Origin of the sequence: Heliophilum fasciatum, from assembly GCF_004341395.1 — a bacterium.
Classification (GTDB): Bacteria; Bacillota; Desulfitobacteriia; order Heliobacteriales; family Heliobacteriaceae; genus Heliophilum; species Heliophilum fasciatum.
The window spans coordinates 57,672-173,014 of record NZ_SLXT01000005.1 but is presented as its reverse complement, the minus strand read 5'-3'; the positions used below and the strand labels follow the sequence as shown (position 1 = coordinate 173,014).

The 115,343-nt window shown below is 53.3% G+C and carries 115 protein-coding genes, 5 tRNA genes and 1 other RNA gene (2 of these 121 cut by a window edge); 17 read left to right on the top strand and 104 right to left on the bottom strand.

The window, feature by feature from the left end; all coding sequences use genetic code 11:
* The 18 genes from lon to ymfI all read right to left on the bottom strand — a co-directional run.
* On the bottom strand, window positions 1–539 hold the 5' end (the start) of the coding sequence (lon, locus tag EDD73_RS04275; RefSeq protein WP_131918533.1) for an endopeptidase La. 1,906 nt of this gene lie to the left of the window's left edge; only the first 539 of its 2,445 coding nucleotides appear in the window; the start codon lies at window positions 537–539; its stop codon lies off the left edge, out of view.
* Between the two features lie 121 nt (window positions 540–660).
* Window positions 661–2,373, bottom strand: coding sequence for an ATP-dependent protease LonB (gene lonB, locus EDD73_RS04270; RefSeq protein ID WP_131918532.1), 1,713 nt, complete (start codon window positions 2,371–2,373; stop codon window positions 661–663).
* 182 nt (window positions 2,374–2,555) lie between these two features.
* Window positions 2,556–3,818, bottom strand: a complete 1,263-nt coding sequence (gene clpX, locus EDD73_RS04265; RefSeq protein WP_131918531.1) for an ATP-dependent Clp protease ATP-binding subunit ClpX — start codon at window positions 3,816–3,818, stop codon at window positions 2,556–2,558.
* 19 nt (window positions 3,819–3,837) lie between these two features.
* Entirely contained in the window at window positions 3,838–4,434 is a 597-nt protein-coding gene (gene clpP / locus EDD73_RS04260) for an ATP-dependent Clp endopeptidase proteolytic subunit ClpP (protein WP_131918530.1), read from the bottom strand.
* 74 nt (window positions 4,435–4,508) lie between these two features.
* Window positions 4,509–5,798, bottom strand: a complete 1,290-nt coding sequence (tig, locus tag EDD73_RS04255) for a trigger factor (RefSeq protein ID WP_131918529.1) — start codon at window positions 5,796–5,798, stop codon at window positions 4,509–4,511.
* Between the two features lie 298 nt (window positions 5,799–6,096).
* Window positions 6,097–6,179 (bottom strand) — tRNA-Leu (locus EDD73_RS04250).
* 143 nt (window positions 6,180–6,322) lie between these two features.
* A tRNA-Gln gene (locus EDD73_RS04245) sits at window positions 6,323–6,397 on the bottom strand.
* 27 nt (window positions 6,398–6,424) lie between these two features.
* Window positions 6,425–6,500: transfer RNA gene (locus EDD73_RS04240), tRNA-Arg, on the bottom strand.
* A 117-nt stretch (window positions 6,501–6,617) separates the two neighbouring features.
* On the bottom strand, window positions 6,618–7,232 hold the full coding sequence (locus EDD73_RS04235; RefSeq protein ID WP_320055176.1) for an XTP/dITP diphosphatase: 615 nt from the start codon (window positions 7,230–7,232) through the stop codon (window positions 6,618–6,620).
* A gap of 78 nt (window positions 7,233–7,310) precedes the next feature.
* Window positions 7,311–8,051 (bottom strand): ribonuclease PH, encoded by a 741-nt coding sequence (rph, locus tag EDD73_RS04230; protein WP_131918528.1) that lies wholly within the window; start codon window positions 8,049–8,051, stop codon window positions 7,311–7,313.
* Window positions 8,052–8,089: 38 nt separating this feature from the next.
* On the bottom strand, window positions 8,090–8,647 hold the full coding sequence (locus tag EDD73_RS04225) for a Fe-S-containing hydro-lyase (protein ID WP_131918527.1): 558 nt from the start codon (window positions 8,645–8,647) through the stop codon (window positions 8,090–8,092).
* A 26-nt stretch (window positions 8,648–8,673) separates the two neighbouring features.
* On the bottom strand, window positions 8,674–9,516 hold the full coding sequence (locus EDD73_RS04220) for a fumarate hydratase (protein WP_131918526.1): 843 nt from the start codon (window positions 9,514–9,516) through the stop codon (window positions 8,674–8,676).
* Between the two features lie 107 nt (window positions 9,517–9,623).
* Complete coding sequence (locus EDD73_RS04215; RefSeq protein WP_131918525.1) at window positions 9,624–10,367, bottom strand: acyl-CoA dehydratase activase; 744 nt, start codon at window positions 10,365–10,367, stop codon at window positions 9,624–9,626.
* 5 nt (window positions 10,368–10,372) lie between these two features.
* Window positions 10,373–11,368: a 2-hydroxyacyl-CoA dehydratase family protein gene (locus EDD73_RS04210; protein WP_320055175.1), complete on the bottom strand. Its 996-nt coding sequence runs from the start codon at window positions 11,366–11,368 to the stop codon at window positions 10,373–10,375.
* A 60-nt stretch (window positions 11,369–11,428) separates the two neighbouring features.
* On the bottom strand, window positions 11,429–12,286 hold the full coding sequence (gene murI / locus EDD73_RS04205) for a glutamate racemase (RefSeq protein WP_243116785.1): 858 nt from the start codon (window positions 12,284–12,286) through the stop codon (window positions 11,429–11,431).
* A gap of 131 nt (window positions 12,287–12,417) precedes the next feature.
* Window positions 12,418–13,116: a GerMN domain-containing protein gene (locus tag EDD73_RS04200; RefSeq protein WP_131918523.1), complete on the bottom strand. Its 699-nt coding sequence runs from the start codon at window positions 13,114–13,116 to the stop codon at window positions 12,418–12,420.
* 122 nt (window positions 13,117–13,238) lie between these two features.
* On the bottom strand, window positions 13,239–13,970 hold the full coding sequence (locus tag EDD73_RS04195; RefSeq protein ID WP_131918522.1) for a ZIP family metal transporter: 732 nt from the start codon (window positions 13,968–13,970) through the stop codon (window positions 13,239–13,241).
* Window positions 13,971–14,038: 68 nt separating this feature from the next.
* Window positions 14,039–14,794 (bottom strand): elongation factor P 5-aminopentanone reductase, encoded by a 756-nt coding sequence (gene ymfI, locus EDD73_RS04190; protein ID WP_131918521.1) that lies wholly within the window; start codon window positions 14,792–14,794, stop codon window positions 14,039–14,041.
* A 60-nt stretch (window positions 14,795–14,854) separates the two neighbouring features.
* Here ymfI and EDD73_RS04185 point away from each other — a divergent pair, with 60 nt between their 5' ends.
* Together EDD73_RS04185 and EDD73_RS04180 are read left to right on the top strand one after the other, a co-directional pair.
* Window positions 14,855–15,232 carry a sulfite exporter TauE/SafE family protein gene (locus tag EDD73_RS04185; RefSeq protein WP_131918520.1) on the top strand — a complete coding sequence of 126 codons (378 nt, stop codon included), beginning with the start codon at window positions 14,855–14,857 and terminating at the stop codon, window positions 15,230–15,232.
* Window positions 15,223–15,597: a sulfite exporter TauE/SafE family protein gene (locus EDD73_RS04180; protein WP_131918519.1), complete on the top strand. Its 375-nt coding sequence runs from the start codon at window positions 15,223–15,225 to the stop codon at window positions 15,595–15,597. Before EDD73_RS04185 ends, EDD73_RS04180 begins: the two co-directional genes overlap by 10 nt.
* Here the strand turns inward: EDD73_RS04180 and EDD73_RS04175 are convergent.
* Genes EDD73_RS04175 through EDD73_RS04165 form a run of 3 tightly spaced genes read right to left on the bottom strand, consistent with a single transcriptional unit; the run spans window position 15,558 to window position 18,297 of the window.
* Entirely contained in the window at window positions 15,558–17,240 is a 1,683-nt protein-coding gene (locus EDD73_RS04175) for an ArnT family glycosyltransferase (RefSeq protein ID WP_131918518.1), read from the bottom strand. The genes EDD73_RS04180 and EDD73_RS04175 overlap by 40 nt on opposite strands.
* Entirely contained in the window at window positions 17,177–17,560 is a 384-nt protein-coding gene (locus tag EDD73_RS04170) for an SMR family transporter (protein WP_131918517.1), read from the bottom strand. The genes EDD73_RS04175 and EDD73_RS04170 overlap by 64 nt, the downstream gene beginning before the upstream one ends.
* Window positions 17,557–18,297 carry a glycosyltransferase gene (locus tag EDD73_RS04165; protein ID WP_165876314.1) on the bottom strand — a complete coding sequence of 247 codons (741 nt, stop codon included), beginning with the start codon at window positions 18,295–18,297 and terminating at the stop codon, window positions 17,557–17,559. The genes EDD73_RS04170 and EDD73_RS04165 overlap by 4 nt, the downstream gene beginning before the upstream one ends.
* Before the next feature lie 142 nt (window positions 18,298–18,439).
* On the opposite strand from EDD73_RS04165, the gene EDD73_RS04160 reads away from it, so the two are divergent.
* Window positions 18,440–19,954: a DEAD/DEAH box helicase gene (locus EDD73_RS04160; RefSeq protein WP_131918515.1), complete on the top strand. Its 1,515-nt coding sequence runs from the start codon at window positions 18,440–18,442 to the stop codon at window positions 19,952–19,954.
* Window positions 19,955–19,971: 17 nt separating this feature from the next.
* Here EDD73_RS04160 and EDD73_RS04155 read toward each other — a convergent pair whose 3' ends face one another.
* From EDD73_RS04155 to rd, 11 genes are all read right to left on the bottom strand, one after another.
* A complete protein-coding gene (locus EDD73_RS04155; RefSeq protein ID WP_131918514.1) occupies window positions 19,972–20,838 on the bottom strand; it encodes a YitT family protein in 867 nt (288 codons plus the stop codon).
* Between the two features lie 65 nt (window positions 20,839–20,903).
* Complete coding sequence (locus EDD73_RS04150) at window positions 20,904–21,956, bottom strand: HD-GYP domain-containing protein (RefSeq protein WP_131918513.1); 1,053 nt, start codon at window positions 21,954–21,956, stop codon at window positions 20,904–20,906.
* A 155-nt stretch (window positions 21,957–22,111) separates the two neighbouring features.
* Window positions 22,112–22,315 (bottom strand): DUF1858 domain-containing protein, encoded by a 204-nt coding sequence (locus EDD73_RS04145; RefSeq protein WP_131918512.1) that lies wholly within the window; start codon window positions 22,313–22,315, stop codon window positions 22,112–22,114.
* A 90-nt stretch (window positions 22,316–22,405) separates the two neighbouring features.
* Entirely contained in the window at window positions 22,406–22,837 is a 432-nt protein-coding gene (locus EDD73_RS04140; RefSeq protein ID WP_131918511.1) for an ATP-binding protein, read from the bottom strand.
* A 43-nt stretch (window positions 22,838–22,880) separates the two neighbouring features.
* Window positions 22,881–23,492 carry a chemotaxis protein CheC gene (locus tag EDD73_RS04135; protein WP_131918510.1) on the bottom strand — a complete coding sequence of 204 codons (612 nt, stop codon included), beginning with the start codon at window positions 23,490–23,492 and terminating at the stop codon, window positions 22,881–22,883.
* Window positions 23,493–23,499: 7 nt separating this feature from the next.
* Complete coding sequence (locus EDD73_RS04130; RefSeq protein WP_165876313.1) at window positions 23,500–23,850, bottom strand: STAS domain-containing protein; 351 nt, start codon at window positions 23,848–23,850, stop codon at window positions 23,500–23,502.
* Window positions 23,851–23,899: 49 nt separating this feature from the next.
* The gene (locus EDD73_RS04125) at window positions 23,900–24,661 is read right to left on the bottom strand and encodes a YkgJ family cysteine cluster protein (protein ID WP_131918508.1); all 762 of its coding nucleotides are present in this window, start codon (window positions 24,659–24,661) and stop codon (window positions 23,900–23,902) included.
* Complete coding sequence (locus EDD73_RS04120; RefSeq protein ID WP_131918507.1) at window positions 24,661–25,275, bottom strand: hypothetical protein; 615 nt, start codon at window positions 25,273–25,275, stop codon at window positions 24,661–24,663. Before EDD73_RS04120 ends, EDD73_RS04125 begins: the two co-directional genes overlap by 1 nt.
* Window positions 25,276–25,328: 53 nt before the next feature.
* The gene (gene queD / locus EDD73_RS04115) at window positions 25,329–25,727 is read right to left on the bottom strand and encodes a 6-carboxytetrahydropterin synthase QueD (RefSeq protein ID WP_131918506.1); all 399 of its coding nucleotides are present in this window, start codon (window positions 25,725–25,727) and stop codon (window positions 25,329–25,331) included.
* A gap of 143 nt (window positions 25,728–25,870) precedes the next feature.
* Window positions 25,871–26,290: a ferritin-like domain-containing protein gene (locus EDD73_RS04110; RefSeq protein ID WP_165876312.1), complete on the bottom strand. Its 420-nt coding sequence runs from the start codon at window positions 26,288–26,290 to the stop codon at window positions 25,871–25,873.
* Between the two features lie 132 nt (window positions 26,291–26,422).
* Window positions 26,423–26,581 carry a rubredoxin gene (rd, locus tag EDD73_RS04105; RefSeq protein WP_131918504.1) on the bottom strand — a complete coding sequence of 53 codons (159 nt, stop codon included), beginning with the start codon at window positions 26,579–26,581 and terminating at the stop codon, window positions 26,423–26,425.
* A gap of 151 nt (window positions 26,582–26,732) precedes the next feature.
* On the opposite strand from rd, the gene EDD73_RS04100 reads away from it, so the two are divergent.
* The gene (locus tag EDD73_RS04100) at window positions 26,733–27,908 is read left to right on the top strand and encodes a class I SAM-dependent methyltransferase (RefSeq protein WP_243116789.1); all 1,176 of its coding nucleotides are present in this window, start codon (window positions 26,733–26,735) and stop codon (window positions 27,906–27,908) included.
* A gap of 63 nt (window positions 27,909–27,971) precedes the next feature.
* Here the strand turns inward: EDD73_RS04100 and EDD73_RS04095 are convergent, their stop codons facing one another.
* The 5 genes from EDD73_RS04095 to EDD73_RS04080 all read right to left on the bottom strand — a co-directional run bounded on the left by EDD73_RS04095 (window position 27,972) and on the right by EDD73_RS04080 (window position 32,703).
* The gene (locus EDD73_RS04095; protein WP_131918502.1) at window positions 27,972–28,811 is read right to left on the bottom strand and encodes a hypothetical protein; all 840 of its coding nucleotides are present in this window, start codon (window positions 28,809–28,811) and stop codon (window positions 27,972–27,974) included.
* A gap of 114 nt (window positions 28,812–28,925) precedes the next feature.
* On the bottom strand, window positions 28,926–30,278 hold the full coding sequence (locus tag EDD73_RS04090) for a PhoH family protein (protein ID WP_131918501.1): 1,353 nt from the start codon (window positions 30,276–30,278) through the stop codon (window positions 28,926–28,928).
* Between the two features lie 441 nt (window positions 30,279–30,719).
* Window positions 30,720–31,019, bottom strand: coding sequence for a hypothetical protein (locus EDD73_RS04085; protein ID WP_131918500.1), 300 nt, complete (start codon window positions 31,017–31,019; stop codon window positions 30,720–30,722).
* 88 nt (window positions 31,020–31,107) lie between these two features.
* Window positions 31,108–31,230: a hypothetical protein gene (locus EDD73_RS15425; RefSeq protein ID WP_264672907.1), complete on the bottom strand. Its 123-nt coding sequence runs from the start codon at window positions 31,228–31,230 to the stop codon at window positions 31,108–31,110.
* Window positions 31,231–31,386: 156 nt separating this feature from the next.
* Window positions 31,387–32,703 (bottom strand): globin-coupled sensor protein, encoded by a 1,317-nt coding sequence (locus tag EDD73_RS04080; protein WP_131918499.1) that lies wholly within the window; start codon window positions 32,701–32,703, stop codon window positions 31,387–31,389.
* A 150-nt stretch (window positions 32,704–32,853) separates the two neighbouring features.
* Here EDD73_RS04080 and EDD73_RS14790 point away from each other — a divergent pair, with 150 nt between their 5' ends.
* From EDD73_RS14790 to EDD73_RS04055, 6 genes are all read left to right on the top strand, one after another.
* A complete protein-coding gene (locus EDD73_RS14790) occupies window positions 32,854–33,027 on the top strand; it encodes a hypothetical protein (protein WP_165876311.1) in 174 nt (57 codons plus the stop codon).
* Between the two features lie 125 nt (window positions 33,028–33,152).
* Window positions 33,153–34,403, top strand: coding sequence for a metallophosphoesterase (locus EDD73_RS04075; protein ID WP_131918498.1), 1,251 nt, complete (start codon window positions 33,153–33,155; stop codon window positions 34,401–34,403).
* Window positions 34,404–34,483: 80 nt separating this feature from the next.
* An RNA gene (rnpB, locus tag EDD73_RS04070) (RNase P RNA component class B) lies at window positions 34,484–34,813 on the top strand.
* Between the two features lie 99 nt (window positions 34,814–34,912).
* Window positions 34,913–34,989, top strand: a tRNA-Pro gene (locus tag EDD73_RS04065).
* 3 nt (window positions 34,990–34,992) lie between these two features.
* A tRNA-Tyr gene (locus EDD73_RS04060) sits at window positions 34,993–35,077 on the top strand.
* A gap of 780 nt (window positions 35,078–35,857) precedes the next feature.
* Complete coding sequence (locus EDD73_RS04055; RefSeq protein ID WP_131918497.1) at window positions 35,858–36,679, top strand: Asp23/Gls24 family envelope stress response protein; 822 nt, start codon at window positions 35,858–35,860, stop codon at window positions 36,677–36,679.
* Between the two features lie 70 nt (window positions 36,680–36,749).
* On the opposite strand, the gene EDD73_RS04050 is transcribed toward EDD73_RS04055, so the two are convergent.
* The 11 genes from EDD73_RS04050 to EDD73_RS04000 all read right to left on the bottom strand — a co-directional run bounded on the left by EDD73_RS04050 (window position 36,750) and on the right by EDD73_RS04000 (window position 48,614).
* A complete protein-coding gene (locus EDD73_RS04050; RefSeq protein ID WP_131918496.1) occupies window positions 36,750–38,174 on the bottom strand; it encodes a pyruvate carboxylase subunit B in 1,425 nt (474 codons plus the stop codon).
* Between the two features lie 37 nt (window positions 38,175–38,211).
* Window positions 38,212–38,631 carry a biotin/lipoyl-containing protein gene (locus EDD73_RS15575; RefSeq protein ID WP_131918551.1) on the bottom strand — a complete coding sequence of 140 codons (420 nt, stop codon included), beginning with the start codon at window positions 38,629–38,631 and terminating at the stop codon, window positions 38,212–38,214.
* 328 nt (window positions 38,632–38,959) lie between these two features.
* Entirely contained in the window at window positions 38,960–40,495 is a 1,536-nt protein-coding gene (locus EDD73_RS04040) for an acyl-CoA carboxylase subunit beta (protein ID WP_131918495.1), read from the bottom strand.
* Window positions 40,496–40,565: 70 nt separating this feature from the next.
* Window positions 40,566–40,979 (bottom strand): methylmalonyl-CoA epimerase, encoded by a 414-nt coding sequence (gene mce, locus EDD73_RS04035; protein WP_207668803.1) that lies wholly within the window; start codon window positions 40,977–40,979, stop codon window positions 40,566–40,568.
* The gene (locus tag EDD73_RS04030; RefSeq protein ID WP_131918494.1) at window positions 40,976–41,386 is read right to left on the bottom strand and encodes a cobalamin B12-binding domain-containing protein; all 411 of its coding nucleotides are present in this window, start codon (window positions 41,384–41,386) and stop codon (window positions 40,976–40,978) included. Before EDD73_RS04030 ends, mce begins: the two co-directional genes overlap by 4 nt.
* A 17-nt stretch (window positions 41,387–41,403) precedes the next feature.
* A complete protein-coding gene (locus EDD73_RS04025) occupies window positions 41,404–43,077 on the bottom strand; it encodes an acyl-CoA mutase large subunit family protein (RefSeq protein ID WP_131918493.1) in 1,674 nt (557 codons plus the stop codon).
* A 161-nt stretch (window positions 43,078–43,238) separates the two neighbouring features.
* Window positions 43,239–44,102 (bottom strand): succinate--CoA ligase subunit alpha, encoded by an 864-nt coding sequence (gene sucD / locus EDD73_RS04020; protein ID WP_131918492.1) that lies wholly within the window; start codon window positions 44,100–44,102, stop codon window positions 43,239–43,241.
* A 2-nt stretch (window positions 44,103–44,104) separates the two neighbouring features.
* Complete coding sequence (gene sucC / locus EDD73_RS04015) at window positions 44,105–45,232, bottom strand: ADP-forming succinate--CoA ligase subunit beta (RefSeq protein WP_131918491.1); 1,128 nt, start codon at window positions 45,230–45,232, stop codon at window positions 44,105–44,107.
* 236 nt (window positions 45,233–45,468) lie between these two features.
* Window positions 45,469–46,215 carry a succinate dehydrogenase iron-sulfur subunit gene (gene sdhB, locus EDD73_RS04010; protein WP_131918490.1) on the bottom strand — a complete coding sequence of 249 codons (747 nt, stop codon included), beginning with the start codon at window positions 46,213–46,215 and terminating at the stop codon, window positions 45,469–45,471.
* Window positions 46,216–46,220: 5 nt separating this feature from the next.
* Window positions 46,221–47,975: a succinate dehydrogenase flavoprotein subunit gene (gene sdhA, locus EDD73_RS04005; RefSeq protein ID WP_131918489.1), complete on the bottom strand. Its 1,755-nt coding sequence runs from the start codon at window positions 47,973–47,975 to the stop codon at window positions 46,221–46,223.
* Between the two features lie 21 nt (window positions 47,976–47,996).
* Window positions 47,997–48,614, bottom strand: a complete 618-nt coding sequence (locus tag EDD73_RS04000) for a succinate dehydrogenase/fumarate reductase transmembrane subunit (RefSeq protein ID WP_131918488.1) — start codon at window positions 48,612–48,614, stop codon at window positions 47,997–47,999.
* Window positions 48,615–49,167: 553 nt separating this feature from the next.
* Between EDD73_RS04000 and EDD73_RS03995 the strand changes: the two genes are divergently transcribed.
* The 3 genes from EDD73_RS03995 to EDD73_RS03985 all read left to right on the top strand — a co-directional run bounded on the left by EDD73_RS03995 (window position 49,168) and on the right by EDD73_RS03985 (window position 52,667).
* Window positions 49,168–50,049, top strand: a complete 882-nt coding sequence (locus tag EDD73_RS03995; protein ID WP_131918487.1) for an NAD(P)/FAD-dependent oxidoreductase — start codon at window positions 49,168–49,170, stop codon at window positions 50,047–50,049.
* Window positions 50,050–50,181: 132 nt separating this feature from the next.
* Window positions 50,182–51,951 (top strand): L-lactate permease, encoded by a 1,770-nt coding sequence (locus EDD73_RS03990; protein ID WP_131918486.1) that lies wholly within the window; start codon window positions 50,182–50,184, stop codon window positions 51,949–51,951.
* 278 nt (window positions 51,952–52,229) lie between these two features.
* Window positions 52,230–52,667: a TlpA family protein disulfide reductase gene (locus EDD73_RS03985; RefSeq protein ID WP_165876310.1), complete on the top strand. Its 438-nt coding sequence runs from the start codon at window positions 52,230–52,232 to the stop codon at window positions 52,665–52,667.
* 75 nt (window positions 52,668–52,742) lie between these two features.
* Here the strand turns inward: EDD73_RS03985 and EDD73_RS03980 are convergent, their stop codons facing one another.
* From EDD73_RS03980 to EDD73_RS03965, 4 genes are read right to left on the bottom strand one after another with little or no spacing between them, the layout of a single operon-like run.
* Window positions 52,743–54,068 carry a (Fe-S)-binding protein gene (locus tag EDD73_RS03980; RefSeq protein WP_131918484.1) on the bottom strand — a complete coding sequence of 442 codons (1,326 nt, stop codon included), beginning with the start codon at window positions 54,066–54,068 and terminating at the stop codon, window positions 52,743–52,745.
* 1 nt (window position 54,069) lies between these two features.
* Entirely contained in the window at window positions 54,070–55,458 is a 1,389-nt protein-coding gene (locus tag EDD73_RS03975) for an FAD-binding oxidoreductase (RefSeq protein WP_131918483.1), read from the bottom strand.
* Between the two features lie 25 nt (window positions 55,459–55,483).
* Complete coding sequence (ldhH, locus tag EDD73_RS03970; RefSeq protein WP_131918482.1) at window positions 55,484–57,652, bottom strand: L-lactate dehydrogenase (quinone) large subunit LdhH; 2,169 nt, start codon at window positions 57,650–57,652, stop codon at window positions 55,484–55,486.
* Between the two features lies 1 nt (window position 57,653).
* The gene (locus EDD73_RS03965) at window positions 57,654–58,214 is read right to left on the bottom strand and encodes a LutC/YkgG family protein (protein WP_165876309.1); all 561 of its coding nucleotides are present in this window, start codon (window positions 58,212–58,214) and stop codon (window positions 57,654–57,656) included.
* Between the two features lie 242 nt (window positions 58,215–58,456).
* Between EDD73_RS03965 and EDD73_RS03960 the strand changes: the two genes are divergently transcribed.
* Window positions 58,457–59,695 (top strand): MFS transporter, encoded by a 1,239-nt coding sequence (locus EDD73_RS03960; protein WP_165876308.1) that lies wholly within the window; start codon window positions 58,457–58,459, stop codon window positions 59,693–59,695.
* 36 nt (window positions 59,696–59,731) lie between these two features.
* On the opposite strand, the gene EDD73_RS03955 is transcribed toward EDD73_RS03960, so the two are convergent.
* Together EDD73_RS03955 and EDD73_RS03950 are read right to left on the bottom strand one after the other, a co-directional pair.
* Window positions 59,732–60,634 (bottom strand): hypothetical protein, encoded by a 903-nt coding sequence (locus EDD73_RS03955; RefSeq protein ID WP_131918479.1) that lies wholly within the window; start codon window positions 60,632–60,634, stop codon window positions 59,732–59,734.
* A 91-nt stretch (window positions 60,635–60,725) separates the two neighbouring features.
* The gene (locus tag EDD73_RS03950; protein WP_131918478.1) at window positions 60,726–61,499 is read right to left on the bottom strand and encodes an MBL fold metallo-hydrolase; all 774 of its coding nucleotides are present in this window, start codon (window positions 61,497–61,499) and stop codon (window positions 60,726–60,728) included.
* A gap of 140 nt (window positions 61,500–61,639) precedes the next feature.
* On the opposite strand from EDD73_RS03950, the gene EDD73_RS03945 reads away from it, so the two are divergent.
* Complete coding sequence (locus EDD73_RS03945) at window positions 61,640–62,422, top strand: type III pantothenate kinase (RefSeq protein WP_131918477.1); 783 nt, start codon at window positions 61,640–61,642, stop codon at window positions 62,420–62,422.
* Window positions 62,423–62,480: 58 nt separating this feature from the next.
* Here the strand turns inward: EDD73_RS03945 and EDD73_RS03940 are convergent, their stop codons facing one another.
* From EDD73_RS03940 to EDD73_RS03820, 25 genes are all read right to left on the bottom strand, one after another.
* Window positions 62,481–63,659 carry a hypothetical protein gene (locus EDD73_RS03940; protein ID WP_131918476.1) on the bottom strand — a complete coding sequence of 393 codons (1,179 nt, stop codon included), beginning with the start codon at window positions 63,657–63,659 and terminating at the stop codon, window positions 62,481–62,483.
* 14 nt (window positions 63,660–63,673) lie between these two features.
* The gene (locus tag EDD73_RS03935) at window positions 63,674–64,645 is read right to left on the bottom strand and encodes a phosphodiester glycosidase family protein (RefSeq protein WP_243116784.1); all 972 of its coding nucleotides are present in this window, start codon (window positions 64,643–64,645) and stop codon (window positions 63,674–63,676) included.
* Between the two features lie 108 nt (window positions 64,646–64,753).
* The gene (locus EDD73_RS03930) at window positions 64,754–65,536 is read right to left on the bottom strand and encodes a carbon-nitrogen family hydrolase (RefSeq protein ID WP_207668802.1); all 783 of its coding nucleotides are present in this window, start codon (window positions 65,534–65,536) and stop codon (window positions 64,754–64,756) included.
* A gap of 199 nt (window positions 65,537–65,735) precedes the next feature.
* Complete coding sequence (locus EDD73_RS03925; RefSeq protein ID WP_131918474.1) at window positions 65,736–67,937, bottom strand: LysM peptidoglycan-binding domain-containing protein; 2,202 nt, start codon at window positions 67,935–67,937, stop codon at window positions 65,736–65,738.
* 124 nt (window positions 67,938–68,061) lie between these two features.
* Window positions 68,062–68,967: an ABC transporter substrate-binding protein gene (locus tag EDD73_RS03920; RefSeq protein WP_131918548.1), complete on the bottom strand. Its 906-nt coding sequence runs from the start codon at window positions 68,965–68,967 to the stop codon at window positions 68,062–68,064.
* 78 nt (window positions 68,968–69,045) lie between these two features.
* Window positions 69,046–70,677 (bottom strand): ABC transporter permease, encoded by a 1,632-nt coding sequence (locus EDD73_RS15520; RefSeq protein ID WP_341467343.1) that lies wholly within the window; start codon window positions 70,675–70,677, stop codon window positions 69,046–69,048.
* A 160-nt stretch (window positions 70,678–70,837) separates the two neighbouring features.
* Window positions 70,838–71,557, bottom strand: a complete 720-nt coding sequence (locus tag EDD73_RS03910) for a hypothetical protein (protein ID WP_131918473.1) — start codon at window positions 71,555–71,557, stop codon at window positions 70,838–70,840.
* Complete coding sequence (locus EDD73_RS03905; protein ID WP_131918472.1) at window positions 71,532–72,527, bottom strand: phosphotransferase; 996 nt, start codon at window positions 72,525–72,527, stop codon at window positions 71,532–71,534. Before EDD73_RS03905 ends, EDD73_RS03910 begins: the two co-directional genes overlap by 26 nt.
* Window positions 72,528–72,687: 160 nt before the next feature.
* A complete protein-coding gene (locus EDD73_RS03900) occupies window positions 72,688–73,731 on the bottom strand; it encodes an acyl-CoA dehydratase activase (protein WP_131918471.1) in 1,044 nt (347 codons plus the stop codon).
* A 17-nt stretch (window positions 73,732–73,748) separates the two neighbouring features.
* The gene (locus tag EDD73_RS03895) at window positions 73,749–74,840 is read right to left on the bottom strand and encodes an acyl-CoA dehydratase activase-related protein (RefSeq protein WP_131918470.1); all 1,092 of its coding nucleotides are present in this window, start codon (window positions 74,838–74,840) and stop codon (window positions 73,749–73,751) included.
* A 13-nt stretch (window positions 74,841–74,853) separates the two neighbouring features.
* The gene (locus EDD73_RS03890) at window positions 74,854–75,948 is read right to left on the bottom strand and encodes an acyl-CoA dehydratase activase-related protein (RefSeq protein WP_165876306.1); all 1,095 of its coding nucleotides are present in this window, start codon (window positions 75,946–75,948) and stop codon (window positions 74,854–74,856) included.
* Between the two features lie 2 nt (window positions 75,949–75,950).
* Window positions 75,951–77,684, bottom strand: coding sequence for a spore germination protein (locus EDD73_RS03885; protein ID WP_165876305.1), 1,734 nt, complete (start codon window positions 77,682–77,684; stop codon window positions 75,951–75,953).
* Window positions 77,632–78,261, bottom strand: a complete 630-nt coding sequence (locus EDD73_RS03880) for a stage V sporulation protein AE (protein ID WP_131918467.1) — start codon at window positions 78,259–78,261, stop codon at window positions 77,632–77,634. The genes EDD73_RS03885 and EDD73_RS03880 overlap by 53 nt, the downstream gene beginning before the upstream one ends.
* The gene (locus EDD73_RS03875) at window positions 78,258–78,623 is read right to left on the bottom strand and encodes a SpoVA/SpoVAEb family sporulation membrane protein (protein WP_131918466.1); all 366 of its coding nucleotides are present in this window, start codon (window positions 78,621–78,623) and stop codon (window positions 78,258–78,260) included. The genes EDD73_RS03880 and EDD73_RS03875 overlap by 4 nt, the downstream gene beginning before the upstream one ends.
* Window positions 78,624–78,625: 2 nt before the next feature.
* The gene (gene spoVAD, locus EDD73_RS03870; RefSeq protein WP_131918465.1) at window positions 78,626–79,672 is read right to left on the bottom strand and encodes a stage V sporulation protein AD; all 1,047 of its coding nucleotides are present in this window, start codon (window positions 79,670–79,672) and stop codon (window positions 78,626–78,628) included.
* Window positions 79,673–79,684: 12 nt separating this feature from the next.
* Window positions 79,685–80,140, bottom strand: a complete 456-nt coding sequence (spoVAC, locus tag EDD73_RS03865; protein ID WP_243116782.1) for a stage V sporulation protein AC — start codon at window positions 80,138–80,140, stop codon at window positions 79,685–79,687.
* 120 nt (window positions 80,141–80,260) lie between these two features.
* The gene (sigF, locus tag EDD73_RS03860) at window positions 80,261–81,067 is read right to left on the bottom strand and encodes an RNA polymerase sporulation sigma factor SigF (RefSeq protein ID WP_131918463.1); all 807 of its coding nucleotides are present in this window, start codon (window positions 81,065–81,067) and stop codon (window positions 80,261–80,263) included.
* A 12-nt stretch (window positions 81,068–81,079) separates the two neighbouring features.
* The gene (gene spoIIAB / locus EDD73_RS03855; RefSeq protein ID WP_131918547.1) at window positions 81,080–81,496 is read right to left on the bottom strand and encodes an anti-sigma F factor; all 417 of its coding nucleotides are present in this window, start codon (window positions 81,494–81,496) and stop codon (window positions 81,080–81,082) included.
* A gap of 17 nt (window positions 81,497–81,513) precedes the next feature.
* On the bottom strand, window positions 81,514–81,867 hold the full coding sequence (locus EDD73_RS03850) for an STAS domain-containing protein (protein WP_131918462.1): 354 nt from the start codon (window positions 81,865–81,867) through the stop codon (window positions 81,514–81,516).
* 133 nt (window positions 81,868–82,000) lie between these two features.
* Window positions 82,001–83,086 carry a D-alanyl-D-alanine carboxypeptidase family protein gene (locus tag EDD73_RS03845; RefSeq protein WP_131918546.1) on the bottom strand — a complete coding sequence of 362 codons (1,086 nt, stop codon included), beginning with the start codon at window positions 83,084–83,086 and terminating at the stop codon, window positions 82,001–82,003.
* A 187-nt stretch (window positions 83,087–83,273) separates the two neighbouring features.
* Complete coding sequence (locus EDD73_RS03840; RefSeq protein WP_165876303.1) at window positions 83,274–83,741, bottom strand: pyridoxamine 5'-phosphate oxidase family protein; 468 nt, start codon at window positions 83,739–83,741, stop codon at window positions 83,274–83,276.
* Entirely contained in the window at window positions 83,738–85,063 is a 1,326-nt protein-coding gene (locus tag EDD73_RS03835) for a thymidine phosphorylase (protein WP_131918460.1), read from the bottom strand. Before EDD73_RS03835 ends, EDD73_RS03840 begins: the two co-directional genes overlap by 4 nt.
* Window positions 85,064–85,067: 4 nt before the next feature.
* Entirely contained in the window at window positions 85,068–86,231 is a 1,164-nt protein-coding gene (locus tag EDD73_RS03830) for a phosphopentomutase (RefSeq protein WP_131918459.1), read from the bottom strand.
* 32 nt (window positions 86,232–86,263) lie between these two features.
* A complete protein-coding gene (xerD, locus tag EDD73_RS03825; RefSeq protein ID WP_243116780.1) occupies window positions 86,264–87,187 on the bottom strand; it encodes a site-specific tyrosine recombinase XerD in 924 nt (307 codons plus the stop codon).
* A gap of 25 nt (window positions 87,188–87,212) precedes the next feature.
* On the bottom strand, window positions 87,213–87,398 hold the full coding sequence (locus EDD73_RS03820; protein ID WP_131918457.1) for a hypothetical protein: 186 nt from the start codon (window positions 87,396–87,398) through the stop codon (window positions 87,213–87,215).
* A 148-nt stretch (window positions 87,399–87,546) separates the two neighbouring features.
* Between EDD73_RS03820 and EDD73_RS14780 the strand changes: the two genes are divergently transcribed.
* The gene (locus EDD73_RS14780; RefSeq protein ID WP_165876302.1) at window positions 87,547–87,720 is read left to right on the top strand and encodes a hypothetical protein; all 174 of its coding nucleotides are present in this window, start codon (window positions 87,547–87,549) and stop codon (window positions 87,718–87,720) included.
* 3 nt (window positions 87,721–87,723) lie between these two features.
* Here EDD73_RS14780 and spoIIM read toward each other — a convergent pair whose 3' ends face one another.
* The 14 genes from spoIIM to dxs form a co-directional block, all read right to left on the bottom strand.
* Window positions 87,724–88,365: a stage II sporulation protein M gene (gene spoIIM / locus EDD73_RS03815; protein WP_131918456.1), complete on the bottom strand. Its 642-nt coding sequence runs from the start codon at window positions 88,363–88,365 to the stop codon at window positions 87,724–87,726.
* A 91-nt stretch (window positions 88,366–88,456) separates the two neighbouring features.
* Complete coding sequence (locus tag EDD73_RS03810; RefSeq protein ID WP_131918455.1) at window positions 88,457–89,008, bottom strand: NUDIX domain-containing protein; 552 nt, start codon at window positions 89,006–89,008, stop codon at window positions 88,457–88,459.
* 25 nt (window positions 89,009–89,033) lie between these two features.
* Window positions 89,034–90,152 carry a M20/M25/M40 family metallo-hydrolase gene (locus EDD73_RS03805; protein ID WP_131918454.1) on the bottom strand — a complete coding sequence of 373 codons (1,119 nt, stop codon included), beginning with the start codon at window positions 90,150–90,152 and terminating at the stop codon, window positions 89,034–89,036.
* Window positions 90,145–91,347 (bottom strand): HD-GYP domain-containing protein, encoded by a 1,203-nt coding sequence (locus tag EDD73_RS03800; protein ID WP_131918453.1) that lies wholly within the window; start codon window positions 91,345–91,347, stop codon window positions 90,145–90,147. The genes EDD73_RS03805 and EDD73_RS03800 overlap by 8 nt, the downstream gene beginning before the upstream one ends.
* Window positions 91,348–91,504: 157 nt before the next feature.
* Window positions 91,505–93,190, bottom strand: coding sequence for a methyl-accepting chemotaxis protein (locus EDD73_RS03795; RefSeq protein WP_165876301.1), 1,686 nt, complete (start codon window positions 93,188–93,190; stop codon window positions 91,505–91,507).
* Between the two features lie 170 nt (window positions 93,191–93,360).
* Window positions 93,361–94,143, bottom strand: coding sequence for a sporulation transcription factor Spo0A (gene spo0A / locus EDD73_RS03790; protein ID WP_131918451.1), 783 nt, complete (start codon window positions 94,141–94,143; stop codon window positions 93,361–93,363).
* A gap of 155 nt (window positions 94,144–94,298) precedes the next feature.
* On the bottom strand, window positions 94,299–95,720 hold the full coding sequence (gene spoIVB, locus EDD73_RS03785) for a SpoIVB peptidase (RefSeq protein WP_165876300.1): 1,422 nt from the start codon (window positions 95,718–95,720) through the stop codon (window positions 94,299–94,301).
* 171 nt (window positions 95,721–95,891) lie between these two features.
* Window positions 95,892–97,583, bottom strand: a complete 1,692-nt coding sequence (recN, locus tag EDD73_RS03780; RefSeq protein WP_131918449.1) for a DNA repair protein RecN — start codon at window positions 97,581–97,583, stop codon at window positions 95,892–95,894.
* Between the two features lie 16 nt (window positions 97,584–97,599).
* Window positions 97,600–98,058, bottom strand: a complete 459-nt coding sequence (gene argR / locus EDD73_RS03775) for an arginine repressor (RefSeq protein WP_131918448.1) — start codon at window positions 98,056–98,058, stop codon at window positions 97,600–97,602.
* Window positions 98,055–98,705, bottom strand: a complete 651-nt coding sequence (gene mnmM, locus EDD73_RS03770) for a tRNA 5-(aminomethyl)-2-thiouridylate-methyltransferase MnmM (RefSeq protein ID WP_131918447.1) — start codon at window positions 98,703–98,705, stop codon at window positions 98,055–98,057. The genes argR and mnmM overlap by 4 nt, the downstream gene beginning before the upstream one ends.
* A gap of 2 nt (window positions 98,706–98,707) precedes the next feature.
* Window positions 98,708–99,559, bottom strand: coding sequence for an NAD(+)/NADH kinase (locus EDD73_RS03765; protein ID WP_131918446.1), 852 nt, complete (start codon window positions 99,557–99,559; stop codon window positions 98,708–98,710).
* A 42-nt stretch (window positions 99,560–99,601) separates the two neighbouring features.
* Window positions 99,602–100,051 carry a hypothetical protein gene (locus EDD73_RS03760; RefSeq protein WP_131918445.1) on the bottom strand — a complete coding sequence of 150 codons (450 nt, stop codon included), beginning with the start codon at window positions 100,049–100,051 and terminating at the stop codon, window positions 99,602–99,604.
* A 125-nt stretch (window positions 100,052–100,176) separates the two neighbouring features.
* On the bottom strand, window positions 100,177–100,992 hold the full coding sequence (locus EDD73_RS03755) for a TlyA family RNA methyltransferase (RefSeq protein ID WP_131918444.1): 816 nt from the start codon (window positions 100,990–100,992) through the stop codon (window positions 100,177–100,179).
* On the bottom strand, window positions 100,993–102,966 hold the full coding sequence (dxs, locus tag EDD73_RS03750; RefSeq protein WP_131918442.1) for a 1-deoxy-D-xylulose-5-phosphate synthase: 1,974 nt from the start codon (window positions 102,964–102,966) through the stop codon (window positions 100,993–100,995). It lies immediately after the preceding gene.
* A 220-nt stretch (window positions 102,967–103,186) separates the two neighbouring features.
* Between dxs and EDD73_RS03745 the strand changes: the two genes are divergently transcribed.
* Window positions 103,187–105,283, top strand: coding sequence for a trypsin-like peptidase domain-containing protein (locus EDD73_RS03745; protein ID WP_165876299.1), 2,097 nt, complete (start codon window positions 103,187–103,189; stop codon window positions 105,281–105,283).
* A 68-nt stretch (window positions 105,284–105,351) separates the two neighbouring features.
* Here EDD73_RS03745 and EDD73_RS03740 read toward each other — a convergent pair whose 3' ends face one another.
* The 11 genes from EDD73_RS03740 to accB form a co-directional block, all read right to left on the bottom strand.
* Window positions 105,352–106,254, bottom strand: coding sequence for a polyprenyl synthetase family protein (locus EDD73_RS03740; protein WP_131918438.1), 903 nt, complete (start codon window positions 106,252–106,254; stop codon window positions 105,352–105,354).
* Between the two features lie 28 nt (window positions 106,255–106,282).
* Window positions 106,283–106,585, bottom strand: a complete 303-nt coding sequence (gene xseB, locus EDD73_RS03735) for an exodeoxyribonuclease VII small subunit (protein WP_207668801.1) — start codon at window positions 106,583–106,585, stop codon at window positions 106,283–106,285.
* Between the two features lie 3 nt (window positions 106,586–106,588).
* Window positions 106,589–107,926 (bottom strand): exodeoxyribonuclease VII large subunit, encoded by a 1,338-nt coding sequence (gene xseA / locus EDD73_RS03730; protein ID WP_131918436.1) that lies wholly within the window; start codon window positions 107,924–107,926, stop codon window positions 106,589–106,591.
* A gap of 111 nt (window positions 107,927–108,037) precedes the next feature.
* Window positions 108,038–109,423, bottom strand: coding sequence for an NADPH-dependent glutamate synthase (gltA, locus tag EDD73_RS03725; RefSeq protein WP_131918544.1), 1,386 nt, complete (start codon window positions 109,421–109,423; stop codon window positions 108,038–108,040).
* A 23-nt stretch (window positions 109,424–109,446) separates the two neighbouring features.
* Window positions 109,447–110,295 carry a sulfide/dihydroorotate dehydrogenase-like FAD/NAD-binding protein gene (locus tag EDD73_RS03720; protein WP_131918434.1) on the bottom strand — a complete coding sequence of 283 codons (849 nt, stop codon included), beginning with the start codon at window positions 110,293–110,295 and terminating at the stop codon, window positions 109,447–109,449.
* 147 nt (window positions 110,296–110,442) lie between these two features.
* Complete coding sequence (locus EDD73_RS03715) at window positions 110,443–111,474, bottom strand: Kae1-like domain-containing protein (protein WP_243116779.1); 1,032 nt, start codon at window positions 111,472–111,474, stop codon at window positions 110,443–110,445.
* Entirely contained in the window at window positions 111,467–112,039 is a 573-nt protein-coding gene (gene nusB, locus EDD73_RS03710) for a transcription antitermination factor NusB (RefSeq protein ID WP_131918433.1), read from the bottom strand. The genes EDD73_RS03715 and nusB overlap by 8 nt, the downstream gene beginning before the upstream one ends.
* 42 nt (window positions 112,040–112,081) lie before the next feature.
* A complete protein-coding gene (gene amaP, locus EDD73_RS03705) occupies window positions 112,082–112,612 on the bottom strand; it encodes an alkaline shock response membrane anchor protein AmaP (protein WP_131918432.1) in 531 nt (176 codons plus the stop codon).
* A gap of 126 nt (window positions 112,613–112,738) precedes the next feature.
* On the bottom strand, window positions 112,739–113,125 hold the full coding sequence (locus EDD73_RS03700) for an Asp23/Gls24 family envelope stress response protein (protein ID WP_131918429.1): 387 nt from the start codon (window positions 113,123–113,125) through the stop codon (window positions 112,739–112,741).
* A 28-nt stretch (window positions 113,126–113,153) separates the two neighbouring features.
* Window positions 113,154–114,518, bottom strand: a complete 1,365-nt coding sequence (gene accC / locus EDD73_RS03695) for an acetyl-CoA carboxylase biotin carboxylase subunit (protein ID WP_406567181.1) — start codon at window positions 114,516–114,518, stop codon at window positions 113,154–113,156.
* 4 nt (window positions 114,519–114,522) lie between these two features.
* A protein-coding gene (gene accB, locus EDD73_RS03690) for an acetyl-CoA carboxylase biotin carboxyl carrier protein (RefSeq protein WP_131918426.1) crosses the window boundary here: on the bottom strand, window positions 114,523–115,343 show its end. The gene runs 1,165 nt beyond the window's last position; the window shows 821 of its 1,986 coding nt (coding positions 1,166–1,986); the start codon falls outside the window, past its right edge; its stop codon occupies window positions 114,523–114,525.

Genomic DNA, 115,343 nt, shown 5'->3' with positions numbered 1-115,343 from the left:
GTTTTCAAGGTCAGATGGGAAGCGACGATATCGGCCAAGCGTCCCGGTTCCTCAACGGCCACGACGGTTACGAACGTTTCCGGGGGAATTTTTTTGGACATTTTGACGTATTGTTCAAACTGCGTAAGCAACGCGCGCATTTGGGCCTCAACGGCCGGTGTTTTGATCTCTACATCTTCGTGTTCTTGGGCTCGGACCTGCATAAAGGGCTCTGTTTCCAAGTACTCCAGGATCTCAGCCCGGGCCAAACCTTCCACCAAAACCCGCAATGTTCCGCCCGGTAGCTTCAACAACTGCTTGATTTCGGCAATAGTACCGACGCGATAAATCTCTTCTTGCCGAGGCTGGTCGGTTTGGGCTTCTTTCTGCGTCGCCAAAAAAATCAAGCGATTTTGGAGCATCGCTTGATCGATGGCACTGACCGATCGTTCCCGCCCGACGTCAAGGTGAATAACCATGTATGGAAAGACGAGGATGCCTCGTAACGGTAGCAACGGAAGTTCCTGAACCGAAGGACGCGTTTTTTTCTCTTCTGTCATCCCGCAAACACCTCCTGTTAGCCTGACATTCCTTGATGTACATAGTCATTCTACTATATTCTACGGATAAATCCCAGAGCTACGGGGCTAATTTAGCCTATTCCCAGCATTTTTCGTCTATTTAGTCGCAGCCAAGGGCTCCCAGGGCCGGTGCTGGTAACAATTCTGTCGAATGAGCGGGATGTCGGTCTTCCGTAGTTTTCCCGGAAATCGACATGGCCTCCACCAATACTTGTTCCAACCGGTGCATAGGTAGCACCGTAATATCGTCGTAGCGCTGAAAGACGTCCAGTTGATTGTCTGCCGGTATAAGGACGCGTGTCGCACCGGCTAACCGCGCTGCTTCGACCTTCGCCACAATGCCGCCTACAGGCTTTACGTACCCTCGTACCGATAACTCACCGGTCATCGCTACTTGGTGATCAATCGGTTGGTTTTTAATGGCCGAGTACACGGCCGTGGCGATCGCAATGCCTGCCGACGGGCCGTCAACCGGCGTTCCGCCGGGAAAGTTAATGTGAATGTCCCAATCATCAGGAGCAATGTCCGTCGATTGGCGCATCACCGTAAGCACATTTTCTACGGAACTGCGCACAAGACTCTTGCGCCGTATGGACTTGCCTTGTCCGGAACCGATCTCTTCTTCATCGACAATCCCGGTGACGATGATCTTTCCCTTACCTGGCGATGCCGGCGATACGGTGGCCTCAATTTCCATCAAAACGCCGGCGGAAGGGCCGGCCAGTGCCAAGCCGTTAACTACACCAACCTGCGGTTCCGCAGGGATCTTTTTATCGATACGCAAACTATACTGCCCAGACTGGACGACCCACTCTACGTCTGCAGTCGTGACTTTGGTTTCGCCACGCGTTAAGGCTAATCCCGCCGCAATTTGGACGATGTTTACGGCTTCACGGCCGTTCGTGGCATAATTTTGGACCACTTCAATGGCACTGGCAGGAAGATAGACCTCCATTTTTTCCATAGCACCGCGACAGATTTGCCCGATCTCCCCTCCCGTAAGCGACCGGAAATAGACTTCCAGGCAGCGACTGCGAATCGCCGGGGGAATTTCATGGGGTTGCCGCGTTGTCGCACCGATCAAGCGAAAGTCAGCAGGCAAACCGTTTTGAAAAATGTCATGAATATGGCTCGGCACGTGGGCATCTTCACTGGAGTAGTATGCGCTTTCGAGCATGACTTTACGGTCTTCAAGGACTTTTAATAATTTATTGATCTGGATCGGATGAAGTTCCCCAATTTCGTCGATAAAAAGCATGCCGCCGTGGGCCTTCGTGACGGCACCGGCTTTGGGCTGAGGAATCCCGGCCATGCCTAAGGCGCCGGCACCTTGATAGATGGGATCATGAACGGAACCAATTAAGGGATCGGCGATCCCCCGTTCATCAAAACGTGCGGTGGCCCCATCAAGTTCGACGAACTTCGCATCCGCCCCAAAGGGCGACAGTAGTTGTTTTTTCGCTTCTTCCAGGATGAGACGGGCTGCCGCTGTTTTGCCGACACCCGGTGGCCCGTAAATGATGACGTGCTGCGGGTTGGGGCCGCAAAGGGCGGCGCGCAGCGCCTGAATTCCCTCTTCTTGCCCGACGATGTCCTGTAAACTGGCGGGACGTGTTTTTTCCGCCAGCGGTTCCGTAAGGGCCACGCGGCGCAGTCGCTGCAGCTTCTCCAGTTCCTTACCCGATTCTCGCTCGATGCTTACTTTATTGTTCTGCTGGTTCTTCAGCATGTTCCAGAAATAAATCCCGGTGATGACGACGAATACAATCTGCACGAGACTTAAGATCCCGCTAATTCCCGAACTGATATCCACCTTATCCACTCCCTATTTTATCTCCATCCTCCTTAGTATGTTATCCAATTTGCCAATTTATAAAAAAAACACCACCGAATTATTCATTCGATGGTGTTGATTTTGTTATATCAGGGCTACTTACTGGGACTACCGGTGGCGTCGCCCCGGTTTTGCCGGTTCATTGGGCTTCGAAGGTGTCTCTAGGCCGACTCTTCCTTCTTTTTTTTTCGATCACTTGTAACCAAAACAGGTTCTTTTTCCTTTTGAATGACTTCTTTGGTAATCAAACATTTGGTCACATCGGAACGTGAAGGAATATCAAACATCACATCAAGCATGATATCTTCAATGATTGCCCGCAGGCCACGGGCACCGGTGTTACGCTTAATCGCTTCATGAGCAATCGCTTTCAGTGCATCGGGGTTAAACTCCAACTGCACTTGATCAAGCTCAAAGAATTTTTGGTATTGTTTGATCAGCGCGTTTTTGGGCTCCGTAAGAATCCGCACCAATGCCGTTTCGTCAAGCGCATCGAGGGTGACGATCACTGGCAAGCGGCCCACAAATTCGGGGATCAAGCCGAACTTGAGCAGATCCGATGGCAGGATTTCCCGCAATACTTCGCCGATCTTTTTCTCTTTTTTGCCTTGAATATCGGCACCAAAACCCATGGTCTTTTTGCCAACACGGTTCATGATCATTTTGTCAATGCCGTCAAAAGCACCACCGCAAATAAAGAGAATGTTGGTGGTATCGAGTTGAATGAATTCCTGATGGGGATGCTTACGACCACCTTGCGGCGGTACAGAAGCAACGGTACCCTCCAGGATTTTCAAAAGGGCTTGCTGTACCCCTTCACCGGATACATCGCGGGTGATCGAAGGGTTCTCCGATTTACGGGCAATTTTATCAATTTCATCGATATAGACAATGCCCTTTTCGGCTTTTTCAACATCATAATCGGCAGCCTGGATCAGTTTCAGCAGGATGTTTTCCACATCCTCGCCTACATAACCGGCTTCCGTCAGCGAGGTGGCGTCTGCGATGGCAAAGGGAACGTTCAGTATACGCGCCAGGGTTTGAGCCAGCAAGGTTTTGCCGCTTCCCGTGGGCCCAAGCATTACAATGTTCGATTTTTGCAACTCAATATCATCGATCTTTGAGCCTAAATTGATACGTTTGTAATGATTATAAACGGCAACGGAAAGTGCTTTTTTAGCTTGTTCTTGACCGATGACGTACTGATCGAGTACTTCATGAATCTCCCGAGGCTTGGGGATATCCGTGAGATCCAGGGCCGTCTCATCATGCAGTTCTTCTTCGATGATCTCGTTGCATAATTCGATGCACTCATCACAGATATAGACACCGGGCCCTGCTACTAACTTTTTAACTTGGTCCTGGGTCTTCCCACAGAAGGAACACTTTAACTGCCCCTTGTCGTCGCCGAAACCTTTGTTCATTTCATCACCTCACTGCTAATCACGCCTTGGTTGGTTTGGAGGCCATCACCCCATCGATGATTCCGTACTCTTTGGATTCCTCCGCCGACATAAAATAGTCGCGATCGGTATCACGTTCGATACGTTCCAGGGGCTGACCGGTGCGTTCCGCCAGGATTCGATTGAGACGGTCCCGAGTTTTCAGGATATGGCGCGCATGAATTTCAATCTCGGAAGCCTGACCTTTGACGCCACCAAGAGGCTGATGGATCATGATCTCCGAATTGGGCAAGGCAAACCGTTTGCCCGGCGCTCCTGCCGTGAGCAAGAACGCACCCATCGAAGCGGCCAACCCGACACAGATCGTCGATACGTCGCAACGGATGAGATTCATCGTGTCATAAATGGCCATACCTGCCGTAATGGCACCACCGGGACTGTTGATGTAAAGGTGAATGTCTTTATCGGGGTCTTCCGCTTCCAAAAACAACAACTGGGCAATAATCAAATTGGCCACACCGTCGTCGATCGGGCTCCCCAAGATAATGATGCGGTCCTTTAACAGTCGCGAATAAATGTCATAGGCGCGTTCACCACGATTTGTCTGCTCAACAACCATTGGCACCAGATAACTCATGGGCAGAACCTCCTCAGGTACACACTTCAATCTATGTCACTCGATCCTTGCCAGTTCAACCAAATTTTATTGATTTACTCTGCTGTTTTTCCTGTGATCAGGGCACTTGCTTTTTGCAGCAGGAGGTTTTCCGCCAAGCCTTCAATTTGGCCACGCGATGCCAGCAGCTTGCGCAGTTGTTGTGGTTTTTGGCGATATTGAGCAGCCATCGCTTCGATCTCTTGATCGATTTCTTCTTCGGTAACGGTTAATCCTTCGGCTTTAGCCACAGCAGCCAGGACCAATTCCCGTTTGACCACCTTTTCTGCTTCCGGTGCAAACTGTTCTTTCAGGAACTCTTCGGTTTGGCCGGTCAGTTCCATGAATTTTTCTAAGGTCAACCCTTGATACTCCAAACGGCGACCGTAGTCTTTGAGCATATCTGCGACTTCATTATCGATCATCACTTGCGGAATATCGACCGTTGCGTTGTCAACTACACGGGCGACAATATCGTTGATCCGTTTTTGCTCTTGCGTTTTCTCGGCTTGCTTGAGCAGGTTGGCCCGCACGTCGGCTTTCAGTTCTTCCAGCGTTTCGAATTCGCTGACGTCTTTGGCAAATTCATCGTCGAGAGCTGCCACTTCACGGCGTTTGATCTCTTTGACTTTGACTTTGAAGACGACATCTTTGCCGGCAAGATCGGCGACATGATACTCGGCCGGGAAGGTCAGGTTCAGATCTAACTCTTGACCGGTGACGGCCCCGACGAGACCTTCTTCAAAACCAGCGATGAAGGAACCGCTGCCTAATTCCAGCGAGTAGTCTTCACCTTCGCCGCCTTCAAAGGGAACACCTTCTTTGTAACCGGTGAAGTCAATCACTGCCGTATCACCCAGTTGGGCAGCTTCGCCTTCGCCAAGCGTTTTGATCTGGGCATGGCGCTTTTGCATCGTTTGCAGTTGTTTTTCTACGTCTTCGTCGCTGACTTCGACGGGTTGCATGTCCACTTCAATGCCTTTGTATTCTCCGAGGGTCACTTCCGGTTTGACCGTGACGGTTGCTTTAAAGACCAGCGGTTGACCGGCTTCGATTTTTTCCACTTCGATCTGGGGCTGAGCTACCGGCTCCACTTGCAGTTCCGTGACTGCTTCGGCATAGGCTTCGGGAATCAGGATCTCCAGTGCATCTTCGAAGAGCACTTCTTTACCGTAACGGGCTTCTAAAATCACCCGCGGCACTTTGCCTTTACGGAAACCGGGAACTTGCACTTTTTGCACGACTTTTTTGTAAGCCCGTTGCAGGGCCGCCTCAAATTGTTTGGCATCGGCTTCAATCGTTAGGACGGCTGTGTGTTGGTTGCTTTTTTCAACTGTCGCTTTCATCTATGTACACCTCTCGTTTTTATTGCCTAATCGGCAGGATGTACCCACCGTAGTTTATCCCTGTTGTTGGTTTCCTATTCTATTGTAAGCTTACTATTCTACGAAATTGTTCGGTTTCCTTCCCCATATCCAGGTTTCTCAAATCCATGCTTACATTTACCAGGTACCTTGCTCATTCCTCCCTCATCACCGGTGAAGCACGCTGTTGGGAACAACGGCACAAGCGGTGCCCTGCAACCAATATACAAAAAACCTCGGCGAAGGTTCACCGAGGTTTTTCTATGCCCAAACCAAAAGTTGGTGCGGGAGAAGGGACTCGAACCCCCACGGTTGCCCGCTGGAACCTAAATCCAGTGCGTCTACCAATTCCGCCACTCCCGCGTTAAAAAAGGTTGGTAACCTTTCAGCAAAAACCTGCACCTACAGATTCTATCGAAAGGTTTCATAAATGTCAAGGTGGACTTTTTTGGAAAAACTTGCAAAATAAAAACCCGGTGCTACTGCGCCGAGTTCCGATAAGCAAATGGCTGGGGTGGCTGGATTCGAACCAACGCATGGTGGAGTCAAAGTCCACTGCCTTACCGCTTGGCGACACCCCAATAATTATCAAAGTTAATTCGGAAAAGTGGCGCGCCTGGCAGGGATCGAACCTGCGACTCCCGACTTAGAAGGACGGTGCTCTATCCACTGAGCTACAGGCGCCTGCTAGGTATTCACAACAAGTTGAGGTAACCAATCGCCCTTAGCGACCCTTTACTTCCGCAGCGCCTAGCCGCACAACCTCTCGCAAAACTAACGAAAATAATTATAAAGTTCTCCTTAGCCCTTGTCAACACCTAACAGGGAAGGTAACGCCTTAATTAATGCTTGCATGGCCTGCGCCCGGTGACTGCGGCGATTTTTTTCCGCTCCGTCGATTTCAGCAAAGGTCTGGCCCAAGGCCGGGATCAAAAATACGGGATCATAGCCAAAGCCGCCATCGCCACGCAGGCTCGTGGTGATCTGCCCTTCGCAAGTGCCTTCCACAATGACCTCGCGCCCGTCCGGCAACAGCAGTGCCAGGGCGCAAACAAAACGGGCCGTCCGTGCCTGAGCGGGCACACCTTCCAGCTGCGTCAGCAGCTTGGCGATGTTGCGGCGATCATCTTTGGGCTCACCGGCAAAACGTGCCGAATAAATACCCGGTGCGCCTTGCAGTGCATCGACCACCAGGCCGGAATCATCAGCCAGTGCCGCTACGCCGGTAAGTTCGACCACTTGGGCCGCTTTCATCCGTGCATTGGCCTGAAACGTATCGCCGGTCTCAGCCAGTTCACCGACAGTCGGATAGTCCCGCAGCGAACGCCACTGTATCGGTAAATCTTGATCTTTGGTCAATGCCGCCAGTTCGCGTACTTTGCCTTCATTACGTGTGGCTACGATGATCGGTATCATCGCTTCGCCTCCTTTGGTCGGTTTCATTTCGAAAGAATAGGCAAACCGGATGCAGGAAGCTGCATCCGGCCCTTGCTTTTATTCAGTGATTGGGATGCCCAGCGCCAACAGCGCCGCCTTCTGCTCACGGAGCAACTGTGTAATCCCCTCGGTGGCCAGATCGAGCATCCCGTTCATCTCCGCGCGGGAAAAAGGCACACCTTCGGCGGTTCCTTGCAGTTCCACCAAGTTGCCGCTCGCTGTCATGACGACATTCATGTCCACTTCGGCCTGTGAATCTTCGGAATAGCAAAGATCGAGATAAAGCTCCCCATCCACTTTGCCAACCGAAACGGCGGCCAAGCCTTCCTGCACCGGTTGCCGTTCGACGAGACCGGCTGCCAGCAACTTGGCACAAGCTTGATAAAGGGCCACATAGGCGCCGGTGATCGCCGCCGTCCGTGTGCCGCCGTCCGCTTGAATCACATCACAGTCGATCCAGATGGTTCGTTCCTTAAGCGCCGCAGCGTCGACGACCGAACGTAATGCACGGCCGATCAACCGCTGGATTTCCAGCGTCCGCCCGCCCTGCTTGCCTCTTGCTGCCTCGCGTTGCGTCCGCGAACCGGTCGCCCGGGGGAGCATTCCATACTCGGCTGTCACCCAACCTTTTCCTGAGCCTTTGAGAAAAGGCGGGACTTTCTCTTCCACCGTCGCCGTACAGATCACTTTGGTATGACCCACGGTGATCAATACGGAACCTTCCGGATGCATCAAGTAGTTTCCCTCAATACGTACCGGACGCAACTGAGCAGCACTGCGGCCATCACTGCGAACCATCGGTCGACCTCCTTTGATTGGCTACGGGCCAACAAAAATTAATCTTGGCGATACTGTAGTTTGCCCTGTTCATAGAGATTATTGCCTTCGGCATCAATGCAAACAATGGCCGGAAAATCTTCGACGACCATTTCGCGCACCGCTTCGGTGCCCAGATCGTCATAGGCGATGACCTTAGCTTCTTTGATCGTGCGCGCAATCAGTGCGCCGGCACCACCGATGGCCACCATATAGACCGCTCCATGTTCTTTCATGGCATTGACTACATCGGCATTGCGGAGGCCTTTACCGATCATGCCGGTCAATCCTTTTTCAATCAACCGTGGTGCATAGGAGTCCATCCGGTACGACGTAGTCGGACCGGCGGAACCGATCACTTGGCCCGGTTTGGCCGGACAAGGACCGACATAGTAGATCACTTGATCTTTGACATCAAAGGGCAGTTCTTCACCGCGATCAAGCGCTTCGACCATCCGTTTATGGGCCGCGTCACGGCCGGTATAAACGGTACCGCTGATCAGTACCGAATCGCCTGCTTTTAATTCACGCAACATTTCTTGCGTCAACGGGGTTGTCAAACGAATTGCTCTTTTCATTGTATCGCTCCTTCCTGCGCTACCGGTTAGAGTTCAATTTCGGCGTGGCGCGCCACATGGCAGTTGATATTGACTGCACAAGGCAACCCGGCAATATGCGTTGGGTAGGACTCAATGTTGACCGCCAGTGCCGTTGTGCGTCCGCCCAGTCCCTGCGGCCCGATACCGAGTTGATTGACCTTTTCCAGCAGTTCTTTTTCTAATGCTGCCAGGTGCGGTTTTTCGTTATGATGGCCCAGATGACGCACCACAGCCCGCTTCGCCAGAATCGCTGCTTTTTCCATCGTGCCGCCCAGGCCCACACCGACGATGATCGGCGGGCAAGGGTTGGGGCCGGCATTTTCCACGGTTTGAACGACAAACTTCTTGACCGCTTCCACACCGTCGGCCGGTTTGAACATTTTGAGCGAGCTCATGTTTTCACTGCCAAAACCTTTCGGTGCCACCAAGATGTGCAGCTTGTCCCCCGGAACAATGTCGTAATGAATCACGGCGGGCGTATTGTCGCCGGTGTTTACCCGTTCCAGCGGATCTTTGACGATGGACTTACGCAGGTAGCCTTTTTCATAGCCGCGGCGCACCCCTTCATGAATCGCTTCACCTAAGGCACCACCCTCAATGTATACTTCTTGTCCAATCGTGACAAAGACAACCGCCATCCCTGTATCTTGACATACCGGTACCGCTTCAGTAGCGGCAATGGCATCATTCTCCAAAATGTGACCGAGGATGGTCTGGCCGATGGGCGACTCCTCCGTATCGCGGGCTTTTTGCAATGCCTTCAATACATCGTCACCAATAATCGTATTCGCTTGAATACACAATCCTTCTACAGCCGAAACGATTTGTTCAAATTGAATCGTACGCAAACTCCATGTCCTCCTTTTTTACTTATACTGATCAGGGAAAACACTAATATTCAACCGCTGCCCGGCAACCCCGGGAGAAAGAAGCAGCGATGAATCACGTTAAAAAGTTAAACGGCACAACCAATCGCGCCGTTCAGCTGCGGATATTCCGGCACGATCACTTCCACGCCGAGCATGGTGGCCAGCATGTGGCGCACCGCTTGGTTATAGGCAACGCCGCCGGTAAAGACCAGCGCCGGGCTAAGCATCTCCCGTAAAAGCGGTTCCACCCGTTTGACAATCGTATAATTCACACCGGCCGCTAAGCGCTCCAGTTCGTGGCCCTCCACAATGCGGCCAATTAACTCGGATTCGCCGAAAACCGCACAGGTCGAAGAAAGTTCCACCGGATCTTCCCAATGCTGACCCAGCCAGGTTACATCCACACCTAAGACAGTGGCCATATTCTCCAGGTAGCGCCCGGAAGAAGCAGCACACTTATCATTGGTGCGAAAATCGACCATCCGCCCCCCAGCAACTTGAATGACTTTGCTGTCTTGTCCACCCAGATCCAGCAAGGTAAAATCTCGTAGCCCCGTCTGCGCTAAGGCCCCTTGCACATGGGCACGCAGTTCGGGAATCGTTCGCCCGCCGGCTACCCGCAGCAAATTGCGTCCATAGCCGGTGGCCACGATTTCCTGGTAAGCCGGCCAAGCCAAGGCAGCCTGATCAATCACCAGTTCATCATGGACTTTACGTCCAAATTGCCGATAGAACGTCAACGTGTCATAAAGGCGATGCTCCTGCATCTGGCCGGCTTCCATAAACACCGCTTTGACATAGCGACTGCCCAGGTCCAATCCGATTTTCACCGCGTTCACCTTCCCATCGTTTCCCGCTTCCGTTGCCCGACCATATCGATAAACGCCTCCATACGCATACACGTCCGTGCATCGACGGGACCGGGCCGATCCCCTTCAATCGTCAAGACCGGCACTTGGATCTGGCGGCGCAAAATCATGTCTTCAATCTGGCGAAAACAAAAGCTCTGGGTATAATGAATAATCCCATCAATGCGGCGCGCCGCTATCTGCTGCTGCATATCTTCCAAGCGAAAAAACACCGAGTAGGGATAGGTATAGGCACGATATTGTTCGACCAGATCGGTACCGAGCACCGGCATGGCAAATTGCCGCTGCACCTCATTGTAGACGATCCGGCCGTTCCACTCTTCGATCAAAGCATAAAAATCGCTTTGAATCGGCGGTACCCCCACATAGCCAATACGTACCCGTCCGTCATCGACGATATGATTCTCCCACCCCGGCGGAGCTACCGCCAGCGCCTTCTCGACTTGCTGTTGCAACCGCGCCTCATACGCCTCGGGATCACCGTCAAAATCAGAACAGCCGATCAAGGCCAAATGATTTTGTTCTCCCGTCACGGCTGTTGTGCGCCAGGTCAGTTCGTCCAACTGATGGGCGTAGGAACGCACTTGATCCAAGCGTTTTTTCCAAAAAATCACATCATCCCACGATGCCCCCAGCGCCTGGGCCAACTTTTCCATCTGCAAGCGCAACATATCAGCATCGCGATCATAGGGAAAAGCAAAAGGGATGACTTCAATGCCGGCCACTTGCCACGTCTCCATCAAGGCATGGGTATTGGAACAATCACCTTGCGTAACAGCAATCACATGGCGAATGTCGGCACCCTCCAACAAAGTGGAATACAACCCTTTGATCCAGCCGCAAACATTCCGGGGGAATCCGGCTTGTTCCGCCTTTTCCACGGCTTCCCCCGGCTTCATCGCACCAATAAACCGATTGTTAATATCCACCGGTACCCAACCGGCAGCATACACAATTTCCACGGGAATCGTTGTTGTTAAACCGATTTGCCTACTCAGAACCGTACTCCCCCATTCGGCTTACTACGCCGAAGCCGATTCGGCTTCTTTTTCCTGCCATTGATCGAGCACGACCGGCCGAACATCTTCTAAGAGATCCGGGTCCAGCAGGGCACGACCGGACGCATAGAAATCATCGCGATCACCACTGACATAAAAACGATGATGCAATGCTTTGCCATAGGGATCACGACAAGTAAGGCGTAACTTTTGTAAAATCGCCTGCCCACGGGCCACAGTCTGACAAGCCGGATCAACCAAGGTGATCTGATCACCGGTGATCGAACGAATGACCGGCTCCAGAAAAGGATAATGGGTACAACCAAAGATGATCGTATCAACACCGGCATCGATCAAGGGGGTTACATACTCCTTGGCGGCCGCATAGGCCTCCGGTCCGGCAAAACACCCCGATTCCACCAGCGGTACAAACCGCGGGCACGCTTGGCCAAAAACCTCAATCTCATTGGATAGCTCCCGGATCTTGGCAGCATGGGCCCCTTTACGAATCGTCGCTTCCGTCGCCAGTACACCGACACGGCCATTGCGCGTCTGTCGCACTGCTTCTTCCGCACCTGGTTGCACCACGCCCACGATAGGCACGGGAAACCGCTCCTGTAACACATCCAGCGCCAGCGAAGAACTTGTATTACAGGCCACTAAGATCATTTTTGCCCCTTGCGCAACTAAAAACCCAGTAATATCTATGGCAAAGCGAATCAATTCATCTGCTGGCCGAGGTCCGTACGGTACATGGGCCGTGTCAGCAAAATATAGAATTTCCTCTCCCGGCATTTGGCGGCAGATCTCCCGCACCACCGTAAAGCCCCCGACACCTGAATCAAAAACCCCGATCGGACGACAGCGCACCAAAACGCTCACTCCTAGCCTCTTCCCATGATGATCCTTAACCTTATAAAACATATCATAGAATATGAGCGCTGAAAAGGAAAGTTACAAGTCAAAAAAAGAGCCGTTGCCTCCGGAAGGAAAGCAACGGCGAACCAACTTATCTATCGCAATTTTTGCTCAGACGTACCTGTCATCGAGCGCCGAGCCATCGCTTGGGATACATCCATATGGCCGGCCAAGCTTTCGACTTTCTTGCCTTCGACGAGCAACTGCACTTTGGTAATCGTCGGGAACTGCGTCAGCGTATTGACAATCGAGTAGACCGTCAAGGATTCGTTGGTGGATCCGCCTTGATGATTTTTCTGGACTTCTCCACTTAAGTTAACGGTGCAAAGTCCATCTTTCACGCCAATATCGAGCAAGCGTGTTCCCGTGGGAATCGTTGGCAACTTTTGCGTTCCGGCGCTTGGTCCTTTGATTAATTCCTGCATCGCCATCCGAGCCGGGCTTTCACTTTTGGCGACCGTTCGTTTTTCCTGGACCAAATTCTGTCCTTTGGGATCAGCAAAGTACAGCGTCAGCGTCACTTCTTGGGCCGGTTGTGCCGTTACCCCTCGATCCTGGGTACCCGTCGGCTCTGCCGCACTTGGTGCCGTTGCTTCGCCTGCCCCGGCTTGTCCCGTTCCTTCGCCCGACGTGGTCAGCGCCGGCACTTTGATCATGCTGGTTTCCTTGGCCTTAAAATCCTCCTTCATGGCCACAAAACGATCAATCGCTTGACAGCCGCCCAAGCCAAAAGCGATGACCAAGGCCGTCACCAGCAAAATGATGCCGGCTGACCAACTGCGCTCTCTGTCCATCCTACTCGTCCTCCCCTTTGTCCCATTGCTTCCGGTTCTGGTTCATAAATATGGACAGGTCATCGCTTCTATTCCCACTTTTTTACCAATTTTAGTTGGCCGGCACGTTGTTGGCCCGTACGTTAATGCATCATCGTCGCCAGGACCATCCCCACGCACCCCATGGCTCCACCAGCCAGCGCCCATCGTCGGTGCTCCCGCCGTGCCTGCGGCCACAACTCACCGACAACCAGGTAGGCCATGGCGCCACCGGCCAGCGCCAGGAGCAAGGCAATCCCATCCGGTCGGATCTTCAGCATCCCATAACCGAGCAATGTACCCAGCGGCGTAAAGCAGGCCATCACCGTCGTTAACCCTAAAATCTGCCGCCGCGGCATCAAGCTCATCCGCAGCGGCAAGGCCGTCGCAATGCCTTCAGGGATATTATGTAGTCCAATCGCCAGCGCCACCAGCCACCCCAAATGAGCTTCTGCCGCCGCTCCCGCAGCAATCGCCATGCCTTCCGGAAAATCGTGCAGTGAAATCCCGACAGCAATCAAGATCCCCATGCGGCGCAAGTCTTGCCCGGTACTGCTCTCCCCCCCCGACCGGTAGCTCAATCCCCAATCAGCCACCATCAGGAGCAACACACCGGCCACGGCCCCCCAAAAGCAAACCATCGCTCCGCCCCAGCGCCATGCTGTGGGCCAGAGATCAAAAGCGACAACGGCAACCATCACACCAGATGCAAACCCAAGCAAGGCGCTTAAGCTGCGTCGGCCCAAATGACCCCACAGCAAGACCGCCAAGGCACCTGCCGTCGTTGCCAAACCGGCCATACCGCTAACCAGCAATAACGAGCCTAAGGTGGACACGTCATCCGCTCCTTTCCATCCCTTGAGACTATCTTAGCCCCAGCCTGTCAGGAAAAGAACGGTCCACCTTAGATCACCAAGCCACCATTGGGACTGAGCACCTGTCCTGTCATAAAATCGCCGTCTTTTGACGCTAAAAACGCTACCGCTGCGGCTACATCTTCCGTCTGACCAAGACGCATTAAGGGCGTTTGTTCACAAAGTGCCGCCCGGTCTTCATCGGTATATTCAGCCAGCATATCCGTTAAAATCACACCCGGTGCTACACAATTGACCTGAATGTTTGACGGTCCCAATTCTTTGGCCAGCGCTTTGGTCATACCGATCAAGCCAGCTTTCGCTACCGAATAATGGACTTCACAAGCGGCGCCCACAAGTCCCCAAATCGATGCAATGTTAATGATTTTCCCAGCTTGACGAGCGATCATCGCCGGAAGCACCAACTGGCTACAGTAAAAGGCTCCCTTGAGATGAACCGCCATCATCTGCTCCCAATCATCGTCGCACAACTCGGTGAACAGTTTGGATTGGGCAATTCCGGCATTATTGACGAGCAGATCAACATCGCCCCACTGTTCCCGCACCTGTTCGATTAATGCCGTCATCGCTGCCCGGCTGGTCACATCAGCTTTCAGCGCCATCACTTGACATCCCTCCGCGAGCAGTGATGCTGCCAGCGCCTTTGCCTGCACGTGCGAGTGATGATAATGCACTACGGTGGCCCACCCGGCTCGTGCCAGGCGCTGTACACAAGCCGCCCCGATGCCTTTTGCGCCCCCGGTGACCAATGCTACTTTGGTCCCCACTACTTTGGTCTTCTCCATCTTTATCTCCTCTTAAGTAAAAAATCATCAACCCGGGCACACTTGCCCTAGGTGATAACGATGAAACTGCCCTTAAAGACCCATCCATCAACAGTGCTGCTTTTGGTGATCGGCTTGATCATCGGCCTCGTCAACGGCCTCATCGGTATGGGCGGTGGCACCATCGCCATTCCCGCGATGGTTTTTCTCTTGGGCATCCCGGACTACACCGCCCATGGGACTTCGCTCGCCGTGATCTTGCCGACTTCCTTGATCAGCGGCTACATCTATTGGCAGCAAGGCTATCTTCCCTGGAAACTCACCGCTACCGTCGCCGCCACGGGCATGTTCGGTGCTTACATCGGCGCCCGGCTGATGACTCGCCTTTCTCCACGGCACTTACGCATTTTCTTTGGCAGCTTTATGATCGTTGCCGGACTGCGCATGCTATGGCGATAGTCATCATCGGCATCCTCAGCGGGATCCTGGCCGGGATGGCCGTGGGCGGCGGCACCTTGCTCATTCCTGCACTGGATTTGCTTTATGACCTGGAACAACAGCAAGCGCAAGCGATCACCCTCGTCGCCTTTTTGCCCATCGCCATCGTGGCCATCGCCACCCATGTCCGGCACGGGCATGTGCAACCGCGTCTAGCCTTCCAACTCAGTCTGGGCGGCGTCGTCGGTGCAATTGCCGGTTCCTTGCTCGCCGCACAGTTGCCCAGTGCCACCTTACGCATGGTCTTTGCTGTTTTCCTGATTCTCATGGGTATTTATGAAATTGTTCAAAAACCTGCCGATACTCCGTCCGACCGTGCCAATTGAATCAACCAAAAGCCTTCATCCATCCAGCGCGCCGCCTCTCCCCCGGGAGGCGGCCCTTCTATATTCCAGATTAAAAAAGCGGCGCCTTCCCCGATCACCTGCTGAAGATATTCGGGCGTACAATCTTGCGGCTCAACAAACCAGCCAAAACGGCGCCCGTAGAAAAGCGTGCGCGGCGATTCCTCGACTGCCATCACGACCAAGGCATCAACCGGCACCGTTCTATCGACCGCTTGCCCAATTTGCACCGGACGCTCTTCCCAATGATACCAGAGATCATAGCGCCAGGGTTCGCCTTCGCGCCACTTCGCCGGCAACCATGTCTCCAACTGCCACCAACTCACCACTGTCAGCCCCAGCAACAGCACTGCCAATAAACGGCGGTCCTTTGCTTGTGCCTGTTGCCGCCAGCGGCGCTTCTTGACCGGCACAGTTGCCAGCCAGCGCCGTTCCGCTACGGTAAGTCCAACTTCATCTTCTTCGCCAAGATCATCCGACATTTGCCAGTCCGCCTCTGCCGTAGCCCTTTGTTCATCCGTATCATCTTCCAGAGGTACCGTTTTCAGGACCAGCGGATCAAGCGCTGCCGCTACCGCCAGGGCCACCAAGGGAATGGCCGGCAAATAATAGTACTGCAAGTTATACAGTACCGCCTCCCCGACAAGCAGAAAAAAACTGAGCAACGCCACGATCCACAGGCCCATCGCCAACGCCCAGGGCCCCGCCAGTAAACGCCCCAAGCCGACCAGCGCCGGCCAGAGAAAAAAAGGAGTCAAGACGAAAAAAAATCCGCCACGCAGGCACTCCCGCCACCAGGACGCCAAAATCCCCTCTTGCAGCAACCGAGTCAACGCGCCCTGGGCCAAACCGGATACAAAGGGATGCTCCGCCACGGCATGGACTGCTCCAAGATAGGCCGCCACCGCTGCGGCAGGCACCAAGATCAGCCCGGCGGCCACCCACTTTTTTACCCAACGTGCCTGCCACCAAACAACCGCCATGGGAACGGCAAACAACAACGCTGGCGGTTTCACCAACACCGCCAGCGTAAACAGAACGATCGCCCAACCGGCAGTTGCCTTGCGACCCGTCTCTGCCCATGATAACAAGGCAGCCCAGGCAGACAAGGCCAGTGCAATCATCGGCACATCGGGCTGAAAGGACCGTGAAAAATACACATAGACCGGATGCAGCGCTAGGGTTCCTGCCGCCAGCAGACCGGCCCGGTCACCGGCCATGGCCCGGCCAATGCGAAACATCGCCACCAGCGAAACCAGCGAAAAACCGATCACCACCGACCGGGCCACCCAGACTTGCTCTCCGACCAACCGGTAGCCCCAGGCGGCCAGCATCGGTGCCAGCCCCAATTCCAACTCGGCATAGTTCGGCGGCGCTCCGGCATAGGGCAGTTGGGGGCGTACAATATTCATTTCCCGCTCATAAAAAAACCGGGCTACCGCTGCCGTATCGCACTGCCGCCAGCCATGAAAATCCGTCAAGGGTTGATCGATCCCAGGCAAGCGCACGATCAACCCCGCAAGCATCACTAGCGTCATGAGCAGCCATGTTGACGGCCAACCTAACTGCGGGCGACTAAAACGACCCCGGCTATGATCACTGCTACCCCAACGACTCGTACCCATGAAACTGCCTCCCCTAAAAATAGCCAAGACACCAACAGCACGATCCCATAACCCAAACTGACCATGGGATAGGCCACGCTCAATTCCACTTGCGAAACGCCAAGAATCCACAAAAAAGAACTGATCACAAAAAGCAACATCCCTGTGATAATCGGCGGGTTTTGCAGCATCTGTCCCGCTGCCTCCGGAAGCAGGCGCACCCACCCTGCAGGTGACGGCAAGACCAAACGGCTGGCGCCTACCTTCAGGAGTACCTGCCCCAACGAACCGAGAGCAATCGAAAGGAGGATCAATCCACCACTGGCACCCAGTACCTTCATGAGCGCTCGTCCATCCGCGTGACCCGACGCGCCATGACAAAATACTGCAGGACCGTCTCTACAAGCGGCATCTTGCTGCGACCGGCTTTGCGATCATAGCGCAACACCATCGGTACTTCGCCAAAACGCAAGTTCATCGAACGCAATTTCAAGAGCAGTTCCGCCATACAATCAAAACCACGGGTTTCAATTAAACGATCACCGAAATGCGCAAAAGCCCCTTGAATCACCGATGCTCGGTACGCGCGAAATCCTGACGAGTAGTCCCGTACCCCGTCAATCCCGAAAACGCGCCCCAGCAGCCATGATGCCCCCCACGACAACACCCGGCGCAACAGCGACAGGCCGACCTGTTCACCGCCTCGCTGATACCGCGAAGCGATAACCACATCGTATCCCTGTCCCAACTTATGCACCATTACCCGCGCCAACGCCGGATCATGGGTATCGTCGGCATCCATCGTCACGATCACATCATCAGCTGCGGACCGCTCCGCAATCCAGCGCAAGCCCGTCATCATCGCCCGGCCCAACCCGCGATTGACCGGGTGGTGCAGCACTTCCAGCGGTAAGCGTCCACGAAACCCTTCCGCCACAGCCAGTGTTGCATCTTGGGAACCATCATCAACAACGACGACCTGCATAGCCGGTACACACTCGGTCAACCGGACAAGCTTACGCAATAAACTGGGGAGACTTCCCGCCTCATTATAGGCCGGCAAAAGAAAATAGATCACCGTCGCCACCTCAACCCCTGATTTGCTCTCAGATAACCAACGGTGTTAGTATGCTCAAGCTAAGCAGAAAAAATCTCCATACATAACAAAACTAGTATCCCCCAGAATAAGACCAATACAGAAGCTACAGGAGTGACCGCTCGTGGCACCACTGCAATGCCTCAACCAATTGAATTTTCAACCCCTTCCCCACCAGATTGTGGCCGCTCAGAAAGCACTTGATCAGATGGGTGGCCGAGCCCTGCTCGCCGACGAAGTAGGCCTCGGCAAGACCATCGAAGCGGGCTTAGTGATCAAAGAACTGTCTTTACGCAAAAATCCGCTCAAAGTTCTGATCCTCACGCCGGCCAATCTAACAGGCCAGTGGGCCAGCGAGATGCGCAACCGCTTCGATATGGGCTGTTGGGTCAACAAGCGGGAGTACGGCTGGCAGTGGCATCCTTTCGTCGTCGCCTCACTCGATTTGGCCAAACGGGATCCCCATGCCAGCATCATCAGCACCATTGCCTATGACATCATTGTGATCGACGAAGCCCATCGCCTCAAAAATCCTCAGTCGACCAATTATCGCTTTGTGCAGGGGCTGAACACCCAAAACCTGCTTCTTTTGACGGCCACACCGCTGCAAAATAAAATGCAAGAACTGTATCACTTGATTGAACTGCTGCGGCCCGGCTACTTTGGCCCTTATGCCCAGTTTCAGGCTGCGTTCATGCGCAATCCCCGGGAACCGCAGCAACCGGCGGAACTCCAACAAGTCCTGTCCGGCATCATGATCCGGCATCACCGCAATGAATGCCAGATCCAACTACCGCCGCGCCACGTTCATCTTTTGCCCCTCCAACTTACCGAACCGGAACGACAACTCTACAATCAAGTCGTCAATTACCTGCACAACGAATACCAAGAACGACAAAAAGCCCACAAAAGCGTCCTGGGGCTCCTCACGTTGCTGCGCGAAGTTTGTTCCTCCTCTTTCGCCGCCCTCGGCACCATCGAGTCGATGGAACTGCATGAACTGATCCCGCTGGCCCGGAGCATCCGTCAAAATGCCAAAGCACTGGTCGTAACCGAATTTCTTCGTCAAAACCAGGAAAAAGTGATTATCTTTACCGAGTACGCCCAGACCATGGACTACCTGGCCATGCACCTGCAAGCTCAAGGCATCCCCGTCCTCGTCTACCACGGCGGCATGGGCCGCTGGACCCGCGCCATGACGCAGCACCAGTTTGCCCAACCGGGCTATCCCGTCTTGATCGCCACCGAATCGGGCGGCGAAGGCATTAACCTGCAGTTTTGCAATCAAGTGATCAACTACGATTTGCCCTGGAACCCCATGCGTCTGGAACAACGCATTGGCCGGATTCATCGCTTGGGCCAGACTCGTGACGTCCATGTCTATAACCTGAGTACATGCGGTACCATTGAAGCCCACATGCTCGATTTACTCGCCGAGAAAATTCAAATGTTCACCCAAACGATCGGTTCGATTGAACGTCTCCTCTACAGCCAGAAAACCGATCAAGTGCTGACGAAACATGCCCTGGCCTACTTGCTCCAACAAGCAAAAAAACAGGTCACCGAGAGTTCACTCCCAGCACCTGCTTTTCAACCACCCATAGCGGCTCCGCCGCCGTTACCGCTCTATTTGTACTAAAAGACCCGTCGGTGGCCTTACCGGCGCCAATCCCGAAACCCCTCCCCGAGCACCTCATAGGCTTCCTGAACGATCATAAAGGCCCGGGGGTCAACGCCATAGACCAGCGACTTAAGCCGTACCAGTTCGGCGCGACTGATTACACAATACAACACTTGCCGTTCCAGCTTGGTATAGGCTCCGCGGGCACCGAACAACGTGGCGCCACGCTCCAACTTCTCCACGACCTCACGGGCAATCTCCTCCGAACAATCAGAGATGATCATCACGGCTTTGGCCCGGTAGGCACCTTCCTGGACAAAATCAATCACACGGCTGGCCACAAAAACAGCCACCAGCGTGTACATGGCAATCGCCTGCCCGAAAATGAGGCCGACCAGCGCGATCACCACTACATCGATCATCAATAACACGCGGCCGATCGGCCAACCCCAGCGCCGATTGACTACGCGGGCCACAATATCAGCACCGGCCGATGACCCTCCGGCTAAAAAGATCAACCCTAAGCCCAACCCCATGGCCACCCCGCCATAAAGGGCTGCCAAAAGGAGATCGTCCGGCATAGGGTGTTGCCAATGGCCCGTTATATCGACGGCGAAGGAAACCATCATCGTTCCCGCCAACGTCTTCCAAGCAAATTCCGAACCAAGCAAACGCCAGCCAAAGAAAAAAAGCGGGATATTCATTACCATGTACGTAATCCCTACAGGCCAGCCCAGGAGGTAATGCACGATCAGCGCAATGCCGGTTAAGCCGCCTTCAGCCAGGCGATTGGCGATAATAAAATAATTTAACCCCAGCGCAAAGCACCCACTGCCCAGAGTGATAATGAGCAGATCTTTCACCCAGTACCGCACGTTGGCCTGCCAATCCTGTTTATCCATCGACAACCGTCCCTCTCCCTTTGACCCCGACCGTTCCCTTCACCATTAGCTTACCCTAATGGTGCTTATTGCAACACCTCCGTAATAAACAATGTCATATCCTTCATCAGATTATACTCCTTCGGATCAATAACGCGGCGTCGCTCTTCCAAGACACGCACGATGGGGCGCATCGGCAAGGAAGCATTTTGTCCGACAACCACGCCGATTTCTCCTGTCGATAACCGTACCGAAATTCCCGTCGGATAGGTCGCTACGGACTTTAAAAACATAGTGACCAGTTCCTGATCCAAATAGCGTCCCGTTAAGCCCATCAAGATTTCACAAGCTTCATGGGGGAGCACGCGCTTGCGACCTTTGTTGACCAATCGATCATACACATCGGCTACGGCTACGATCCGGCCATAAAGGTGAATCTCATGCCCCTTAAGCCCTCGCGGATAACCGGAACCGTCCACATTCTCATGATGCTGGTAGGCGACATGAGCACTCATTAACGGTACTTCCAACTGCCGGCGCAATAAATTAAACCCTTCCGGTACATGCTCACGATACTTGGTCACCTCAGCGGCATCGTATAACGCTTCATCCTTCGCTAGCAACCCTGCCGGTAAGGCTGTCACACCCACATCATGGAGCATGGCCCCCATAGCTAACTCAACTAACCGTTTTTGCTCGAGCCCACAATTCATCCCTAACACTGTCGCTAGGACGGAAACCGACAACGAGTGTGACATAAGCCAGTTTTCTTTAGAGCGAATATCGATCAAATTAATTAGAACCTCACGACTGCTCGCCACTTCTTCCACCACGGACGATACGGACTTTTTCATGCGCATGCCGTCGAACTGCCTGCCGTTTTTAATCATGTCGGTGGTCATTTTCAGCGCCTGCATCGCTTCCCGGCGCGTGCGTTCGGAGATCAAGTCGACCACCCGGATATCGGCCAAGCGTTCGTCTTGGATATAGATCGCCGTAATCCCCAAATCACGCAAGCGTGTAATAAAACCAGCGGACAACACCACTCCATGGCCAAGCAGTACTTTGCCGTCCGATGAAAAGATGGTACGCGCCAATACATCACCGATCGTTACGTAGTCAATTCCTACCTGGCGCATATATATCCCCCTCGATTGCTCTTGCCGATCGCTTAACAACCCTATGATAAATTTACATTTTCGTCCTCGATTAACAACAATCCTTTCAAAATTAAATTAAATAAAATAAAAAGCAACCCTTACACCGAAGAGTTGCTTTTTGACCAACAATAAACCTATTCTGCGTTAAAGCCGGCTGCTTTGTTTAACTCGACCATCAATTTCTCGATATCGATCCCGTGAGCACCGGCGCCTTGGGCGATATTTTCAAAACGAGCAGCTGAACAACCAAGGCATCCCATACCAAAGCTCATAAAGACCGGCACCGTTTGTGGGTACTTGCCCACTACTTCACTGATCGTCATTTCCTTTACCAACATGTCCTGTTCCTCCTATAACTCCGGTTTCTTACCATCCGACACATGCCATTATACAGGAGCCATCTACGCTACGCAAATATTTCCCCGGTCTTAGGCACAGCCGCTGGATTTATTGGTATTGTTGAACTTTTTCCACATGCGCAGTTCATTCCAATCACCGATGCGCTCTGAACGAGCCCCATCCATTAAGCTGAAAATCAAAAAGATCCCTCGACCGCCTACGCTCCAAGGGTCGACCAGATGGACGGTCTGCTCCTGTAGGCAAAAAGGACACCCTTGATCACGAATGCAAATCTCGATACCATCTGCTTGGGCTTCAAAAACAACTTCAATCGGCGCATCGCATTCCCCATGGTAACCATGGCGCACGACATTGCTGAAAGCCTCCGATGTTGCCAATTTAAGACCAAAAACCTGTTCAGCTGACCAGCCCATTTTCGTACCAACGGCCTGCAATTGCTCGTGCAGTCGGTCAACTAACGCTAAACAGCTTGTTAATTCCATGGCAACCGTATGCTTCATGGCCGCAACGCTCCCTTTCCCTGCTCGCCTATTCCTACGCACCTTAGGCCAAGCCCAAGGAAGCCAAAATCTTTTCCAACGTTCCTTCTTGGGGAATTAAAAAAAGCGATCCTTTGATGTTTTGCGCAGCCCCTTTAAATTCCGTCTCCAAGAGCAAGGCATGATCACCAACATCGGCCACCATCGCCAAGACAACACTATTGATCGCTTCCGCCATATCAATTGCCAGTGCCGGCACCGACTGTTCAAAAGTGATCTGGGTAAACATCGACAGCGCTCGGAGATAGGTGCCGGTCAGAATATTACCGATCTCTTTTAACGCTGATTCCTCCATCTCGCCGATGGTCACCGTCGTCCCGATGGGGCGTCCCATCAACATATCAACAAGCCCGCACGCCGAATCAAGCGGAAGCACAAAAAGCATACTGGCCGGTGCTTCCCCAGTCACGCAAATATAAACACCGGCGACCAGTGTTTCTGCGCCTCCCATATGCTCAGAGACCTCACAAAAAGGTACAATCCCCAGCGCGGGCACATTCATATCGATGGCCCGACCCACCATTTCCGAAAGTGCTGTTGCCGCATTGCCCGCCCCAACATTACCGACTTCACGCAATGCATCCATTTGCATCGGCGTCAGGCTGAGAAAGTTCATGGATGCGTCACTCCTTTACGGCTTGAACCAGCCTGCAGGCTTCCTCTTCCGACCCTGCCAACGTAATCACTTTATTCAGACGTACAATCTCAAAAACCTGTTGAATTACATCGCGCAAACCATAAACAGCCAGTTGTCGATCTTTGGCCCGCAAGCGCTTATAGAAAGCAACTAATGCACCCAACCCGGAACTGCTGATGAAGACGACCTCCGTAAAGTTCAAGATCACTGCCCCGTCGCCTGCTTCTTCAGCTTTCAGCAATCCTTCCTTAAACTCCTCTAAGCCAATCCCGTCGATCTCTCCACTGACATCCAACACATCGCAGGTTCCTTGTTTTCTCGATTGAACCTCCAGCACAAGCGGCAACCCCTTTTTATTATGGTTATTTAATTTATTTATCGACAGATCATTCACTACTTTTTTTTAGAATACCATCATCAGTTAACGATGACAAGCCTAGGTTACGCAGTCCGAGATGTTGAGAAAAGGAACGCAACGGAATCAAGTTTGTCCATGCCAACGGCAAGTCAAGTCGATTCACCTCGCCTACACTCCAGGCCGTTTCTTGATAGTCTTCCCGCTGTACACCATGCTTATCGCACCAAGCATGATCCAGACAAAGTTGCCGTACCAGTTCATCTTCACCGGCATTCACGATGCGTTGGCGAAGCCGATCGGCACGATGGGAAGAAACCGTACAAAAGAACGTGCGGCAAACCAAGGGACGCCATGGGTGCTCACGGCAACGCCCTGCGGCGCCATCAAAGAACAAGCACCAACCTTGCTCATCACGGCGGAGCCGGATATCGACAGCGCCGTCGATGACTTCCACCTCGGCCCACTGCCCTAACGCCTCTAGCACCGCCGTCCAAGCGACAGGTTCCGACGATTGCCCCCGCTGCTTTTGCCAAGCTCGTGCCAAGTTGATCGCATCAGCAATCGTCAGCGGAATCCGTTCCCGGCAACAGCCCGAACACCCTTCACAGTCCGCCCATCCGGCGCAAAGACGTCCCGGCTCCTTGCCGCGCAGCCGCGTCCAGGCGACATCAGCACAAAAAGCTTCCACAGCCCTTACATAATCGGCTACCGTGGCGTCATTCGATGCCGCCGGCACATCATATCCCTGGCCCTGCGGGAACAGACGGGCCGCCAATTCCACCGTACCCATCAGTAGGACTCCTTAAAATACTCAGAATGAGCTAACGCTTGAAGCACCCGGGCGATTTCTCGGCATAAGCCCATGGTGTCCAAGTGATCTTTGTTCAGGTGCAATCGCCAACGATAAAAGGCATAAGCGCGATGAATCGTTACTTGCTGGTCCGTAGCCACCGAGATCTCAAAATTCACTTCCGGAAAATTGTGATGATCGATAATCCCCATGATGATGCCTTGTACCGCCCGCGTCACGAATCCCGCTGACTGGAAGTCTTTGGTGGGGAAATAGTACTTGATTTCCAATTCCAACATACTGGGCGGCAATTCATCACGGTCACCGGCGATGGCACTGCCCATGACCGTCGGAAAAACACCACGGGACACACCGGTAGTCTCCGTTGGGGTCGGTAACCCATAAAGCGAATGGGCCGTCATCAGTGCATCCCAGACAAAGGCCACTTCCGCGCGGATTTCCGGACCATTCACTGCTCCCGGCCATTGCACCGTGCAGCGAAATTCGCGCAAACAACTGGCTGTTTCCACAAAATGTTGAAATTCAAGTACATCGAGTTTTTCAGTTTCCAGCGCATCCAACAGATCCGCCCACACATCTTCATAGGTTAACATCATGTTCTCCTCGGTGATCTCTGCTTTTTCGGGTCGCTCCGCAAGAAAAATGGCTAAGGAATCAATCCTTCCGCTCCTTCCGGTATGTAACGAACCGATGCTTTCGGCGACTCCCATACCCGTACATACCGAACCACATTCCCGGGGTACGCGGTTTTCAGCCATGCCGTTAAAGACTCATAGAAATAGCGTGATAAATTTTCCGCCGTAGGATTTTGCGTTAAAAAAGGCTCCTGCTCATTGATCATACGGTGGTCCAGGCTGTCACAGACCTTATTCAACTGGGTTTTCAACTGATAAAAGTCGACCAAGATGCCCAGTGAATCCAATTGGGTTCCACCGACAGCCAGTTCTACTTGCCAGGTATGGCCATGCACATTCGCACATTTGCCAGGATAGTCACGCAAAAAATGAGCTGCATCAAAGTGACTTTGAACGATAAGCTCATACATTGTCAATTCGCTCCTTCTTGTTGGAATCATCTCACTTTATTCTACACTAGGCGCGCACCGGATGCCAACTTTTCAAGGGTTCGCTTCTATAAATAAAAAAACAGAGCCCCAACGGACTCTGTTGCCACGAATCAATATAAGGTTTACTTGAAGTAACGATCAAGTAATCCTTTAAGCATCTGAGCATGACGGGCTTCATCTTTGGAAGATTCATCAAAGAAATCATGGGCCGCGTCAATATCGGCCTTCTTCGCTTCTGTAGCCGCTGCTTTTTTGCCTTTGTTGGCACCGATCTCACCGGCCAGCATCTTTTCAATGTTCACTTTGGTCGACTCGTCAATCATACCGTTTAATTCAGCGAAATGAGCCGCATGCTCGGCTTCTTCGATGGCAATGCGTTTCAGGACTTCGGCCACCTCCGGTAATCCTTCCCGTTGCGCTTGGCGCGCCATGGCCAAGTAAAGACCGACTTCCATCGTTTCACCATTGAAATTTGCTTTGACCATATCTTCCACGACCGTGCCTTTGGTAACACCTAGGGTAACGACATTGATCAAATCCATGATTGCCCTCCTGTGTTGTTGATAAAATTAGCATTGGTTTCGAGCAGCATGATCGGGGAAATCGCTGTCATGAACCCGGAAGGCACCGGAGCAAAAGATCGGCGTGATCAGGCACTTTTTTAGGTGTAGACCTTAGACAAGCTCAAATTCTTCTTTACCGACGCCGCAGAGCGGGCAAACCCAATCTTCAGGAACATCTTCCCAAGCTGTACCTGCGTCGACGCCATTTTCCGGATCACCCTTTGCCGGATCATATAAGTACCCACAAACTAAACAACCATACTTTTTCACTGAAAAAACCACCTTTCAACCACAAATATTCGTGCCATGCTCCTATTCGCCGATCATTGAAAAACTCCTGCCAACCTGCGCAAAACTTGGCGCCTTCTTCACTCCCATGGTATGATACTGCCATCACTACAGGGAGGAAGAAGAATACGTGATGGATCAATCTCCACTCACCGCCATCGTCGCCGCTCAAATCCGCGAGAACGGCGCGCTCCCCTTTCATGACTTTATGGAACAAGCCCTCTACCATCCTCAATATGGGTACTACACAACCAGCACCAACCCCATTGGCTTGCAAGGCGATTTCTTCACATCACCGGAAGTCGGTCCCGTCTTTGGCGAATTACTTGCCCGCCAGATTCATGACTTTTGGCAGCAAGCGGGTCAACCTCCGGTGTTTCATGTGATCGAATGCGGTCCCGGACGGGGCAGTTTGGCAGCATCCCTGTTGATGGGCATTGATGCGTTTCCGCAGTTGGCGCAAGCGGTGATCTACCACTTAATCGAAATCAGCCCACGCCTCAGGCAAGTCCAGCAATCCACATTAGCCAGTGTATCCAATTTTCGTGCCTATGAATCAGCGCAAACGGCCATCGGCGGCACTTATGGATGGTCCACCCTGGAAGAACTGCCGGGTCGCTTGACCGGTTGTGTGCTAACGAACGAGTTTTTCGATGCCTTGCCTTGTCACCGCTTGATCCTGCATGAGGGGCAACTGGCCGAGCTCTATGTAACCGATCAAGAAAGCCCCCCCGGCTTTGCCTGGCAACGGGGCCCCCTATCACGACCGGACCTGGCTGACTGGTATCAAAAACATTTGGTTGCCCAGCATGTCCAACTGGAAGAAGGACAAATCGCCGAGATCCACCCCGCCATGGAAGATTATCTTCATGCCTTTGATCGCATCTTGGCCCAAGGCTTTATCTTGACCATCGACTATGGCCATCCAGCGACCTTGCTCTACGGAGCTTCCCATTATCAAGGCACGCTGATGTGTTACCATCGCCATCGTGCCGACAGTGATCCTTTGACTTCCCTTGGACAAAAGGATATCACTGCGCATATCGACTTTACAGCACTGCAAACCCTTGGCCATGCGTTGGGATGGCAAAACCTTGGTTTAACTAATCAGATGTGGCTTTTGATCAACTTGCTTGAACCGGCCGACATGGCGGTCAAGCCGGACATGAATCTCGATGATTTTAACCGTCATCAGACACTGAAAAAAATCATCGCTCCCGGCGGTATGGGCGAAACATTCCGGGTACTCATCCAATCGAAAGGCCTCGCTCCCGCGCAGCTCAAAGGGTTAACGATCATGCCCCGATAATGGTCTACACATAAATACCAGGCGATCGGCCAAAGGATCGTCTGGTATTTTTAGGTTTAAAAATTATTTCTTTTTTAAGAACGATCCGATAGCCGATATCAACATGCTCTGTACGCCCGGCGTCTTGAGCAGTTCCCCCATTAACCCCGGCGTGATGAAAGAAGTGATTCCCGGTTTTTTCTTGCTGGCTTTCGGTGCTGCTTCATCGTCGTCACCGGCATCACCGCTTCCGCCCATCAGCAAGCTCGCCATATCGAGGATGCTGGAAAGATCAAACGATGACGAACTGTCACCGGTGGCTTCGGCGGCTTCATTGATATGCACGTTTTCTTCGGTGATTTGTGCTTCCTGTTCAATGACTTCCTGTTCAATCACTTCCTGCCGCGCTTCATGGCGAGGCCAAGAGCGCACCACCGGCACACGGCGATAGCGATTATAGGCCCAGGTGCCCTCTTTCGGCTTGATTCCCAGGTAACTTGCAGCACCGACCAAGGAATTCATCGCTTGATCGGCTTCCCGCAGCAAAACCTCAACTTTCTCTGCGTTCGTCTTTAAGCGATTGACTTCCGTCAACACTTGATCCAAATTCATGTTCTGCAGATTGCGATAGAGCATCTTGCCCAGTTCGGCCATCTTACCGCTTTTTTCGGGTTCCTCGTCTTCACGGAACAACAAGGAAGGTTCAAATTCTACGGCAGCTGCATCTGTTCCGGCTCCGACGAACCAATCCTGCTGTTGCGTTTCCCTATGTTGATCACTGGCCCGCTCTACGGATTTTTTCTTTTTTTTGGGGTGCGCTGGTTTAGCCTTGGTCAAAACAGCACTGCGCTTTTTGGTGCCGCCTGTTCCTGACTTCCCTTGAGCGCGCCGTTTCGATGACGATGACCATGCGGCCGTGCGCATACCTCTACACCTCCGGTCCCTCCGTCAAGATGATGACGGAACTGCTTTAGTGTATGCGCATCGCCCGGCTTCCGTTCCTCCTGAGCAATGAGAGCACCGTTGTTACGGCGCAACCTACAGGAGATCAGCCGCCAACTGGGCCAGCGGGGAACGCTCGCTTTTGGTCAATGTAACATGGCCGGCAATCCCTTGGGACTTAAACTTTTCGACCACATAGACTAACCCGTTATTCGTTTCATCCAAGTAGGGAGCATCAATTTGTTGGGGATCGCCCATCAACACAATCTTACTTCCTTCACCAACGCGGGAAACGATCGTTTTAATCTCGTGCTTCGATAAATTTTGGGCTTCATCGACAATAATAAATTGATGGGGGATGCTTCGCCCGCGAATGTAGCTTAAGGCTTCGACCTGCAATAATCCTCGCTCGCCCATCAAATCCCGTGCCAGATTGCGTTTGTTACCCATCAGGAATTCCAGATTGTCATAAACCGGCTGCATCCAAGGTCGTAGTTTGTCATCGAGCTCACCCGGTAAGGCACCGAGATCTTTGCCGATCGCTACGGTCGGTTTCGAAACCAAGATCTTGTGATACTGCTGCTGATCGCCGGCTTTATGCAACGCTACCGCCAGTGCCAAAAGCGTCTTGCCCGTACCGGCCTTGCCGCAAAGGGTCACCAAAGGAATCTGATCATCCATCAGCAATTGTAAGGCTAGTTTTTGTTGCAGATTGCGCGGCACAATTCCCCAAACCGGCGCCATCTCTTTCGGTAACAAACCGATCGCATCGACGGTCTGGTTAACCTGTACAATTGCCGAATGCGCCGTCCCGACTTTGCTTTTGAGCACTAAAAACTCATGGGGATACCATTCGGCATCGGCTAATTCGGTACCGTCGATGGCCAGTTCCCGTTCCCGGTACACCCCGTCAATCAGTGCCGGATGAACTTCAATCTGGCGATGGCCCATATACAAATGATCATAACCGATGACCTTATCCCGTTTGTAGCTTTGGGCGGCGATGCCCATCACATCAGCTTTGATCCGTACGATGGTATCGTTGGACACAATGATGACGGGATGATTACGCGGATTTTTGGCATCCCGTTCCGCTTGCAAGTTAAAAGCAACGGCAAGAATCCGATTATCATTCGTCGGTGTACGAAAAGCAACTGGAAAAGCCTCACCGGCCTCGCGATGGTTAAGCTCCACCCGCAGCACGCCACCTTGCGGTAACCCGACACCGGTATGCAGATGACCTTGTTCACGCAGGGAGTCCAACAGCCGGGTAGCCCCCCGGGCATTACGGCCAATTTCGTCTTGAAGATGCTTTTTACTGTCCAGTTCTTCAATCACAGCGGCAGGTATGACCACTTCATTTTCCTGAAAAGCAAAAATCGCTTGGGGGTCTTGTAAGAGGATATTCGTATCCAGAATATAAGTCTTTACTTTCGCTTGGTTACGCAATAGCAAATGCCTCCTCTTTTTTCCCAACGTTCTATGTATGGTGCATGACCAAGTTTATCGCTCCCCCTAGATCCCATCATGAAAATTGTTCGATTTTTTCGTTAATTTTTTGAACGGGCAAGAAAGGTCCCTTGCCCACCGCAAAGGACCTTTCTCAGCCAATGCAGGGTTCTACTCGTTGCAGACCCCATGATGCTGACGGCCACAGAAACTGGTACCCAAAATCGCAATGATAATGATCAAAATGGCCAATGCCACAATATCGTTACTAAAAAATTGATGACTCATTGTCGTTTCCTCCTTCCGAATTCCCTAACAGCAGCGATCTTCGAAAATCCCGGGGAAAAATGCAGCGATAACGATTAACGTGAGAATCAAGCCTACCACTTGTTGACGATTCGAAAAAACACCACAGTAGCCCATGCTGTGTCCCTCCCTAGCCTAGAGCATCTTTTTGATCTGTTCCAAGGCTTTTTGATCTTTTTCTGAGACTTTGTTCTTGCTCATAAGCTGGTCGATGAGCCCCCGCAACTGCTTGGCTTGTTGGGGAGAGACGTGCTTCGAAAACTGGCTGACCAAGTCAACAGCATTGCTTCGGTCATCATCGGTCAAACTTTCTTTTTGACGAAGTTTTTCAGTTATGCGACGAACTTGTTTTTCTTGTTCCGGATCGACCGAGATCGTCCCTTTTTTCTGATTCAGCAGTTGTTGGATGGCATCCTTGACGTTCTTTGCATCCATCGATCAAAGCCTCCTCTTATGAAATCGCCTTGCCTGACACATCTTATTAGCCAAGGGGCTAAGTGGTTACTCTCATCTTTAGTTTCTTTTACGAACCGGTCGGCCAATAGCGGTGGCCCAGATAAAAAATCATGATGAGAAAAAAGATATGGGAAATCCACCATCCTACTCGCAAAAACTCAAACAACGTTCCGTCGAGTCCGTTCCCCATCTTCCCTACCTCCCTGGGATCTGGCAACGCTGCCGGGATCATTCGGCCGAAGTTGCCTAGCGCCAACGTTAGCGCGGTCTTACCGTAAGCCTATGCAATCGAGAAAAGAAAAAGCCCCTTGTCAATCAAGACAAGAGGCTTGGTAGCTATGTTAAATTAATGATTGATCGACATCACTGAAAGTGCTTCGGCAGCGCGGGCCACTTCATCGGAAGCTTCTTCGATCTGCCGCGATGTGGTCGTCAAACTTTCAATTTCGGTGGCGATCAGTTTCACTTTTTCCTGATTGTTATCAGTCGACTTAATGATCTCACCGAAGTTGCGAACAACTTCTTGCGCTTCATCGGACGCCGATTGCATGGCCCGGCTGGTCTGGATCATCGCCTGGGAGACTTCCATGGTATGTTGCCGCGATACCCGAATCATCTCGGCAATTTCCTGAACCGACTGCTCCGAGAATCCGGCCAGTTTTTTGACTTCGTTAGCTACCACCGTAAATCCGCGGCCCGACTCGCCGGCCCGGGCAGCTTCGATGGCCGCATTCAGCGACAGGAGGTTCGTCTGGGTGGCAATTCCTTGAATCACACTGGCAATAGACTCAATTTTTTCGGAGCTGGCATCAAGGGCCTTGATCTTTTCTTGCATGCCTTGAATCAGTGTACTCAGGTTATTGATGGCATGGGCCGTTTGCTCAATGCGCTGTTCCCCTTGACCGGCCAGTTTATTGACTTCGACGGCAAAATGAGTGGCCTGCACTGCATTTTGGGCGATACGTTGCGCCGCCGAGGCCATTTCCGCCGCCGATGCCGCCGTTTCTTCAGCGGTGGCTGCCAGCGTCTGACTGGAATCATTGACGCGATCCTGCAGATTTTGCAACTCATTCATCGCCGATTCCACATTGGCTTTTTGATCCAATTCTTCTGAATACTCTTTGATATAGGATGCCAATGCTGCCTGTTGATCTAAATTGGTAATCCGGCGCAGTGCTGCGTTGATCTGCATGACTTTTGCTCGATCACGAATAGTGTCAAGAATTGGTAAAATCGCATTGAATAACGCCTGGTACGCAGCGATAAACCAATAAGGGGGCAATTTGATGCGGTTGTGGGCATGACCGATGCGCTCCCGCGACTGCATGTACGAATCATCTACATGCGTTACAAACAAGCTTCGCATATAACCGATAAACATTTTCCGTAACCGATCGACCGACGAATTCTCATCAATAAATCGTTTCATTTCCGGAATCGCTAACAGATTCTTATAGAAGTTATCGGCAACTTCCTCTAACCGCGGTTCGATGATCGGGCGCAATTCCATCAACAAAGCCAAATCTGCCGTTGTCAGGTTCAATAATTTTTGGGCGATCTGAGCTTCCCTGCTATGGAATTCGATCTTGTAGTTCCCCATTGAAGCAGGCTGCATTGCAGGCTTAGTGTCTTTGTTGCTGCTACCAAGTAAACCAAAGAACAAATTCCTTCCCTCCTTGCTTATCCCATTCTCTATTTATTATTATATCGAATATTGACGAACGAAGGAAGTCTATCCTTGCTTTTTCAGTAACTTGCATGAACCCTTTCCGGGAAGGAAAAAATAATCCCGCATGAAGGAGGCAATGAACAGATGGAATCTTCCAAAGGCTTAGTTACGTACCAACTCGATCGGGAAGCATTAGAGAAAATTCATCAGAAATACGGGCAACCCGGGGAAATCGCGCCCGGTGTCAAAGCACCGCGCAAGCGCACAACCAATCCAACCCAAGCTCCCGGAGCTCTGCCGATTTTAGAAAACGATTAATTCCTCCTGCCCTACCAATGATTTGGTAGGGTTCCCTTCTCTGTAGGGGAGGATTCTGTCACCATAAGGTCGAATACTTGGACCACCGTGCCTTACTTCAGAAACCTTGATAAGGAGGTTTTTTGTTGAACCAATCCCCTTTTTATTCAGTCGTTCGTTTATTTCCGCTGTTTTTCTTCTTAGCGGTCAACTATGCAACTTATTTGGCGATGTGTCGCTGGATCCCTTCATTTCGAGGAAAAAATCGCACTTTTTATTGGTTCCTGGCCGTCCTCGCTTGGGCACCTTTCCTGTATAGCTTAGCTTCCGGATTTCAGCGTACCGAACCTTGGTTACGCTGGCTCTATTATCCGGCTTTGGTTTGGAATCTTGGCCAGCTGATTTTTTTGCTTTTGATTCCTTTCGTTTTCTTGCTGATTCGTTGGCAGCAACCTTCCCAGCAAAAAGTGACCGAACCGCTTACGGCCCCTACGGCCCTGCCGGCATCGCTCCATCCGGAGCCCTTGCCCAACGATCATGTTCACAAGCCCGGTCATGTTACCCGTCGTGAATGGTTGCAACATACGATTAAAGCGGTACCGCTCGCTTCGCTGGCCCTGGCTACGGAGGGCGTCATCGGCGGCGATACACGTATTCGCACACCGGAATACACCTTGGCCTTGCCCGCTCTGCCGCGCGAACTCGATGGGCTCCGTATCGTTCACATTTCCGATCTGCATATTGGCACCTTTTTTCCACTTCATCGTTTGGATTTTGCCTTTGATCTCATCGCAGATCGCCAGCCCGATCTTCTGGCAATCACTGGTGATTTAATCGATGATCTAACTCTTTTACCGGAAACGGTCCGTCGTTTCGAGCAATTCACTCTACCGTTAGGCATTCATTACTGCTTAGGTAATCACGAACACTTTCGCAATCCCACGCTGGTTCGTGAATCCATTCGTCCCAGTCGCATCAACCTTCTTGATAATTCCTGTTCTTCCATTGCGAATGGGGCTCTGGAGATTGTCGGCGTTGACTATCCAATGCGCACCAATGGCGACTCGTCGGCAGAAGTGCGCAAGCGGTACTTGCAACAAGCGCTGGAAGGTGCCTCTCCCGATACCTTCAAGCTCCTTTTGACTCATCACCCTAATGGATTCATGGAAGCTCAACAATCGGGCATCCCATTGACCCTGGCCGGTCATACCCATGGTGGGCAAGCCGGCGTCGGTGACCGTTCGCTCTTTGCTTTTGCTTATCCCTATATGCGCGGTTGGTACGAAGAAAAAGGGCATCATCTCTTTGTGCACAGCGGATTGGGGCACTGGTTTCCTTTTCGCCTGGGCTGTGCTGCAGAAATCGTTACGATTGTCTTGCGCTCTGCCAAAGCCTAATCCTGTTCTTATATTCAGGCAACCATTTTATTCCTCTTGTCTTTCGTCACAAGCCCGTTTATAATGTAATTCCGCAAGAGTATGGCGGATAGTCGCAGTTGTGTTAACAGTTGAGGAAATTCGAGACACGCCCGTCGCGTAAGTGACGGAGTATGGTGCCTGGTGCAAGCCAGGGCAGGGTAACCTGACGACGGCCAACGTCTCTGTTCGCAGAGGCCAGTAGCCATAAAGTGCCACAGAAACGATGTCTTCCGGTGACGGAAGAGTGCAAGGGTAAACTCCACTAGCGTGCAACCCAAATAGGCGGCTTTGCCGCGGGTAGGGGCACCTGTGTAAGCAGGAAGGAATTATCATTCCTTAGACAAATGACTATCGCCCGGTTTGCCGGGAACAGAATCTCGATTACAGCCACACTCTTGCTCAAAAATAACCGAAGGCAATTCCTTCGGTTATTTTTATCGATACTCTTGACGAAAGGCCTATATTTCGTATAATATATTAAATGTCTTCGGGGCGTAGCTCAGCTTGGTAGAGCGCTACCTTGGGGTGGTAGAGGCCGCACGTTCAAGTCGTGTCGCTCCGACCATATGGAGGGGTTCCCGAGTGGCTAAAGGGAGCAGACTGTAAATCTGCCGGCTCTGCCTTCGTTGGTTCGAATCCGACCCCCTCCACCATCTTTTAACTGATAAACCCGCACCACCCTGTGGTGTGGGTTTTCTGCTTATTCCCAACCTTCTACTTCTCCAACCAAAAAGTAAAGACCGGAGCATGCAGTGCCTCCGGTCCTAACCCTCTCTCTATTCTCCATCTCTCTAATTATTCTCACGCTGACTTTTGTCGCGTGGATTCAGTTGTCACTGGGAGCATCCCTTACCCGTGGCAGTCGTCCTTCCCCCTTGGGATGTTCGCCGACACATCGGCATTTGTACGTGGCTGCCATCACGGTATTTATGGTCTGCAGTTCACCTCTTAATGGGATTTCCTCCTCTCCCTTACCGCTCCGCTCATTTTTGCTTATTTTTTTTCATCGTATCCGGCTATCCCTCTCCTGCTTTGGCAGGGTTCCGCTCGGGACAGGCAGACCGTTTTCGTTTGATGTTGATTCGTCCCCCTAGTTGCGAACGCTCTTGCATCTTCCGTCCTCTTTTCTGTCGAAAAGAACCATCCATCGCCTTCGCTGCTCGCCAACAATGGTTGTCTTTATGCCTTCCTCAGTTGCAACCGGTTGACGCTCTTCCGCAGTCAGGCAGCGGCCAACTGCCAGGCGATGCTCAGAATATACAAAAGCATTTCCGCTCATCGAGGGCAAGTCAACACCGCTTTACGACCCCCAATGGCACCGCCTCCTTCACTCACAATCTTATAACATATATTCTCTATCGTGGGCTTTTTTCCTTCTTTTGGCATTTATTAATTTGGGGTTTTTATCCTGATTCAAGCAGGGAGGTATCATCATGCATGTCTATGCCTTAGTCGGTAGCAGCGGTACCGGCAAAAGTCATCGCGCCGTTCGCCTCGCTTATGAACTCCATTGCAGCATCATCATCGATGACGGCCTGATCATCGAAGAAAATCGGATTCTCACAGGTACTTCGGCCAAAAAAGCACCTTCTCGTCTTGGCGCCATTCGTACCGCTTTATTTCAAGATGATCTGCATCAGCAGCAATGCCAAGAAGCGATCCGCCAAGCCAATCCCTCGGGGATTCTGATTCTGGGCACATCGGACGGCATGGTTAACCGCATTGCTGAACGCTTAGGACTGCCAGCGCCAGAGAAAATCATTCAAATTGAAGACATCGCCTCCGATGCTGAGATTCGCAAGGCCCGTTACAATCGTTCTCAGCGCGGTCGCCATGTAGTTCCGGCTCCGGCCCTGGAAGTGAAAAAAACCTGGCGCGGTGCTTTGATCGATCCGATTCGCATTCTCTTCCGTAAAAAGGGCCATGAGCGTAAAACCTGGACCGAGCAATCGGTTGTCCGCCCTACCTTTACTTCCTTAGGCAATCTCTCCATCTCTACACCAGCGATTATCGCGGCCGTTACCCATCAGTTGCAAGGTATGGCCGGTGTTCACGGGATTGATGACGTCGAAGTGGATCATCTCGATGAAGGCATGTCTCTCGATGTAAAAATTCATGCAGAATATGGCATCGCTTTGCATCATTTGGGCCATTCCATTCAGCAAGCGTTGCGTCAAGTCTTTGATGAATCGATTGGCGTACCCGTTGCTGCTGTTAATGTCACATTCACTAAACTTCATCTAAGTGATCGCTAACGTTTATGCACCACAAAAAAGCCTGCTCGCACAATGCGAGCAGGCTTTTTACCTATTGTCTATGGTTTACTTATGCCGGATAGGTCACACACTTGCCGTTTTCCGTACCTTCTTTAGCCAAGGTAAAGTCCACTTGGGTTTTTTTCGCCAAACGTTCTTCCAGGAAGCCCAAGGCAATGTTGGGGAAAATGGCGTAGGTTACGACGTCTTCTTCCTTTTGCATCACTGCAGCTACGGCGTTACGGGCTTCTTGCATGGCAGGTTCGATCACATCGGCTGGCCGGCAGGTGATCACTTCATCGTCACCGATGATCTTTTTACGGATCTCTTCATTAACAAAGCCGGGCGGCTTGCCATAGAAGCCCCGCATGTATTGCTTCACTTCGTTGGTGGCGATCTTATAGCGCTCACCGACCAGCACGTTGAGTGCCGCTTGGGCGCCGACGATTTGGCTGGAAGGCGTAACGAGCGGCGGATAGCCAAAGTCTTCACGGACACGAGGCACCTCAGCCAGCACTTCCGGCAGCTTATCAAGGGCGTTTTGCTGCGCCAACTGCGAGAGGAAGTTGGAGATCATGCCGCCGGGCACTTGATAGACAAGGACGTTCGTGTCCGGTGTGCCGGAGGTTAAATCGAACTGGGCATATTCTTTACGCACATCGGCATAGTAGTCGGCGATCTCTTTCAGTTTCACCTGACTGAGACCGGTTTCATAGTAGCGGCCTTGCGGATCTGTTAACCCTTCCAGGGCAGCCACCATCGTCTCTACGGCCGGTTGCGAGGTCGACATGGAAAGGCTGGAGATGGCAGTATCAACGACATCGGCACCGGCTTCAATCGCTTTTAAGTACATCATGGCCCCCATACCGGATGTATAGTGGGTATGAACTTGGATCATGATGTCCATCTCATTTTTAATGCCACGAATAACTTCAGCCACATCAGCAGGTTTGGCGATACCGGCCATATCTTTGATACAGATCGAGTCGGCACCGCGCTTTTGCACTTCTTTGGCCATATCAACGAAGTACTTGACGTTGTGTACGGGGCTGGTCGTGAAGCAAAGAACAGCTTGGTTATGGCCGCCGTACTTTTTCACGTACTCAAAGGATTTTTCCATGTTGCGGATATCATTCAGTGCATCGAAAACACGGAAGATATTCATACCGCCTTGGCAAGCATACTTGATAAAGGCTTCCAGGACGTCATCAGGGTAGTGCTTATAACCAACACAGTTCTGTCCACGGAGTAACATCTGCAACGGTGTTTTGCAGTGTTTTTTGATCTCCCAGAGGCGTTCCCATGGATCTTCACCCAAGAAGCGCATGGTTGTATCAAAAGTAGCCCCGCCCCAGACTTCCAGCGAATGATAGCCAATGGCATCGATCTTTTCAATGATCGGCAAGATATGCTCGATCTTCATCCGCGTGGCTAACAGCGACTGGTGTGCGTCCCGGCACGTTGTATCGGTAAACTTGATGACTCTTTTCTCCATGGTCGACCCCTTTCTGCTCTTGGGTTGCGTTGCCTTTTTAGCCAATGACAATCAAAACCTCTCCGGCATTGACGGTTTGACCCTTTTTGACACGAACTTCTTTGACAGTGCCGCTCTTATCGGCTTTCAGTTCGTTTTCCATTTTCATCGCTTCCAAGATCACCACATTGTCTCCGGCGTTGACCGATTGACCTACCTCAACTTTGACATCGAGGATCGTTCCGGGCATGGGCGCCGTAATACCGGCGCCACCGGCTGCCGGGGCGGCCGCTCTCGGTGCAGCAGCAGGAGCTACTGCCTTCGTCGGTTTCGCTACAGGCGCGGATTTGGGTGTCGGGCGGGATGCAACGATCGGCGCTGCAACGATCGGTGCTGCAACGGTTTCGCCTTCACCTGGAATTTCTTCTACTTCTACATAGAACATTTGATTATCAACACGGACCTTAAACCGTTTCATGAAGATTTCCCCCTCGTTCGCCGGCTTCTTGGCTTCAATCTGCCGGGCAATATCCTCAACCGGATCTTCCGGGGTTGATTGCCCCAGAAGTTCAGCTCGTCCATAGGATTTCCAACTGCTACGGCCCGACCACGACAAGCGTCGTGTGCTTGGACCGATCACACTTCCCGCCGCCAGTCGACCCGAGCGACGCTCGAACATCTGCACCAGTTGATAACCATGGGCACAAATGATGGCGGCGACTACGGCTTGTTGCCGGCGTTTTTGATAATTGATCACCATGTTCCTTTGGCAACCCCTTTCCAGCGCAGGTCCATCCTGCAGGAGCTTAGACCGGAATGTTTCCGTTTTTCTTGCGGGGACGGCTTTCCCGTTTGTTCGCCAGCGCATCTAAGGTGGCGATCAAGCGTGCACGGGTTTCCCGCGGATCGAGGATATCTTCGACGTAGCCACGGGCACAAGCGATAAAAGGATTGGAAACTTCGGTCCGGTAGCGTTCTACCATTTCCTTACGCTTTTCAATTGGGTTTTCGGCTGTTTCGATCTCTTTGCGATAGATGATGTTGGCTGCACCATCGGGACCCATAACGGCGATTTCCGCGGTCGGCCAGGCAAAAGCAGCGTCACATCCCAGGGGCTTACCGCACATGGCCAGATAAGCGCCACCGTAGGCCTTGCGCAGGATGATCGTGATCTTCGGTACCGTTGCTTCCGAATAAGCAAAGAGCATTTTCGCGCCATGGCGAATGATGCCGCCGTACTCTTGATTGGTGCCTGGGAGGAAGCCCGGTACATCTTCAAAGGTAAGTAAGGGGATATTGAAAGCATTGCAGAAGCGTACAAAGCGCGCCATTTTATCGGAAACATCGATATCCAAGCAACCGGCCAAGACTTTGGGTTGGTTGGCCAGGATACCGACGGTTTTACCATTGAGGCGGGCCAGTGCCGTAATGCCGTTTTGTGCCCAAAGGGGTTGGATCTCGAAGAACGAACCGCCGTCAACGATGCGTTCGATCACGTCGCGCACATCATAGCCTTGGTTAGCATTATCAGGAATGATGCTCATCAATTCTTCCGGATCATAAGCAGGATCAGCGGGAGCAACAACGGGCGGATCTTCCATGTTGTTGGAAGGCAGGTAAGACACCAGTTGACGGATCTGGGCAAAGCAATCCAATTCGCTGTCGGCCATAAAGTGAGCTACACCGGATTTGGAGTTGTGCGTCATAGCACCGCCCAGTTCTTCTGGTGATACTTCTTCGCCGGTAACTGCTTTGATGACTTGGGGACCGGTGATAAACATGCGCGATACGCCGTTGACCATGAAGATAAAGTCGGTCAGCGCAGGAGAATAAACAGCACCGCCGGCACAAGGTCCGAGAATCGCCGAAATCTGCGGAATGACACCGGAAGAGAGCGTATTGCGATAGAAAATGTTACCGTAGCCTTCCAGTGCATCGACACCTTGTTGGATCCGTGCTCCGCCGGAATCGTTGAGACCGATAACCGGCGCACCGTTTTTCAGTCCCAGATCCATGACTTTGCAGATCTTATCGGCATGGGCTTTGGAAAGAGAACCACCGGAAACGGTGAAATCTTGTGCGTATATATATACTAAACGGCCGTCGATCATCCCTTGACCAACGACGACACCTTCGCCGGGATTTTCAAGGTTTTCTAAGTTGGATTCACCGGTAAATACTTGCATTTCGATGAATGAACCGGGATCGACGAGCGCTTCGATCCGTTCACGGGCCGTCATTTTGCCGGACTCATGTTGTTTGGCAATCCGTTTGTCGCCGCCACCATTGAGGATTTTTGCGCGGTACTTTTCTAACTGAGCTAAGCGTTCTTCCATGCTCAAGGGAAGATCCCCCCCTATCTTGTTGACCGGGGCGCTTACGTAGCGCCCCGATATGCGTTATGCTGAAATTTTACTCCGAATCACGTTGGCAAAGTTCAAGCAGGACACCATGGGTCCCCTTGGGATGAAGGAAAGCGATATCGGCACCGCCGGCGCCACGACGTGGTTTTTTATCGATCAGGCGAACGCCGGCTGCTTCCAACTCGGCTAATTTGCCCGGCAGGTCTTCCACACGAAATGCGATGTGCTGCACACCTTCGCCGTTTTTCTCGATAAACTTCGCTACCGGGCCTTCCGGATCGGTCGATTCCAAGAGTTCGATCTCCGAATCACCACAGGGCAAAAAAGCGACTTTCACTTTTTGATCAGGCACTTCTTCAATCGAAGTACATTTGATGCCGATCACTTTTTCGTAAAACTCGATGACCGTAGCCAGATCCTTGACAGCGATGCCGATGTGATCAACGCGTTTGGTCGGAATCATCGTTCTTGACCCCCATAAATGCGATCTTCGATGTACTTGATGACATCTTTCGTCGATGTACCGGGCGTGAAGACTTCGGCAATTCCTGCTTCTTTCAACGGAGTGATATCGTCGTCAGGAATGACACCGCCACCGATCAGCAACACATCGTCCAGGCCTGCCGCTTTCAGCGCTTGCGCGGTGGAAGGGAACAGGTGGGAGTGAGCCCCCGACAATGAGCTTAAACAAACAACTTGCGCGTCTTCTTGCAAGGCCACTTCAGCGATTTGTTCCGGCGTTTGGCGTAAGCCGGTATAAATAACTTCCATCCCTGCATCGCGCAATGCCTGAGCAATGACCTTGGCACCACGGTCATGACCGTCCAGACCGGGCTTCGCAACGACTACACGAATCGGTTTCTTTTCCATGGGCTCCCCTCCTCCTCTTAGAATACGATATTTTGTTTATATTCACCGAATTCTTCGCGCAGGACACCGCAGATCTCACCGAGCGAAGCATAGAGGCGAACTGCATCGATAATGGCGGGCATGAGGTTTTCGTCGGTGCGGGCAACTTGGCGGATATGCTCTAACGCAGCTTGAACGGCAGCGTTGTCGCGGCCTTCTTTGACCTTTTTCAGTTTTTCGCATTGCGCAATGCCCAGCGCCGGATCGACTTTCAGCAAGCCTTTTGGTGGCTCTTCCTGAATCTTGAACTTGTTGACGCCGATAACCACATTGTCGCCCGATTCAACACCTTGCTGATATTGATAGGCGCTCGTTTGAATTTCCCGTTGCATAAATTCAATCGCTTTTAATGCGCCACCAAGAGCATCGATTTTATCGAGATATTCTTGCGCTTTCGCTTCCAATTGATCGGTCAGCGACTCCACATAGTAGGAACCGCCGAGGGGATCAACCACATCGGCTGCACCGATCTCATGAGCGATGACTTGCTGCGTACGCAGCGCGATCAAGACGGAGTGCTCGTTGGGCAAGGCCAGCGCTTCGTCACGGGAGTTGGTGTGCAGCGATTGGGTACCGCCAAGAGCGGCCATCAACGCCTGATAAGCAACACGAACGATGTTGACATCGGGTTGTTGCGCCGTTAAGGTACAACCGGCTGTTTGCGTATGGAAGCGCAACATCATCGATTTTTCCTTTTTCGCGCCAAAGCGTTCCTTCATGATCTTCGCCCAGAGGCGACGGGCCGCACGGAACTTGGCAATTTCTTCGAAGAAGTTCAAGTGCGCGTTAAAGAAGAAGGAAAGCCGTGAGGCAAAGACATCGACATCTAAGCCGGCATCGATGGCTGCCTGCACATAGGCAATACCGTCAGCCAAGGTAAAGGCGATTTCTTGGGCTGCCGTGGAGCCTGCTTCACGGATGTGATACCCCGAAATGGAGATTGTGTTCCACTTCGGTACATGCTGCGAGCAATACTCAAAGATGTTCGTGATCAAGCGCATCGACGGTTCGGGCGGATAGATATAAGTTCCCCGCGCAATGTATTCTTTGAGAATATCATTTTGAATCGTCCCTGCGATTTGATCGACCGGAACACCTTGTTTTTCTGCTACGACTATGTACATAGCCAGCAGAACCGCCGCAGGTGCGTTGATGGTCATTGAGGTGGAGACTTTACCGAGGGGAATTTGATCGAAGAGCACTTCCATATCGGCCAGTGTATCGATGGCGACACCGACTTTACCGACTTCGCCTTGAGACAGCGGATGATCGGAGTCATAACCGATCTGGGTGGGTAAGTCGAATGCACAAGAAAGGCCGGTTTGCCCTTGTTGCATCAGGTAACGAAAACGCTCGTTCGTTTGTTCAGCCGTACCAAAACCGGCATACATCCGCATGGTCCAAAAACGACCGCGGTACATATTGGGTTGAGGTCCCCGCGTATACGGATACTGTCCGGGAAGACCCAGTTTTTCTTCGTAATTAAATTCGCCCAGATTATCAGGCGTATATACGGTTTCCAGCTCAATGCCCGAATCCGTAGCGAAATGAGCTTTGCGCTCAGGCGCTTTGGCCAGAACTTTGCCCAGTGTGCCTGCTTTCCATTGCTCTTTGGCCTCGGTGACTTTTTTTACTTTTTCGGAATCAAACACGGAAGTTAATGCCTCCCTTCAAGGTTAAGAGACTGGGTGGTGCGATGGCGCCACCTGCCGGTGCCCTGGCCAACATTGCCTGAGAGTTACCGGCCTGTCCGTTGCATGGTCTTTACCTTCATCGGAACAGGATCATGCTTGCTTGGCAGTAAACCTTCGCCTTACGCAAGCAGTTCTTGGATAATTTGTGCGACTTCGTAGGGGAAGATGGCGATCCGTGCACCGGCTGCTTCCAAAGCTTGGATCTTGCCTTCGTAAGTACCTTTACCGCGTTCAATGATGGCGCCGGCGTGGCCCATACGTTTTCCAGGAGGTGCGCTTTTACCGGCGAGGTAAGCCACGACAGGCTTCGACATGGTTTTGATGTATTCGGCAGCTTCTTCTTCAGCATTGCCGCCGATTTCACCGACGAGGACAACCGCTTTGGTTTCGGGATCAGCTTCAAACAGTTTCAGCATATCGACAAAAGTCGATCCGGGAACGCGGTCGCCACCGAGACCAACGACACTCGTTTGGCCAATGCCGACATTCGTCAAGGAACCGACGATTTCGTAGGTCAAGGTGCCAGAGCGGGCAACGATACCGACAGGTCCTGGCGAAAAGGCGACATTCGGCAGGATCCCCAGTTTACACTTCCAGGAAGCCATCCCAAAGGTGTTGGGACCGATGATGGTCGCCCCTTTCAGCTTAGCCCGATTGACAATGATCAATTCATCGACAACGGGAATGTGTTCCGTGATGATCACAATTACTTTGATGCCGGCTTCAATCGCTTCCAGCGCGGCGTCTTTGCAGAATGCTGCAGGAATGAACAGTACGGAAGCGTCAATTTGATGATTTTCACAAGCTTCAAAAACGGACTCATAGAGGGGCACGCCTTCATGGACGCCGCCGCCTTTTCCAGGTGCCACACCGGCTACAACTTGGGTGCCAAAGGCTTGCATTTGCTTCAAGTGAAAAGTACCTTGTTTACCGGTGATCCCTTGGATCAGGACTTTCGATTCGCTGTTAACAAGAATGGCCATGGTTATGCTACCCCCCCGACTTTGGAAAGCTCAACTGCTTTTTGTGCAGCCTCTTTCATCTCCCGATAGGCATCGATGCCAACTTCACGCAGAATTTGAACGCCCGCTTCTTCGTTGGTGCCGACCATGCGGACAACGACGGGAACGGGAATGCCGATATTCTTTTTCACATAGGCCAGTGCGTTGGCCACATCATCGCAGCGGGTAATGCCGCCAAAGATGTTGATGAAGATCACTTTCGGCTTTTGCTCGAGCAAAATACCGATGGCTTTCGCCGTACCTTCCACGCCGGTACCGCCGCCGGCATCCATGAAGTTCGCCGGCGAGCCGCCAAACAATTGGATCATGTCGAGGGTGCCCATGGTGATACCGGCACCGTTGGCCATGATGGCAATATCGCCGCCCAGCTCAACGAAAGAACCAACGCCGGCCGCTTGGGCCAATTTTTCGATTTCTGTTTTGTCTTCGTCAACGATGGTCAATTCTTTGTGACGGAACAGCGCGCTGTCGTCAATCGTCACTTTGGCATCAGCAGCGATCACTTGATCACCGGAGAGTACCAGGGGGTTGATTTCAACGAGTTCAGCATCCCGTTCGATCATGATCTTGTACATTTTTTGTACGATGTCGGCGTATGCTTTAGCTTGCGCACCTTTTAAGCCAATGCGGCGAGCCAGGTCTTTGGCCAGGTACGGCTGAAGACCGAGGAACACATCGAGGTGAACCTTGACGATATCTTCTTCGGCTTGTTCTTCGATGTCCATGCCACCTTTGGCCGACGTGATCAACACGGGCGCTTTGGCTGCGCCGTCGATGGTGATCGCTACATACAATTCATGCTCGATGCGCAGTTTTTCTTCCACGAGCAAGCATTTGACTTGATGGCCTTGGACGGTCATGGCCAGGATTTCTTCCGCTGCCGTACGGGCACCTGCCGGTGTATCACTGAATTTGATGCCGCCGCCTTTGCCGCGTTTGCCGGAAAGAACTTGCGACTTGATGACGACGGATTTGCCGATTTCAGCTGCAACTTGCTCAGCAGCTTCCGGTGTGGTGACCATACGGCCTTGGGGAACGGGAATCCCATAGTCGGCAAAGATCTCTTTTCCCATATACTCGAAGCACTTCACGTTATAGATCTGCCCCTCTCTTAATATGATCTGTGGATTTATGTTATCCCATCTCAGGTGCTCGTCATTCATTTGGATATGGTGATATAACAGCAACGCTCTTACATTCGCTGCTGTTATTGTTCCTGAGCGGCAACATACATGATGTATTATGTATTATTCCAGACAAGCATGTTGACCTAGTTGGGCAGAAGGCCCAACTAGGTCATTTTTTTCCTCGGCAGTAGCCCAGGGGGTTACGCCCGTAATGCTCGGTTGATCCAGCGCTTTACCGTCTGCCGACCCATATCAGCGATAGAAGTCGTCAGCGGAATTTCTTTCGGACATACTCGAACACAGTTTTGCGCATTGCCGCAATCTGTGATTCCACCGTCGCCCATTACCGCATCTAAGCGGTCTTCTTTTTGCATCTCACCGGTCGGGTGAGCGTTAAAAAGGCGGACTTGGGAAATCGCTGCCGGTCCGATAAAGGGTGCTTTTTCATTGTAATTCGGACAAGCTTCAGCGCAGCAACCGCAAGTCATGCAACGCGAAAGCGGGTAGGCCCATTCTTGGTCACGGGCTGCCATGCGCGGGCCAGGGCCCAGGTCATAGGTCCCGTCAATGTTGACCCAAGCCTTCACTTTTTTTAAGCTCTCAAACATGCGGTTGCGGTTGACCTGCAAGTCGCGAATCAACGTGAATTTCGATAAGGGCTCCAAGGTGATCGGTTTGGCCAGTTGGTCAACCAGCGCCGAACAAGCTTGGCGCGGCGTTCCGTTGATTACCATCGTACAAGCACCGCAAACTTCTTCCAGGCAGTTGCATTCAAAAACAACTGGTGTTGTTTTTTGACCGCTGGCGGTAACGGGATTCTTTTGAATATCCATCAAAATCGCCGTTACGTTTAAGTTTTTGCGGTAGTTAATATCGAATTCTTCCCAACGGGCCGCCCCTTGCGGTCCGTCTTGACGTTTAATGCGTACACGAATTTTTTCCGCCATGATTATCAGCTCGCCCCCTTGTCCACATCATAACGGCGAGGACGCGGTTTAATCAAGGATACGTCCACGTCTTCATATTCGAAGCTCGGGCCTTCCGTAGTCCATTTCGCTTTGGTCGTCTTCAAGAATTTTTCATCATTCCGTTCAGGGAACTCCGGTTTGTAGTGGGCACCACGGCTTTCATCACGCTTCAATGCACCGATGGTGATCACCCGGGCCAGTTCCAGCATGTTCCACAGATGACGGGTAAAGATGGCCGACTGGTTGGCTGTACGTCCCGTATCGGGCAAGCCGATATTTTTGTAACGAGCCATCAGCTCTTGGATCTTTTCATCGGTTTCTTTGAGGTTCTTGTTGATCCGGATGATCGTCACATGCTGCAACATCATGTCGCCCAGCTCTTTATGCAGCGCATAGGGGTTTTCTGTACCTTTGGTGAGCCCATAGATGTCTTCCATCTTCTGCTGTTGTACTTTCAGTTCCCGGTCAAAGACCGACTGGGCTACATCCATCGAAGATTTCTTCTGATTCTTGGCATACTTCATCACCGCAGGGCCAGAAACCATACCGCCATAGATGGCCGAGAGCAAGGAGTTCGCACCAAGACGGTTGGCACCGTGGTACTGATACTCAGCTTCCCCGGAAGCAAACAAGCCTGGGATATTGGTCATGCCGCTGTAATCCGTCCAAAGGCCACCCATCGTGTAGTGCATGGCCGGGAAAATACGCATGGGCACTTTGCGCGGATCTTCGCCGACAAATTTTTCGTAAATCTCAATGATACCGCCGAGCTTACGATTCAATGTTTTGGCGTCAATGTGCGAAAGGTCCAGATAAACGACCGGTTGGCCGTCAACGCCGAGTTTCATATCATAACAAACTTTGTAGATCGCCCGGGTCGCTACGTCACGGGGCACCAAGTTGCCATAGGCCGGATACCATTCTTCCAGGAAGTACCAAGGCTTGCCATCCTTATACGTCCAAACCCGTCCACCTTCACCGCGAGCCGATTCCGACATCAAACGGAGTTTGTCTTCACCGGGAATCGCTGTGGGGTGTACTTGGATCATTTCGCCATTGGCATAGTAAACACCTTGTTGATAAACGGCGCTATGCGAAGTTCCTGTGTTAATTGTTGAGTTCGTAGAGCGGCCAAAGATCATACCGATACCGCCGGTAGCCAAAATCACTGCTTCACCACGGAACGCTTTGATCTCCATGGTGGCCATGTTTTGGGCCGTAATCCCGCGGCAGATGCCTTCGTTGTCTAACACAGCCGAAAGGAAGTCCCAGTTTTCATACTTGGTCACTTGGCCCAGTGCTTCATAACGACGAACTTGTTCGTCCAGCGCATAGAGCAGCTGTTGCCCCGTCGTCGCACCGGCAAAGGCCGTACGGGAATGCTTGGTACCGCCAAAACGACGGAAATCCAACAGGCCTTCCGGTGTCCGGTTAAACATAACACCCATCCGGTCCATCATATAGATGATGCCCGGTGCAGCATCACACATTTGTTTAACGAGCGGTTGGTTCGCCAGGAAGTCACCGCCGTAAATCGTGTCATCAAAGTGAATATCGGGCGAATCGCCTTCCCCTTTGGTGTTAACTGCACCGTTGATCCCGCCTTGCGCGCAAACCGAGTGCGAACGCTTTACCGACACAAGGGAAAAAAGGTCGACTTTACCGCCGGCTTCACAGATTTTAATGGTCGCCATCAGGCCTGCTAAGCCACCGCCAACCACTATGATACGTGTTTCCATGTCATCCCACCTCATGTGTCATTACTGCATCAACGCGAAAAGTGCTCCGATTCCTCCTACGGAGAACAGGGCCAGAAGGGCCATACATACGGTGAAAGCAGCTTGTTGTGCTTTGGGTCCAATCGTGATTCCCCAAGCGATGAGGAAGCTCCAGATACCGTTACAAAAGTGAAAAGCCGCAGCCAAGAAACCGATCACATACGCCACCAACGCCACCGGGTTCGCTGCCAGGTAATCGCCTAACTGCGTGAAATAGCTTCCACCAGTCCCCCAGAAATTCATGGCTTTCAGCGAACCTACGTGCCAAACTACGAAAATCACTGTTAGAATAGCCGTTATGCGCTGTAAATAGAACATCCAGTTGCGAAAATAGGTGTACCGCAGGGCATTATTTTTCGCAACATAAACAATCCAAAGACCATAGATCGCATGGAAAGCGATGGGGATGAATATCAACGCCATCTCCAGGAAAGTCTTAAAGGGTAGATGATGAAGAAAACTTGTCCAGGCTGACCAGATGTTCTGGCTGACCATAGCCATGGAGTTCATCAACGTATGCTCCGCAAAAAACAAACCGATTGGGATGATCCCCAGCAAAGAATGCAGTTTGCGGATCAGAAAATGATTTTTGTCCGACATTCCGTTGCTCCTTTCCGCTTCCAATAATTTAGTAGTACCCTATTATGCTCATTCACAGAACCAAATATAGTAACCAGATAAACCTACCCTTGCTAGGTGCACGAGTGTTCATAAGGTCTCCCGTAGCATCGGCAACAGCCCCTGCGCATGTAATTACTATCTCAAACCCCCTTTCAGCATAGACTTCTCATCCGCCCAATCACTTGCTTTCGGATTGTGCGCACAATGTACAAGCATCTTCGAGACGTAGTGTAGCACGCATTCTGAAAACGAGTCAACCAGCCAAATTCGGCGTCCAGACCATTTTAACCGTATGAATAGTAAATTAGAAAGCGGGATCTCCCTGATTGGCATCTATGCGATAGTGATTAAAGTAACAACATGAGACGAGTTACCAAAGAGTCGACACTGTCCTTATTCTCGCGTAAACACCTAGAAAAAAACAAAGGGCATTAAACATTATAAAGATGGTCTCCGCATCAGTCAACCTTTCCGCCTATTGTTTCAATTATAGTTCTGGTAACTACAATCTTTTACTAAAGCGAGGTATGAAATGGCTACATCGATCGCCTGTGCCGTAATCGGTTGCGGCCCTGCCGGTGCCTCGGCAGCCCTTAATCTTAAGATCCGCAACATCCCTTTTGTTCTTTTTGATCCAGGACAATCCTATCGCTGGCGCACGGCTGAACGAATTGACAATTATCTCGGGTTGCCTGCTTGTTCCGGTGAAGATTTCCTCCGGGCGATCAAAGCTCACCTCGATCAGATGTCGATTGCCATCATGCCTTCCCGGATCTCGGCAATTCAGTACGATGATGATCATTTTTTTCAAGTTATTGCCGGTCAAGAGACATGGCAATGTAAAAGTATGATTCTGGCCACAGGCGTGACGATGGCCAAAGAACTGCCCGGGGAAAGCGACTTGCTTGGTCGCGGTGTTTCGTACTGTGCCACTTGTGACGGGCCGCTGTATCGCCATAAGGTGGTTGCTGTCATCGATACAACCGGTGGTGACGGTATGGAGGAAGTGTATTATTTATCCGGCATTGCACAAACTGTCTATTACCTGCCGGTCAAATCAATACCATCGCCAGCTACGCTCACCGCGCTCACCGCCCGCGCAGCCAACATCAAGGTCTTGCAGGGTGTGCCCAAAGCAATTCACGGTGACGAAGTCGTGCGTTCTCTGGAATTGGACAACACCACACAAGCCCTGGACGGTGTTTTTATTTTGCGTCCTACTCAACGGGCCGAACAACTCTTACCAGGACTCGCTACAACCGAAGGTGCGATCACCGTTGATGCATTGATGCGTACCAACTTGCCCGGTGTCTTTGCTGCCGGCGACTGCACCGGCAAGCCTTACCAATTTGCCCGCGCCGTCGGTCAAGGAGCCATCGCCGGTTTATCCGTGGCCAGTTACTTGTCGAACTAAGTCAACGTACGTCCGATACACGTAGCGAGATAATATTTGGCAAGGGAGTGATGCAATCGTTATAAGGAAGGTTTCAGGGGAAAAGGCATCGTTCCCGGGCATGTTTTCTAATTAGGCGAGGAGGAATGCTCTATGTGGACACAAAACTACGATCCCATGGGTAATATCTTGTTGTCTGCTGTCATTGCCGCCGCTCCCGTGTTGTACTTGTTTTGGGCTCTGGCAATCCAGAAAATGAAAGGGTACATTGCCGGACTCACCACGACGGTGTTAGCCATTGTTGTCGCCATTTTTGCTTACGGTATGCCTGCCAACCTGGCCATCTCCTCTACGCTCCAAGGTGCTCTCTATGGTCTCTTTCCAATCTGCTGGATCGTCATCACTGCCGTTTTTCTTTACAATGTCACTGTCAAAACAGGTCAATTCGAGGTCATTAAAGACTCCATTGCTTCGATTACCGATGACCGCCGTTTACAAGCATTACTGATCGGCTTTTCCTTCGGTGCCTTTCTCGAAGGCGCCGCCGGATTTGGTACGCCCGTGGCCATCACGGCGGGGATGCTGGTGGGTCTCGGCTTTAATCCCCTCTATGCTGCCGGTATTTGCTTAATCGCCAACACCGCCCCCGTTGCCTTCGGCGGTATCGGCATTCCGATCATCGTTGCCGGTCAGGTGTCGGGCATCGACGATTTCACGATTTCGCAGATGGTCGGTCGCCAGTTACCCTTCCTCTCGGTATTTGTTCCCTTCTGGCTGGTGGCGATCATGTCCGGCTGGAAAGGTGTGCTCGAAGTTTGGCCGGCAGCTCTTGTTTCCGGCGCCACCTTTGCCATCACCCAGTGGTGGTCATCGAACTACCTCGGCCCGATGCTGCCTGACATTATTTCCTCCCTTGTTTCGATCATTTTCTTGGTATTCTTCTTAAAAGTTTGGAAGCCGAAGAATATCTTTCGCTTTGCCGACGAGCCACCGGCAACCTTTAAAACCAGCGGCAAACTGACTTTCAAAAAAGTGCTGAAGGCCTGGAGCCCCTTTATCATCTTGACCTTACTTGTCGGTGACTGGGGTATGAAAGCCGTCAAAACGGTATTGGATACGGTGAGTTTGAAATTCGCCTTTCCCGTGATCCACAATGGCGTCCTTAACCCGGCTACAGGGCAACCGATTGCGGCTGTCTATACCTTTAATTGGCTTTCCGCTGCCGGCACGGCGATTTTGCTGGCTGCGTTGATCACTATTTTCATCACCCGCATGAAAGTGGGCGACGCTGTCTCGCTCTTTGGACGGACTTTATCGACATTGATCTTTCCGATCATTACCATCGCTTCTGTGCTTGGCTATGCTTATATCGGCAATGCCTCAGGCATGACCCAAACGATGGGCTTGGCACTGGCGCAAAGCGGCGCTCTCTTCCCGCTGTTCTCACCGATTCTTGGTTGGCTTGGTGTCTTTATTACCGGCTCTGACACATCAGCCAACGCCGTCTTTGGTAAGCTTCAATCCGTATCAGCCGACAGCATCGGTGTAAACCCGGTACTTACCGTCGCCGCCAACTCGTCCGGTGGTGTAACCGGTAAAATGATCTCGCCGCAATCAATTGCCGTTGCTTGTGCATCAACGGGATTGGTTGGGAAGGAATCGGATATGTTTCGCTTCACCATCGGTCACTCGCTTTTCTTCCTGGTCTTGATCTGTATCATCACCTATCTGCAAGCGACCGTTTTTGCTTGGATGATTCCGCCGCTTACCCGAGCCGCCACAGCTACTACTGCCGATATCGCTCAACTGATGAATTCCGGTTGGACCATTCTCGGTATCACTTTGGCCCTCGTTTTGGTGTTGGCGATTGCCGTCAGCGGCAAGGTAGAGACAGAAGAAGGCACTGCCCCCTCCTCTCGTTAACCGCTAAGCCTTATAAAGTACGGGGTGCCCCCTTGCTTGAACGGAAAAGCAAGGGGGTTTTTACTTGATCAACGGCGCTGAATCCGGTAGTATGAACATAGAAATACCCATCCCAGGTATCAAATCATCGATTGTAAGGAGGCTCAATATTGATGTCCCGCTTTCCCGCTTTCCCATCGCATCGTTGGATGCTTGCCCTGTTACTCTGTCTTTCCCTTTTACTGACTGCTTGCTCTTCCCCTGAAAAGGCTCCCTCATCCTCATCGGGCGCCACTACAGTGGTCTCTTTGATCGGCCGGACCGCACCTTCCTTTACCCTGCCCGATAACGACGGCAAAATCGTTACCTTGGACCAACTCAAGGGCAAACCGGTCGTGCTGAACTTCTGGGCCAGTTGGTGCCCGCCGTGCCGAATGGAAATGCCTGACCTCAATCAATTTTCACAGGATTACCAAGCGCAAGTGCATGTGCTGGGCATCAATGCTACCTTTAATGATGACAAAGACAAGGCCAAAAAATATATCGCTTCAGAAGGCCTTTTATTCCCCATCGTTTTTGATGAAAGCACCATCAGCCCTGCGGCCAAGGCCTATGGCGTGACGGCCTTCCCGACGACTGTTTTTATCGATGCCAATGGCGTTGTTCGCGACGTTCTCGTCGGCGCTGCCGGTAGCCAAGATGATTTTATCCAACGGGTACAACCTTTGCTCAAATAAAGCCTATGCCACGGATATAAAAAAAGCACCCAATGCTTCCATTAATAATGGATGCATTCGGGTGCTTTTTGCTTGCTACGACTTTTTTAATATTCCTGCTTTTTGATAGGACTCTTGGAGTAAGGCGAGCGGATGGACTGTGTCCTGCCGCAATCCGGCTTGGGCCAACCCATCTTCAATCGTCATACGGCAACCGGGACAACCGGTGGTCACCGTCTCTGCACCGGTAGCGGCAATATTTTCCGCTTTTTTGGACGTAATCTGCTGGGACAAAGGGTAATGGGTCAAGGAAAAAGAGCCGGCTCCGCCACAGCAGCGAGCAGCATCTTTCATTTCGATCAACTCCACGCCCGGAATGCTCCGTAGGATCTGTCGCGGTGGTTCCGTCACATGGACGCTGCGCGCCAAGTGACAGGAGTCATGGTAGGTAACTTTGCGCGGAATAGGGGCCAGCTTTTTCGCTAATCCGCCGATGGTGACGACCAGTGCATTGGCGTCGATCGATTTGGCCGCCAGCGTTTCCGCTTTGGCCCGGTACGGGGGATCGTCGCTGAGCAATTCTTTGTAACTTTCCGCAAAGGAAGTCACACAAGTACCACAAGCAAAGACAATGTGATCAAGATGATACTTTTGATCCATCGCGGTAAACACATCGAGATTGTGCCGCGCCATGTCACGGCCGATAGCACGCTCGCCGCCGATAAAAACGGGAGCACCGCAGCAGTGTTGCTCTTTCGGCATGATCACATCACAATCATTGGCGCGAAGCACTTCGATAATCGCCCGACCTGTATCGGTGTAGATCAAGTTCATCACGCATCCCGTAAAAAAGCCAACGCGCCGCTTGGCCTTACCGCCGTAGGCAGGGATAAATTCGTCATATAAATCACGCAGCGGTGTTGTAGCCAGTTCCGGAATCACTCGGCGCATATCGATCCCGGCAAGCGGGAGGCGCAGCGAACGAAACTTGCCTTGATTCCCCAGATCGACGCGCTTCATGGCTAAGCCCTGCAGTTGGGCACCGACTTTGAGGCCAAAATTGAACATGCGCCGCAGCTTCAACCCACGATAGATGCTTCGTTTGATCAGCGGCAGTCCAACCTTTTCCGTCAAGGCTGCCCGAGCTGCCAAAATGATATCCACACAGCGAACATCACAGGGGCAATTGGCTTCGCAGGCTTTACAGGTTAAACACAAGGCAAATTTATCGAGCAGTTCATGAGAAGGCGCTAATTTACCTTCCAGAACGTCGACGGCTAAGCGGATCTTGCCCCGCGCTACGGCACCTTCGTGCATGGTTTCGGCATAAAGGGGACAAACGGCTTGACAATTGCCGCACTTCATACATTGCATCATTTGCTCTTGGGCAGCTTCGAGCGCAATTAATCCCTGGGTAGCCATCTCAATTCCCCCTCGGCACAATTTTGCCTGGGTTCAGGATATAGTCCGGATCGAGCGCTTCTTTGATCCGGCGCAGGACATCAATGCCGGTAGCCCCCAATTCCCACTCCAGGTATTTCATTTTGGCTGAACCGATGCCATGTTCTCCTGATAAGGTTCCGCCAAGGGAGATGGCTACACGGAAAATTTCATCGACCGCTTGGTGTACGCGCTCCATCTCTTCGGCATTGCGTTCGTCACAGAGGATTGTCGGATGCAAGTTGCCGTCACCGGCATGGCCAAAGGTACCGATCAACACGTTGTATTTTTGGCTGATCTCTTGAATCGCTGCCAACATGGCCGGGATCTGGGAACGAGGCACGGTCGCATCTTCCAGCACGGTCGTTGGCGATTTCCGTGCTAACGCAGGCAGTGCTGCCCGCCGGGCCGCCCAGAGCTTATCGCGCTCGGCATCGGTCTTGGCTACTTGGACTTTGCCGTTAAATTGCTTGCAGACTTTTTCGACAGACGCTGCTTCTTTGGCCACCGATATGGGATTGCCGTCCACTTCGATCAAAAGGACCGCTGCTGCATCGGTGGGCAAGCCGATTTTGGCGTAGGCTTCTACTGTTTCAATCGTCGTACGATCCATGATCTCCATCGTCGCCGGAATCACCTGGGCAGCAATGATTCCGGCAATCGTTTTTCCGGCATCATCGATGCGGTCAAACAAAGCCAGCATCGATTTGCGCGTTTCCGGCGCCGGGATCAGCTTCACCGTCAATTCCGTGATGATGCCCAATGTGCCTTCCGAGCCGGTAAACAGCTTGACCAAGTCATAGGCAGTGACATTTTTAACGGTCTTGCCGCCACAGCGAAATTTTTCACCGTTAGCGAGAACCACTTCCAAGCCCATGATGTAGTGCTTGGTCACGCCGTATTTTAACCCCCGTAAGCCGCCGGAACACTCGGCCGTAGAGCCACCCATGGTGGCTGTGGTGACCGTACCGGGATCAGGCGGATAGATCAAGCCATGGGGTGCTACGGCATTGTTCAAACTTTGAATGATCACACCTGGTTCCACCGTCGCTGTTAAATTTTCCGCGTCCACTTCGATGATTTTGTTCATTCGTTGCATCGTCATCACGATCCCGCCGTGCAGCGGCACGGTGCCACCGGAAAGATTCGTGCCGGAACCGCGCACGTTCAGCGGAATTTTATACTTCCCGCAGATACGCACGACCGCTTGGACTTCTTCGGTATTCACAGGAATTACAACGGCATCGGGACGTTGTGCGGCCATATCGGCCGTAGCATCAAAAGAATAACAGGCGAGATCTTCAACGCTGGTCAATACCCGCTCCCGATCGCAACATTGAATCAGTTCTTGAATGGCTTGTTGCCTGGACATTGCCTTCCCCCCTTGTTCCCTTTTCTTACTTCTTGCGCAGCGCCTCCGCTAAGACTTCAGCGGTATGCTTGATCTCAATCTTGCTTTGATGGCTGTCCAGACCACCGCCGATTTGCATGATGCAACCCGGGCAGTCCACACAAATCATGTCGGCTTTGGTGGCTTGAATATTATTGATCTTTTTCTCCAAAATCGGCGCTGAGATTTCGGGGAATTTCACCATATACGAACCGGCCATACCGCAGCATTCATCACTGTCTTTCATTTCCACCAATTGCATGCCGGGAACTTGCGTCAGCAATTCCCGTGGTACCTCGGAGAGATGAAGGTGACGCTTATAGTGGCAGGAATCATGGTAAGTGAAGGTTTTATCGCCATTATTCTTGGCCTTGGATACATCGACACCGAGACTGTGGGCCAGATCGGAGAAGTCACGCACTTTCGCCGCTAACGCCTTCGCCCGGTCGGCCCAGGCGGGATCATCTTTCAAAACATCAACAAAATCATCGCGCAGGGCCAAAGTGCAGGTAGGACAAGCGGAAACAATATAGTCCGGATTGCCTTCTTCCAGAGCTTCGATATTTTGCTTGGCCAAGCGAATCATGGTGTCGGCATCACCAAGATACTTGGCCGGTGCGCCGCAACAAGCTTGTTCCCAGGGGAAATAAATTTCACAGCCCACGCTTTCCAGCACGTCATAGACGGCTTTACCAATCCGTGGGTAGGTAAAGTCAATCAAGCAACCGCCGTAAAAGTTCACCCGTTTTTTACCGCGACCGCTGTTGCTTTTTTCATGTTCTTTGGCCCAATCGCGGAAAGGTTGCTCGGCGATGGTCGGCAGGGAACGGCCTTCGGTCAATTCGGAGAAGAAAAAGGGTAAATGCCGGATAAAGGGTTGTCCACCGCTGACGACAAATTGCGTCTTGGATGCGATGCGTAGTAGCGAATGCATCAATTTGCGGTTAGCCACTACACGGTGCAGGATCGTCTTCGGGATCGTTCCCAGCCCTTTTTCTTCAGCCAAACGGCGGCGAATACGCAAAATTAGATCGGGAATGGGGATCTTGCCGGGACAGACTTCCACACATTTGCCGCAACCGAGGCACAAGTTCTGCGGCTTCGCCGCATCATCATGGTCGTTAAAGAAATAGGTTAAAATCGTGCCAATCCCGCCGGCATAGATATGACCGTAGACGTGACCGCCGACCAGTTGGTACGATGGGCAAACATTGAGGCACGAAGCACAACGAATACACTGCCATGCCTCTTTAAACTCCGGATCATCCAGCATCTGCCGGCGTCCGTTATCCATCAGCACGATGTGCAGTTCTTTGGGACGTTCTTGATTGTCCACTTCCGTCGGCGTCACACCGGTTACGAAGGTCACATAGGACGTGATGATCTGCCCGGTAGCACTTTTGGGCAGCGCTTTAATGATGTTGGCCGCTTCACCGAGATCGGCGATGAGCTTTTCTAAACCTACAAGCGCGACGTGGATCGGCGGCAGGGTCGTCGTCAACCGGGCATTGCCTTCGTTCGTGACCAGGCCGATGGATCCCGTCTGAGCCACGGCCATGTTGGCTCCGGTGATCCCCATATCGGCTTGTAAAAACTTATCGCGCAATTCCTTACGGGCCGTATCGACCATAAAGGGGATATCGGGCGGAATGTCTCGCGACAAGGTGTTGCTGAAGTAGGTGGCCACTTGTTCTTTGGAAAGATGAATCGCCGGCATGACCATGTGACTGGGCCGCTGCCCGGCGATCTGCAAGATCCATTCCCCCAGATCGGTTTCGTAGGCTTTGATCCCTGCCGCTTCCAGATGTTTGTTCAAGTGGATTTCCTCAGACGCCATCGATTTGGATTTAACAACCGACTTGACACCGCGCTTCTTCGCCAGATCAACAATGTACCGGTTGGCATCGTCACCGGTCTTGGCATAATAAACAACGGCGCCACGCTTGGTCGCTTCCTGCGTAAATTGCTTGATCAGTTCGTCCAAATTCTCACCATCACGAGCTTTGGCGCAAGCAATCTCGGTGCGCAGTTGTTCAATGTCCACACCGGTGTATGCCGCTTTGCGCGAAATGGGGTAGGCTTCAGCAAAACGTCCCAAAGCGGAACGCATGACCTGATCCTTGAGCGCTTTTTGAATGGAATTTTTGAATTCTTCATTGCTTTGTTGATGAGACATCTTACTTCACCTCCGCTTCATCAACACAGATAACGAGCAAACGACTGGGTCCGTGAACACCGATCGTTAAGACCCGTTCAATATCGGCAGTTCGGCTGGGGCCGGAAATAAAAGAAATATAGCCGGGAAGCGAATCTTCCGCAGTGTACAGAGCCTGCAACGCGTCACCGACCGTCGGTAAAATGCCTGCTGCCGGAACGACGGCAATATGCGTCGGCGGCAGCATGGAAACTGCCCGCGCTAAGGGGCTTTCTGTCGCTGATAAGACGGAACCGGTTTCGGCGACAGCATAAGAAAGAAAAGAAAGGCCAATATCGGCTTGCGCCAGTTCTTGTCGATTCAATTCTGTGGACAAGTGAACGCCTTTTGGCGATAAGCGCTCTCGCCATTGCATTTTTTCTAATTCTTCATGGGGCGCTATATGGACTCGCTTGGCGCCCGTTTCTTGCACATAGGTTGCAACTACATCCATCGCCGCCGCATAGGTGGCCACACGAAAAACATTGGCCCCAACGGCTTCTGCACGTTTTTTAAATTCATCATACAGACGATCTGCTGACAACAAGCTCATCTCCTTTACAATCACGGTAGGACTCCATTAGTGATTCCTGAGAGCCCGTCCTGACTCATTCCTTACGCCTAGTCTGGACAGGCTAAGCACTAGGCGAGAAAAAACACGCGAAAACACCTTTGGCCATCAAAGCGGGCCAGGCTTGTTCCTTGTTATTATTTTAACATAGTTACATTTGTTATACTGCAGGGAAAAGTACCCGTCTTGCCTTTGCACAAAAAGGAGGTCTTTTCTTGGCACCGCGCTTCAGTAATGCTGTCACCCTCCCTGCCTATGGTGCTTTTTACTTTTCAGCACTGGCTTTTTTCGATAGTACGATTCTTGTACCCCTTTACCTGCACCAGACTACCGATTCCCCGTTGCTGATCGCAATAGCTTCCGCCGTGCGCCCGCTGGGCTTTGCTTTGCCGCAACTTTTTATGGCCGGCTATGTGGCGCGTCACCCTGATCTGCCGCGCTTAATCTTTCGCATCTTGATCATTACCCGTGGTTGTATGATCTTGACGGCGGCCAGTATCCTATTGGCCCTGCCTTACCGGACCGCAGGCATCATTTTTTTAGTTTGCTTTACCATATTCTCCTTCGGCGAAGGCCTGGTTCAAGTCCCCTGGATGGTGCTTTTTGGACGAACGATCGATAAAGAAAAACGCGGTCATGTGCTGGGAACGATGCAGTCCTTCGGCGGGATCGGCGGGTTTCTCGGCAGCATCACCGTTCGACTGATCTTACTTTCTCCGCTTTGGCCTTTTCCCTGGAATTACGCCTTGTTGTTTACTTTAGGTACAGCACTGCTGCTCTTATCGGCTGGCGCAGTCCGCTTTGCTCACGATCGCCCCCATAGCCCCCAGGAACCGCAAGCGGTCAGCTCATTATTGCGTCAACTGCCGGAAGACTTGCGTACTCATCGGCCCTTTGCCCGTCTTTTACCGATCCAGATCTTGATGAGCAGCAATGTCTTGGGCTTTCCTTTTTATATCCTCTATATAAAGTCGCTCGGCTTTCTGCCGCCCGATGCGGTGGGCTTGTTGATCGTCATGCAAGTGATCGGCCAGATCGCAGGTGGTCAACTGCTGGGGTATTGCAGCGACCATTGGAGCAACCGGCGGACCATCCAAGTTACCTTGACCACGAATCTGCTGATTCCTCTGGTTTTCTTGTATCTTGTCCATGCGCCGGACAGTTGGCAATATCCCTTAACTTGTCTGGTCTTTGTTGCCCTGGGCAGTGTCCTTGGTGGTTGGCTCGGTTTTGTCAACTACTTGATGGATACGACACCGGCGGACAAACGAGCCTTTTTTATCAGCATTTCCAATCTTTTTTCGGCACCGATGGCGCTGTTACCGATTCTTTTCGGTACATCGTCACCACACTTGGCTTTTGGGGTCGTTGCGTCGCTGGAAGGTCTGGCACTTCTTTTGACACAGTTTTTGCCTACCGCACAGGAAATCGCCAACGCAAAAAAGCTGCCTTGACCTACGAGGTCATGCAGCTTTGCATCATCGATACTTCTAGATGCGATTGCTTGTCAAGCGTTCCATAATCTTATAACTTCCATAGCGATCACGGCGTAATTCGTAAATCACCGTTTGCATGACCCGCACATCGCCATTCGTGGCTGGGATTTGGGCTTGGATCCGTAGGTGATCACCTTCTCGTTCCAGCACCCTCCAGCTTTCCGCTTGGGTAGGATCGAGGAATCCTTCCTCATTGAACCCCCATTGTCCGTCAATCGTTTTGCCCATCTGACCCTGTTCCCAAAGGGATTGGAGCGCTTCATCAGACCAATAGCTGCCGAGAAAAAGCGTAAGATCTTGCAGTGATTGAATGGGCGGCGCTGCTTCTAACCCGCGTTGGCGTAGCACTTCTTGGTTTTTCATAAATAAGACGCGCATCCACTGCAACTCGCCCCAGCGCACAAAAGCAATGTAATCATGATCTTGCCAAGGTTGTCCCCCACGCATCCAGGCCACTGCGGCTTTGCCGTCCCACTCCCAACTATCGGCTAAGTTACGGGCGAGCCAGCGCACCGGTACCATCAGTTGCTGTTCATCGACAACGCCGGTGATGCTGGTGCTACGGTCCGCATATTTTTTGACCGTCTTTGTACCCGGTCGTGGTATTTTTACTTCAAACAGTTGGCGGTCTCGCCGGATCAGCGCCCGTCGTTCTTTGCTCATCATTTGAACTTCTGCGCCTAATGCTTCCGCCACCGGATAGAGGGGAGCATAGAGTTGTCCATTGATCAATTTCACAGTCTTGTCCAATTCCAGCGGTAATCCGTTGAGCACGAGTCTGGGGGTTTTGGTTAATGCATTGACCCGCAATCGTGCTTCTCCGGTCGGCATCGCCGTACTACCTAAAATAATACAAAGGATGATGCCGACGATCATTGTTTTTTGCAAACTTCCCACCCCCTATCTCCTCATAAACTATATGATCCTAATGTAAATATATTCCATATGATCAGTAAAAAAAACTGGCTTTGCGCCAGTTTCATCAATATTACTCGATCATTAATGTCATACTGTCGCTGGCGACGATGACTTGCGGTACACCAAGGCTGTGCTCATGAAGAACTCTTTGATAGTCTTCGCCTTCTGTCAGATGGACAAGTACAACTTGCTGCGGCGCAGCCTTTTTCATTAGATCAAGCACATCCAGCAAGGATGAATGCTTACCTTGTGCCTTTTGCGCTGCATTGCATTCATGAATCAAGCACCGTGCATGCTTGGCCAAGACCTCCAGTTCGGGATTGTACTCGCTGTCGGCCGAATAGACGATCCGCTTGGCCACACCGGATCGCTGAGCTTCACAGACAAAGCCCATCGTTGGCACACCATGGCGGGCGGCAAACGTTTGCATCGTGATGCCGTCACGGGTAAACAGCGGCGTTACCCCATGTAACGGCTGTTCCTGAATCTCGATCGCAAAAATACCCGGTTTGTGACGGAGGCCAAAGAGATCAAGCAGCCCGGTTACCGTTGCCCCGGCGCCCTGCGGGCAGTACACCGGTAACGGCGTCTGACGCCCGGCCAACCAAAGGCTTTGGATTAACGCCGGCAGTCCATAAATATGATCGGGATGAGCATGGGTAAGGAGAAGCGCTGTCAATTGATCCGCTTTGACACCAACTCGGGCCAATTGGGACCAAGGCGCACCGCCCACATCGACCAGTATCGTGGTGTTCGTCCTCTCGTGCTGTACTAGAAAAAAAGTGCTTTCCCGTTGCGCATCGCCCATCCCGTTACCGGTTCCAAAAAAAGTGATTCGAAACACAAAATAACCTCCTTTAGCCTTTCACCCTTATTTTGCACGACCTTGCCTGCTTTCAAGCAAAAACCCGATGTGCTATCTTGCCCCTCAGGCCAATCCTCGGTAAACTAAGCAAGATAATGGTATGATCGAGGAGGACAACCATGCTCTTAGCATTAGATATTGGTAACACGAATATTGTAGCAGCAATTTACCACGGTGATCATTTAGTAACACAGTGGCGTATGGCTACGGATCGGCGTAAAACCAAAGATGAATACCGCATTCTCGTCATTCAGGCCCTGGAGAACAGTGGTTTAAAAAAAGATGCCATCGAACATGTGGCCATCTCATCGGTTGTTCCGCCGCTTAACCCCATGTTACTTTCGATGTTCCAGGAGTATTGGGGCATTCGCCCGCTGATTGTCCGGCCGGGAACGAAAACGGGGTTGAACATCAAGCTGGACGATTCCCGCAGTGTTGGCCCTGACCGCATCGTCAATGCCGTCGCTGCCTATCATCACTATGGCGGTCCGGTCATCATTGTTGACTTAGGAACGGCCACGACTTTTTGTGCCGTCAATCGCCACGGTGACTATCTTGGCGGTGTGATCTGTCCCGGACTCGGCATCTCTACAGAAGCGCTGGTTGCCCAAACTGCGAAACTGCCGCGCATCGAGATCTGCCAGCCCCAAAGGGCGCTTGGCCAGACCACAGAAGAAAGCATGCAGTCCGGTGTGTACTTTGGTTATGTAGGCATGGTGGACGGTCTCATCAGCCGCTTTAAAGGCGAATTAGGTGAAGAGGGTCAGCAAGCTCAAGTGGTGATTACCGGCGGCTTTGGCGAACTGATCGGCAAAGGGTGCCGGCAAGTCGATCATATTCATCCCAGTCTCACCCTCGATGGTTTGCGCTTATTATATGAACGTAATCGCGGCGAACGCTAAGTCAGCTTCGATAAACAGCAAGGAGGAATCATCTTGTCGAGATGATTCCTCCTTTTGCTTAGAACGACAGCATCCATAACTGCGCTTTTTGATCACCTGGTTTCAGCAAACCGACAAAACGCGACTCTGTCTTGATCGGACGTGCACCGGCTTCAAATTTGAATGTCGACGGTGCATCGACACCACGGGTATAGATTTTTAACGATGACTCCGGTTCGTCAATAATCGCAATCTGTCCGTTAGGACCGATCATGATATGATCGCGGTTAACCGTCGACGGCAATGTACGTTCTTTTTGCATCTGCTTGCCATCCCATGTATAGACCGATTGGATCTGCCGCCCTTGCCCCTGGCCGAGGTATAAGGTATTTTTTCGGTCAAGGCCAAGCAGCAACGAATTCAGCGGTTTTGTTGAGATAGGTACAGTTTGCATTCCCTTGATTTGATAGATCGACGGTGTGGCCGATGTTTCTAAATCCCAGAATTCGCCATACACACTACCTTGCATGGAACCGACTTTCAATTGCTCTGCCCGGGCTGCCCGCATAGGCACCCGATGGGCGTCATGTTGAATATCCACACGATAAAGTGTGTTCGCAAAACGAGCATCACCTAAGGTGAGATAAAGCAAGTTCGCCTGCGGTGAGATGATCGCTTCTTTGACTTCGTCACTGCTCTGTAACGAACGAATCCGCGTAGACAGGATCCGCTGGCTGCCATCAGCATTCATAAAGGAGATTTCCATCTGCTTTGTCGATGTAGACGGCGGTAAGGAACGCAGATCCGGTTTATTGTTCATGACTTGCAGCATGACTTGTATGGCTGATCGCGATGCATCCTGCGGCTTGGCACCTGGAGGCAAGTTCACCGGCGCTGTTGACTGCTCAGTAATCAGAATCAACCGGTTGCGATCGGCTAACCATTGAATCAACGCTACTTTATGTCCGGGAATCAAGTTTTCATGATAAAGCTGCCGCCCTTGCTGGATGTCCCAAACGGTATAACCGTCGCCTTCATTCCAGGCCATGTACTGTCCGTCATAGGAAATACCGATTTGGCGAGCATTTTTCAACGGAGCTTCAATGGTATGTTCGTGCCAGCGGCCTTGCGCAACCGAACCGCTAGGTCCTTTGACCACCAATGCCTGGGCAACCCAGCGCTCCATCCCGTAGAGGATACCACCCTGCATGAGCAGCGATATCAACAGCATAATACCGATTGTTTTTACGGATTTCATGGCCATCCTCCCTGTTATATCCGTTTGCTCGGCATAACAACAAAACTCGTAGGTACATAGCGAATGCCGAACACGCTGGAAGGCTGATTGACCACTTTGCCTTGATAAACCATCGTTGTCGATGCACCACCGTCAAGGTTCCCGGCTGTTACGGCGCCATACTGTAGCAGCAGATCTTGGAGTTCACGCAGGGTAGCACCAATGGATCCAACTTGCCGCCCATCGATGGTAACCATGATCAGTGCCCCGTCTTCACGTTGTCCGATAGCTGCCCGGGGAGCCACACCCCAGCCGCCATCGCCTTGAGTAATCGTACCTCGCCCGTTAACCACCAAGGGCGGACCAAAAGTAACCACATCAGCCATGTCCATCTGGCGCAAATCCCGCGCTGAATAGCGGCCGACAATAAGCATCCCCTTTTTAGTCAGGCCGATGATATCTTCCTTTTGATCCTCCTTGAGTACGGAAATGAATTCACCGTTGCTGATCGTCACTCCGTCCGGAAAGGCGCCGTTACCTTGGCCGTTGGGATCAATAAAGCCGCCGGCATTGATGGCAGCCACAGCACCGACCCGGCGCGCCATCTCCAGAACCGTTTCTCCGGACTCACCCAGTTGCGAAGTTACAGCCACTTTAACGCGGGTAGGTTCATGAACGATTAACACTTTACCGGTAAAACGCTTACCATGAATATCTTCGATCTCAATGCGATCAGAGCCCCGTTGTAATGACAGACTGACTTGCTGCCCGTTACTTAAGGCCGTTTGGACACTGCTGTCATCAGGTTGTCCCAGGATGGCTTGAATTTGCTCCGGTGAAAGAAAAAACTCGGCCACTTGAGGATGGCGCGAAGTAGCGATGGAGCCAACAACCATCTGACGCAATGCCGGCACGGGCCCGTAAAACACAACCAATGGCACCAGGATCGTCCCGATCAATCCATTGATAAGCAAGAACAAGGCTATCTTTTTGATCAACGACTTCAAGAATATCGGTCCTCCCGCAACCCCTTTTCGTTGTATTACGAAAGTCCGCAATACTACACACTAAATTATACGAGGAGTCGCTTGCCAGGGCAATGGGGTAATGTCCGGTTAGGAGTAGAGTTCGGTCCGTCGATCACGAAAAACCGGGATGGTACGGCGTACTTGCTCTACCTGCTCCAGATCAATTTCTGCCCACAGCCATCCGGGTTGTTCATCCGCTTCAGCCACGATACGTCCCCAAGGATCAATGACCATCGAATGACCGGGAAAATGGGTCCCCCGCCCATCATCACCAGTACGATTGCACGCGACCACAAAACACTGGTTTTCAATGGCTCGCGCTTGTATCAACAGTCGCCAGTGATCGAGGCGTGCCGTGGGCCATTGGGCTGCCACAAATAGGACGGCACATCCACCGATAACGGTTTTACGAATCCATTCGGGAAAGCGCAGATCATAACAGATCACTGCGCCACAAGGGACGGTGCCAATGGAAAAATTCCCCGTTTGATTACCAGCGATGAGATAGCGATCTTCCTCCATCAAAGAAAAAAGGTGAACTTTGTCATAACTTAACTTCTGTTGACCATCAGGGCCAAAGGCTAACATGCGATTCACAAAGCCATCACCTTGGCGTACCGGTATGGAACCGCCGACGATCGTTGCGCCGGTTTGTCGTGCCCAAGCACGCAGCGTTGTTCCCGTTGGCTCGTTATCTTGATCGGCTAATTGATCTAACGATTTCAGGGCGTAACCGCTCGTCCACATTTCCGGCAATAATATCACATCAATTGCCTGATCCTGTATCTCTGTGAGATATTTCGCCACCGTAGCTCTATTGCTTGCCGGCAGTCCGTACGCAACGTTGAACTGCAATAATCCAATCTTCATCTTTATTCTCCTTGTTTATCCACATTATCCACAGAGTTATCAACAATTTCTGGTATTATAACTTTTTATTTACTCTATAGTGCGCTCGATTCCACTTCCATTGACAGGATGCATTTCTATTTTACCTTGTCTTACGGCAATCGGGTAGTTGTACCAGCGTCGCCGAAGCCAAAACACCGGTACAACTACCTGAAGGTCACTATCGACGGGGAACCATCAATGAACGACCGGCTTCAATTCGATCGGTTTCACTGAGGCGATTCCAGCGACGAAACTGTTCTTCGGAAACGCCATGGCGACGGGCTAACATGCCTACAGTTTCCCCAGGAGCTACTTTGATCATTTTCCAACTGCTTGATGTACTTGGTTGACTGACTGAACTGACGCGATGTACGGCAGTATCGCTGAGATTATTGGTCCCGCCAACGGTCGGTTGAGCTAATCGACGGGGCCGGGGAACCCCTTCCCGTTGTCCCATTGATGGGGGGGTACTTTTTTCAAGATTTTTTTCTCCCACTTTCGGTGCCACCGGTGGCGGTGGAGCTTCACTGCGCGCCAATGCCCGCCCTGCCCGTCGTTCCGGTATGTTACGCTCTGCCACTTCGCGACGCTCGTTTTTGGTCGGAATACGGATCCTCGGTGAAAATTCGCCGGCACTGGGGATTATGTTTTCCTGAATTTCTTCTTTATTATCCGCCGGGATAACAGTCTCCGTTAATTCGACAATTTCCACTTCTTTGATTGCTTCAACGGCTTCAACGGCTTCAACTACCTCGGCTGATTCGGTTGATTCGGCTACCTCAGCTACCACGGGTGCTTCGGCTACCACGGGTGCTTCGGCTACTTCGGTTACCACGGGTGCTTCGGCTACTTCGGCTACCACGGGTGCTTCGGCTACTTCAGCTACCACGGGTGCTTCGGCTACTTCAGCTACCACGGGTGCTTCGGCTACTTCAGCTACCACGGGTGCTTCGGCTACTTCGGCTACCACAGGTACTTCAGCTATGGGTGCTTCCGTCACGGCCGCTTCCGTCACGGCTGTTTCAGTCACCACGGCTGCTTCGGCTACCTCGACTGCTTTCGTTTCCTCATTTCCCTCAGCTAACCGCTGGGCTTCCTTATCCTTAGGTAACTCAGCCGCTACAAACATTTCTGCTTCAATAGCTGTATCCACATTTGCTACTTCGGGTTCTTCAGCTACTTCGGCGACTTCCGGCGCCTCCACTGTGTCGTTAAAATCCACAGCAGTTTCCGTAACTTGAACCTCCTCAACGACCGCCTCTTTTTTGCTCGATTCTTCAATCAACTCCGTAAGTTTAACTGCTTCGGCAACCGTTGTTTCTATCTCTGTGGACTTAGTGACTTCATCCACCTCGATTGCTTCAGTTACCTCACTTACCTCAGTTGTCTTAGTTGCCTCAGTCACCTCAGTCACCTCAGTTGCCTCAGTTGCCTCAGTTGCCTCAGTTACCTCAGTTACCTCAGTTACCTCAATTGTCCCAGTTGCCCTAGTTGTCTCAGTTGCCTCAATTGTCTCAATCGCATCAATTGCCTCAACGGGATCATGTATCGCTGGTGCAGCAACGGCTGGCGCGGCAACGGCCTCTGCTACATCGACCACTTCAGCGACCGGCCAGGGCATTTCCTCCGTTTCTTCGGCCGTACCCATGACCTTTTCTTCCATCGCCACACGCCCCCATCCCGTCAGGGACCATCCCGTTTCCAAGCGATGTACTTGCGGAACACCTAAGTTTGCCCCTCCCCAGTCAGCCTCTACCTCCGATACCTCCTGGGCCATGATCAGCGGCAACTCCTCACCGAGTGACCAGATTAACTGCCCACACAATTTACCCTGACTATTTTCCATTCGTTCAAAACGCCAAGCACATAAAGCCGGTCTTTCCTGCGGAAAAGCGCCTTCCAACTCCATCCGCACCAAAGTCTCACGCCATTCCGACGTTTCCTGAACCGCCATTGGCGTTGGTGCCAGCGCCAGCACTACATCGATCCGCACCTCACCGTCATGCCAATAGGGATGCGTCAGGACATTCTGAACCTGAGGAACAAGGCCCTTCGCTTCCGCTAAGGAGGAGCGATGAATCAACAAAGACACCGTTTGTTCCCGTTCGATCACCTTGGGCCCTGATGGCACTCCTTCCAAAAAGCTACCCCAGCCATCGCCCTCCGACTTTTCACGGTTAACATCTTCATGCTCACGCCCAATAAGCGCCCGTAACCAGATCAACACCGTCATGTCATAAAGCTCACCGGCTTCCACGACATCCTGGATAAAAACTTCCGTTTCTAATGAATGAACCGTTTCCAGTCCCCGCTCATAAGGTCCTGCCTGAAAGGTAACTACCTGCAGTCGCGTATTCGGCAGGCAACGAAAACCATCCACCATAACTCCTCCTTCATCGTCCATAACCAAGATTTTCTGCTCCTTAATCAAGCTACGCGCCGACCGCTCCTGCTATGAACAAAAAAAGCAGGTAGCTTACGCCCCTGCTTTGATTGCCTACCGATTATTTTTGTTGATTGGCCGACTCTGGCTGTGCCGGCCCCTTCAGCAATTCTGTTTCTTGTTTACTTACGTCCACAAAAAACAAAGGTTCACCAAACTTATCGATGCCATAGCTCCGGATTAGCTCCTGCCCCCGTTCCGAAACCAAAAAATCAGCAAATGCTTTGCCGCCCGCGCTATTGACCTTCGGGAATTTTTCGCCATTTACTTCCATCACATGATAAATGTTCAGCAGCGCCGGATCCTTCTCCAAGAGCACGATCAGACCCAAGTTCTTTTTCTGCGCCAAGTAGGTTGCCCGGTCGGTTAACGTATACCCGAGCTTTTCATTGGCCACATTTAACGTCTGCCCCATGCCGGCACCGGTTTCCTGATAGGCGGCACCGGCCGGTTTTACGGCTGCCTTTTTCCACAATGCTAATTCCATCTTGTGCGTACCGGAATCATCACCGCGGGAAACAAACAACTGACCGGAAGCGGCCAGCTTCTTCAGCCCGGCCACCGCATCGGTCATCCCGCGCAGCCCGGCCGGGTCCGCAGGAGGACCGACGATAATAAAATCATTGTGCATCAGCAATTGCCGGCGAATGGCCGTACCGTTTTCGATCAGCTTTTTCTCCGCTTCCGGCGCATGGACCAGTAACACATCGGCTTCGCCTTTTTCTCCAAGCGCCAATGCTTGTCCTGTACCGGCAGCGATCGGCTTGACCTGATACCCGGTCGCTTGCTCAAAAACCGGAATCAGCACATCAAGCAAGCCACTGTCCATGGTACTCGTCGTTGTCGCCAAAATTACCGTTGAATTGGCTAAAGGTGCAGCTTTTCCAAACTCACCGGCTTTTCCAAGCTCACCGGCTCCCGATTTCCCCGGCATTGCAGAATTACATGCTGTTAATACCAGCAACATGCCCAACAGGACCACTAATCCAGGCAAAACCCTGCCCCATCTTTGGCAATTCAATCCGCTCTCCCCTTCATCTTCGGTTCACTCATTTCCATAACCAGGCCGCCCTACGGTTCCTTCACGCAAGCACAACAGCACCGCACCGTCACCGTTGAAAGCCAGCGGTAAGACCAACTGCCCCGTTGGCGTCAACACGGTCATTGTTTGCTCCGTGCGCGCAACGATCGTACCGGCGATCAGCGGTCGTTTACCTAGAAAATCAGCCACGGTTCCATCAACCGGTGATTGCAGCAGTTCCTCCGGCGTCCCTTGCTGGCGAATCGACCCCTGGTCTAAAAAAACCACCTGATCAGCCAGCAAAAACATTTCCTCCAGCGCATGCGTCACAATCACTGCGGTAATCCCTTCTTCAGCCAACACTTCTCGCAAATCCCGGTAAAGTTCCTCCCGTGTGGGCGGATCGAGCGAGGCAAAGGGCTCGTCCATCAAAAACAATGCCGGTCGGTACGCCAGGGCACGGGCCAAGGACAAACGCTGCGCCTCACCACCGGAAAGTTCCTGGGCCGATCGGCCTAACAAGTGCGCGATACCCAAGCGTTCCGCCCAGTAGCCTACCGCTTCATCGACTTGCGCTTCCGGCAGCGCCCGCAGCCGTAAACCTTCGGCAATATTATCATAAACCGAAAGCTGATAAAGGCACGGTGTCTGAAAAACCATCGCCATCTGCCGCCGCAGTTCCAGCGCCTGCTGGCCATAGACCGGTTGTCCTTGAAATAACACCTGGCCTTGCGACATCCGCTCCAACCCGTGTAGCAAGCGCAGAAAGGTACTTTTACCGGCGCCATTGGGCCCGATAACCGCGGTAATTGAGCCGGACCGCAAGGTCCACTGATCGATCTGCAGGACGATCCGCTGGCCTTTGGTCACTTGTACATCCTGCAGAGTCATCGCTGCACCAGAAGGCTCCCCTGGTTTTCTTGTCAAGCTTCGCCGCTGCTGCGGGCGACTTGCAGGTACGTTGCGACTTTTCCGCCACCCTCGCTGCATCAACGTTAACAACATGGTCACCCCATAAGTGAGCAAGAGCAAGACCAGGCTCAAGGCAATGGCTACATCAAAATTCCCCTTGGAAACCTCCATGACGGTGGCTGTCGTCAACACCCGCGTCGAATCTTTCACGTTGCCACCGACCATCATCGACGCGCCCACCTCGGAGACAACACTGCCAAAGCCGGCAATCACCGCGCCCATGATCGCCAAACGGGCCTCTAAAACCAACCGGCGCAACAACTGCCAGCGCGTCGCCCCAAGCGAAAGGATCTGCAACGACAAATTCGGCTCTAAACTGCTGATCGCCGCGAAGGTTAACCCCGTGATCACCGGCCAAGCAATCACACTTTGCGCCAACACCATGGCCGCCGGCGTATACAGTAGCCCCAACGTTCCCAAAGGACCGCTTCGCCAGAGCAATATAGAAACAAATAAACCGACAACAACCGGCGGCAACCCCATTCCCGTATTGACCAGTGAAACCAAAAGCCCCTTGCCGGGAAACCGTGCTAGCGCCAACACCACTCCGGCGGGGATCCCCAATAACAGACTAAGCACCGTTGCCGTTGCCGATACCTCGATCGTCAAAAGCACCACTGCCCAGACTGCATCGTCACCGTACCACAACAATTGCAGTCCTTGCCACAATCCCTCCAAGATCATCGCCACCGGCAGCACCTCGTCATTTTTGTGGGATTCCGAGCCGATCGGCCCATCGATTCATATTTTCGCGATTACCCATTTTTTCGCCATTACCACGATGATTCCTGCAAAAAAAATAAGCCTCGCTTTCCTTAGGGAAAACAGGCTCAAGTTATCCTTCTCATCCACTGGCCAAGGTCGAATCGTCCCGATCATCCCGGACTGCCCAAAGCGAGTAAACATAATCACCAAGGGGAATGACTTTTTCCCCATACTTGGACACCAAGAGTTGTACATGTTGCGACCCATCCTTTCGGGTCATTCCTTCTTCCCCACCTTCCAGAAGCAACGCCACTTGCCGCTGCGCTTGCGCCATTGCCTCCTCACCGCAAGCACGCTTGAGCAGCAAGGTTCCCCGCTCCGTCTCCACCAGCCAATCGGGCGCTTGCTCCACAATCGCGCCGGCCGTCAGATCATGCTCAGCCAGCACCTGGTCCAGATCATCTGGATTGAGCGGTTCGGTCACCGAAGCCACAAACAGATCGTCTAACCGTAAGGCCTGCACGATCTGATCCCAATCGGGTGGCTGCGCTGAAAAAGCATCTTCCGGAGCCAGCGGGATCACGACAGGCAGTTCCCAAGAAGGCATGGTATCCACAGCGTCATGTTCTTTTTTTACCGCCAGCGGCGCCTTTTTGCTGTTGCCGGTCCGTTCTTTGACAGCCTTGCGCTTACCGCCGGTTCCCGTTCGTTCACCGCTGTTGCGCTCCCGGTTATTCCCGGAATGTTCCCCGGCGGCGTTGGACCGCTGCGCCCGCTTCGGCTGTTTTGCCTGCTTGGGATAACGAAACCGGGGATCGGCGCCGATATAGCAGCTATAATGCAACACCATACCTCCCATCTCCCCCCTCCTCAATCTGCAAATACTCAGCGAGCGCTTTGCGATACAATGATCGCTCCGCCTCTTGGGCAACGGCCTGCTTGAGTGCCGCGATCATCGCCATTTTTTCATAGCCATAGCGGTAATAGCCGGCTACGGTCGACCAAAATTCCACTGGTAACCGCAGCAACGCAATCAATAACCGCTTTTCCTCCAGTGCCAGCACTCGCCGTTCCTGATAAGCAGCCAACGCCGCCTGCGCCGCATCAGCAGACCATCCACCGGTCCGCATCGCCAGATATCGCAAAAACTCAGCCAGTTCCACGCTGGGTAACAGCCAGCCGCATTTTTTCCAACCGATGATCGCCAAGCGGCCTCGTTCATCAATCAACAGGTGTTCTTCGCGCCAATCACCATGGCCCACTTGACCGCTGCTTCTGGCCGCCGCAACCAACTGAGTTACTTCCTGCTCATCAAAGCAGGCCAAGCCATAGCGCATCTTTTGCTCAAACTCGGTAGCATAGGCTAAAAAAAAGCGGCCAAAATCACCTTGCGCTGCCGCAGCAGTTGGCGCCAATGCAAGTGAACGGTAAAGCGTGAAACTGCGGCCCAGTCCATGCTCGTCAATCCCTGCCAACCAAAAATCACAATCCCGTGCCGGCCTGCCGATCCCACCGGTAGCACCAATGCGGTGAACATCGCCCAGCGCACCGGCTACCAGTTGCAGTTCATCACGATTGGTCAAATCGGCTGGCCGCCCCGGTAACCAATCAACTAAGCCATAACCATCAAGGCCGTCCGTAACCAAAGGGGCGCCATGGCGCGTGTGAATCAGCCGGTTCGTGCGGCGCAAACCACCCTCGGCCATCTGCTCCAACACCGCATGCATCACCGTCAGCCGTTCGCGGCCCTGGGGCAAGCGATATAACACCTTGACCCCACGATCCGTCTCAATCTGCCACATCGCTTGCCCACCGGTGACGGCTTGCACCGTATAGGCATATTCCTGAAGAACCAGCAGGAGATCCTCCGAAGCAACCAGCTTCGTTCACCCCTTTCTTCCGTTCACCACCGCTACCGGTGGCCTGGTTCAGAGACGTAGCCAGTATATGCACCATACCTATCATTATGACACCCATCGGCACCTCAGACTAACCTACAAAGCTGCCGGCAGCGGTAGTTCTTTCGGCATCACCGGCCGCCAAGTCGCCCCAAGCCACATCCTGCTCATCGCGAGTCATACGAGCGGCCCACTTGCCACAGCGATCACCCCAGCGAGCTACCGGCGAACCAGCTGTGATCACCTCAATCACTTCGCAGCCATTGGCACAGTCACTGCATTCCCACGATCCGGCTTGCACCACTGCGTCGGCAACGGCCATTCCTTTAAAACGTGTGGCTACGCCATGACTTTCCACCCATTCTTTGGCCAACAAGGCCGCACCGATCGCCCCCATCACCCCATGCTGGGGCGGCACGATCACCGGCGCACCCAGCGCTTCTTCAAAAGCTTGTTTCATCCCCACATTGGCCGCTACGCCTCCTTGAAAAACAAAAGGGGCTTCCAAGCGCTTACCCTTGGCCAAGTTACTGAGGAAATTGCGCACCAGCGCTGCACAAAGGCCGGCTACAATCTCCGGCAACCCATGGCCTGTCTGCTGTTTGTGAATCATATCGGACTCGGCAAAGACAGCACAACGGCCGGCAATCCGCACGGCATGCTTAGCTTCCAGCGCCATCGCGCCTAGCTTTTCGATCGGCATTTGCATACGCGCCGCCTGTTGATCCAAAAAGGATCCCGTGCCGGCTGCACAAACGGTATTCATGGCGAAATCGGTGACCACCCCGTCACGGCAAAGAATCAACTTGGAATCTTGACCGCCGATCTCTAAAATCGTTCGGACAGCCGGTACCAGATGCGTCGCCGCTGCCGCATGGGTCGTAATCTCATTTTTTACTACATCGGCCCCGACAAGGACATCAGCCAGCATCCGCCCGGAACCGGTCGTTCCCACAGCCGCAATCATCGCATCATCATAATCCTTGGCTAGCTGCCGCAACCCTGCTTGAATCGATACTAAGGGCTTACCTTGCGTGCGCAAGTAAAGCGTTTCCCGTACATCGCCCTGGCCATCGATCATCACCAAATTCGTCGAAACCGATCCCACATCGATACCTAAAAAAAATCGCTGCATCTCGCTTGCTCCTCTGTTCATCTATTCAAACCGGCTTGCTGGATCCTATTCCGCCGTTCCAGCATATCCACAAAGGCTTCCAACCTTGTTTCCATACCGCCTTCACCAGTCTGTTCATCAACGAACAACGTCAATACGGGCAGATCTCGATCGTGACTTACTTGGGCCATGACCGACTGCGCCACAATCTCCGGCATACAGGTGAGTGGACCCACCTGCACTACGCCCATACAGCCTTGCTCGGCTAAGGCAATGGCCGAGCCGACCGTTTCCTGACCATGACCGCCGATCTCACAGCCGATATAGGGCGCCGCCAAGGCTTGAATGGACCGCCGTTCCGTTCGCGTCTTAAACAAATGCTCCTGAATCCAGCGGCTTAAGTAAAGCTGGCGACGCACTTCCACGCCTAACCGGCCGAGTTTTTTCGCCAGATCGCCGCTCCCATTGGGCTCCAACAACGCATAAATCTCACCGACCATACCGACGACAATCGGCCGCTTTTGCCAATCCAAAGGTAATGCATGCATGGCCTGCAAGCCTTCAGCGAGCACGCGACGGACATCGGCAATATTTTTGGCTTGATCGATCAGGTCACAGTAACGCCCATAAACCCGATCGACATCACCGATCCGCCGTTCCCGGCAGCGTAAGCGCAACAGTTCTTGCTCTAGTCGATCTAGAGCCACCGACTTTTCATAGGCCAACCGTACGGCTTTTACAATCCGCCACCACGACGCCTGCCCCGTCAGTACTTTGATGCGCTGTAACAGTTCCCCCATGTGCTTCTCCGGCGGTTCCAAGACGATCATCTGCACCGCGTGGGCCGTGTCGCGCAAGATTTCCTGCTGCACCTGATGATAATAACCAAACCGGCAGGGGCCCACACCGCCGACCATGACGACCGTATCGGCACCTTGCTCCACAGCTTGCCAGAAGTTGCCTAAGTTAATCTTGAGGGGCAAACAAGCGCCTTCCGGCGCCAACGCCACACCCAGTGACAAAGTATGGCGACTGATCGGCGGTGGTACAACCACTTCTACCCCTAATTCAGCAAACAACGCTTTTACGACAATATCCATTCGTCCCATATGGGGAAAGGTCACCTTCATCGTACGCCCTCCGTCACACCGGCACCGTCGCCGATCGCACTTGCCGCTTTTGCTCAATCACATCCAAAAACGCATCCAAGCGCGTCTCCATCCCGGCATCGCCGCCATGTTCGTCAACAGTCAATAATAAAAACGGGAGATTACCCTCCCGCCGCGCAAACCGTTCCACCAGATCGCCAATCAAGCTATCGGGTCCGCAGCCAAAAGGTGCCACAAAAATCATGCCCTCCAGTGGTTTCCCCATCCAGTGCAACGCACCGCCAAGCAATTGTTGACCGAAGGACCAGAAAAGTCGTTTGGGCAGATGTTCGGTGGCACGACCAGCTTCCTCCCCATCAACGGTCATCACCGTGCGCACCGCTACGGCTCGTTTGCGCAGCTTGGTAATTAACCCCATGCTGATCAAGGGATCAAACAGCACATAGGGATGGCCGACGACGACCACCGTCGGCCCTTCCTCACCGGGCAGGTTGATAGGCTGGTTTTTCCGTACCGGCTTGCCTGGCACCGGCGGCCCTTGTAGCAGCAGCGTGCCTGCCTTCTCCCACGGTGCCAGCGCCTCAGGCAAAAGCATGCCGCTTTGAATCTGACTCTCATATTTTGCTTGCATCGCCAAGGCAGTCTGCAACGCATAGCGCACCCGTGATGCAGCCACACCCAACTGCTTACCTACCGTACGCAACGCATCGGACCAACCGCCGCCGGCTTGGCGACAATTCACATCGACCGTCAACAGCGGTAATTGCTCATCACCTAAAGCAGCCACCGATCGCAACATATCAGGCAAGCCCAAAAACTTAGGACAAAGATAAGTTCCCTCTTGCACACTGATCAAGCGCGGCACAAAAATATGATCCACTTTGCCCTGCAACGAGTAGACATGACCAAAAAAGATCTTCACCGGCGAACAGGCTTCATCAACCACCCGCAACTTGCCCTGCGCTAACACCGCCGGATTGGATACCGGTGAAAGCAGCACCTGGCAACCCATCGCTTCAAAAAAAGCACGCCAAAGCGGCAAATATTCATAGTATGCCAGCCCCCGCGGAATACCGATCACCGTCGGACGCGGCCGTGATTGTGCTAAACCAAGCCAATTGATTTTCAACGTTACTGCCTCCCCCAACGTGAGCGAACCCATTCCCATAAAGAGCGTCGGCTATGGCGCCAGCGAACCGTGCTCTCCGGCAGTTCATCCATTTGCTCCCGCCGCCGCCCTCGACGCTGGCGGCCTTTCTCTACCGCTGCCGTCGGTTTTTCCGCCGTTGTCTGGGAAACGCCGGCACCGGCCGGCCTGGCAGACCCACCGGAAGTACCGGCAAATTCCTCCGGCAGCCGATCGGGATCAATGGGCTTCAAGAAACTGGGGCGCATCCGTTTTGCCGGCACCGGTCCCCGCCAAAGAGCGCCGCCAAGCATGGACCACGAAAAGGGCACAACCGGCCAGAAATAGGAATAGCCAAAGGATTTGGTGCTGACGATTAACGTCCCGACCATCACCAAGCCCACCAAGAAACCGGGCCAGCTAAAGGCGGCGACCATAGTCAATAAAAACAAGCGGATCAAGCGGTTCGCCTGTCCCAATTCATAGGACGGCGTCGCAAAAGTCCCAACAGCGGCAACAGCGATATAAAGCACAATTTCCGGATGAAACAACCCAACTTTGATCGCCACTTCACCGATCATGAAGGCGGCAATCAAACCCAGGGCCGTAGCCAGCGGCGACGGCGTATGGATGGCCGCCATCCGGATCATATCTAAGCCAAACTCAGCGACCAGCACTTGGAGAAAGAGCGGCACCGAACCGGCTTCTTTGGGACCGATAAAAGCCAAGGATGCCGGCAATAATTCTGGCCGCATGGAGACCATCAACCAAAGGGGCAACACAAAGATCGATGCTAACACCGCCAAATAGCGCACCAGCCGGAGATAGATCCCTACCGGTGCATTTTGCCGGTACTCTTCCGCATGCTGCAAATGATGAAAATAGGTGACCGGTGTGATCATCACCGAAGGCGATGTATCGACAAGCACCAGCACATGGCCTTCCAACAAATGCATGGCCGATACATCAGGACGCTCCGTATAGCGCACACGCGGCAAGGGATTCCAGTCGCCGGCCGTAAGGAACTCTTCCAAGCTTTTTTCGGCCATGGGCAGCCCATCGACGTCAACTTCCTGAATCCGCTTGAGCATGTCCTCGACCAGATAGGGCTGGGCAATATCTTCGATATAGGCGACGGCCACATCCGTTTGCGATCGGCGTCCGACCTTAACCAGCTTAAAGCGCAACCGCGGATCACGAATGCGCCGCCGGATCATGGCCGTATTCGTCACCAAGGCCTCGGTAAAACCGTCGCGACTGCCCCGGACCACCCGCTCAATATCAGGTTCCTCCGGCGTTCTGCCGGGAAACTGGCGCGCTTCAATTAAGACAGCTTCATCTTCACCGTCGAACAACAGAGCAATCCGGCCCGAGAGAATATGGTAGTAAATCTTGCGGATTTCCTTTTCCCGCGAGACCTGCAAGTAATAAAGATGCTCATTAACTAGGCGCTCCAGATCAAAACCTGGCTTTTTGGCATCTGCTTCCACATACTCATTGAGACTTTTCATCACCTGGAGCATATCGAGATCTTTGGTAAAGCCATTGATGTAGTACATGGCCACCGAACGCCCGGCCAATTCCATCGAACGGCGTCCCACATCAAAGCCTACGTTGATGCCAAGCTCGGAGTCAAACTGTAAGATCGTCGCTTGCAGATCCGGTGACAAGGCACGCTTGCTTAAATTAGGATTGTCGTTTTGCTTGGGTGCCGCTGTTCGCCGCCCTCGTCCCTGCATGTTGTTCGCCTCCTCCATTTCTTTGCTCTGCCGCCTGCAAGATCACCTGCAAAGCTGCCGTCGTCACCGCCGCTCCCGCTTCCACACGATCAGCGCCGTTCATCTTACCGGGATCGCCCATGCCTACGACCAGCGGTACCGGCAGTTCCTCCAGCACGCTGATCGTATCGCCAATGAGCCGGCCCTCCGTCCGGTAACCGAATTTATCGACGGCGCCTTCCGTCCATCGGCCTGTCCGATCGATCGAGCCATCGACATGGGCACTTTCCCCACCGCCACTGCGGGACGCCGCCACCGCGATCACTCCCAGCAGCTCGATCCGCTCATCCTGCGCCAAGACGGCAAGCACCGCTTCCCCGGCACCTCGGCCCTGCTGGCCCCGATCATCGACCATCACCACGACCGGTTCACCGGGTTCTTCCATGATTAAGGCGATCAACGTCTCACCGGACAATGGTGTCGGGTTGCCGGCCGAAGCGAGCAAACACCGGGCGCCTACCTGCGCTGCAGCGAGTTGCACCGCCTGTTGTGCTTCGTCATCGCCATCAGTGACTACAATCACTTGCCGCCGGTTCATCGCTTGGGCTTGGGATCGAACAACACCGCCATCGTGTACCCAAAGATCACCGCCGTGGCCACACCAACGGCCGTCGCCTCAATACCGCCGCTCAATGCGCCTAGTAAGCCGCGTTCGTCGACCGAACGCATCGCTCCCTGGGCCAGCGCATGACCGAACCCGGAGAGCGGTACCGTTGCTCCGGCACCAGCCAGTTGCACCAGTGGCTCATACCAGCCCAAGGCACTGAGCACGGCACCGCCCGTCACTAATCCCACCATGACATGGCCCGCCGTGAGCGTCACCGGCGTCAAATCGATCACTAACTGCACCGCTAAGCAGATCAAACCGCCGATCAAAAAAGCCATTCCGATCTGTTCCATCGCTATTCCCCCCTCTCCAAAACCACAGCATGGCCGATCGCCGGAATCGATTCCCCCTGTTGCGAAGACATGGGACTGAAAAGCGCCCCCGTTCCCACAAAAAGCAACCGCCGGTAGCACCGGTCACGGAGCCGCCTCAGCAACTCCGATAAGATCACCACGGCCGAGCAACCACAGCCGCTGCCGCCAGCGTGGGTGTCTTGCCGGGACGCATCAAAAATCATTACTCCACAATCGAGCAACCGCTCACCGGGCACAACCCCTTCCGCCGCCATCAGCGCCCGGCACGCCGCATGACCGACATGGCCCAAATCACCGGTGACAATGGCGTCATAATCACCTACGGTCCGCTCTGTGTCGTGCAAATGCGTCAAAATCGTATGAGCCGCTGCCGGTGCCATCGCTGACCCCATATCACCGGCATCCTTCACACCCAGATCGACGACCTTACCGACCGTCACATGCGTTACCGTAACGGCACTGCGTCCTGCCAGCGACGCCGGATGGTGATACACCGCCGGCGAAGCCAGCGCTGCCGCCCCGGCGCCTGTCACCGTCCATTGCGCCTCCGGCGGCCGTTGCACGCCCAACTCATTGGGAGAACGAAATTGCCGCTCTGCCGTTTCATGATGACTTGATGCCGTAGCGACCAGACGGTCCACATAACCGCCATCGATCAACATGGCCCCTAAACCCAGTCCTTCTGCCATGGTGCTGCAAGCCCCGAAAATACCGAAAAAGGGGATCCCCAAGGCACGAGCGCTGAAGTTGGCGCTGATCGTTTGATTGAGCAGATCTCCCGCTAAGAGCAGTTCCGCATCACCTTCGGTCCAATCAGCCCTTTGACAAGCACCCCGAACAGCCGTAGTCATCAGCTTCGATTCCGTTTTCTCCCATGTTGTTTCTCCCCAGAGTGCGTCCGGAATCAACTGATCAAAGCATTCCCCTAACGGTCCTTCTCCTTCTTTGGTCCCGGCGATTGTATAAGCTCCCGCCAGATAGGGCGGTGCCGCTAAGGCAAAGGTCTGCTTGCCGCGCTTTTTCCCCATCACCGCCACCTCTCAGTGCATCCGCAAAAAATAAATCAAGCCAATCACTACTGACGATAGACAACCGTAGACGATCACCGGCCCGGCAATCGTGAACATTTTCGCACCTACGCCAAAAACATAGCCTTCCCGTTTAAACTCCATGGCTGAGGCAACAACGGCATTGGCAAATCCCGTGATCGGTACCAGCGACCCCGCTCCGGCATGTTTGCCTAACTGGTCATAAACGCCAATACCCGTCAAAAAAGCACCGATAAACACTAAGATCGCCGCTGTGGCCGCCGCCCCGTCAAAGGCATTAAGTCCCTGCCAGCGCCAAAAATTATGGATGCCCTGTCCCAGTGCGCAAAACAAACCACCGACGAAAAAAGCCCAAAGAGCATTCTTCGCAATCGTTCGTTTTGGTTTCATCGACTGAAGGAACCGGCGATATACCTTCGGTGTCCATTGCTCAAAAGAAAAGGCCATATCCATGCACCTCCCCGCTCTAGTATGCAATCAATCGCTGTTTTTTTATGCAAGACAACGGATCATCCGGCACTTACTGGCAATAAAAAAAGCAGCCCTGCGGCTGCCCCCTTGACTCTATCATTCTTCTTCCGCCGATTCCTTTTTGCTTCCTTCGTCCTGATACAGCATGCCCCGGATCTTTCGCAGCGCCGCCCGCTCAATCCGCGAGATCTGCACCTGCGAAAGCCCGATCTGTTCGGCTACTTCCATCTGTGTCTTGTCCTGAAAAAAGCGTAAATTTAAAATCTCCCGCTCCCGCGGCGCTACCCGTGACAACACATCCTTGAGGGCCAACTGCTCAAACCACACATGTTCCTCGCTGCCGGTTGAACGCAGTTGATCCAGGAGAAAAATCGGATCACCCTCATCTTGATAAAGGGTCTCATGAATCGATGTGGGCGCCTGCACCGCTTCCAAGGCTTCCACCACGTTCTCCACCGGCAACACCAGATGTTCGGCGATCTCCGTCACCGACGGATCACGCCCCAGCGTACCGGCCAGTTCCTGCTGGGCTCGGTAAATGCGCTGGGCCAGTTCTTTATAAGAGCGACTGACCTTCACCGGACTGTCATCGCGCAAAAAGCGCCGGATCTCGCCGATGATCATCGGTACAGCATAGGTACTGAAGCGGACTTGAAAGGTTGGATCAAATTTATCGATCGCTTTGATCAAACCGATCACGCCGATCTGAAACAAATCCTCCAACTCATAGCCACGATGCTGAAAGCGCTGCACCAGCGTAAAGACCAGCCGCAGGTTGCACTGAATCAATCGTTCCCGCGCTTGCTCATCCCCTTCACGCGCCTGCATGAGCAGCTGCGTCATCTCCGCTTCACCTAAAAGCGGAAAGCGGGGCAAATTCATCTCCGTCAGCCGTTGCGTCATTACGCCCCCACCTTACTGCACCGCACGCGCCAGGGCAGGTGCCATCTTAAACAACGTCACCCGCGTGCCGCGGCCCACTTGCGAATCCACTTCCAGCCGATCCATCAGCGATTGCATAAAAGCAAAACCCAATCCCATCCGCTCGGGAAGCGTCGAAAATGATGGCGTCATCGCCTGGGCCACATCGGCGATCCCGCGGCCATAATCCTCAACGACAATTTCCAAACCATTCTCATCGACAGCCACCATCAGATAAACCCGGCCGTGGGGACGGTTTTGATAACCATGCAAAATGGCATTGGATACAGCTTCCGAGACAGCTACCTTGACATCATCCAGATCGCTCAGCGTACAATCCATCCCGGCCAACATCGTCGCCACGACGACGCGGGCCAATGCTACATTTTCCGGCAAACTCATAAACTCCATTTTGACCACATTCCGGCTCACGCACCAAAACCTCCTTTCAGCATGCGAATCGCTTCACCTTCACCGGCAAAGCCAGGCATTACCTTGTACATCCCCGACAGTTCCAAGATACGATGAACGGCCGGTCGCGCGCCGACAAGCGCCATTTTTCCCCCCTGCGCGATCACCCGCTTGTAGCGGCCCAATAACAATCCGATCCCGGAACTGTCAATAAAGTCCACTTCCTGCAGTCCTAATACCAAATAACGCAACCGTTGCCGCTCCCATTCGCGATCGATCGAACGACGCAGTCCCTCACTGACGCCCATATCGATCTCACCGTACAGACGCACAACCAAAGCATCATCAAAACGCTGAATCTGTAATTCCACCGCCGCCACCATCCTTTTTTATCCATATCTCGTCCCCTTTTACTTCGATAACCGCAAGGAAAATCCTTCCTTATCGCGCTAATTCTTGTTTTTAAAAAATAATCAACCTGCCTGAATCCAGGCAGGTTGACACCTACTGCACCGCATACATGCGCTGCCAGATCTTCTCCATTTGACCGCCTAAGGTATCCTTGCGCACCGCTTCCTGGGCTACCAGATCAACCCGGCGCATTTCCTGCCCTTGCTGCACGACGACCAGTTCACCGAGCTTTTGTCCGGCCTCGACCGGTGCGTTGACACTGTCGACGACTTCCGTATAAGCTTCAATATTTTTGTCCTTGCCCCGTTCCACCATCACACCCGGTGTTCCCAGCGGCACGACGGCTACCGTATCCTTTTCACCTTTGGCTACTTTCACCTGCGCCAGCGGATGCTGTTTTTCCGCTACCGGGAAAAAGCGATACTTGCTAAAGCCATAATTGAACAGCTTCATGGACTCCTTAAAGTGACCGCGCATCTCCGGCACACCAAAAACCGTCGCCACCAAACGCAAGCGATCACGCTCGACTGTGGAAGCCAAACAAAAATTCGCTTCTGACGTCCAGCCGGTCTTGAAGCCGTCCGTACCGGCATACCACCAGAGCAACTTATTGTGGTTATCCAACAGCATGGGCTTGGCCGAATCGCCACGGATCTTATAGTGACGCGTCGCAGCCATCTCCCGCAGTTTCGGATACTTGAGCGCTTCCTTGGCGATGATCGCCATGTCATAGGCAGACGTATAGTGATCCTCCGCCGGCAAACCATGAGGGTTGACAAAATGGGTGTTTTTCAAGCCCAGGGAAGCGGCTTTTTTGTTCATCTCATCGACAAATCCCTCATAGGAACCGCTGACATGCTCCGCCACGGCCACACAAGCATCGTTGGCTGACTGTACTGCAATCGACATCAACAGATCTTGCATACCCATCTCTTCACCGGGCTCCAGGTAGATTTGCGATCCGCCCATCTCAAAGGCCCGTTGACTGGTAACCACCTTGTCCTGCAAGCCCACTTTGCCCTGATCAATCGCATCAAAAGCGACGAGCAAGGTCATCAGTTTGGTTACACTGGCCGGTGCCACATGGGCATGGGCATTTTTTTCGAACAGAATCTTGCCGGACTCCGGCTCCAGTAGCACCGCTGATTTCGCTGACGTTTCCAGGTTAACTTCCGCCATGGCACCGGAAGGCACGGCACCAATACACAGGGAACCGAGCACCAACAGCACACCGGCACGACGCCACCAGCGGCATCCTCCTGATTCCTTCCCTGACCGCTTCACCTTAATGCATTCCCCCTTTGCAACTGTTTCCTACAGCTGTTCAGGTTCATTATTCCCCAGGTAAGCAAGGGTCATGCGGAAATCAAAACAGGCCGGTTCGCTCACCAAAAGCGCGCTCATTATCGACCCAGCAGCAACTTTCGGCGGTGAAGCGGTAAAGCGCCGTTTTACTAAGCGTCAGCGCCAAGGCCGGCTCCGTGAGAAAGCGTTGAAAAAAATCAAAGCGTCGGCCAAAGAGGACGAACCGCGCTGCCCGCTCCGGCAGACCTTCCACCAGGCTAAGCGTACCGGCCATCTGCAAACCGGCAATCTGCCGGTAATCGGCCGGCGCCCGGGCGATGGTAACGGCGGCAGGCTTGACCTCACCCGGCGCCAGTGCCGCCACATGACGAGCCCGCGGTGACGATAAAAAGAAAAACTGCCGACCTTCCCAGATATAGTACACCGGCGCCGCCCAAGGCCCCTTTTCATCGGCGATGGCGACGGTCATGGCGCGCTGCTCCTCCAGTAAGGCCAGCACCGGTGCCGGCCAGCATGTTTCGTCGGTCATCGGATCTCGCCCAAAATCAAGGGCGGTTTCGCCACCGGGCCCGTTGCCCATTGATAGGCCCCTTTGACCAGCGCTTGCGCCTCGGTAACACCACGGCCGTTGTGCCAAAGCTCCACTACACATTCACCGGCCCCTACGGGATCACCGATCCGCTTATGGAGCACAATGCCCACAGCGCTGTCCACGGGATCGCCTTTTTTCACCCGTCCGGCACCTAAGCTAGCGGCAGCGCGGCCGATGGCCAGCCCGTCGATGGCGCCAATCCACCCATCGACAGGTGCGCCGATCCGGCAATTCTCCTGCGCTTGCGGTAACGACTCGGCCAGCCGCTCACCGCCCAGCCAGGTGCCGCCTTGCGACTCGACCAAAGCAGCCCATTTCGCTAAAGCCGCCCCCGAGCGTAGTGCCTCTTCCGCCATCATTCGGCCTTGTGCTACCGTTTCGGCCTTGCCGGCCAGCCAAGCCATGCGCGCGGCCAAAGCTAAGCTGACTTCCCGCAGATCCGGCGATACTCGGCCGCGCCCATAGAGAGTGCGATTTTCCAGAATCGCTACGGCTTCTTCCACTTCCAGTGCATTGCCGACAGCATTACCCAGCGGCTGATCCATCTTGGTCAACAGCGCCATGGTCCGGCGGCCCAGTTTTTCGCCGATGGCCACCATGGCCCGTGCCAGTTCCTCCGCTTCGGCCTGTGATTTCATAAAAGCGCCGTGACCGACTTTGACATCGAGCATGATGGCTTGACAGCCGGCAGCCAATTTTTTGCTCATGATGCTCGCCGCAATCAGCGGCACCGACTCGACAGTAGCCGTCACATCACGGAGCGCATACAGCAGCCGGTCCGCAGGCACCAGTTGAGCGGTCTGACCGGCCACAGCCAAGCCGATCGCTTGCACTTGCGCCACAAACCGCGCCTGGTCCATCTGGACGTCGAAGCCGGCGATACTCTCCAGCTTATCCAGTGTTCCCCCCGTATGGCCAAGACCGCGTCCCGAGAGCTTCGCCACCGGAATGCCCATGGCCGCAACGAGTGGTGCCACGATCAGCGTCGTTGTATCACCAACACCGCCGGTGCTGTGCTTGTCCACCGTCGTTCCGGCAATCCCCTGCAGATCGAGCGTCTCACCGGAAGCGACCATCGCCTCCGTCAACGCTGCCGTTTCCCCTGCCGTCATTCCCCGGCAAAAAACGGCCATGCACCAAGCGGCTGCTTGATAATCGGCCACGGTGCCCTTCACATAGCCGTCGATAAAAAAACGAATCTCCGCCGGTGTCAATTCCCCGCCGTCACGTTTTTTAGCAATGATCTCATAGATCGTCATCACCTTACCTCCAAACGCGCATCACCGCACCGGTACCGAGCGGCTTGAGACCCAGCCACGCTAATATGGTCTCGCCCACATCGGCAAAGGTGGTCCGTGTGCCCACATCGACCGGTTGAACGGCCGAGCCGGCTAAGAACACCGGCACATACTCCCGGGAATGATCGGTTGATGCTGTTGTCGGATCACAACCGTGATCGGCCGTGATCACCAGCAGATCGTCCGGCCGTAGCGCCGCCAGAATCGCCGGCAGCCGCCGGTCAAAATCCTCCAACGCCCGGCCATAGCCCACCGGATCGTTGCGATGGCCAAATAACATATCAAAATCAACGAGGTTCGTCAGGATGAGCCCGCTTTCCACTTCTCCCATTAACGCCAGCGTCTGATCGATGCCCTCCCTATTCGATCGGCTGGCTCGACGCTCGGTGATGCCCCGTCCGGCATAAATATCGGCCATTTTACCGACAGCCGCCACGGTCATGCCCGCCTCCTGTACCCGTTCCAGCATAAGCGGTCCCGGCGGCTGCAGCGAGTAATCATGACGATTGGCCGTGCGCACATAGGCGCCGGCTTTCCCGGTAAAGGGACGGGCAATCACCCGCCCGACGGCATGGGCGCCTGTTAACAGTTGCCGGGCTGTTTCACAGTACCGATACAGATCTTCCAGCGGGATGACCTCTTCATGGGCAGCAATCTGAAACACCGAATCAGCCGACGTATACACGATCGGATAGCCTGTCCGCTCATGGTCAGCCCCTAAACGCTGGATAATCTCCGTCCCGGAAGCTGCCACATTCCCCAGTGTCTTGCGCCCGATGGCCTGCTCAAAAGCGTCGATGATCGCCGCCGGAAATCCCTGGGGATAGACAGGAAAGGCCTGTTCCAGAATCAATCCGGCCAGTTCCCAATGACCGGTAGTTGTATCTTTACCGGGCGAACGTTCCGCCATTTTGCCATAAGCCGCCTGGGGCTGCGCCACAGCAGGAACACCGGCAATCGCTGCAATCCGTCCCAGCCCCAACGAAGCCAACACCGGCAAAGCCAAGCCGCCCAATGCTTCCGCCGTGTGCCCCAAGGTATGGCTTCCCTGATCACCGTATTGGTCCGCATCAGGCAGTTCCCCGATCCCTACGCTGTCCATCACTAAAAAAATCGCCCGTTTTCCCATCGCCAACACCTCATTTACTGTTATTTGCACCATCAATCAGGCTGCGTCTTGGTGGAGCGTTTCACCACCCGTAAGCGCGCCCGGGGATGACTGGCATCATAGACCGTACGCAATCGCTTCACCGTCACATGCGTATAGATCTGCGTCGTGCCAATATCGGCATGGCCGAGCATCTCTTGAATCGCCCGCAAATCAGCTCCGTTTTCCAGCAAATGCGTCGCAAAAGAGTGACGCAGTGTATGGGGCGTCAGTTCCTTTTGGATCCCGGCCGCTTTGGCATAGGCCTTCAGCAATTTCCAGAAACCTTGCCGCGTCATCGGCCCACCGCGCCGCGTTAAAAACAACGCCTTTTCTCCAGGTCGCCGGATCCATTCCCCGCGAACCCGCCGTAAGTAGGCTTCAATGGCCGCCACAGCCATGCGCCCCAGCGGCACCACCCGTTCCTTGTTCCCCTTGCCGATCACCTGCACAAAACCAACGTCCAAGCTCACTTGATCGGTGCGCAGCGACACCAGTTCACTGACACGTAACCCTGTGGCATAGAGTGTTTCCATCATCGCCCGATCACGAATTCCCCGCAGCGTCATCGGCGGACTTTCCAGCAGCGTTTTGATCTCCGCTGCATTTAATACCTGCGGCAAGTGGCGCGGTAGTTTCGGCCCGGCCAGCAGCACCGTCGGATCGGCCTCGATCGTACCTTCATCCAGCAAAAATCGATAAAAACCTTTTAATGCCGCCAACCGCCGCGCCCGCGTTGTGGACTGCAAACCCCGACGATGCAAATCGTAGAGATAGGCTTGTACATGGGAACGCTCCACTTCCACCACGCTTTCCCCACCGCGGGCGATCAAAAAAGCAGCCCAATCGCGCAAATCGCGGCGATAGGCTGCAATGGTATGGGCGGCCAAACCCCGCTCTACGGCCAAATAGGTTAAATACGTTTCCTGATGGGGCAATTCCCATTTCCCCCTTTGCCCTAACTCAATCCCGCCAATCGCGCCATAATTCAGCAAGTGAACGATCAACCCGCATTGGTTGACCGGAAGGCCGCTCCTCTTTCGGCACTTCCACAGCCACACGCCATCCTAAGGACCACGATCCCCATAAAAAACCAGTCAGCAACAACAGCAACAAAGCATAGAGCCCGTACCGCCGCCATCCCTTCATTGCGACCACCTCTTCGCCACAGTGTGCTACGAATGTATGCACCGTGGCTCGCAAAGAGACGGACCTTCATTTACCACCCTTGCCACTGCGTAACCGCTCCATACAACGGTTACACTAGCATCAAAAATCTACAATTGGAGGGATAATCATGAATCGCCGGCGCAACAGCCTTTCCATCAGCCGGAGCCTGACCATGGATAAAACGCTACCGAGCAATCCACCGCGCCAAGGGCCCGCCGCTGCACCATCGAATCCTTCGCCACCGTCAAGTTTGTCAAGCGGCAGCATTCGACCCGCTTGGGAACTTTATCCCGGCGAATAACCGTCAATTCACCGCCGGTACAACAGGTGTAAAAAATCGCCCCAACAAGACCGGCGTAACATAGGCATCACAGAACCCGGCAAAAGCCGCCACCGTCAACAAGATACAAGCAATGCCCAGATAAAGCCCTAAGGCTTTGAGCAAAGAAATCGTTGTCTCTTGTCCCTGCCGTCCTCGAATCCACCAGAGCGAAAAGATCAATGCTGCCACAGCCGTCACCGTTAATGCCGGTAAAAATAATAACAACGACGGCAACAGCGCCACCAAAGCCATCCATAACCCATCCGTTGGCCGCGACATCAAAAGGATACCGACGGAAAAACCAAGGACAGCTCCGCGAAAAAGCAAAAACAGCAACACCGCCGGAACACCGATCACGGTAAGACCGAGAAACAAAACCAATCCTACCGACAATAGATTTTGTCCGACGGCTTGCCAGACCAACCGGGGCTCATCCAGTTCCGCCAAACCGGCCAAGGCCGTTCCCAGTTGCATCCGCAATTCTTCCGCTTGCTCTGCCGGCAGCAAGGTCACGCCGATCGAGCCAACAGCAATGCCTGCCGCAATCACCAACAAAGTGATCAAATAAAATCCCCAATGACTGCGCAGGTGATAGCGCATCACTGACGCAACTCGTTCTCCCATGCATCCCGCCCCTTGTCTACTTCTGGTTCAGGCTGGTGGACAGCCTTACCATACAGTATGACAAGAAGGGTCGCTACAGACCGGTTACATCCTAGCGCTCCTTATCCGCTTGAAACATCCGTGCCGCATGATAAAGGCCGATAATCGATTTGGCATCGACAATCTCGCCGGTAGCGATCATCTCCAGCGCCGCCGCCAGCGGCACCACCAGCGGTTCCACAAACTCATCATCATCAGGCCGCGCGTTGGAAACCTTTAAATCCTGCGCCAGATACACATGTAACTCCTCATCGGAAAAACCGGGACTTGTATAAAAACTGAGCATATGTTGCCAACGGCGCGCCGCAAACCCCGTTTCCTCTTCCAGTTCCCGCTTGGCACACTCCAGTGGATCTTCATCAAGATCTAACTTACCGGCAGGGATCTCAATGGCGACCTGGCCAATGGGATAACGCCATTGCCGGACGAGAATCACCTCGCCCTGCGCCGTCAATGGCACAATCGCCGCGGCCCCCGGATGCTCCACAAACTCCCGCGTTCGCACAGCTCCGTCCGGTAAGGTCACCCGGTCATAGCGAATGGTCAGTATATTTCCTTCAAAAACGATCCCCTTTTCCAGCATTTTCTCTTTTAAGTGTTCCATGCTCTCAGCCTTTCTCCCCTGATCATCATTTTCGTCCCGCCAAGCGAATGATCGCTAACAAATAGCGGGCATTGATAATCAAATCATCAATACGAATAAATTCCTCCGGTGTGTGTACCTTTTGCATGCCAATCCCCAGCGTCGCCGTCGGTAAGCCACCTTCATTGAAAATATTCGCATCAGAGCCACCACCAAGCGCCGCCAATGTCGGCGATACCCCTAACTCTTCAGCCGCTTTCATGGCCAGCGCGACCACCGGATCTTGAGCAGTCAATTCAAAACCGGCATAAACTTTGGTCGTTTGCACGTCCGCTTTTGCTCCCCGTAGCGCTGCTGCCTGCTGAAAACAATCGATCATGTGCGCCGTCTGAATGTCCAGCCGAGGCTGTTGCCGACTGCGCGCTTCCCCATGAATCAGCACCCGTTCCGGCACAATGTTAGTCGCAGTACCACCCTGAATTTTGCCGAGGTTGGCCGTCGTCCACTCATCAATACGGCCCAGCTTCATCATCTGTACGGCCTGCGCCGCCACTTCAATGGCGCTGATGCCTTCCTCCGGCGCAATCCCGGCATGGGCCGCCCGGCCTTGAATCGTAGCCGTGATATTATTCTGTGACGGTGCGCTGACAATAATCGTTCCTGCCGGACCTGACGCATCCAGGACATAGCCCATCTTGGCTTGGAGCCGTTCTAATTGAAACGCTTTCGCCCCTTTTAAACCGCCTTCCTCCTGTACGGTAAACAGCAGTTCCAGCGGCGGATGGGGTTCGCCCGTTGCTTGCAATACTCGTACCGCTTCCAGGATCGCCACGATCCCGGCCTTGTCATCAGCCCCCAAAATCGTCGTGCCATCGGATCGAATGTATTCGTTTTCTACCACCGGTACTACCGGCCCGGTCACCGCTACCGTATCCATATGGGCGCTCAATAGCAGAGTCGGTCCCGGTCCGCTTCCGGGAATACGCACCAAAAGATTCCCGCAGTCACCGGGAATCTTGGCACCGGCATCATCTTCTTCGACCGACAGTCCCAGCGCCGTGATCATCGCCGTTAACACATCGGCCACTTGTCGTTCCCGCCCGCCCGGCGAAGGAATCGCACATAGTTGAACAAAATCACGAATCATCCGTTCCCGATTAATCAACGGCCGCTACACTTCCTTCCATTTGTTCTTCTTCCTCATCATTCATCGTCACTTCATCGAGCTTCCCTTTGGCTTCCAAGGCCAGAAAAGCATCGACCACCACAGGGTCAAACTGGGTGCCGCGGCCCCGGGCCAGTTCAGCTAACGCGTGAGCACGCGGCAACGCTTTGCGGTAGACCCGGTTGGCCGTCATCGCTTCGAAGGTGTCAACCACCGAAATAATCCGCGCACCCAAAGCAATCTCTTCACCTTTTAATCCTTCTGGGTAACCCTTACCGTTATACCACTCATGATGCCCCGCAATCATCGGCGTTAAATGACGTAACGAGGGGACTTTCGAAATAATCTGCTCACCAATCGTTACATGCATCTTGATCTCGGCATATTCAGCATTGGTTAACTTACCGGGTTTACGTAAGATCGATTGGCTGATACAAATCTTACCGATATCATGCAAAATCGCCGCTAAGGCCACCTGCTCTTGCTCCACCGGCGAAAGGTTCATCTCTTTCGCCAGTAACTGGACATAGCGCCGTACATATTCCGAATGACCGCGCGTATCGGAATCCTTCGCATCCATCGTCGCTGTAAACACTTGCACCATGGACCAGTACAGATCCTTCTTCGAAGCCGCCAAACACAACCGGTTAATCTTATCTGTATTTCTGCGTGACTCTCCCTCATTCCAAAAACTAAAGCGCTCATGGCCTGTACAAAACCGCTCGGCAAAAACTTGCCCCATGTATACGCTAAGGATAAAGATCAATCCCCGCCAGAGGAGAATTTGCCAGTTTTCGGTTCCATAGGCAACGCCACTAAGGGAGAGACATAACAAAAAGGACGTACCGACGAGGATCGTCGCTGACCACCGTGAAAAATAGATGGCCGTGCCAAAACAAAGCAGCGGATAGGCAAGGAAAAAATCACTTTGCCAGTGACCGGTCTGGGCAATCCACCAGGGTAACCACAGTACATCCAAGATCCATAAAGCCAGAACAATTTTACGGTGAACCACAATCCGCCAGTGCCACAGTACTCCTGCCAGCAATGAGTAGGCGAAAAAAATCAACGCCCATATCATAGCATGGTTTCCTACCGGTTGAAGGGGCTGCAAAAGTGCATAAAACAAAACTAATCCAACAACCATCAGCCGAAGCAAAAGCAACGACCGATTTAATGGCAAAAAGCGTTCCATTCGCTCAAGCCACCTCTCCCCGTATGTAGTGCCTTCGTGCTCATGGTACCGTTCACGCTCATCACTACCTTAAATTCGTCATTCCTTTTGGCTTTCTCGGTTACGCGACTAAAGGCGTCAGTCATGACAAGGTCATGACCGACGCCGGAAATCGTTTTTACAGATCCACCTTAAACTTTTCCACCGCATGGCGCATTTGCTCGGATAACTCTCTCGACTCTTTCGCACTGGCGACAATCGTGTCAATGGAAGCTGCCGTCTCTTCCGTTGAAGCGGCAACTTCTTCCGCATTGGCTGCTGTGTTTTCCATAATGACCGCAATCGAACGCATCAACTGCACAAAGCGATCCAGCGATTCCATCTCTTGATCCGCTTTATGAACAATCTGCTCCATTGCCCCGGCCAGCGTATCAACGGCATCGGTTACGCGATCAAATACTTGGCCGGCTCGCAACACCACTTCTTGCCCTTGCTCCACTTCGACCCGGCTTTGTTGCGTCGCCGCAACGGCTGCGTCCGTACTTTGGGCAATCTTTTCCACGAGAGCGGCAACCTCTTCCGCCTCACGGTTCGATTGTTCCGCCAGATTGCGTACTTCATTGGCCACTACGGCAAATCCTCGTCCGGCTTCACCGGCGCGAGCCGCTTCGATGGCCGCATTAAGCGCCAGGAGATCGGTTTGCGCGGCCAGCCCGGTAATCGTATCGGTGATCGAACCGATTTGCGCCGAATACTCATTAAGCGTGCTGATCAATTCTTCCGTTTCTCTGGTTCTTGCTTTGATCCGGTTCATCCGTTCTACCGTCTCGCTGACCGTCGCTTTGCCTTCACGGGCGACGAGCAAGGTTCGTTGCGATTCATCCGCCGAGGCACCGGCTTGACGCTGCGTGGCCCGCATCAATTCGGTCAATTGATCCAACAACGCCGTGGCATCATTGAGCGACATATTGCCCGTACCGGCATCCTCAGCAACCGATTGAATATTTAACGCCACCTCATTGGCTACATAGGCTACTTGATTGCTCGAATCCTCCATCTGCTGGGCTGATTCGGCCACGGCCAACGATGCCTTGCGGACCGTACTGACAATATCGGCCTGTGCCTGCACCATATTATTAAACAGCGTCGTTAAGACACCGATTTCATCGTTATGATGCACTTGCGCCCTGGCCCGCAAATCACCGTCAGCCATTGCGTTCACCACATGAGTAATGTCATCGATCGGCTTTACCACATATTTGCGGAAAAACAGATAGACAACCACAACGACCAAAATAGTCACTACGGTAGCCACCAACAAGGTGATCAGCAACTGTTGGTTACGCGAAAGTCCTTCCAGATTCGCTTTGACGCTGATGGCACCGCGAAAATCACCGGCTTTATAGCCTTCTTTCATATGTCCAAGTGGATCCGGTGTCCCGGCCGGCTCACCGTGACAAGGTAAGCAGTTAGCATCAATATATAGGGGCTTGACAAAGCGCATCACCCGTAGGCCTCGCTCTTCCACTACTTCTTCCCATTCTTGCAGCGCCGGATTGCTTTGTAATTTTTGTAATACTACCTTTTCCCAATCATCAGGAGCATCTTTGGCGTTCCGAAATTTTTCACTGGTATATTTGATCGTGAAGGTCGGGTCATCAGGTCGGCTACCGGTTACGTGATTGCTGATAAACGTTCCGATATCAGCCTGCTGGGCCGTCAACTCTTTCGATTTAGCGATGAGATTGCGTTCGGCAATACTGATAAACATTTCGGGTAACAAAACAGTGCCGACGACCATGAGAAGCAACAACGGAATCATCGCTAACATAAACCGGGATGCTAACTTCATGTTCTGCAACATTCTTAATTTCCCCCTAAACTCCCTGCACGTACACTCCCTAGCTGAATATGCAAGATTTCGCCAACGAAAGAGTAAACTCCTGCTCTTGGTCCGAACCATAACGAATAATTAGAGAAAAGGGCTAAAGAATAAAAAAAAGCCCGTTCCAACGAACGAGCTACCATCATCTTTTATCCTACTTTTTGCTCCAGCCGTAGCTTGTCGGCGACCATGGCGATAAATTCGCTGTTCGTCGGCTTGCCCCGCTCAATATCGATCGTGTAGCCAAAAAACTTCGACATCATCTCCACATTGCCCCGATCCCAGGCCAGTTCAATCGCATGACGGATTGCCCGCTCCACCCGCGAAGGGGTCGTCATGTATTTTTGCGCGATCATGGGGTAAAGTTCCTTGGTAATCGCCCCGAGCAGCGTTACTTGATCAACCACCATGATGATCGCATCGCGCAAATACTGATAGCCTTTGATGTGAGCTGGCACACCCATCTGATGAATGATGTTGGTAACCTCCACATCCATGTTACGGGTGCGCGTAACCGGCATGTAGGTGGGTGCAGAAACAAACACAGGGGTAAAACCACTAACTAACTGGCGAATGCGGTTACCGAGGATGGTCAGATCAAAGGGTTTTAAGATGAAATAGTCTGCGCCCAATTGCACGGCCCGGTGGGTAAGGGACTCCTGACCAAAAGCCGTCAGAATAATCGTCCGCGGCCGTTGGCTTAAGTTCATGGTACCCATGCGCTCCAGTACACCGATTCCATCTAAATGGGGCATAATAATGTCTAAAATAATCACATCAACGGTATGTTGCTGAATCAACTGTACCGCTTCTTGACCATGGCTGGCAACTGCCACCAGATCCATATCCTCCTGCGTACTGACATACTCGCGCAGTATATCACAAAATTCCTTGTTATCATCAGCGAGTAGGATCCGAATTCGATTTGCCATTATTGTAACCGCCTCCCAGAATTTTCACTGCACTAGTTTTTCGACACCACCAAGGGATATCCTTCCGAGGGATCGGAAAAACCGTTCCCAAAAAAGCCCAATATTTTTACATTTAATGCCAGCAACTTTGCTTTCTCCCGCGCATTTTTCTGCCTTTATGTATGTTTATAAAGCATAAACGGCTTTTCTGCCATAAAATTTTTTTGTCGCTTCCAGGGAAACCTAAAAAAAAAGTTTTGCCTCAACGGCAAAACCCCCACTTGTCGCTCTCCCGACTGCCATAAGCCTGATTCTTCTACCATTTTTTCGATCAGTGATCCATAACCCGTCGTCGGCGAATTGACAAACACGTGACTGACCGCGCCGACCAGTCGTCCGTCCTGAATGATCGGGCTGCCGCTCATGCCTTGAATGATGCCGCCTGTTGTCTGCAACAAGCGCTGATCGGTCACACGAATTACCAATCCCTTGCCGTCGCTGCGATTCAACAATACCCGTTCAATCTCAATGGTAAAGCGTTCAATCTGCTCACCGTCAACGACCGTCAAAATCTCTGCGGGCCCCTCACGCACTTGTGATGCCAGCGCAATCGGCAACGGCTCCTGGTACAGCGTATTGGTCACCTTGCCGCTCATGCGCCCGAAAATACCGACGGACGTATTTCGCAGGATCGTGCCGTTAAATCGTGCCGACTCTTCTTCCTGAAAGATACCGATCTTTTCGCCCGGCATTCCTTGTCTTCCCGGTTGGATCCCCTTGATCCATGCTGGGATCACGCGGCCCTCCGCCACATCGATCCGCTGATTCGTATCAGCGTCATTGATCACGTGGCCAAGCGCACCGTAGAGACCGGAAGCAGGATCGTAAAAGGTCAGCGTCCCCACACCGGCGGCGCGGTCACGGACAAACAACCCCACGCGAAAGCGTTTGGTTTCACCACAGCGCACCGGCGTCACTTGTCCGCGCAAGGTTTCACCGTGGCGGACATATTCGATATCGACAAGACCGCCCTTTTTACCGGCCTCATCAATGACCCGAGCCAGTTCGGCATCGGAATGAACCCACTGGCCGCCGACTTTTTGAATCACATCGCCAACAGCTAACCCGCTTGCTTTGGCCGGATACTGCTTTTGCCCTTGCTCATCGATGATCGGCGCTTGACCGACCACGATCACACCTTGCGCGTGGAGCATCACACCGATCGACTGGCCGCCCGGCAGCAAGCGAACCGGCGGCACCACATCAACAGTCATTTGTTTGACCGGCAAAAAGCCCAGCCAGCGCAGCGTGACTTGATAGCGTCCCGTTTGTTCCATCGTCGAGGCTGCAATCCCGTCACTTGCATCACCATTCGTGACCGGTGATGTTCCACCGGGATGAACCCGGTGCATTTCCATGGTTACATGACGTAATAATCGCTCAGGAAACTTTCGCTGCCATTGTTCGCTAGCATCTACCGTCGTACGAAATTGCGACGGCGTTGTCCATAAACTTAGCGCTTCCTCCGATAAGCTCAAGCCAATCACAGAGAGCACCACGATCCAGGCGATCACATGACGCAGTCGAATTTTCCCCATGCCCACCTCCATCAGACTTTGATCGCAACACCGTTACTTTTTCCGTGATCCCCCGATGGATATCCCGAGAACCCGTGGAACTTCCCCCAAGACCTTTTTCGCCGGCAAGCACAAGTCCATAAAAAAAAGGACCTTCCCCCAACGGGAATGGTCCCTTCTCCAAAGATTTCGTTATGCCCAGGCGCCGATCATCACCCGCGCCCGCCGGTACATCTCATCGGCGTGACGGTACGTCAGATCCGTGACGAGATCACCGCCGAGCATGCGCGCCAATTCTTTGATCCGCTCCGACTCCGGCAACGGCTCGATCTGCGTGCGTGTGCGCTCACCCTGGACAAGCTTATAAATCTTAAAATGAAGATCGCCATAGGCAGCGATCTGCGGTGAGTGGGTCACACAAAGCACCTGCACATTGCGGCTGACCTCACCCATCTTTTGGGCCACTGCTTGCAGTGCTTGGCCGCCCACACCGGTGTCGATCTCGTCAAAAACCAACGAAGGAATGCCTTCGACCTGCGCCAGCAATACTTTAAATGCCAGCAACACCCGGGCCAGTTCACCGCCGGAGGCGATTTTCGCCAGCGGTTTCGGCGGTTCACCCAGGTTGGGCGAAAACAAAAACTCAACTTCTTCCGCGCCGTGCAGTGCTGGTTCGCTCCGCTTGGTCAGTTGCACATGTAACCGCGCGTGCTTCATGCCCAAAAAGGCCAATTCGGCCCCAATGCCAGAGGCCAACTTTTCCGCTACGGCCTGGCGCAAGAGCGACAGCTTGTCCGCCGCCTGATCGTAAAGAGCACGGTACTTTTCCAACTCGGCGAGCAGCGCAGTGCAGCGCTCTTCGCTGCTGGACAGCGTCTCCAGTTCCATCGCCGCTTGCCGGCGATAGAGCAGCAACTCATCGACGGACGCACCGTATTTGCGTTTGAGACGGCGCAACAAATCAAGGCGCTCTTCCACTTCATCCAAGCGCCCCGACGAACCGTCCCATTCCTCCCGGTAATCACGTACCCGTTCCGTTACGTCTTCCACCTGGTAATAAGCAGCCTCCAGATTCGTGGCCACCGGCGCCAGCGCCTCATCATAAGAGGCCGCCTCTACAAGCGCCGTTCGTGCCCGTCCCAAGGCCGCCAGGACGCCACCGCCCATGTCGCCCGATAACAGCGCATAGGCTTCTTCGGTCTGGCGCAACAACTTTTCCATATTCTGCAATCGCTTGCGTTCTGCCAAGAGTTCCTCTTCTTCGCCCGGAACAAGCGCTGCCTCATCGATCTCTTTGATCTGGTACATCAGCAGATCTTGGCGCTGTATACGCTCCCGTTCATCGCCTTGCAGGCGACCTAATTCAGCCTCCACCTGCGATAGCGTCCGGTACGCTTCGGCCACCGTCGCCAGCGCCGCTTCTCCGTCACTTCCGGCCAAGCGATCCAGCAGCAGGCGATGTTTACGACTGTTCATCAGCGATTGCTGCTCATGCTGGCCCTGTAAGTCGATCAAGCGGCTGCCCACATCACGAAAAAAGCCACCGGGCACAGTGCGCCCATTGATCCGACAAGCACTTTTACCGCCGGCCGCCACTTCCCGCGTCAACAGCAGTTCTCCCTCATCGATCTCCAAACCCAGTTCAGTTAATTCCTGGATTAACGACGGCAGAGAAATGCGAAAAAAACCTTCTACCCGTGCTTTTGCCGCCCCGCTGCGCACCACATCCGGTGTTGCACGGCCACCGATCAACAGACCGACGGCATCGATCAACAGCGATTTTCCTGCTCCTGTTTCACCGGTGATCAAGTTCAACCCATCGGTCAGTTCCAGTTCTGCCTCTTCGATCAAAGCAAAATTCTCTACACGCAGCCTCGCGAGCACTGCTGTCCCTCCTTACCTAGCTCTCATCATGAAGCCATCCATTGATCTTGGCTACCAGCCCTTCCACCGCTTCCAAGGGCTTGACAACTAACAAAATCGTGTCATCACCGGCCACCGTACCGATAACTTCTTCCCAATGACTGCTGTCAAAAGCAGCCGCCACCGCATGGGCATGTCCCGGCAAGGTATGCACAACGACCAAGTTCACGCTGTAGTCAACCTGCGTCACCGTATCACGGAGCAGACCCCGCAAGCGCTCGGAGACGCGAGGCGCCGGATCGGCCGGCAAAGCATAGCGTGATTCATCTTTGGAGATCGGGACTTTACATAAACCAAGTTCCTTAATATCCCGGGACACTGTTGCTTGGGCGGCTTCTAACCCGCGCTCACGCAGGCGTAGGGCTAACTCTTCCTGCGTACCGATTATTTCCGTTTGGATCAATTCCACAATCATGCGCTGGCGTTTGCCCTTCATCGCGCCTCACCGCCTTCCCGTTTTTTCTCGGCTGCCAGTACATAAGGCGGTTCGCCGCGACGATTGGGAAAGGTGAGCCGTGCCGTATCCCAGGCCTTGGCCGGCCGCTCTGACCACCACCGTTCGACGGCCTGCGCCTCGTCCTGACCGCCGGGATGACCCACATAAACGACTACAACCAAGCGCCCGCCGATCTGCAGGTCCGCCGCCAGTTCCTCCAAAAAAGCGATCGTCGATGCCGCCTGCGTCACCACGGCATGATCGCCGCCCGGCAAATAGCCAAGATTCATGACCGCTGCCTGTAAGCGTGGCCGCAACCCCGCTGTTGCCTGTAGGCAGCGACCGACCGCGCCATGATCGCCTTCGAGTAACTGGATCCCCGGCAACACCAATTCCGCAGCCGGCACCTGCTCCAGCGATGCCACCCGTGGCAGCAGACCGTCGGCAGCTAAGCGGCTTGCCGTCGATGCAATCGCCTGGGCCTGCACATCCACCGCCCAGATCAGCCCTCCGGGCAGCACCTGATGGGCCAGAAACTCCGTATCATAGCCGTTGCCGGCCGTTCCGTCAATGACAAAATCACCAGGCCCCACCCGCTCAGCCAGCAACTGCTGCGCCCAGGCCACCGCAGAACTAAGCTTCGTCATCGCTATCTTCCTTGCTGCATTTTATTCCGCAAAATTTGAAAAAAACTGCGGCCGGCTGTTTTGATCAGCTTACAGGTAAAGGGCGCTTTTTTCACGATCACTTCATCGCCGCTGACCAGCGGAATCCCCGGTTGTCCGTCAAAAAACACCATGCCCTGCATATGCGGCGTCAGTACGGCAACTTGCACCGTTTGATCTTCGGCTACCACCAGCGGCCGGGCATCCATAACGTGAGGACAAAGATAGGTCAGCAGTAGCGCGTGCACATCGGGGGAAAGAATCGGCCCGCCTGCCGAAAGTGAATAGGCCGTCGACCCCGTCGGTGAAGAAATCAGCAAGCCATCGGACGAATAGGTCGACACCACATCGTTACCGATTGACGTTTCCAGCCGGATCATCCGCGGATGAGAACCTTTCGTTATCGCTACGTCATTGAGCGCATAAAAAACCGGACCCAGTTCCCCTTCATGGCGAATCTGCGCTTGCAGCATCATGCGTTCTTCAATTTGATAGTCCCCTTGTAACATGCGCTCCAGCGTCGAAAAAAGGTCAGCCACGTCAATCTCCGTTAGAAAACCGAGCCGCCCCAGATTGACCCCCAACACCGGAATCCCCAGCGGCGCCACCAGACGAGCCGTGTTCAGCAGAGTGCCGTCACCGCCCAGCGCGACGACCCATTGCACCGGCGCCAGCACTTCTTTCAACTTCTCCGTCGGTGCCATCACCAGTTGATTAACATTCGTCAAGGGAATCCCCATCTGTACTTGCCGCGTCGCAAACCACCGGGCCATCTCATCGGCAACCTGCTGTGCCAGCGGTTTTTCTTCGTTGACGACCACACCTACTGTTACCATGAATTGCCCTTCTTTCTTTACCCTCCGGTCATCCCTCTTGGTTTACCGGGTCATAAACTCAAATTCAATCCGGTGAATCGCCTGCTTTTCCATATCGACGAGCAGCACACCGTCCACCTGATAGGCCAGCGAATACTCTAACAGTTGTCGCCTTGTATCACCTTGCGTCGGTCGCGGTGCCCCCCGGCCTGTCTTTACTTCAGCGACAAAACGTTTTCCCCGGCGTTCAACTAGATAATCGGCCCGGATCCCTACTTGAACAGGCTGACCATCGATGCGCACGGTCATACGAGCCGGCGGCTGCGTTGCCGTTACCCGGTACCCCTGATCCATGAGCAGCGCTGCCGCTTGCCGCTCGCCGGCCCAGCCGCGCCGCCGCCGCCGCCAGCCTTGCCAGCGGCGATAGAGGCGATAGAGAAAGGCAAAGATGATCGCCCCCGCCAACATGGCGATCACCAACCAAATCATTATGGAACTTTGCCCACCGTCCATTACGTGCCCTTGCCTCCTGCTTCGACTTTGGGCTGCCGCCTATTCTTCTACAAAAGGTCCCCCAATACCTGCCATTTCACTACCTACGCAAAAAGACCCGGACGTACGTCACCGGGTCTTTTTGCTTATTGGCGATGGCACCCATGGGCCTGCGTCACCACATCAGCGATAGAAGCTTCATCGATAACGGTGGGCGCAGCAACTTCCCCGTGGACCTGCAGCCAAAGAAGATACTCAATATTGCCTTCCGGACCTGTAATCGGTGAATAATCCAGTCCGCGAACGGCCCAGCCCTGCTCAACGGCAAAATCGACGATCCGCCCGATGACCTCACGGTGAACCAGGGGATCGCGCACAACACCTTTTTTCCCGACCTTTTCCCGCCCCGCTTCAAACTGCGGCTTGATCAAGGCCATCACTTCACCGGGCGAGGTGAGCAGTTTGGCCACGGCCGGCAGTACTTTGGCAAGGGAAATAAAGGATACATCGATGGTCGCCATCTCCGCCGTTTCCCCGAGATCGTCCGGCGTCAAATAGCGCACATTGGTTCGCTCCAGACAGCGCACGCGCGGATCGGAGCGCAACGACCAGGCCAGTTGGCCATAGCCAACATCCACAGCGATCACTCGGGCCGCACCGTTTTGCAGCGCTACGTCGGTAAAACCGCCGGTGGAAGCGCCAATATCCAGCATGGTCTTACCGGCCAATTGCAGCCCAAACACTTCAATGGCCCGCGCCAGTTTATAGCCGCCGCGGCTGACGTAGGGGCAAGGATCGGCCGCTACGACGACCGTCGCATCATCAGCGATCAGCGTGCCGGCCTTGTCCACCCGTTGACCGTTGACAAAAACGATGCCCGCCAAAATCGAAGATCGCGCTTTTTCCCGTGAAGGCACCAAGCCTCGTTCGACAAGGTACACATCCAAGCGACTTTTGGCCATCTAGCGCTTATCCCCCCGAAAAGCGATCTTCACCGCCGCCAAGTTACCCTTGCGCGGTGTGGCATAACAAACAGCAGCCGTTTCGCTATCGACCAATTTCTGCGTTGTTCCAGCCAGCTTCTGCGCTTCCCGGGCCACATTTTGTGCCGTTAAGCCTAATTCCTTACGGAGAATCGACGAGGCACCATGCTGAACAAACTCATCAGGTACACCGATGCGCTTCACCGCACAAGCGACGCCATGATCCTCCAACAACTCCAGAACCGCACTGCCAAAGCCACCGGCCAAGGCATGCTCTTCGATCGTCACGATCCGGCCGACCTTCTGGGCCACATTGAGCAGCGTCGCTTCATCTAAAGGTTTCACAAACCGGGCATTGACGACAGTTGCTTGAATGCCTTCCTGCAAAAGCAGTTCCGCTGCTTCTTGGGCCACAGCGACCATGGAACCAATGGCAATCAGCGCCACATCTTGGCCGTGACGCAGCACTTCGGCTTTACCGATGGGCAGTCGTTCCAGCTTTTGATCGAGGGGCACGCCAAGACCGGAACCGCGAGGATACCGCACCGCAATCGGCCCGGGATATTCGACGGCCGTGTAGATCATGTGCTGCAGTTCATTTTCATCTTTCGGCGCCATCACAACAATTTCCGGGATATGCCGGAGGTAAGCAAAATCAAAGAGCCCATGATGGGTCTCCCCATCTTCGCCAACGACACCGCCGCGGTCGATGGCCAAAACGACGGGCGCTTTTTGCAAACATACATCATGGAAGACCTGATCGTAGGCGCGCTGCATAAAGGTCGAATAGATCGCCGTCACCGGCTTCAGCCCTTCCAGCGCCATGGCGGAAGCCATCGTCACGGCATGTTGCTCGGCAATACCCACATCAAAAAAGCGTGCCGGAAACGCCTTGGCAAAGGGCGTCAATCCTGTGCCGTCCGGCATGGCGGCGGTAATCGCTACAATTTTTTCATCTTGCCGGGCCAAGGTCATCAAAGTTTCGCCAAAAACTTGCGTGTATGATTTGGGGCCTTCCGTTTTATGCACCTTGCCGGTAGCAATATCAAAAGGTCCCACACCGTGAAACGCCGATGGGTTCGCTTCAGCCGGGCCGTACCCTTTTCCTTTTTTCGTCAGCACATGGATCAGCACAGGACCACGGATTTTGCGGGCCCGCTGCATCACACTGCGCAGTTCTTCCAAGTTATGTCCGTCAATGGGCCCCAGATAAGCATAGCCCAATTCTTCAAACAAAAGTCCCGGTACGACAATATGTTTGAGTCCTTCTTTGACCCGTTCCAATACCTTTAACACTTGCGGGCCAATCGTCGGAATCCGCCTAAGCGTTTCTTCCACATCTTCTTTGCTGCGAAAATAACGCGGATCGGTACGCATCCGCGTCAAGTACGTCGATAAAGCACCGACATTGTCCGCAATCGATTTTTCATTATCATTCAAAACCACAATCATATCGGTTTTGACATTACCGGCATGATTCAGGGCTTCTAAGGCCACGCCGCCGGTCAGCGCACCATCACCGATCACGGTGATCACAGCGCCCTTTTGGTTTTGCAGATCCCGAGCAAAGGCCAGTCCCAGCGCTGCCGATATGGAAGTGGAACTATGTCCGGTATTGATCGTATCATGAATGCTTTCGGAGCGTTTTGGAAAGCCGGCAATGCCGTTATGCTGACGAAGTGTGCAAAAGCGCTCCAGACGACCCGTTAGCAACTTATGAACATAGGATTGATGGCCCACATCCCAGACAATTTTGTCTTGTGGCGTCGAAAATACCAGGTGCATGGCCAGGGTCAATTCGACCACACCGAGGTTGGGGGCTAAGTGCCCGCCGGTTACAGCGATGGTCTCAATCAATTGCTCGCGGATTTCCTGCGCTAGCTGCTCCAACTCCTGTGCAGAAAATTCCTGCAAATCACCGGGACATTTTACGCGCTCTAATAATTCACCCATGCTGCGGGATCCCTTCTCTCTGGGTATTTTGTTGCATTTGCTTACTATATCTTCCTGTCAACGTGCTTTCGCAACGTCCCTCCACTTTTTTATGAAAGCATTATACCATGATCACTAGAGCGGTACAAAGATGTTTCGCCATCGCCTGCGTATCGGGGCAGGAGATCACTCGTTTGTTGTCGAAGCGAAATACTTGTCTTTAAACAAGGAGGGAAACCGTTTGTCGACTGCGCATTTACGTAAGTTGCGTGCCTTTTACACGTTCTTTGCTCTGTATTGGTTGCTCTCAACCATCCTACCGTACCCGGCTTTCGCCAAGACCAACTTTAGTGCCGGCGTCCCCGCCTCTGATGTGGCGAAACCGGCGGTGATCCAAGTTCGTTCCGGTGCTACGGCTACCTTTCGCTTTTCCGACAAGTCTTGGCCGGTAGCCATCGGCGGAACCGCCTCGGGACTGATTGTCTCTCCCGACGGCGATATCGTCACATCATCACGCATCGTACAGATGATGACGAAAACCCCCAATGCGATCCGGGAAGAACTGGCGGAACAGTTTTTCCGCGATGTGCAAAAAGAAGTGGGCCATCGCCTTTCCGAAAGTGAACGGGCTTATATTGCCGAACAAACCACCATGATCGAAGAAGTCAAGTCCTATCAAAAAGTCATTCTCTCGGGCGGCGATTCCTTTGATTTTAAAGTCAACTGGACCGGCAATCCTCCGTCGGAAGCCTTGCTGCCTCGTGATCCCAGTTCCAACCGCCAATTGATCAACGGCACCATCCCGCCGACAACAGAAGATCCGAATCAGATCAAAGCCACGGAAAAACAAAATACGGCTCCGCTGATCAAAGACACAACAGCCGGCAAGCCGGGAACAACAAGCACTGAAACTCCTGCCGACCAAGCTAAGGACAGTACCACCACGGGGACGACCGTACCGGCCACACCGGCGGCCCCGGTTGCCGGCAGTTCCGACGCTTCCGGTGGTTCCGACGCTTCCGGTAGTTCCGGGACCCCTGGTTCCACCGGGATCAAACCTGTCCCGCCTGCTGTGGATCGCAAGGAACCAACACCACCCAAACGAGAATTACTTGCACCGGTAACACCGAATCGCGGTGCCACATCGGCCCGTACCACCGTCAAAGACGATGCACTTTTTGACCCGCTGCAAGAATTGGCCGTCATTAAAATCAATGCCAAAAATTTGCCTTCCCTGGAGTTAGGCAAAATGCCGAGCGGCGAGACGGAAGTGACCATCTTGGGCTTTCCCGGCAGTTCCGAAGCGACAACGCTTTTTGCACCGCCTGGTTCTGAAGAAGTTTCCGCCGTATCCGGAATGGTCCAGCCTGCTCGTTACGGCAAATCCACCGACAAAAGCCCCCTCTTTGATATCGAAGCGGCCATTGCACCGGCTGCGACCGGCGGCCCGGTTATCACCAGTGACGGCAATCTGATCGGTATTGCCGGGCGCGTTCCGAAAGGCCCCAGTCTCTATCCCTTGATCGGCGCCACGACGATCAATCAAGCCCTGCGCTTGGCCGCTGTGTCTGCCGAAACCTCGGAAACCACCGGTCTCTACGGTGAAGCGCTCGCCATGTATCGCGACGGCTATGTCTCTAAGACGATCCAACTGGTGCGGCAGATTCTCGCCCTTGACCCGCACAACGGCTCGGCGAAGCAATTGCTGGAAGAAGCACAGCAGCGCAAGGAAAACGGTGATGATCGCATTTACTGGTCTGATCTGATTAAAGTTATCGCCGCTGTCACTGTTGTTTTGATCGTCGCTGCGCTTACTCTTTGGCTTTTGATGAAACGGTACAAGCTCACTTGGAAAGATATCATGCAAATGCTCCTGCCCAAGCGCAAACGCAAAGCGGTGCCTAACGTTACCGCAACGGCCGCAGTCGAAACGGCCACAACGGCTGCCCCGGCCGACAACGTTGTCACGCGCCAGCCAGCAGCCACAATAAACCCTGCCGTTTCACCGCAATTGATCATCCGCTTCAAATCAGGTCCCCTGAAGGGGCGTCGTTACGCCATTCCGGCCGATGGCTTGTATATCGGCCGTGATCCGGTACAGTGTCAAATTATCATCAACGACCCGACCATCTCCAAGTGTCATGCTTTTCTTGCGGTTCACCCTTATGACCCACAAACCTTAGTCATCACCGATAAAGGTTCCACCAACGGTACCTATGTGCAGACCCCCAAGACAGCGCCGATCACCGGCCCGCAAGCGCTTGCGGTTAATCAAACCGTTTTTCTCGGACAGCAGATCGCCTTTGTTGTTCAACAATTGACACCTTCACCGAAATAAAAGCGCAAAGCACTGCCTCACATTCCGCGGGCAGTGCTTTTTTGTGTTTGATTCATTTTCTTGTCCGATTAATTTTCACGAACCAATAAATAGCGTGCCAGTTCCCGTAACACCTGGGCACCCTCATCAAAGCTCTCCAATGCCGCAAGCGCATCGGCCATGGCCTGCTCTGCCGCTTGACGAGCACCGTCGATGCCGAGCAAACTTGGATACGTGGACTTTTGATTTTTTTCATCACTGCCGACCGGCTTGCCCAGTTTGGCTTCGTCACCTTGGATATCCAGTAAATCGTCGGTAATCTGAAAAGCCAAACCCAGGTGTTCGCCATAGGTCGTCAGCGCCGCCAGTTGCTCTGCCGAACCGCCGCCCAGCAGTGCACCGACGCGGAGGGATACACGGATCAGCGCACCGGTTTTATGACGGTGAATATACTCCATGATCTCCATATCGATTTGTTTATCTTCCGACTCCATATCGACGACTTGTCCACCGATCATCCCCAAGGTCCCTGACGCTTCCGCCACTTCTTGCGCTACCTGCAAATACAAGGCAGCGCGAGCCGGATCACGGCGCGCTGATGCCATGCCTGCTTCGGCCAGCACACCAAACGCCCGTGTCAGCAAGGCATCGCCGGCCAGAACAGCGACGGCTTCGCCGTACACCTTATGGTTTGTTGGCCGTCCACGGCGCAAGTCATCATCATCCATCGCCGGCAGATCATCATGAATTAAGGAATATGTATGGATCATTTCCAGGGCTGCCGCCGCCGGCAACACTTCTTCCTGCACGCCGCCAACAGCGTGACAAGCGGCCAACACCAGCACAGGCCGTAATTTTTTACCGCCGGCAAAGACACTGTAGCGCATCGCATCGTGAATCACCGCTGGGAACACATCGCTATCCGGTAGCCATTGCGCTAAGGCTGCGTCGACTTGCTGAGACATCGCCTTCATTTCTTCCTTTAAATTCAACCCAATCGTCTCCTTACTATCGCATCATCTAAAAGGGCAATTCATCGATTTCCCATTTGGGCAAGGTGCCCTCGGCTTTGGGCGATGCTGTCAGCGGCGCTGCTGGTGTTTTTACGTCTTGCTCTTTGCTTGCCAACAACGTCTGCACCTTTGCTTCATAGGCGTCGAGACGGTTGTTGCACAGTCCTACCAGTTCGGTTCCTTCCTGGAACAAACGCAACGATTCATCTAAGGTCACATCACCGGCTTCCAGTGCGCGCACAACGGCTTCTAGGCGCGTCACCGCCGCTTCATAGGTCATCAGGTCTTTTTCAACCGGTTGTTTTTTCAATCGTTACCCCTCCTTTTTGGCCAGCACGGAACAAGTCAAAGCGCCCCGGGACAAGACCACATCGATCGTGGCGCCAACGGCCACCGATGCCGCATCGCGCACCACTTGTTCTTGCTCATCACGACAAATCGCATAACCGCGCTGCAGTACCCGCAGCGGGCTCAGCGCATCGAGCATGGCCGCCAGGGTACCGATCTGGCGGCGCCGCTGCCAGATGTCTTCGGCCACCCAACGACGCAAGCGCCGGTCACCTTCCTCCACCTGACGGCGCAGCAGGATGGCTCGCTGCGGCGATACACAAGCCTGTAAGCGTCGTTCCCATTCGGCCACCTGGCCGCGCAGCAAGGTTACACCGGCTGGCGATACACGATGGGCCAAGCGTTCCGCCAGTTGATCGACCCGCTGACGCGGGTGGCGCAAGCGATCGAGCGGCTGCGCCAACACCGGTCGCTGCTCTAAGCTTACCAAGCGCTGCCGTGCCCGTTCCGCCCTGGTTTGCACGGCTCGGTGTAAACGTAAGGCCAATTGCAGCACTTGATCTTGCATCGCACTGTAAACGGGCACAACCAGTTCTGCTGCCGCTGACGGCGTGGCTGCCCGCACATCGGCAACCAGGTCACTGAGCGACATATCGGTTTCATGGCCAACAGCCGAAACGACCGGCACCGGACAAGCTGCAATCGCCCGGCATAACTGTTCATTATTAAAGGCCCACAGATCTTCCCGTGAACCACCGCCGCGGCCGATGATAATTACATCAACTTCGCCGGAGCGACCCAAGCGCTGCAACCCTTCAATCAAGCTGGGAACAGCTTCATCGCCTTGGACCACGGCCGGTGCCAGCACAATGTGCATGCGGGGATAGCGGCGTTGAATTACGGAAAGTAAATCGCGAATGGCTGCGCCGGTCGGCGCAGTGACGATACCGACGGCTTTCGGCAACAGCGGCAGGGGCCGTTTACGCAGCGGGTCCGTCAAACCATCAGCAGACAAGCGCTGTTTGGTTTGCTCCAGTGCCAGGTACAGGGCACCGATACCGGACGGTTCCATTCGCTCCACATAGATCTGGTAGATTCCGTCACGGGGATAGACACTAACTTCACCTTTCAGGACAACGCGCATACCGTTTTCCGGGCGAAACGAAACAAGCTGGGCCCGGCTGCGAAACATGACAGCGCGCACCGCACACTCTTCGTCTCGCAAGGTAAAATACATGTGCCCTGATGAGTGATGCTTAAAGTTGGATAGTTCACCTTCGACCCAAACTCGTTTGAGCAAGCGGTCCGATTCGACCAGTTGCTGCACATAGGCGTTTAATTGACTTACCGAGAGAATCTCCATCTTGCTCCCCCTTAGGTCACGTTAACCTTAATTATACCACGTAACACAAAAAGCCTGTCAAATGAATGACAGGCTTTTTGTGGACAACGAGGCAAGGCGCCCCAATGATCATTATTGCGCTGTAGCGGCGGCTTTGTTGCGTACATAAGCGTCCATCGCTTGGGCCGCTTTTTTACCGGCACCCATCGCCAAAATTACCGTCGCCGCACCGGTCACGATGTCGCCACCGGCAAACACACCGGGCACGGAGGTACAACCGTCATCATCAGCGACGATGTTGCCGCGGCGGTTCAGATCGAGGCCTGGCGTCGTTTTGGTGACCAACGGGTTCGGATCGGTACCGATAGCCACGATCACCGTATCAACATCGATGGTAAATTCCGATCCGGGAATCGGCACCGGCGAACGGCGTCCCGACGCATCGGGCTCACCCAGTTCATAGCGCAAGCAGGTCATCGACTGCACCCAGCCGTTTTCATCGCCGACAATTTCAACGGGGTTCGTCAAGAGTTGGAACTTGACGCCCTCTTCATGAGCATGTTCGATCTCTTCGGCCCGCGCCGGCATCTCTTTAGCCGAACGGCGATAGACGATCGTCACTTCTTCGGCACCCAGACGAAGCGCCGTCCGCGCTGCATCCATGGCCACGTTGCCGGCGCCCAAGATCGCTACCCGGCGACCGACCGATACCGGTGTATTTAACCGGGGGAATTGGTAACCGCACATCAGATTGGTGCGCGTCAAAAACTCATTGGCTGAAAAAACACCGCAGAGGTTTTCGCCGGGAATTCCCATAAAGCGCGGCAAGCCGGCACCGGTACCGAGGAACACTGCATCATAACCCTTTTGCAGCAACTCACGCACCAAGATCGTTTTACCGGCGACCATGTTCACTTGGATATCAACGCCCAGTTCTTGCAAAAGGCCGATTTCCTTCGCGACGATCGCTTTGGGCAAACGAAACTCCGGAATACCGTACATCAACACACCGCCGGCCACATGCAATGCTTCAAAGAGGGTCACATCATGACCGAGTTTGGCCAGATCGGCAGCACAAGTGAGTCCCGCCGGACCGGCACCGATGACGGCCATCTTGTAGCCTGTTTTCGGAGCTGCCGCGGGCGCTTCAGACTTGACTTCCGGTTGGGCCATTTCCCAATCGGCAACAAAACGCTCCAAGCGACCAATCGCTACCGGCTCACCTTTGATGCCTAAAATACACTTTTCTTCACATTGCGTTTCTTGCGGGCAGACGCGACCGCAAATTGCCGGCAAGGCGTTCCGCTCTTTCAATAAGCGCGCCGCTTCGGCAAAGTTACGCTCAGCGACTGCTTGGATAAACTCCGGAATCAACACTTCCACAGGGCAACCGGCTTTACAGCGCGGATTTTTACACTGGATGCAACGGGTCGCTTCAGTGACTGCTTGTTCTTCTGTATAGCCCAGGGCGACTTCATCAAAATTATGCCGCCGTACTTGTGCATCTTGGCACGGCATCGCTTGACGATCGGCTCGTTGTTTTAGTGACACCCGCAGCCACCTCCTTGATGCTCCATATGCGCGATGGCGCGTTTTTCTTCGTTTTTATAGATCGACAGGCGCTTTAAGGCCAGATCAAAATCAACAAGATGACCGTCAAACTCCGGACCGTCTACACAAGCAAACTTGGTCTCATTCCCTACTTGAACACGGCAAGCACCGCACATGCCGGTACCGTCCATCATCAAGGGGTTCATGCTGACAATCGTTTTGATACCCAGCGGACGGGTGACATTGGTCATGGCCCGCATCATGGGCATCGGACCGATGGCCCACAAGCAAGCGATTTTACCGTGCTTGGTATGCAGGTCCACAACAGCGTTGGTCACAAAGCCTTTTTGCCCGTAGGAGCCATCATCGGTGCAGATCACCAGTTCATCCGTAACAGCACGGAGCTTATCTTCCCAGAAGATCAACTCACGGTTACGGGCACCGATGACTGCGATCACTTCGTTGCCGGCTTCCTTGAGTGCACGGGCGACAGGATAGATCGGCGCAATACCGACACCGCCGCCAACGACAATGACCGGCGCGTCGAATTTCTCAATTTCCGAAGGCACGCCCAGGGGTCCGACTACATCGAGGATGCTGTCGCCTACTTCCATTTGGCCCAGGATCTTCGTGCTGGCGCCCATTTCCTGAAAAATCGCGGTGATCGTACCTTGTTCCCGATCATAATCAGCAATCGTCAGCGGAATGCGCTCAGCCAGTTCATTCGCCCGCAAGATGAAAAACTGCCCTGCTTGTGCTTTTTCAGCGATGAAGGGACAATTGAGCACCATTAACTTTACCGCTGGCGATAAGCTTTCTTTTTTCAAAATCTCGTTCATACCCTGCCTCCTCTACTCCCCTAACACCGGTATCTCTATCCAACAGCTCTGCATCCATTACAAACAGGAATATTGCACACTTTTGTTTTAAAACACAGGATGCTGTTATCATACAGTAATTCAGTGTATCATTTGATCCAAATTCGGTCAACGGTTGTCCTTGGAAAAGACCTGACGCCACCCCATAACCGCGACACCTACGGCATTATCACCGGATAAGGCCGGTGTGGCAAAAGCTAACGTGGCACCCACAGCGCGGTGCTCCAGGCGTCGCCGTAACCGTTGCCGCAAATAGCCGTTCGCAGCTACACCGCCAACGATCAAGACTCGGCGCAGTCCCGTCTCCTCGATGGCGCGGCGCAACCATTTTTCCAGCGTTTTGGCCAGTGCAGCCTCAACAGCCCGCGCTACCAACGGCCCGGGACAATGGGCGATCTGGCGCAACGCCTGGGCTTCTACACCGGAAAAACTGACCTCATAGCCGTGCACGTACGTTGTGAAGGTCAATTCCTGGGTTCCTTCGACGGTAGCCGCCAACCCTTCGAAGGCCGGTCCTGCCGGGAACGGTAAGCCCAGGGCCACACCGATACGATCCACCAGTTGTCCTGCATGCAAGTCGGTGGTGCCGCCCAGCTTATCTATGGCCAGCGCCCCGTCCTGCCCGGGTTGGACAAGCAGCAATTCCGTCGTTCCTCCGGAGAGATGAACCGCTAAAAAGGGCCGTTCTAACCACTCTCTCCCATGGTCAGCAAAAGCGGAGTACAATCCCGCCATCAAATGCCCCTCTTGATGGGATGTGGCGATCAGCGGTACCTGCAAAACTGCTGCCAAGCAGCGCGCCATTGATTCGCCGGCCCGGAACACCGGTAAATAGGAAGCTTCATCCGGTCGCGGCCGCACAGCCACTGCAACGGCTTTGACCGGCAGCGCTTCAGCCTGGCCTTGAAGCGTTGCATAGAGCGCTTCCATCACCCCTGGCAGTTGCTGCACGTGACAAAACAGGGCCTCACCTTGGCGCAAGCCCCGTTCCCCTTGTGCGACCGGCAAGATCTTCCTTGCTTCAGCACGTAATTTTCCCTCTTGATCGACAAGTGCCAGCGAGGTTGTATAGCAGCTTGTATCCACGCCCAGTACCCCAGCCGCCTGTCCCGGTCCCATGCTCCCGGAGAGATCAGGCATCGGGGACATCTCCTTCAACGGCTTTGTCGCTCTCTTTTAAGGCTTCCGGAGCCAACACTTCAGTATTCGACGCTTCTTCTTCAGCCAACGCTTCATCATTCGATGTTTCTTTATTCAACGCTTCCGCATTCGACGCCTCATCGTCATCCAGCGCTTCCGCTTCCAAACGACGCTCCCTAACGAGCTGCCCTAAGATCCCGTTGATAAAACGTACCGATTCATCACCGGCATAGATTTTAGCCAATTCCAAAGCTTCATTAATAGCCACATTGGGCGGAATGTCGGTCCGATCAGTCATCTCATGGACAGCGATGCGCAATAAATTGCGATCCACATGGGGCATCCGCTCAATGCTCCATTCCACGGCCAATCGACTGATCGTCTCATCGATGGGCCCGCGATTCGCCAGCACACCATCGACCAGTTCCCGCGCATACGCTGCCGCCACATCATTCACGGCAAATTCTTGACAAACATAAGCCAAGGCATGATCGGCATCAATTTTTCCGACATCCACTTGAAACAGCGTTTGCATGGCCGTTTCCCGTCCTAATCGTCTACTCACAAAGATCCTCCTTCTTTCCTCGACCAGCACGCCGTCCCTGACTCAGGAATGGTTGGGCTGAATCCGTTCAATCGTCACTTGTACATCATGGACAGGCCAACCGGTCGCTTGTTCCAAACCCGTACGCACGGCCGACTGCATCCGCTCGCCCATCGCCGGAATTGCCGCACCTCGGTCGGTCGCCACCTGCAGCGCCACCGTCCAACCCAGCTTCTCCTGCAACACCGTCACCCGCAGCTTGCGCACACCGATGATCCCCTGGATCGAGGCCCGTACCAGCGCTTCCAGGGCCGCCCGGGTGATCACCGTTTTGCCCACCGGCGACGCCAAAAGGATCACACGATCCCGTGGAAACCGTAGACGCGTCAAAAACAACCAATAACCACAGAGCACCAGATAGAGCATCGCGATCAGCGCTGCTGTCACCCGTACTTTGCTTCCTGTTAACGAAAAAATCACCTGATCTTCCGCAGAAGCTTGTCCTATCCCTAGCGCTACAGCCGCCACATAAGCGGCTGCCAGCATCGCCGGTAGGGCGACCAACAAGCCGAGGAATCTACTTTTGGGCTCCATAGCCTTCCCCTCCTCATCGACTAGGTTTATCCCTTCATTCTAGGTCACCAAACAGTCCAGTGCAACCTATTCTTCCCACCAAATAAAAAAAACCGTCACCTGATCGTGACGGTTCTGCTGAAAAAGCTACTTTTTAACCCGTTCTTCATCTTTGGCATCTTGGTTGGCAAAGTTGACGCCTTGAATATGCACATTGACTTCTACAATCGATAAGCCGGTCATGCCTTCGACAGCATCTTTGACCCGCTCTTGCACCCGCCGAGCCACATCGGGAATGCGCGAACCGAACTCAACGATGATATTCAGATCAATCGCTGCTTCTTTCTCGCCCACTTCGACTTTGACACCTTTGGTCAAGTTCTTTTTACCGATCATCTCGACAATGCCGCCGCCAATGCCGCCGCTCATCGACGAAACACCGGGCACTTCCGACGCGGCCATACCGGCAATCGTTGCCACCACATCTTCAGCAATGCGCACATGACCGACCGAACTTGCGTGCTCTTGTTCCATATTCAATTACCTCCTTCGACCTCAACGATCAATCGGGCATCAAACGGCGTTGGATAAAGTTGGTGTAAACCTCACCACGTTGGAAAAAGGCATTGGCCAAGACTTTTTGTTGAAAAGGAATGGTAGTCTTAATCCCGTCAATAACAAACTCGCTAAGTGCCCGCTGCATCCGGGCGATCGCTTCTTCACGATCACGACCCCAGACAACGAGCTTGCCCACCATCGAATCATAGTTCGGCGGGATTTTATACCCGCTGAAGGCCGCACTGTCCACACGCACGCCAAAACCGCCGGGGGCATGGTAGGTTTTGATCAGGCCGGGGCTCGGCATAAAGTTTTTATCGGGATCTTCGGCGTTGATTCGGCACTCGATGGCCCAACCGTTGATCTTGATGTCCTCTTGCGTATAGCCAAGGGGCTCACCGGCGGCGATGCGAATCTGTTCTTTGATGATATCGATCCCTGTGACCAGTTCCGTCACCGGATGCTCAACCTGAACGCGCGTGTTCATCTCGATAAAGTAGTAATTGTTGTGCTTATCGAGCAAGAACTCCACCGTACCGGCATTGGAGTAATCGACAGCCTTAGCCGCCAGCAGGGCTTGTTCACCCATCTCCTTGCGCAGTTCCGGCGTTAAGGCCGCCGAAGGCGACTCTTCGATCAGCTTTTGGTTACGACGTTGCACCGAACAGTCCCGCTCACCGAGATAGACCACGTTGCCATGCTGATCAGCAAGCAACTGGAACTCAATGTGCCGAGGCTCTTCCACATACTTCTCAATGTATACAGCTTTGTTGCCAAAGGCGGCTTCGGCTTCGGCTTGCGCCGTATGTACCGCCGACAGCAGATCTTTTTCCATATGAGCGATACGCATACCACGCCCGCCGCCGCCGGCCGATGCTTTGACCATGACCGGATAACCGATTTCTTCCGCGATCTGAATCGCCTGCTCGTCGCTGGTGATGACCGATTCGGAACCGGGAACCACTTGCACGCCGGCTTTGATCATCGTTTCCCGTGCAACTGCTTTGGCACCCATCATTTCAATTGCCCGTGAGCTTGGCCCGATAAACTTGATCCCGCAAGTTTCACAGATTTCAGCGAAATAAGCATTCTCAGCCAAAAAGCCATACCCGGGATGAATAGCATCGGCTTTGGACACGCTGGCGGCCGAGATAATGTTCGGAATACTCAAGTAACTGCGATTGGATGGTGCAGGACCTACACAATAGGCCTCATCAGCTAATTTGACATGGAGGGCATCACGATCGGCTTCGGAATAAACGGCAACGGCTTGGATGCCCATTTCATGGCAAGCGCGAATGATCCGGACGGCAATTTCGCCCCGGTTGGCAACTAGAATTTTTTTAAATAATGGATGACTCATGCTCATTCACCTACGACTTTTCGACGAGGAAAAGCGTTTGCCCGTATTCTACAGGCGCACCATTCTCGACAAGAATTTGTACAATTGTGCCTTTTACTTCAGCTTCAATCTCATTCATCAGCTTCATCGCTTCGATGATGCAAACGGTCGTGCTTATATCCACTTTGCTGCCTACTTCCACATAGGGACGGGCATCCGGTGCCGGCGCACAATAGAAGGTACCGACCATGGGAGCCGTAATGGAAACAACGTTCGGGTTATTGGCCAGATCGGCTGCTGCTTTGGCCGGTTCCGCTGCGGGAACTGCTGCCACTGCCGGAGCGACCGGTGCCGCTGCTGCGATCGGTGCTGCTGCCTCATGGGCTGCTGCTACCGTTTGGCCTTTGCGGATCATTACCTTTACGCCTTCCGTTTCGAGTTGCACTTCCGTAATATCGGCGCCATTGATCAACTGAATCAATTCTTTGACATCTTGAATATTCACTTGCAATTCTCCCTTCTTCGCTGGGCCACGGCTCGTGGGAACCGTTGCACGTGCAGTTCCGGTGGAAGCAGCTCCTGCTGGCTGCGTCACCGTTGAAACGATCTCCTGTACCGGATGCGGTATGACCCCAGTTCCTTCTTTGCTTGATTTATCATTGAGCAAACCCAGTTGCGCTTGAGGATTCTTGCGATAATCAAAGAACTTCAAGGCCACTTGGGGGAATAGGCCGTAGGAAATCACATCTTCTTCCGAATGGGCTAGGGGTCCCAGTTCACGGCGTAACCGTTCCATCGCCGGCGGCAGTTGATCGGCCGGACGACCTTCAATCGGTTGATCACCTTTCAGGA

What these genes read in the sequence shown, in the direction of transcription:
- clpX (WP_131918531.1), bottom strand. Translation starts at nt 3,818, where the DNA reads ATGAACAAAGGTTTCGGCGACGACAAGGGGCAGTTAAAGTGTTCCTTC.
- clpP (WP_131918530.1), bottom strand. Translation starts at nt 4,434, where the DNA reads ATGAGTTATCTGGTGCCAATGGTTGTTGAGCAGACAAATCGTGGTGAA.
- tig (WP_131918529.1), bottom strand. Translation starts at nt 5,798, where the DNA reads ATGAAAGCGACAGTTGAAAAAAGCAACCAACACACAGCCGTCCTAACG.
- EDD73_RS04235 (WP_320055176.1), bottom strand. Translation starts at nt 7,232, where the DNA reads ATGATACCGATCATCGTAGCCACACGTAATGAAGGCAAAGTACGCGAA.
- rph (WP_131918528.1), bottom strand. Translation starts at nt 8,051, where the DNA reads ATGGTTCGCAGTGATGGCCGCAGTGCTGCTCAGTTGCGTCCGGTACGT.
- EDD73_RS04225 (WP_131918527.1), bottom strand. Translation starts at nt 8,647, where the DNA reads ATGAAAAGAGCAATTCGTTTGACAACCCCGTTGACGCAAGAAATGTTG.
- EDD73_RS04200 (WP_131918523.1), bottom strand. Translation starts at nt 13,116, where the DNA reads ATGGACAGAGAGCGCAGTTGGTCAGCCGGCATCATTTTGCTGGTGACG.
- ymfI (WP_131918521.1), bottom strand. Translation starts at nt 14,794, where the DNA reads ATGGAGAAGACCAAAGTAGTGGGGACCAAAGTAGCATTGGTCACCGGG.
- EDD73_RS04185 (WP_131918520.1), top strand. Translation starts at nt 14,855, where the DNA reads ATGAAACTGCCCTTAAAGACCCATCCATCAACAGTGCTGCTTTTGGTG.
- EDD73_RS04180 (WP_131918519.1), top strand. Translation starts at nt 15,223, where the DNA reads ATGGCGATAGTCATCATCGGCATCCTCAGCGGGATCCTGGCCGGGATG.
- EDD73_RS04175 (WP_131918518.1), bottom strand. Translation starts at nt 17,240, where the DNA reads ATGGGTACGAGTCGTTGGGGTAGCAGTGATCATAGCCGGGGTCGTTTT.
- EDD73_RS04170 (WP_131918517.1), bottom strand. Translation starts at nt 17,560, where the DNA reads ATGAAGGTACTGGGTGCCAGTGGTGGATTGATCCTCCTTTCGATTGCT.
- EDD73_RS04155 (WP_131918514.1), bottom strand. Translation starts at nt 20,838, where the DNA reads ATGGATAAACAGGATTGGCAGGCCAACGTGCGGTACTGGGTGAAAGAT.
- EDD73_RS04150 (WP_131918513.1), bottom strand. Translation starts at nt 21,956, where the DNA reads ATGCGCCAGGTAGGAATTGACTACGTAACGATCGGTGATGTATTGGCG.
- EDD73_RS04145 (WP_131918512.1), bottom strand. Translation starts at nt 22,315, where the DNA reads ATGTTGGTAAAGGAAATGACGATCAGTGAAGTAGTGGGCAAGTACCCA.
- EDD73_RS04140 (WP_131918511.1), bottom strand. Translation starts at nt 22,837, where the DNA reads ATGAAGCATACGGTTGCCATGGAATTAACAAGCTGTTTAGCGTTAGTT.
- EDD73_RS04135 (WP_131918510.1), bottom strand. Translation starts at nt 23,492, where the DNA reads ATGAACTTTCTCAGCCTGACGCCGATGCAAATGGATGCATTGCGTGAA.
- EDD73_RS04125 (WP_131918508.1), bottom strand. Translation starts at nt 24,661, where the DNA reads ATGGGTACGGTGGAATTGGCGGCCCGTCTGTTCCCGCAGGGCCAGGGA.
- EDD73_RS04120 (WP_131918507.1), bottom strand. Translation starts at nt 25,275, where the DNA reads ATGTTAACCTATGAAGATGTGTGGGCGGATCTGTTGGATGCGCTGGAA.
- queD (WP_131918506.1), bottom strand. Translation starts at nt 25,727, where the DNA reads ATGTATGAGCTTATCGTTCAAAGTCACTTTGATGCAGCTCATTTTTTG.
- EDD73_RS04110 (WP_165876312.1), bottom strand. Translation starts at nt 26,290, where the DNA reads ATGGATTTGATCAATGTCGTTACCCTAGGTGTTACCAAAGGCACGGTC.
- EDD73_RS04100 (WP_243116789.1), top strand. Translation starts at nt 26,733, where the DNA reads ATGGATCAATCTCCACTCACCGCCATCGTCGCCGCTCAAATCCGCGAG.
- EDD73_RS04095 (WP_131918502.1), bottom strand. Translation starts at nt 28,811, where the DNA reads ATGCGCACGGCCGCATGGTCATCGTCATCGAAACGGCGCGCTCAAGGG.
- EDD73_RS04085 (WP_131918500.1), bottom strand. Translation starts at nt 31,019, where the DNA reads ATGGATGCAAAGAACGTCAAGGATGCCATCCAACAACTGCTGAATCAG.
- EDD73_RS15425 (WP_264672907.1), bottom strand. Translation starts at nt 31,230, where the DNA reads ATGGGGAACGGACTCGACGGAACGTTGTTTGAGTTTTTGCGAGTAGGA.
- EDD73_RS14790 (WP_165876311.1), top strand. Translation starts at nt 32,854, where the DNA reads ATGGAATCTTCCAAAGGCTTAGTTACGTACCAACTCGATCGGGAAGCA.
- EDD73_RS04055 (WP_131918497.1), top strand. Translation starts at nt 35,858, where the DNA reads ATGCATGTCTATGCCTTAGTCGGTAGCAGCGGTACCGGCAAAAGTCAT.
- EDD73_RS04050 (WP_131918496.1), bottom strand. Translation starts at nt 38,174, where the DNA reads ATGGAGAAAAGAGTCATCAAGTTTACCGATACAACGTGCCGGGACGCA.
- EDD73_RS15575 (WP_131918551.1), bottom strand. Translation starts at nt 38,631, where the DNA reads ATGAAACGGTTTAAGGTCCGTGTTGATAATCAAATGTTCTATGTAGAA.
- mce (WP_207668803.1), bottom strand. Translation starts at nt 40,979, where the DNA reads ATGATTCCGACCAAACGCGTTGATCACATCGGCATCGCTGTCAAGGAT.
- EDD73_RS04030 (WP_131918494.1), bottom strand. Translation starts at nt 41,386, where the DNA reads ATGGAAAAGAAACCGATTCGTGTAGTCGTTGCGAAGCCCGGTCTGGAC.
- sucD (WP_131918492.1), bottom strand. Translation starts at nt 44,102, where the DNA reads ATGGCCATTCTTGTTAACAGCGAATCGAAAGTCCTGATCCAAGGGATC.
- sdhB (WP_131918490.1), bottom strand. Translation starts at nt 46,215, where the DNA reads ATGGCGGAAAAAATTCGTGTACGCATTAAACGTCAAGACGGACCGCAA.
- sdhA (WP_131918489.1), bottom strand. Translation starts at nt 47,975, where the DNA reads ATGGAAACACGTATCATAGTGGTTGGCGGTGGCTTAGCAGGCCTGATG.
- EDD73_RS04000 (WP_131918488.1), bottom strand. Translation starts at nt 48,614, where the DNA reads ATGTCGGACAAAAATCATTTTCTGATCCGCAAACTGCATTCTTTGCTG.
- EDD73_RS03995 (WP_131918487.1), top strand. Translation starts at nt 49,168, where the DNA reads ATGGCTACATCGATCGCCTGTGCCGTAATCGGTTGCGGCCCTGCCGGT.
- EDD73_RS03990 (WP_131918486.1), top strand. Translation starts at nt 50,182, where the DNA reads ATGTGGACACAAAACTACGATCCCATGGGTAATATCTTGTTGTCTGCT.
- EDD73_RS03980 (WP_131918484.1), bottom strand. Translation starts at nt 54,068, where the DNA reads ATGGCTACCCAGGGATTAATTGCGCTCGAAGCTGCCCAAGAGCAAATG.
- EDD73_RS03975 (WP_131918483.1), bottom strand. Translation starts at nt 55,458, where the DNA reads ATGTCCAGGCAACAAGCCATTCAAGAACTGATTCAATGTTGCGATCGG.
- ldhH (WP_131918482.1), bottom strand. Translation starts at nt 57,652, where the DNA reads ATGTCTCATCAACAAAGCAATGAAGAATTCAAAAATTCCATTCAAAAA.
- EDD73_RS03945 (WP_131918477.1), top strand. Translation starts at nt 61,640, where the DNA reads ATGCTCTTAGCATTAGATATTGGTAACACGAATATTGTAGCAGCAATT.
- EDD73_RS03940 (WP_131918476.1), bottom strand. Translation starts at nt 63,659, where the DNA reads ATGAAATCCGTAAAAACAATCGGTATTATGCTGTTGATATCGCTGCTC.
- EDD73_RS03930 (WP_207668802.1), bottom strand. Translation starts at nt 65,536, where the DNA reads ATGAAGATTGGATTATTGCAGTTCAACGTTGCGTACGGACTGCCGGCA.
- EDD73_RS03920 (WP_131918548.1), bottom strand. Translation starts at nt 68,967, where the DNA reads ATGTTGCTGGTATTAACAGCATGTAATTCTGCAATGCCGGGGAAATCG.
- EDD73_RS15520 (WP_341467343.1), bottom strand. Translation starts at nt 70,677, where the DNA reads ATGATCTTGGAGGGATTGTGGCAAGGACTGCAATTGTTGTGGTACGGT.
- EDD73_RS03910 (WP_131918473.1), bottom strand. Translation starts at nt 71,557, where the DNA reads ATGGGAGGTATGGTGTTGCATTATAGCTGCTATATCGGCGCCGATCCC.
- EDD73_RS03900 (WP_131918471.1), bottom strand. Translation starts at nt 73,731, where the DNA reads ATGCAGCGATTTTTTTTAGGTATCGATGTGGGATCGGTTTCGACGAAT.
- EDD73_RS03895 (WP_131918470.1), bottom strand. Translation starts at nt 74,840, where the DNA reads ATGAAGGTGACCTTTCCCCATATGGGACGAATGGATATTGTCGTAAAA.
- EDD73_RS03885 (WP_165876305.1), bottom strand. Translation starts at nt 77,684, where the DNA reads ATGCAGGGACGAGGGCGGCGAACAGCGGCACCCAAGCAAAACGACAAT.
- EDD73_RS03880 (WP_131918467.1), bottom strand. Translation starts at nt 78,261, where the DNA reads ATGAACCGGCGGCAAGTGATTGTAGTCACTGATGGCGATGACGAAGCA.
- EDD73_RS03875 (WP_131918466.1), bottom strand. Translation starts at nt 78,623, where the DNA reads ATGGAACAGATCGGAATGGCTTTTTTGATCGGCGGTTTGATCTGCTTA.
- spoVAD (WP_131918465.1), bottom strand. Translation starts at nt 79,672, where the DNA reads ATGGGGAAAAAGCGCGGCAAGCAGACCTTTGCCTTAGCGGCACCGCCC.
- spoVAC (WP_243116782.1), bottom strand. Translation starts at nt 80,140, where the DNA reads ATGGCCTTTTCTTTTGAGCAATGGACACCGAAGGTATATCGCCGGTTC.
- sigF (WP_131918463.1), bottom strand. Translation starts at nt 81,067, where the DNA reads ATGACGCAACGGCTGACGGAGATGAATTTGCCCCGCTTTCCGCTTTTA.
- spoIIAB (WP_131918547.1), bottom strand. Translation starts at nt 81,496, where the DNA reads ATGGAGTTTATGAGTTTGCCGGAAAATGTAGCATTGGCCCGCGTCGTC.
- EDD73_RS03845 (WP_131918546.1), bottom strand. Translation starts at nt 83,086, where the DNA reads ATGGCGGAAGTTAACCTGGAAACGTCAGCGAAATCAGCGGTGCTACTG.
- EDD73_RS03840 (WP_165876303.1), bottom strand. Translation starts at nt 83,741, where the DNA reads ATGACCGACGAAACATGCTGGCCGGCACCGGTGCTGGCCTTACTGGAG.
- EDD73_RS03835 (WP_131918460.1), bottom strand. Translation starts at nt 85,063, where the DNA reads ATGACGATCTATGAGATCATTGCTAAAAAACGTGACGGCGGGGAATTG.
- EDD73_RS03830 (WP_131918459.1), bottom strand. Translation starts at nt 86,231, where the DNA reads ATGGGAAAACGGGCGATTTTTTTAGTGATGGACAGCGTAGGGATCGGG.
- EDD73_RS03820 (WP_131918457.1), bottom strand. Translation starts at nt 87,398, where the DNA reads ATGAAGGGATGGCGGCGGTACGGGCTCTATGCTTTGTTGCTGTTGTTG.
- EDD73_RS14780 (WP_165876302.1), top strand. Translation starts at nt 87,547, where the DNA reads ATGAATCGCCGGCGCAACAGCCTTTCCATCAGCCGGAGCCTGACCATG.
- spoIIM (WP_131918456.1), bottom strand. Translation starts at nt 88,365, where the DNA reads ATGGGAGAACGAGTTGCGTCAGTGATGCGCTATCACCTGCGCAGTCAT.
- EDD73_RS03810 (WP_131918455.1), bottom strand. Translation starts at nt 89,008, where the DNA reads ATGGAACACTTAAAAGAGAAAATGCTGGAAAAGGGGATCGTTTTTGAA.
- EDD73_RS03800 (WP_131918453.1), bottom strand. Translation starts at nt 91,347, where the DNA reads ATGGAACGCTTTTTGCCATTAAATCGGTCGTTGCTTTTGCTTCGGCTG.
- EDD73_RS03795 (WP_165876301.1), bottom strand. Translation starts at nt 93,190, where the DNA reads ATGTTGCAGAACATGAAGTTAGCATCCCGGTTTATGTTAGCGATGATT.
- spo0A (WP_131918451.1), bottom strand. Translation starts at nt 94,143, where the DNA reads ATGGCAAATCGAATTCGGATCCTACTCGCTGATGATAACAAGGAATTT.
- spoIVB (WP_165876300.1), bottom strand. Translation starts at nt 95,720, where the DNA reads ATGGGGAAAATTCGACTGCGTCATGTGATCGCCTGGATCGTGGTGCTC.
- argR (WP_131918448.1), bottom strand. Translation starts at nt 98,058, where the DNA reads ATGAAGGGCAAACGCCAGCGCATGATTGTGGAATTGATCCAAACGGAA.
- mnmM (WP_131918447.1), bottom strand. Translation starts at nt 98,705, where the DNA reads ATGACGAAGCTTAGTTCTGCGGTGGCCTGGGCGCAGCAGTTGCTGGCT.
- EDD73_RS03765 (WP_131918446.1), bottom strand. Translation starts at nt 99,559, where the DNA reads ATGGTAACAGTAGGTGTGGTCGTCAACGAAGAAAAACCGCTGGCACAG.
- EDD73_RS03760 (WP_131918445.1), bottom strand. Translation starts at nt 100,051, where the DNA reads ATGGACGGTGGGCAAAGTTCCATAATGATTTGGTTGGTGATCGCCATG.
- EDD73_RS03755 (WP_131918444.1), bottom strand. Translation starts at nt 100,992, where the DNA reads ATGGCCAAAAGTCGCTTGGATGTGTACCTTGTCGAACGAGGCTTGGTG.
- dxs (WP_131918442.1), bottom strand. Translation starts at nt 102,966, where the DNA reads ATGGGTGAATTATTAGAGCGCGTAAAATGTCCCGGTGATTTGCAGGAA.
- xseA (WP_131918436.1), bottom strand. Translation starts at nt 107,926, where the DNA reads ATGGAGATTCTCTCGGTAAGTCAATTAAACGCCTATGTGCAGCAACTG.
- gltA (WP_131918544.1), bottom strand. Translation starts at nt 109,423, where the DNA reads ATGCCGTGCCAAGATGCACAAGTACGGCGGCATAATTTTGATGAAGTC.
- EDD73_RS03720 (WP_131918434.1), bottom strand. Translation starts at nt 110,295, where the DNA reads ATGAACGAGATTTTGAAAAAAGAAAGCTTATCGCCAGCGGTAAAGTTA.
- EDD73_RS03715 (WP_243116779.1), bottom strand. Translation starts at nt 111,474, where the DNA reads ATGCCTGATCTCTCCGGGAGCATGGGACCGGGACAGGCGGCTGGGGTA.
- amaP (WP_131918432.1), bottom strand. Translation starts at nt 112,612, where the DNA reads ATGGAGCCCAAAAGTAGATTCCTCGGCTTGTTGGTCGCCCTACCGGCG.
- EDD73_RS03700 (WP_131918429.1), bottom strand. Translation starts at nt 113,125, where the DNA reads ATGGAACAAGAGCACGCAAGTTCGGTCGGTCATGTGCGCATTGCTGAA.
- accC (WP_406567181.1), bottom strand. Translation starts at nt 114,518, where the DNA reads ATGAGCATGAGTCATCCATTATTTAAAAAAATTCTAGTTGCCAACCGG.